This window comes from Sneathiella sedimenti, assembly GCF_017313765.1.
Classification (GTDB): Bacteria; Pseudomonadota; Alphaproteobacteria; order Sneathiellales; family Sneathiellaceae; genus Sneathiella; species Sneathiella sedimenti.
The window spans coordinates 113,051-227,861 of record NZ_JAFLNC010000001.1 but is presented as its reverse complement, the minus strand read 5'-3'; the positions used below and the strand labels follow the sequence as shown (position 1 = coordinate 227,861).

At 53.0% G+C, this 114,811-nt stretch carries 107 protein-coding genes and 1 tRNA gene (2 of these 108 cut by a window edge); 54 read left to right on the top strand and 54 right to left on the bottom strand.

Annotated elements, in window-relative coordinates; genetic code table 11:
• Together J0X12_RS01085 and J0X12_RS01080 are read right to left on the bottom strand one after the other, a co-directional pair.
• Positions 1–326, bottom strand: partial view of a DsbA family protein gene (locus J0X12_RS01085; protein WP_207041105.1) — the 5' portion only. Its footprint begins 349 nt before the window's first position; the window shows 326 of its 675 coding nt (coding positions 1–326); it begins with the start codon at positions 324–326; the stop codon falls past the left edge of the window.
• Positions 327–393: 67 nt separating this feature from the next.
• Positions 394–912 carry a DciA family protein gene (locus tag J0X12_RS01080; RefSeq protein WP_207041103.1) on the bottom strand — a complete coding sequence of 173 codons (519 nt, stop codon included), beginning with the start codon at positions 910–912 and terminating at the stop codon, positions 394–396.
• Positions 913–983: 71 nt separating this feature from the next.
• Here J0X12_RS01080 and mutY point away from each other — a divergent pair, with 71 nt between their 5' ends.
• A complete protein-coding gene (mutY, locus tag J0X12_RS01075) occupies positions 984–2,075 on the top strand; it encodes an A/G-specific adenine glycosylase (RefSeq protein WP_207041101.1) in 1,092 nt (363 codons plus the stop codon).
• Here mutY and J0X12_RS01070 read toward each other — a convergent pair.
• The 4 genes from J0X12_RS01070 to J0X12_RS01055 form a co-directional block, all read right to left on the bottom strand.
• Positions 2,059–2,475, bottom strand: a complete 417-nt coding sequence (locus tag J0X12_RS01070) for an EF-hand domain-containing protein (protein WP_207042921.1) — start codon at positions 2,473–2,475, stop codon at positions 2,059–2,061. The two genes, mutY and J0X12_RS01070, sit on opposite strands and share 17 nt — an antisense overlap.
• 36 nt (positions 2,476–2,511) lie before the next feature.
• Complete coding sequence (locus J0X12_RS01065; RefSeq protein ID WP_207041099.1) at positions 2,512–3,597, bottom strand: site-specific DNA-methyltransferase; 1,086 nt, start codon at positions 3,595–3,597, stop codon at positions 2,512–2,514.
• 107 nt (positions 3,598–3,704) lie between these two features.
• Positions 3,705–4,322, bottom strand: coding sequence for a ribonuclease HII (locus J0X12_RS01060; protein ID WP_207041097.1), 618 nt, complete (start codon positions 4,320–4,322; stop codon positions 3,705–3,707).
• 26 nt (positions 4,323–4,348) lie between these two features.
• A complete protein-coding gene (locus J0X12_RS01055; protein WP_207041095.1) occupies positions 4,349–5,443 on the bottom strand; it encodes a PA0069 family radical SAM protein in 1,095 nt (364 codons plus the stop codon).
• 120 nt (positions 5,444–5,563) lie between these two features.
• On the opposite strand from J0X12_RS01055, the gene J0X12_RS01050 reads away from it, so the two are divergent.
• On the top strand, positions 5,564–6,259 hold the full coding sequence (locus tag J0X12_RS01050) for a hypothetical protein (protein WP_207041093.1): 696 nt from the start codon (positions 5,564–5,566) through the stop codon (positions 6,257–6,259).
• A gap of 69 nt (positions 6,260–6,328) precedes the next feature.
• Here J0X12_RS01050 and J0X12_RS01045 read toward each other — a convergent pair whose 3' ends face one another.
• The 4 genes from J0X12_RS01045 to J0X12_RS01030 form a co-directional block, all read right to left on the bottom strand.
• Positions 6,329–6,688 (bottom strand): hypothetical protein, encoded by a 360-nt coding sequence (locus tag J0X12_RS01045; RefSeq protein WP_207041091.1) that lies wholly within the window; start codon positions 6,686–6,688, stop codon positions 6,329–6,331.
• Positions 6,689–6,797: 109 nt separating this feature from the next.
• Positions 6,798–7,346 (bottom strand): molybdenum cofactor biosynthesis protein B, encoded by a 549-nt coding sequence (gene moaB, locus J0X12_RS01040; protein ID WP_207041089.1) that lies wholly within the window; start codon positions 7,344–7,346, stop codon positions 6,798–6,800.
• A complete protein-coding gene (locus J0X12_RS01035) occupies positions 7,333–9,108 on the bottom strand; it encodes a lytic transglycosylase domain-containing protein (RefSeq protein WP_207041087.1) in 1,776 nt (591 codons plus the stop codon). The genes moaB and J0X12_RS01035 overlap by 14 nt, the downstream gene beginning before the upstream one ends.
• 61 nt (positions 9,109–9,169) lie before the next feature.
• Positions 9,170–9,961, bottom strand: coding sequence for a uracil-DNA glycosylase (locus J0X12_RS01030; RefSeq protein ID WP_207041084.1), 792 nt, complete (start codon positions 9,959–9,961; stop codon positions 9,170–9,172).
• A 341-nt stretch (positions 9,962–10,302) separates the two neighbouring features.
• On the opposite strand from J0X12_RS01030, the gene J0X12_RS01025 reads away from it, so the two are divergent.
• The 4 genes from J0X12_RS01025 to J0X12_RS01010 all read left to right on the top strand — a co-directional run bounded on the left by J0X12_RS01025 (position 10,303) and on the right by J0X12_RS01010 (position 14,864).
• Positions 10,303–11,952: an electron transfer flavoprotein-ubiquinone oxidoreductase gene (locus J0X12_RS01025; protein ID WP_207041082.1), complete on the top strand. Its 1,650-nt coding sequence runs from the start codon at positions 10,303–10,305 to the stop codon at positions 11,950–11,952.
• Positions 11,953–12,076: 124 nt separating this feature from the next.
• Positions 12,077–13,834: a tetratricopeptide repeat protein gene (locus J0X12_RS01020; protein WP_237687959.1), complete on the top strand. Its 1,758-nt coding sequence runs from the start codon at positions 12,077–12,079 to the stop codon at positions 13,832–13,834.
• Between the two features lie 14 nt (positions 13,835–13,848).
• Positions 13,849–14,706, top strand: coding sequence for a 4-(cytidine 5'-diphospho)-2-C-methyl-D-erythritol kinase (locus J0X12_RS01015; protein ID WP_207041078.1), 858 nt, complete (start codon positions 13,849–13,851; stop codon positions 14,704–14,706).
• 83 nt (positions 14,707–14,789) lie between these two features.
• Positions 14,790–14,864: transfer RNA gene (locus J0X12_RS01010), tRNA-Gln, on the top strand.
• 252 nt (positions 14,865–15,116) lie between these two features.
• Here the strand turns inward: J0X12_RS01010 and mgtE are convergent.
• From mgtE to J0X12_RS00990, 4 genes are read right to left on the bottom strand one after another with little or no spacing between them, the layout of a single operon-like run.
• Positions 15,117–16,424 carry a magnesium transporter gene (gene mgtE / locus J0X12_RS01005; protein ID WP_207041076.1) on the bottom strand — a complete coding sequence of 436 codons (1,308 nt, stop codon included), beginning with the start codon at positions 16,422–16,424 and terminating at the stop codon, positions 15,117–15,119.
• Positions 16,414–17,274: a magnesium transporter MgtE N-terminal domain-containing protein gene (locus tag J0X12_RS01000; protein WP_207041074.1), complete on the bottom strand. Its 861-nt coding sequence runs from the start codon at positions 17,272–17,274 to the stop codon at positions 16,414–16,416. The genes mgtE and J0X12_RS01000 overlap by 11 nt, the downstream gene beginning before the upstream one ends.
• Positions 17,267–18,106, bottom strand: coding sequence for a mechanosensitive ion channel family protein (locus J0X12_RS00995; RefSeq protein WP_207041072.1), 840 nt, complete (start codon positions 18,104–18,106; stop codon positions 17,267–17,269). The genes J0X12_RS01000 and J0X12_RS00995 overlap by 8 nt, the downstream gene beginning before the upstream one ends.
• A 5-nt stretch (positions 18,107–18,111) precedes the next feature.
• Positions 18,112–19,521 carry a hemolysin family protein gene (locus tag J0X12_RS00990; protein ID WP_207041070.1) on the bottom strand — a complete coding sequence of 470 codons (1,410 nt, stop codon included), beginning with the start codon at positions 19,519–19,521 and terminating at the stop codon, positions 18,112–18,114.
• Positions 19,522–19,664: 143 nt separating this feature from the next.
• Here J0X12_RS00990 and J0X12_RS00985 point away from each other — a divergent pair, with 143 nt between their 5' ends.
• From J0X12_RS00985 to J0X12_RS00970, 4 genes are read left to right on the top strand one after another with little or no spacing between them, the layout of a single operon-like run.
• The gene (locus tag J0X12_RS00985; RefSeq protein ID WP_207041051.1) at positions 19,665–20,036 is read left to right on the top strand and encodes a hypothetical protein; all 372 of its coding nucleotides are present in this window, start codon (positions 19,665–19,667) and stop codon (positions 20,034–20,036) included.
• A 1-nt stretch (position 20,037) separates the two neighbouring features.
• Positions 20,038–20,532 carry a putative ATP-dependent zinc protease gene (locus tag J0X12_RS00980; RefSeq protein WP_207041049.1) on the top strand — a complete coding sequence of 165 codons (495 nt, stop codon included), beginning with the start codon at positions 20,038–20,040 and terminating at the stop codon, positions 20,530–20,532.
• The gene (gene rimK / locus J0X12_RS00975; RefSeq protein ID WP_207041047.1) at positions 20,529–21,458 is read left to right on the top strand and encodes a 30S ribosomal protein S6--L-glutamate ligase; all 930 of its coding nucleotides are present in this window, start codon (positions 20,529–20,531) and stop codon (positions 21,456–21,458) included. The genes J0X12_RS00980 and rimK overlap by 4 nt, the downstream gene beginning before the upstream one ends.
• Positions 21,451–22,494 (top strand): succinylglutamate desuccinylase/aspartoacylase family protein, encoded by a 1,044-nt coding sequence (locus tag J0X12_RS00970; protein WP_207041045.1) that lies wholly within the window; start codon positions 21,451–21,453, stop codon positions 22,492–22,494. Before rimK ends, J0X12_RS00970 begins: the two co-directional genes overlap by 8 nt.
• A gap of 41 nt (positions 22,495–22,535) precedes the next feature.
• On the opposite strand, the gene J0X12_RS00965 is transcribed toward J0X12_RS00970, so the two are convergent.
• From J0X12_RS00965 to J0X12_RS00955, 3 genes are all read right to left on the bottom strand, one after another.
• Positions 22,536–23,111 carry a PAS domain-containing protein gene (locus tag J0X12_RS00965; protein WP_207041043.1) on the bottom strand — a complete coding sequence of 192 codons (576 nt, stop codon included), beginning with the start codon at positions 23,109–23,111 and terminating at the stop codon, positions 22,536–22,538.
• 24 nt (positions 23,112–23,135) lie between these two features.
• On the bottom strand, positions 23,136–23,771 hold the full coding sequence (locus J0X12_RS00960; protein ID WP_207041042.1) for a FecR family protein: 636 nt from the start codon (positions 23,769–23,771) through the stop codon (positions 23,136–23,138).
• 256 nt (positions 23,772–24,027) lie between these two features.
• Entirely contained in the window at positions 24,028–25,086 is a 1,059-nt protein-coding gene (locus J0X12_RS00955) for a carbohydrate kinase family protein (RefSeq protein ID WP_207041039.1), read from the bottom strand.
• A gap of 119 nt (positions 25,087–25,205) precedes the next feature.
• Between J0X12_RS00955 and J0X12_RS00950 the strand changes: the two genes are divergently transcribed.
• From J0X12_RS00950 to J0X12_RS00935, 4 genes are all read left to right on the top strand, one after another.
• Positions 25,206–26,042 carry a polysaccharide deacetylase family protein gene (locus J0X12_RS00950; protein WP_207041037.1) on the top strand — a complete coding sequence of 279 codons (837 nt, stop codon included), beginning with the start codon at positions 25,206–25,208 and terminating at the stop codon, positions 26,040–26,042.
• Positions 26,043–26,190: 148 nt separating this feature from the next.
• Positions 26,191–28,077 carry an acyl-CoA synthetase gene (locus tag J0X12_RS00945; RefSeq protein WP_207041035.1) on the top strand — a complete coding sequence of 629 codons (1,887 nt, stop codon included), beginning with the start codon at positions 26,191–26,193 and terminating at the stop codon, positions 28,075–28,077.
• Between the two features lie 56 nt (positions 28,078–28,133).
• Complete coding sequence (locus J0X12_RS00940; RefSeq protein ID WP_207041033.1) at positions 28,134–29,804, top strand: acyl-CoA dehydrogenase family protein; 1,671 nt, start codon at positions 28,134–28,136, stop codon at positions 29,802–29,804.
• A 148-nt stretch (positions 29,805–29,952) separates the two neighbouring features.
• Complete coding sequence (locus tag J0X12_RS00935; RefSeq protein ID WP_207041031.1) at positions 29,953–30,930, top strand: NAD(P)H-dependent flavin oxidoreductase; 978 nt, start codon at positions 29,953–29,955, stop codon at positions 30,928–30,930.
• 44 nt (positions 30,931–30,974) lie between these two features.
• On the opposite strand, the gene J0X12_RS00930 is transcribed toward J0X12_RS00935, so the two are convergent.
• Positions 30,975–31,757 carry an enoyl-CoA hydratase/isomerase family protein gene (locus J0X12_RS00930; protein ID WP_207041029.1) on the bottom strand — a complete coding sequence of 261 codons (783 nt, stop codon included), beginning with the start codon at positions 31,755–31,757 and terminating at the stop codon, positions 30,975–30,977.
• Positions 31,758–31,848: 91 nt separating this feature from the next.
• On the opposite strand from J0X12_RS00930, the gene J0X12_RS00925 reads away from it, so the two are divergent.
• The 3 genes from J0X12_RS00925 to J0X12_RS00915 are packed head-to-tail and all read left to right on the top strand — an operon-like array spanning position 31,849 to position 34,102.
• The gene (locus J0X12_RS00925) at positions 31,849–32,358 is read left to right on the top strand and encodes a nuclear transport factor 2 family protein (protein ID WP_207041027.1); all 510 of its coding nucleotides are present in this window, start codon (positions 31,849–31,851) and stop codon (positions 32,356–32,358) included.
• A 3-nt stretch (positions 32,359–32,361) separates the two neighbouring features.
• Positions 32,362–33,594 carry an MFS transporter gene (locus tag J0X12_RS00920; protein WP_207041024.1) on the top strand — a complete coding sequence of 411 codons (1,233 nt, stop codon included), beginning with the start codon at positions 32,362–32,364 and terminating at the stop codon, positions 33,592–33,594.
• Positions 33,595–33,640: 46 nt separating this feature from the next.
• Positions 33,641–34,102, top strand: coding sequence for an FAS1-like dehydratase domain-containing protein (locus J0X12_RS00915; RefSeq protein WP_207041022.1), 462 nt, complete (start codon positions 33,641–33,643; stop codon positions 34,100–34,102).
• A 112-nt stretch (positions 34,103–34,214) separates the two neighbouring features.
• Here the strand turns inward: J0X12_RS00915 and J0X12_RS00910 are convergent, their stop codons facing one another.
• Together J0X12_RS00910 and J0X12_RS00905 are read right to left on the bottom strand one after the other, a co-directional pair.
• The gene (locus tag J0X12_RS00910) at positions 34,215–34,994 is read right to left on the bottom strand and encodes an SDR family NAD(P)-dependent oxidoreductase (protein WP_207041020.1); all 780 of its coding nucleotides are present in this window, start codon (positions 34,992–34,994) and stop codon (positions 34,215–34,217) included.
• 35 nt (positions 34,995–35,029) lie between these two features.
• Positions 35,030–35,764 (bottom strand): SDR family NAD(P)-dependent oxidoreductase, encoded by a 735-nt coding sequence (locus J0X12_RS00905; RefSeq protein WP_207041018.1) that lies wholly within the window; start codon positions 35,762–35,764, stop codon positions 35,030–35,032.
• 105 nt (positions 35,765–35,869) lie between these two features.
• Here J0X12_RS00905 and J0X12_RS00900 point away from each other — a divergent pair, with 105 nt between their 5' ends.
• A complete protein-coding gene (locus J0X12_RS00900; RefSeq protein ID WP_207041016.1) occupies positions 35,870–36,784 on the top strand; it encodes an HAD-IIA family hydrolase in 915 nt (304 codons plus the stop codon).
• A gap of 10 nt (positions 36,785–36,794) precedes the next feature.
• On the opposite strand, the gene J0X12_RS00895 is transcribed toward J0X12_RS00900, so the two are convergent.
• The 6 genes from J0X12_RS00895 to J0X12_RS00870 form a co-directional block, all read right to left on the bottom strand.
• Positions 36,795–37,379 carry an HdeD family acid-resistance protein gene (locus J0X12_RS00895; RefSeq protein WP_207042913.1) on the bottom strand — a complete coding sequence of 195 codons (585 nt, stop codon included), beginning with the start codon at positions 37,377–37,379 and terminating at the stop codon, positions 36,795–36,797.
• A 94-nt stretch (positions 37,380–37,473) separates the two neighbouring features.
• Positions 37,474–39,792 carry a heavy metal translocating P-type ATPase gene (locus J0X12_RS00890; protein ID WP_207041014.1) on the bottom strand — a complete coding sequence of 773 codons (2,319 nt, stop codon included), beginning with the start codon at positions 39,790–39,792 and terminating at the stop codon, positions 37,474–37,476.
• An 11-nt stretch (positions 39,793–39,803) separates the two neighbouring features.
• Positions 39,804–42,926, bottom strand: coding sequence for an efflux RND transporter permease subunit (locus J0X12_RS00885; protein WP_207041012.1), 3,123 nt, complete (start codon positions 42,924–42,926; stop codon positions 39,804–39,806).
• On the bottom strand, positions 42,926–44,056 hold the full coding sequence (locus tag J0X12_RS00880) for an efflux RND transporter periplasmic adaptor subunit (RefSeq protein WP_207041010.1): 1,131 nt from the start codon (positions 44,054–44,056) through the stop codon (positions 42,926–42,928). Before J0X12_RS00880 ends, J0X12_RS00885 begins: the two co-directional genes overlap by 1 nt.
• A gap of 132 nt (positions 44,057–44,188) precedes the next feature.
• On the bottom strand, positions 44,189–45,103 hold the full coding sequence (locus tag J0X12_RS00875; RefSeq protein ID WP_207041008.1) for a CobW family GTP-binding protein: 915 nt from the start codon (positions 45,101–45,103) through the stop codon (positions 44,189–44,191).
• A gap of 23 nt (positions 45,104–45,126) precedes the next feature.
• Positions 45,127–46,716, bottom strand: coding sequence for an amidohydrolase (locus J0X12_RS00870; RefSeq protein WP_420497034.1), 1,590 nt, complete (start codon positions 46,714–46,716; stop codon positions 45,127–45,129).
• A 151-nt stretch (positions 46,717–46,867) separates the two neighbouring features.
• Here J0X12_RS00870 and J0X12_RS00865 point away from each other — a divergent pair, with 151 nt between their 5' ends.
• The 6 genes from J0X12_RS00865 (at position 46,868) to J0X12_RS00840 (ending at position 53,366) form a co-directional block, all read left to right on the top strand.
• Entirely contained in the window at positions 46,868–47,839 is a 972-nt protein-coding gene (locus J0X12_RS00865; protein WP_207041005.1) for a LysR substrate-binding domain-containing protein, read from the top strand.
• Positions 47,840–47,925: 86 nt separating this feature from the next.
• Positions 47,926–49,506, top strand: coding sequence for an ABC transporter substrate-binding protein (locus J0X12_RS00860; RefSeq protein WP_207041004.1), 1,581 nt, complete (start codon positions 47,926–47,928; stop codon positions 49,504–49,506).
• Between the two features lie 42 nt (positions 49,507–49,548).
• Positions 49,549–50,526 carry an ABC transporter permease gene (locus J0X12_RS00855; protein ID WP_207041002.1) on the top strand — a complete coding sequence of 326 codons (978 nt, stop codon included), beginning with the start codon at positions 49,549–49,551 and terminating at the stop codon, positions 50,524–50,526.
• A 1-nt stretch (position 50,527) separates the two neighbouring features.
• The gene (locus J0X12_RS00850; RefSeq protein WP_207041000.1) at positions 50,528–51,409 is read left to right on the top strand and encodes an ABC transporter permease; all 882 of its coding nucleotides are present in this window, start codon (positions 50,528–50,530) and stop codon (positions 51,407–51,409) included.
• Positions 51,409–52,401: an ABC transporter ATP-binding protein gene (locus J0X12_RS00845; protein ID WP_237687925.1), complete on the top strand. Its 993-nt coding sequence runs from the start codon at positions 51,409–51,411 to the stop codon at positions 52,399–52,401. The genes J0X12_RS00850 and J0X12_RS00845 overlap by 1 nt, the downstream gene beginning before the upstream one ends.
• Complete coding sequence (locus J0X12_RS00840; RefSeq protein WP_207040996.1) at positions 52,398–53,366, top strand: ABC transporter ATP-binding protein; 969 nt, start codon at positions 52,398–52,400, stop codon at positions 53,364–53,366. Before J0X12_RS00845 ends, J0X12_RS00840 begins: the two co-directional genes overlap by 4 nt.
• 3 nt (positions 53,367–53,369) lie before the next feature.
• Here J0X12_RS00840 and pgi read toward each other — a convergent pair whose 3' ends face one another.
• The 7 genes from pgi to J0X12_RS00805 form a co-directional block, all read right to left on the bottom strand.
• Complete coding sequence (gene pgi / locus J0X12_RS00835) at positions 53,370–54,995, bottom strand: glucose-6-phosphate isomerase (protein ID WP_207040994.1); 1,626 nt, start codon at positions 54,993–54,995, stop codon at positions 53,370–53,372.
• 130 nt (positions 54,996–55,125) lie between these two features.
• On the bottom strand, positions 55,126–56,115 hold the full coding sequence (dctP, locus tag J0X12_RS00830; RefSeq protein ID WP_207040992.1) for a TRAP transporter substrate-binding protein DctP: 990 nt from the start codon (positions 56,113–56,115) through the stop codon (positions 55,126–55,128).
• Positions 56,116–56,225: 110 nt separating this feature from the next.
• Positions 56,226–59,849: an efflux RND transporter permease subunit gene (locus J0X12_RS00825; protein WP_207040991.1), complete on the bottom strand. Its 3,624-nt coding sequence runs from the start codon at positions 59,847–59,849 to the stop codon at positions 56,226–56,228.
• 34 nt (positions 59,850–59,883) lie between these two features.
• A complete protein-coding gene (locus J0X12_RS00820; RefSeq protein WP_207040989.1) occupies positions 59,884–61,014 on the bottom strand; it encodes an efflux RND transporter periplasmic adaptor subunit in 1,131 nt (376 codons plus the stop codon).
• The gene (locus J0X12_RS00815) at positions 61,015–62,355 is read right to left on the bottom strand and encodes a TolC family protein (protein ID WP_207040987.1); all 1,341 of its coding nucleotides are present in this window, start codon (positions 62,353–62,355) and stop codon (positions 61,015–61,017) included.
• A 146-nt stretch (positions 62,356–62,501) separates the two neighbouring features.
• A complete protein-coding gene (locus J0X12_RS00810; RefSeq protein WP_207040985.1) occupies positions 62,502–62,873 on the bottom strand; it encodes a cupin domain-containing protein in 372 nt (123 codons plus the stop codon).
• Between the two features lie 30 nt (positions 62,874–62,903).
• Entirely contained in the window at positions 62,904–64,151 is a 1,248-nt protein-coding gene (locus J0X12_RS00805; protein ID WP_207040983.1) for an MFS transporter, read from the bottom strand.
• Between the two features lie 170 nt (positions 64,152–64,321).
• Between J0X12_RS00805 and J0X12_RS00800 the strand changes: the two genes are divergently transcribed.
• The 7 genes from J0X12_RS00800 to putA all read left to right on the top strand — a co-directional run bounded on the left by J0X12_RS00800 (position 64,322) and on the right by putA (position 75,143).
• A complete protein-coding gene (locus J0X12_RS00800) occupies positions 64,322–65,635 on the top strand; it encodes a mechanosensitive ion channel family protein (protein ID WP_237687955.1) in 1,314 nt (437 codons plus the stop codon).
• Positions 65,632–66,021 (top strand): nuclear transport factor 2 family protein, encoded by a 390-nt coding sequence (locus tag J0X12_RS00795; RefSeq protein ID WP_207040979.1) that lies wholly within the window; start codon positions 65,632–65,634, stop codon positions 66,019–66,021. The genes J0X12_RS00800 and J0X12_RS00795 overlap by 4 nt, the downstream gene beginning before the upstream one ends.
• A gap of 38 nt (positions 66,022–66,059) precedes the next feature.
• Positions 66,060–67,835: an SLC13 family permease gene (locus J0X12_RS00790; protein ID WP_207040977.1), complete on the top strand. Its 1,776-nt coding sequence runs from the start codon at positions 66,060–66,062 to the stop codon at positions 67,833–67,835.
• A gap of 61 nt (positions 67,836–67,896) precedes the next feature.
• Positions 67,897–68,679 carry a 3-hydroxybutyrate dehydrogenase gene (locus J0X12_RS00785; protein WP_207040976.1) on the top strand — a complete coding sequence of 261 codons (783 nt, stop codon included), beginning with the start codon at positions 67,897–67,899 and terminating at the stop codon, positions 68,677–68,679.
• Positions 68,680–68,693: 14 nt separating this feature from the next.
• A complete protein-coding gene (locus J0X12_RS00780; RefSeq protein ID WP_207040974.1) occupies positions 68,694–69,566 on the top strand; it encodes a pirin family protein in 873 nt (290 codons plus the stop codon).
• Positions 69,567–69,712: 146 nt separating this feature from the next.
• The gene (locus tag J0X12_RS00775; protein ID WP_207040972.1) at positions 69,713–71,260 is read left to right on the top strand and encodes an acyl-CoA carboxylase subunit beta; all 1,548 of its coding nucleotides are present in this window, start codon (positions 69,713–69,715) and stop codon (positions 71,258–71,260) included.
• A 181-nt stretch (positions 71,261–71,441) separates the two neighbouring features.
• Positions 71,442–75,143 (top strand): bifunctional proline dehydrogenase/L-glutamate gamma-semialdehyde dehydrogenase PutA, encoded by a 3,702-nt coding sequence (gene putA / locus J0X12_RS00770; RefSeq protein ID WP_207040970.1) that lies wholly within the window; start codon positions 71,442–71,444, stop codon positions 75,141–75,143.
• On the opposite strand, the gene J0X12_RS00765 is transcribed toward putA, so the two are convergent.
• From J0X12_RS00765 to J0X12_RS00750, 4 genes are all read right to left on the bottom strand, one after another.
• Entirely contained in the window at positions 75,140–76,384 is a 1,245-nt protein-coding gene (locus tag J0X12_RS00765; RefSeq protein WP_207040968.1) for a glycerophosphodiester phosphodiesterase family protein, read from the bottom strand. The two genes, putA and J0X12_RS00765, sit on opposite strands and share 4 nt — an antisense overlap.
• Positions 76,385–76,475: 91 nt before the next feature.
• A complete protein-coding gene (locus J0X12_RS00760) occupies positions 76,476–77,345 on the bottom strand; it encodes a DMT family transporter (RefSeq protein ID WP_273543370.1) in 870 nt (289 codons plus the stop codon).
• A gap of 46 nt (positions 77,346–77,391) precedes the next feature.
• Positions 77,392–78,093: a high frequency lysogenization protein HflD gene (locus J0X12_RS00755; RefSeq protein ID WP_207040963.1), complete on the bottom strand. Its 702-nt coding sequence runs from the start codon at positions 78,091–78,093 to the stop codon at positions 77,392–77,394.
• A 169-nt stretch (positions 78,094–78,262) separates the two neighbouring features.
• Positions 78,263–79,267: a metal-dependent hydrolase gene (locus J0X12_RS00750; protein WP_207040962.1), complete on the bottom strand. Its 1,005-nt coding sequence runs from the start codon at positions 79,265–79,267 to the stop codon at positions 78,263–78,265.
• 210 nt (positions 79,268–79,477) lie between these two features.
• On the opposite strand from J0X12_RS00750, the gene J0X12_RS00745 reads away from it, so the two are divergent.
• On the top strand, positions 79,478–80,362 hold the full coding sequence (locus J0X12_RS00745) for a DMT family transporter (protein WP_207040959.1): 885 nt from the start codon (positions 79,478–79,480) through the stop codon (positions 80,360–80,362).
• Here J0X12_RS00745 and J0X12_RS00740 read toward each other — a convergent pair.
• Entirely contained in the window at positions 80,359–80,841 is a 483-nt protein-coding gene (locus tag J0X12_RS00740; protein ID WP_207040957.1) for a MarR family winged helix-turn-helix transcriptional regulator, read from the bottom strand. The two genes, J0X12_RS00745 and J0X12_RS00740, sit on opposite strands and share 4 nt — an antisense overlap.
• A gap of 281 nt (positions 80,842–81,122) precedes the next feature.
• Here J0X12_RS00740 and J0X12_RS00735 point away from each other — a divergent pair, with 281 nt between their 5' ends.
• Entirely contained in the window at positions 81,123–82,304 is a 1,182-nt protein-coding gene (locus J0X12_RS00735) for an MFS transporter (RefSeq protein WP_273543362.1), read from the top strand.
• On the opposite strand, the gene J0X12_RS00730 is transcribed toward J0X12_RS00735, so the two are convergent.
• Genes J0X12_RS00730 through J0X12_RS00720 form a run of 3 tightly spaced genes read right to left on the bottom strand, consistent with a single transcriptional unit; the run spans position 82,301 to position 86,042 of the window.
• Positions 82,301–83,698: a di-heme oxidoreductase family protein gene (locus tag J0X12_RS00730; RefSeq protein WP_207040953.1), complete on the bottom strand. Its 1,398-nt coding sequence runs from the start codon at positions 83,696–83,698 to the stop codon at positions 82,301–82,303. The two genes, J0X12_RS00735 and J0X12_RS00730, sit on opposite strands and share 4 nt — an antisense overlap.
• A gap of 17 nt (positions 83,699–83,715) precedes the next feature.
• On the bottom strand, positions 83,716–84,945 hold the full coding sequence (locus tag J0X12_RS00725; RefSeq protein WP_207040950.1) for an imelysin family protein: 1,230 nt from the start codon (positions 84,943–84,945) through the stop codon (positions 83,716–83,718).
• Between the two features lie 14 nt (positions 84,946–84,959).
• Positions 84,960–86,042 (bottom strand): hypothetical protein, encoded by a 1,083-nt coding sequence (locus J0X12_RS00720; RefSeq protein ID WP_207040948.1) that lies wholly within the window; start codon positions 86,040–86,042, stop codon positions 84,960–84,962.
• 255 nt (positions 86,043–86,297) lie between these two features.
• Between J0X12_RS00720 and J0X12_RS00715 the strand changes: the two genes are divergently transcribed.
• Positions 86,298–88,100, top strand: coding sequence for an ABC transporter ATP-binding protein (locus J0X12_RS00715; RefSeq protein WP_207040946.1), 1,803 nt, complete (start codon positions 86,298–86,300; stop codon positions 88,098–88,100).
• A gap of 14 nt (positions 88,101–88,114) precedes the next feature.
• Here the strand turns inward: J0X12_RS00715 and J0X12_RS00710 are convergent, their stop codons facing one another.
• Positions 88,115–89,068, bottom strand: a complete 954-nt coding sequence (locus tag J0X12_RS00710) for a glycosyltransferase family 9 protein (protein ID WP_207040944.1) — start codon at positions 89,066–89,068, stop codon at positions 88,115–88,117.
• A gap of 224 nt (positions 89,069–89,292) precedes the next feature.
• On the opposite strand from J0X12_RS00710, the gene J0X12_RS00705 reads away from it, so the two are divergent.
• Both J0X12_RS00705 and J0X12_RS00700 read left to right on the top strand, forming a co-directional pair.
• Positions 89,293–89,748 carry a putative pterin-binding protein gene (locus J0X12_RS00705; RefSeq protein WP_207040942.1) on the top strand — a complete coding sequence of 152 codons (456 nt, stop codon included), beginning with the start codon at positions 89,293–89,295 and terminating at the stop codon, positions 89,746–89,748.
• Positions 89,749–89,779: 31 nt separating this feature from the next.
• On the top strand, positions 89,780–90,415 hold the full coding sequence (locus J0X12_RS00700; protein WP_207040939.1) for a histidine phosphatase family protein: 636 nt from the start codon (positions 89,780–89,782) through the stop codon (positions 90,413–90,415).
• A gap of 2 nt (positions 90,416–90,417) precedes the next feature.
• Here the strand turns inward: J0X12_RS00700 and cobT are convergent, their stop codons facing one another.
• A complete protein-coding gene (gene cobT / locus J0X12_RS00695; RefSeq protein ID WP_207040937.1) occupies positions 90,418–91,434 on the bottom strand; it encodes a nicotinate-nucleotide--dimethylbenzimidazole phosphoribosyltransferase in 1,017 nt (338 codons plus the stop codon).
• Positions 91,435–91,654: 220 nt separating this feature from the next.
• Between cobT and J0X12_RS00690 the strand changes: the two genes are divergently transcribed.
• The 3 genes from J0X12_RS00690 to J0X12_RS00680 all read left to right on the top strand — a co-directional run bounded on the left by J0X12_RS00690 (position 91,655) and on the right by J0X12_RS00680 (position 94,236).
• Positions 91,655–92,188, top strand: a complete 534-nt coding sequence (locus tag J0X12_RS00690) for a peroxiredoxin-like family protein (protein WP_207040935.1) — start codon at positions 91,655–91,657, stop codon at positions 92,186–92,188.
• 217 nt (positions 92,189–92,405) lie between these two features.
• Complete coding sequence (locus J0X12_RS00685) at positions 92,406–92,906, top strand: cold-shock protein (protein WP_207040933.1); 501 nt, start codon at positions 92,406–92,408, stop codon at positions 92,904–92,906.
• Positions 92,907–93,045: 139 nt separating this feature from the next.
• Positions 93,046–94,236, top strand: coding sequence for a CaiB/BaiF CoA transferase family protein (locus J0X12_RS00680; protein ID WP_207040931.1), 1,191 nt, complete (start codon positions 93,046–93,048; stop codon positions 94,234–94,236).
• Here J0X12_RS00680 and J0X12_RS00675 read toward each other — a convergent pair.
• Positions 94,233–94,952: a glutamine amidotransferase gene (locus J0X12_RS00675; RefSeq protein WP_207040929.1), complete on the bottom strand. Its 720-nt coding sequence runs from the start codon at positions 94,950–94,952 to the stop codon at positions 94,233–94,235. The two genes, J0X12_RS00680 and J0X12_RS00675, sit on opposite strands and share 4 nt — an antisense overlap.
• A 130-nt stretch (positions 94,953–95,082) precedes the next feature.
• Between J0X12_RS00675 and J0X12_RS00670 the strand changes: the two genes are divergently transcribed.
• A complete protein-coding gene (locus tag J0X12_RS00670; RefSeq protein ID WP_207040927.1) occupies positions 95,083–96,339 on the top strand; it encodes a PQQ-dependent sugar dehydrogenase in 1,257 nt (418 codons plus the stop codon).
• A gap of 133 nt (positions 96,340–96,472) precedes the next feature.
• A complete protein-coding gene (locus J0X12_RS00665) occupies positions 96,473–96,796 on the top strand; it encodes a GcrA family cell cycle regulator (protein ID WP_207040925.1) in 324 nt (107 codons plus the stop codon).
• A 6-nt stretch (positions 96,797–96,802) separates the two neighbouring features.
• On the opposite strand, the gene J0X12_RS00660 is transcribed toward J0X12_RS00665, so the two are convergent.
• On the bottom strand, positions 96,803–97,153 hold the full coding sequence (locus J0X12_RS00660) for a DOPA 4,5-dioxygenase family protein (protein ID WP_237687923.1): 351 nt from the start codon (positions 97,151–97,153) through the stop codon (positions 96,803–96,805).
• Between the two features lie 128 nt (positions 97,154–97,281).
• On the opposite strand from J0X12_RS00660, the gene J0X12_RS00655 reads away from it, so the two are divergent.
• The 6 genes from J0X12_RS00655 to J0X12_RS00630 all read left to right on the top strand — a co-directional run bounded on the left by J0X12_RS00655 (position 97,282) and on the right by J0X12_RS00630 (position 100,859).
• Positions 97,282–98,142: a crotonase/enoyl-CoA hydratase family protein gene (locus tag J0X12_RS00655; protein ID WP_207040923.1), complete on the top strand. Its 861-nt coding sequence runs from the start codon at positions 97,282–97,284 to the stop codon at positions 98,140–98,142.
• A 123-nt stretch (positions 98,143–98,265) separates the two neighbouring features.
• Positions 98,266–98,916, top strand: a complete 651-nt coding sequence (locus J0X12_RS00650) for an AsmA family protein (RefSeq protein WP_207040921.1) — start codon at positions 98,266–98,268, stop codon at positions 98,914–98,916.
• A gap of 101 nt (positions 98,917–99,017) precedes the next feature.
• The gene (locus tag J0X12_RS00645) at positions 99,018–99,305 is read left to right on the top strand and encodes a YggT family protein (RefSeq protein WP_207040920.1); all 288 of its coding nucleotides are present in this window, start codon (positions 99,018–99,020) and stop codon (positions 99,303–99,305) included.
• Positions 99,302–99,619 carry a DUF167 family protein gene (locus J0X12_RS00640; RefSeq protein ID WP_207040918.1) on the top strand — a complete coding sequence of 106 codons (318 nt, stop codon included), beginning with the start codon at positions 99,302–99,304 and terminating at the stop codon, positions 99,617–99,619. Before J0X12_RS00645 ends, J0X12_RS00640 begins: the two co-directional genes overlap by 4 nt.
• A gap of 31 nt (positions 99,620–99,650) precedes the next feature.
• Positions 99,651–100,535, top strand: coding sequence for a bifunctional methylenetetrahydrofolate dehydrogenase/methenyltetrahydrofolate cyclohydrolase FolD (gene folD / locus J0X12_RS00635; RefSeq protein WP_207040916.1), 885 nt, complete (start codon positions 99,651–99,653; stop codon positions 100,533–100,535).
• Between the two features lie 9 nt (positions 100,536–100,544).
• Positions 100,545–100,859: a hypothetical protein gene (locus J0X12_RS00630; protein ID WP_207040914.1), complete on the top strand. Its 315-nt coding sequence runs from the start codon at positions 100,545–100,547 to the stop codon at positions 100,857–100,859.
• On the opposite strand, the gene J0X12_RS00625 is transcribed toward J0X12_RS00630, so the two are convergent.
• From J0X12_RS00625 to J0X12_RS00615, 3 genes are all read right to left on the bottom strand, one after another.
• Positions 100,860–101,714 (bottom strand): DMT family transporter, encoded by an 855-nt coding sequence (locus J0X12_RS00625; protein ID WP_207040912.1) that lies wholly within the window; start codon positions 101,712–101,714, stop codon positions 100,860–100,862.
• Between the two features lie 53 nt (positions 101,715–101,767).
• The gene (locus J0X12_RS00620; protein ID WP_207040910.1) at positions 101,768–102,976 is read right to left on the bottom strand and encodes an argininosuccinate synthase; all 1,209 of its coding nucleotides are present in this window, start codon (positions 102,974–102,976) and stop codon (positions 101,768–101,770) included.
• Between the two features lie 99 nt (positions 102,977–103,075).
• A complete protein-coding gene (locus tag J0X12_RS00615) occupies positions 103,076–103,642 on the bottom strand; it encodes a helix-turn-helix domain-containing protein (RefSeq protein ID WP_207040907.1) in 567 nt (188 codons plus the stop codon).
• Positions 103,643–103,741: 99 nt separating this feature from the next.
• Between J0X12_RS00615 and J0X12_RS00610 the strand changes: the two genes are divergently transcribed.
• Both J0X12_RS00610 and J0X12_RS00605 read left to right on the top strand, forming a co-directional pair.
• On the top strand, positions 103,742–104,914 hold the full coding sequence (locus J0X12_RS00610) for a benzoate/H(+) symporter BenE family transporter (protein WP_207040905.1): 1,173 nt from the start codon (positions 103,742–103,744) through the stop codon (positions 104,912–104,914).
• Between the two features lie 35 nt (positions 104,915–104,949).
• Positions 104,950–105,420 carry a GNAT family N-acetyltransferase gene (locus tag J0X12_RS00605; RefSeq protein WP_207040903.1) on the top strand — a complete coding sequence of 157 codons (471 nt, stop codon included), beginning with the start codon at positions 104,950–104,952 and terminating at the stop codon, positions 105,418–105,420.
• Here the strand turns inward: J0X12_RS00605 and rlmN are convergent.
• From rlmN to J0X12_RS00590, 3 genes are all read right to left on the bottom strand, one after another.
• Positions 105,415–106,581 (bottom strand): dual-specificity RNA methyltransferase RlmN, encoded by a 1,167-nt coding sequence (rlmN, locus tag J0X12_RS00600; protein ID WP_207040901.1) that lies wholly within the window; start codon positions 106,579–106,581, stop codon positions 105,415–105,417. The genes J0X12_RS00605 and rlmN overlap by 6 nt on opposite strands.
• Before the next feature lie 46 nt (positions 106,582–106,627).
• Positions 106,628–107,137, bottom strand: coding sequence for an invasion associated locus B family protein (locus J0X12_RS00595; protein WP_207040899.1), 510 nt, complete (start codon positions 107,135–107,137; stop codon positions 106,628–106,630).
• A 112-nt stretch (positions 107,138–107,249) separates the two neighbouring features.
• Entirely contained in the window at positions 107,250–107,789 is a 540-nt protein-coding gene (locus J0X12_RS00590) for an RNA methyltransferase (protein ID WP_207040897.1), read from the bottom strand.
• Between the two features lie 69 nt (positions 107,790–107,858).
• Between J0X12_RS00590 and J0X12_RS00585 the strand changes: the two genes are divergently transcribed.
• The 5 genes from J0X12_RS00585 to J0X12_RS00565 all read left to right on the top strand — a co-directional run bounded on the left by J0X12_RS00585 (position 107,859) and on the right by J0X12_RS00565 (position 113,170).
• Complete coding sequence (locus J0X12_RS00585) at positions 107,859–108,887, top strand: asparaginase (protein WP_207040894.1); 1,029 nt, start codon at positions 107,859–107,861, stop codon at positions 108,885–108,887.
• Positions 108,888–108,973: 86 nt separating this feature from the next.
• On the top strand, positions 108,974–109,954 hold the full coding sequence (locus tag J0X12_RS00580; protein ID WP_207040892.1) for an NADPH:quinone oxidoreductase family protein: 981 nt from the start codon (positions 108,974–108,976) through the stop codon (positions 109,952–109,954).
• A gap of 6 nt (positions 109,955–109,960) precedes the next feature.
• Positions 109,961–111,199: a class I SAM-dependent methyltransferase gene (locus J0X12_RS00575; RefSeq protein ID WP_207040889.1), complete on the top strand. Its 1,239-nt coding sequence runs from the start codon at positions 109,961–109,963 to the stop codon at positions 111,197–111,199.
• An 82-nt stretch (positions 111,200–111,281) separates the two neighbouring features.
• Entirely contained in the window at positions 111,282–112,250 is a 969-nt protein-coding gene (locus tag J0X12_RS00570; RefSeq protein WP_337925133.1) for a DMT family transporter, read from the top strand.
• Positions 112,247–113,170 (top strand): DMT family transporter, encoded by a 924-nt coding sequence (locus J0X12_RS00565; protein WP_207040885.1) that lies wholly within the window; start codon positions 112,247–112,249, stop codon positions 113,168–113,170. Before J0X12_RS00570 ends, J0X12_RS00565 begins: the two co-directional genes overlap by 4 nt.
• A gap of 7 nt (positions 113,171–113,177) precedes the next feature.
• Here the strand turns inward: J0X12_RS00565 and J0X12_RS00560 are convergent, their stop codons facing one another.
• From J0X12_RS00560 to J0X12_RS00550, 3 genes are all read right to left on the bottom strand, one after another.
• Positions 113,178–113,819 carry a CoA transferase subunit B gene (locus J0X12_RS00560; protein ID WP_207040883.1) on the bottom strand — a complete coding sequence of 214 codons (642 nt, stop codon included), beginning with the start codon at positions 113,817–113,819 and terminating at the stop codon, positions 113,178–113,180.
• A gap of 24 nt (positions 113,820–113,843) precedes the next feature.
• A complete protein-coding gene (locus J0X12_RS00555; RefSeq protein ID WP_207040881.1) occupies positions 113,844–114,560 on the bottom strand; it encodes a CoA transferase subunit A in 717 nt (238 codons plus the stop codon).
• A 129-nt stretch (positions 114,561–114,689) separates the two neighbouring features.
• On the bottom strand, positions 114,690–114,811 hold the end of the coding sequence (locus J0X12_RS00550) for a YkvA family protein (RefSeq protein WP_207040880.1). It continues 259 nt past the right edge of the window; only the last 122 of its 381 coding nucleotides appear in the window; the start codon falls outside the window, past its right edge; the stop codon is at positions 114,690–114,692.

Here is a 114,811-nt window from a genome sequence, read left to right as displayed (position 1 = left end):
GGAAAATGACGGTAAACAAACTTCACCTTCCCGGTGTCGATGTAATTCTTCTTGAGGCCGCCAAATGTGTGCTTGTGAAAATTGCCGCAATGGCCGCATGTAAGTGACGCATATTCAATAATTGTCACAGGCGCTGTCGGAAAGCCGAGGACATGGTCGCTTTCAAGAATTTGCGGCTTTGCGGCCTGCGCGTCACGCGGGGCGAAAACGCCCGCAACTGTGGTTGCCGCGAAAGGCAGGGTGCTGCCTGCTGCTACAAAATGTCGCCGAGAAATAGTCAATTTATCGTCTTTCCTACTATATGTGGTGCCAGTATAACTTTTCATTCTTCAATCCTCAAACGATTCCTGCGTTCTATCGCAACATAATTAGGATTTAAATATTTTGCAGTAGTTAACCGGCCTCATCTGCCTCATCACGCTTTTGTGTCCGGTTGCGTGCGCTCAGCATCGAGGTGGCCACACTTTCAAGCCGTTTTTTCAATTCCGGCTCGGAGACATCAGAAAGGATCGTTTCAATCCAGTTATTCTGGGATTCCGTAAGTGGGAGCGGGGGAGATGATTTCCTGGTTTCCGGCTTCTTTACCGGTGCCTGTATCAGTTGCAGTCGGGAAACAGCCTTATAACCGAAAAAACTGTTTATGCGCTCTATCACCAAGGGTTCAAAATGCTGAAATTCCGGGGCCCACCCGGGAGCGACCCGGATGCGAAGCGTTGCATCCTTATTGCTTTGTCGTGAATAGTTGAGCTTTTCCGGGCTTGAATAATTGGCGAGATTCGGCCCAACGATGGCGGACCAATGGGTCAGGATATCGGCTTGGGCAAAGCCGCGCTTGACCAGTGCCGCTCTGGAGGACTTTCCTATCAGGCTGGCAATTGCACGTGGGCCAGCTCTTGCTTTTGCTTGTCTCACCTTGCTCCTTCTCTATCCCGAAAACTTCACATTGCCTCAGAATATAAACTTCGCCATAACTGGCAGTTAATATGAGCCAACTAACGTCATCAAAAAAGTCTTTTTCCGCAGCGATCCTCAATTGGTATGATGCGCATGCTCGTGAGCTGCCTTGGCGAAGTCGGCCCGGTGAGCATGCGGACCCGTATCATGTCTGGTTGAGCGAGATCATGCTACAACAGACGACTGTTGTAACCGTCGGTCCTTATTTCAATAAATTCCTGACGTTCTGGCCAACAATCCATGACATGGCCGACGCCCCGCTGGATGATATCCTGACGGCATGGGCCGGCCTTGGATACTACGCGCGGGCACGCAATCTTCATAAATGTGCGATCACCATATCCAGGGAATTTGACGGGAAATTCCCGAAGGACCGCGACGAGTTGCTGTCACTTCCGGGTGTTGGGCCCTATACGGCTGCTGCGATCTCGGCGATTGCCTTTGACAGGGCCGAAGTTGTCGTCGACGGGAATATTGAGAGAATAATCAGCCGACTCTATCGTATCGATACTCCGCTTCCAGCAGCTAAAAAAGAGATAACGGCATTTGCCTCAGAGTTGACTCCGAAAAGTCGCGCTGGAGATTACGCGCAGGCGCTGATGGATATCGGGGCAACGATTTGCACACCGCGAACGCCAAGTTGTGCAGCTTGTCCGGTATCCAGATTCTGCGCTGCACGTAGGGTCGGCGATATGGAACGGTTTCCGGTGAAGGCGCCAAAAAAAGTGAAACCGACGCGCCGTGCCGTGGTGTTCTGGCTGGAAAGACCCGATGGCTTTGTCCTGCTGCGCCGCCGCGAAGAAAAGGGGCTGCTTGGCGGCATGATGGAGTTCCCCTCGACTGAGTGGCGAGAGGAGGAGATTGCGGTTGAGGCTGCTATGAAAAGATTTTTCTCAGATGAGCTTCAAATGCGGGCGGACGGCGTCACAGAGAAATCCCTCGTGCGTCATACCTTCACACATTTCCATCTCGAACTGCGGCCCGTAGTTATTACGATCGGGGCGCTGGATGCAGCGGTCATACCCCGTGGGCAGTGGGTGAAGCCGGAGAATTTTAGCAGCTTCGCTTTACCGACCCTGATGACCAAAGTCGTGCGCGCCGTTGTTAAAGGCCAGGGCTGACGAATTCTTCCTTCGTTATTTTACCGTCGGCATTCTTGTCGAGCTTATTGAACCGTGAAACGCCCGCAGCCTTGATTTCGTCCAATGTGACAATCGTATCCCCATTGGCATCCATTTCCCGATATTCATCAGGAACAGGAACTTCCGAATGGGCCGGCGCTGTGACGGAGCGAAGACCTTCCGCCTGAACATATTCCTCATACTCTACCTTGCCGTCGGAATTGAGGTCGTACTCCTTGAACAGACGCTCACGATAGGCTTCGGTCTCTACGATCGAAATAGAGCCATCCGCATTTCGGTCTATCCCCAGAAAGCGAGACTCTTCATAGGATAATGCCGGGTGAGCGGCCGCGACAGTGAGGGCACTGGCCAAGATCATCGCGAGAGAAAGTCTATTCATTGCATCCCTTTCCAGTAAGGAGGGGCGCAAGACCCCTCAGTTCATTTCTGCGCGTACCTGCTGGCGAAGCACGTCTATCGCGACTGACTTTCCTTCTGCATCAAAATGCCAGAAGGTCCAGCCGTTGCAACTACTGGCGCCCTGCAGTTGAGCTCCGACCTTATGGATCGAGCCGGTTACGTCAGAGGCAACTAGGCTACCATCTGCCCGTACTTTTGCTTTATACCGTTTTCGCGAGTCAAACAAGATTTGTCCTGCAGACAACAATCCTCTCTCGACGACCGAGCCAAAAGGAATGCGGGGTTCCTGCCGCTTGCTGCGCGTGAACTCAAGATCGTCTGCCGGGAGCTGGCGAACCTTGCGGATCCGTTCGAGGGCGACGGAGATATACTTCTCCTCCCGCTCAAGTCCGATAAAGTGGCGTCCAAGTTTACGAGCAACGGCACCAGTGGTGCCGGTTCCGAAGAACGGGTCCAGAATGACGTCGCCGGGGTTCGACGCCGCCGTTAAGATGCGATAGAGCAGGGATTCGGGCTTTTGCGTTGTATGGGCCTTCTCGCCCTCTACTTTCAGCCTCTCCCCACCGCTGCAAATCGGTAAATGCCAATCAGAGCGCATCTGTACATCATCATTCATGACCTTCAGCGCGTCATAATTGAAGGTAAGGTTGCGCGCCTCTGGGCCTTTGGAGCACCAAATCAGCGTTTCATGTGCATTGGTAAAGCGCGTGCCGCGAAAATTCGGCATCGGGTTGGTTTTCCGCCAGATGACGTCATTCAGAATCCAGTAACCGAGGTCCTGCAGGCTGGCGCCAACGCGGAAAATATTGTGATAGGAACCGATAACCCAAAGAGTACCGTTGTCTTTCAACACGCGCTTCGCGGCAGCCAGCCAGGCTCGTGTAAAGGTATCATAGGCTTCGAAGCTGTCGAACTGGTCCCAGTGGTCAGTGACAGCATCTACGAAGCTGTCGTCAGGGCGACGCAACTCACCAGACAATTGCATATTGTAGGGCGGGTCCGCGAAGATCATATCCACGGAGTTCTCAGGCAGACTGTTCATCAATTCGATGCAGTCACCTTTTAAGATCCGGTCAAGCGGAAGCTTCTGTTTTTGGGTCATTCAAATTATTCTGTAATTAATACCTGCGAATATACTGATTCGGACGATTCGCTACGTCAATATATTTTGTTGAATCAGTATGTTAGAGAATAATTCTGAACTTTCGCTTAATCATGCTCCATAAGCGCGCGGATGGGGGCAAAACTTCGCCTATGTTGTGGTGTGACGCCAAACTCACGCAATCCCTTGCGGTGTTCCGCTGTGCCATATCCGGCATTTTTCTCCCATCCGTAGTGCGGATAGACCTCTGCCAGGGCGCACATTTTCCGGTCTCGTGTCACTTTTGCCACAATTGAGGCAGCCGCAATGGAGAGAGAACGACCGTCACCTTTAACGATCAGGCGCGTTGTCAGGCCCAGTTCCGGGTCTCTATTGCCATCGACAAGGGCGACTTCGGGGCGTGTTGACAGAGCGTTCACTGCCCGGCGCATGGCCAGCAGGCTCGCCTGCAAGATGTTGAGGTCGTCAATTTCCTGAACGCTGGCTTCTCCGACGCCGACTGTCGCGGTCGCGAGGATGGCCTTATAAAGCTCCTCACGCTTCGCTTTTGAGAGTTTTTTGCTGTCGTGAATACCGTCCGGGATTGTGCGTCGGTCCAGAATAACCGCTGCGGCAACCACGGGCCCCGCGAACGGGCCGCGTCCGACTTCATCGACGCCCGCCACACATCCTGTTTCAAGCATTTCCAAAGACAAGTCAGGACATTGAGGGAGAAGCTGCGTCATGCCCCATCAATAGCATGCGCCACGGATTAAAATAAATCCATTTGTCGCGTGTCACGACCTGGTTTCAAAAAAAGATCCGTTGCAAGATCGTATCTACTGCCCTCAAAATCAAGTTGCTGGCAGGCAAGACGAAATCTTTTATTGATGAGTGCCGCATAGGGTCCTGTTCCAACCATGCGTTTACCAAATTCCGCGTCATAATCCTTCCCGTCCCGCGTTGAGCGCACGAGCTTCATCACTTTCGCGGCCCTGTCCGGAAAATTTTCCAGGAGCCAGTTCTCAAACAGACCCGCTACATCTCTTGGCAACCGTAACAGAAGATAAACTGCGCTTCTCGCGCCCATTGCCCTGGCTTCCATTAATATGCGTTCAAGTTCATGATCGTTAAGGCCTGGAATCATGGGAGAGGCTAGCACCGAGGTCCGAACGCCCGCCCTGCTTAAAGTCTCGATCGCTTCAAGACGTTTATGAGGGGCGCTTGCCCTTGGCTCCATTATGCGTGCGAGTTTTTTGTCGAGTGTGGTCACCGAAATGCCAACGGACACAAGGTTATCCTTTGCAAGCGGAGCGAGCAGGTCGAGATCACGCAAGACAAGGTCTGATTTGGTGGTTATCGTAAACGGATGCCGAGTCTCGGCCAGTAGCTCGATAATCTCTCTTGTTATTCCAAGTTTCTTCTCAATCGGCTGATAAGGGTCTGTATTCGTACCCAAGGCTATGGGTTTGCACTGATAGGCTGGGCGCGAAATCTCCGACGCCAGCAGCTCCGCCGCGTTCGGCTTGGCAAACAGCTTGCTTTCAAAATCGAGGCCGGCGGAGAGGTTCATATAGCCATGGCTTGGCCTGGCGTAGCAATAGATACACCCATGCTCACAACCACGGTAGGCGTTGACCGACCGGTCAAAAGGAAGGTCCGGTGACATATTCCGGCTAATAATGGATTTCGGTCGTTCCATCGTCACCGTTGTTTTTAGCCGGTCTGTATCATTCTGTTCAGCGGTTCCCCAGCCGTCATCGATGAAGTCACGTTCAGCAATCTCAAACCGGCCGTCCGGATTGGCGGTGGCGCCACGTCCATGGCGCCTGCTTTTATCAAATGGTATGATATGAGTATCCTGCATATAGTGATATTATCTAATTTAAAAGAACAAAACAAGAACATAATAAGCAAAAAAACAGCAACGGAATTCGACGGGTCGGACGTTAAACAAATATGTGGGCAATGATGAAGGAGGAAGCAGATGCAAAAACTCGGTATTCTCTTGCTTGGGACAGTATTGTTGGGGGGCTTTTCAACGGCGCAGGCTGACTCTTGGCACGGCAACAAGCACAGTGCTGCGTCCAAGGGAGATAGAGGACGCGACGCTGCAGTATATGGTAGTGGCCATCATCAAAAACCGAATGTTGGGCGTAACATTACTTACGGTTCACAACACTCGAAGCAAAAGCATGTTCATTCGCAACATATGAAGAAAAAGCATGTTCACAAGGCGCGGCCTTCGTCGAAGCAGCATGCACCAAAAGTTGTTTATGTGACGCCAAAGCATGCGTCCTATTACAAGAAGCCCTATCATAAGGCGTACCGGCCAAAATATGTCTATGTAAAACCGGTTTATGTGCCGCGCTATTATGGCTATCATCCTTACAGGGGATACTACTGGCCGTTCGTCAATATGCGCTTCATAGTCGATTTGACATCGCACCAGATCGAGCATCACCATCATGCTGTTTATTCTGCACTGGATGCTCCGGTGGGGCACGTCGCGAGATGGAGCGATGGAGGAGGGACCGGATTTATTGTCATCCTCCGGGACGGATATGATGCCTATGGCAATCTCTGCAAACAGTACCGGCAGACCCTAACCTACAGAGGCCGTACCAGGAGTAGTGTGGAAATGTCCTGTCTATCGCCGGAAGGTCATTGGATTTCAGTTTGAGTGAAGGAAGAGATTGGGCAGCGCAGAACGTTCCATTTTCGAGTCCTGCGCTGCTCCCTAATCAGTCGGCTAGCCTTTTGCGAGCTGCGTCAGCCTATGCATGCTCGCCTTTTCCAGAAAGTTATAGGCGATGTCATCCAGTCTATTGAAACTGAAGGCAACCTGGTTCTTTCCAATCAGAACTCTGGTCACCACCGCGACAGAGTCGGTGGTCTCTGCCCTTTCCGCATCATAGGCGATTTGTCGGACTGAAATTTTCTCGCCAACTGGCGGGCGGCCTGCGAAATCATCTATGCGAAATCCGCCAAGGCTCCAGTCATAGGTCGCAAATTCGCGGTTTCCTAATGTCAGGTGGAGTTTCGGTATTTCAATGCGACGGTCTTTGCGGCCGAATCCGCGATATCGTGAGGTTAGAAAAAAGCGTTTCATTGTTGTTTTTTGATCGCGTTTCAGGGCAGGTGCTGAAACACGTTATCGGACAAAAAAATTAACAATGAGTTGCCTTAAGGTAGAAAATTCGATTTTCAGATCAATCGCGTCAGCTTTTTGTTCTTTTTTCATGCTCCTGCAGACGGTCGAATAACTCGACAAAATTACAGGGCATAAATCTATAGTCCAGTTGATGGACAAGGATATCGTCCCATGCGTCCTTCACGGCACCGGTTGAACCGGGAAGCGCGAAAAGATAGGTGCCGCGGGCGACTCCGGCGCTAGCCCGGGACTGGATAGTGGACGTGCCTATTTTCTGATAGCTCAACATCCGAAAGATCTCTCCGAAACCCGGGATTTCCTTTTCATAAAGCGCGCCAAATGCTTCCGGGGTCACGTCACGGCCAGTCACACCGGTTCCGCCGGTGGAAATAACAACGTCGACATTTTCGTCGTCGATCCAGTGCGTGACGACCTGCTGAATGTCGGCAATTTCGTCTCGAACGATCTGTCTATCCGAGAGTATATGCCCCGCTGCTTCCAGCCGCTCCACTAGGGTCTGGCCTGACTTGTCTTCTGCCATCCCCCGGCTGTCGGATACTGTTAGCACGGCAATGCGCACCGCTATAAAGGGACGGGATGTATCAATTCCGGGCATTGTCGGCTATCTCGCTTTCCCATTGATCCAGTGGTTGATACTCTGGCCATTCACCGCGGGCAATCTGATCCAGCGCGGGAAGGTCTTGCCCCATACGATGGCGGTATATCCAGAAATTAGTCAAAACCCTTTTGATGAAATTCCGGGTTTCCTTGCTGGGCATCGCTTCAATAAAAAAGAGGGGATCTTCGCTGTTCTTTGTTTCTGATTTCCATTTTTTCAGATTTCCGGGCCCGCCATTGTAGGCGGCTGTTAAATGAAACAGGTTTGTATCCACGTCCTTGTAGTTCATCAGATAGGTGAGATATTTCTGGCCGAGTTCAAGATTATAGGCAGGATCGAAAAGCTTCTTGTTGCTCCTATTGCGGAGAGACCGGTCGCCCGAAAGATAGCTTGCCGTAGAAGGCATGATCTGCATCAAGCCCTTCGCCCCGGCGCCGCTTCGTGCCAGCGGGTAAAAGCCAGATTCCTGGCGCATAAATGCATAGAGCAGGGCGCGATCTACCTTAAATCCGTCTTTCGGGTGCCATTTCGGTAGCGGGTATATTGCCGCATCCCACGGTTCATCTTCATTTTCCCACAGAAAAAGACCAATGCGCATGGCAACGGACGGGGCTCCGATCTGTTCGGATAGGGCGAGCAAAAGTGGAGAGAGCTTGTCATTTGCGCTGGGAAAGGCAGCGCGCAACTCCTGCGCGGCCAGGTCATATTGTCCAATCTCACTGAGAGCGACGGCACGTTTGGCAGAGGGAATCTTCATCAACCAGGAGATTTGCTCCGAAGTTAGCGTCGGCAAGCTCCAGCTAAAGGGCTTTTCGACACCGAGTTGGCGCAGTGCAAGCAGTCCATAGAATGTGCGGGGTTGCCGTGCCGTCCGTTCGAGGAAGGTATATGCCTTTTCCGGTTCGCCGAGTTTTAGATAGGCGCGTGAGGCCCACCAGTTGGCGGCTGTGTAATTCCAGTCCGATATCCGGCTGACTTCTGCCAATGCCGCAAAATGCCTGGCGGCTTTATCAATTCGACCCAATCGCCAGGCAGCAAGTCCTGCGGTCCAATCCGCAAGCGGGACATATTTGCGCGAATTTTTAAGCGCCGCTTCAGCGAACTCAATCGCCTTTTCATCGCGCGCATATAGAAAATAGCTTTTCGCGATTTTTTCCCGAAGCTGATCAAGTTCAACCTGATCGAGCAACTTCAAGATTTTTTTCTGATGAAGATATTGCGCCGCGTTCGTTGGTTGATCTTTGTAAAGATACTGCTTTACGACCCGCTTGGCATGAGCAACGTCTTTGCGTGTTTGGGCAGATCTTTTACGATTACTTTTATAATAGCGGGACAGGAAGACGGGCTGGCCGGGGCCTGTTCCTCCCAGATAACGACCGTAAAGTGGTTCCGGGAGAGGTTTCCAACCCTTGACCCGTCGGCTTTTGGCCAGATTATAGAGGCGATGCGCGTCCGGGTGATCATAATAGGCCTTCATCCAAAGATGAAGTTCCTCATAGCTTGCCCGATATTTTGTCGGGTGCATATAGCGCTGGAATCTGACATGACCGAGTAGAATATTGTCCGAGAGGGCCTTTATCAGCTTGTCGGCTTTCTTCCATTGCCCTGCAGCTTGCAGGGCGAATATCTCGCGGTATCGATCCGCGTCTGCCTGTGAAAGCACGGCCGGGACCTCACGCGCCAAGACAGGCAAACTTGTCACCATGAGGGCGGATATCAGCAGCGCCGTCACGGCGATCAATCTGGAGAAATGCTTCATAGACCAGACAACAAAATATAAAAAGTGACCTACAGGGTAAATTCAACCCGTTAGGAAAAGGTTATCGTTCTTGTTCAAGTTCCGCCTTCAGACTAAGCAGGTCCGCCCAGGCAAGCTTTTTTGACACCGGTTGGTCAATCAGAAAGGCCGGATGAAAAATCGGCAACATTCTTGCGTGAACAGCGCCAATTTGCAAATCATTCCATTTGCCGCGTAGCCTGTTGATCCCTGCTTTCTGGTCCAGCAGATAACCCGCCGCTTCCCCGCAGGCCATAATACATGCGGGATTGGCCAGCTCTATATGGCGAAGGACAAAAGGGAGGCAAAGGGCACGTTCTTCCTCCGTGGGGGCCCGTCCTCCCGGTGGCCGCCAGGGAATCGCACTCGCAAGATAGACGTCGTGGCGTTCAAGGCCGATGGCAGCCAGCATCTTGTTGAGTAATTGCCCCGCTGCTCCGGAGAAGGGAAAGCCGCTCCGATCTTCATCACTCGACGGCTGCCGGTCAATGATCATCAGCTTTGCGCCGGGCGATCCCTCGGCAAAGACGGTATGGCTTGCGAGTTTTTTCAAAGAGCAATGCTCAAATTTTTCAAGGGCGTCGCGAAGGGCGTCAATATTGGCGCAGCCGCTGACAATCTCCTGAGCCTTGCGAACCCCCTCGGCCAGGGATGGGACCGGTATGGCGGGGGCGGCAGGGTTTTGATGGGTTGGTTTTGCCGCCGGCGTTGGGCGTGCCGGTGCATTCGTGGCCTGTGCTGGTTGTTGCGCGGCAAGATGAAAGCGATTGACAGGTTCTTCGCCAATAGTCTCTGTCACACCCGCGTCGAGATAGAAGCGGACCAGTGCCGCCATGTCAGTTTCCGATTGCATGCCGTATCATAGCAGCCCTTTTTCCCGTTCGAGAAGTAAGTCGATAAAAGATTTTTGGCCCCGAAGAAAACTACTCGAAGAAATACATATGCGCAGGATTCTGTAATACGGCCGCTATTGACGATTTATTAATTCGGCTTCTTCATTTAAAATGGCCGGAAACCGCCGTAATCCATTGCAATCGGGATTGACGCGATACAAAAAAAATATAGTGTCGGGATAAATCTGCCGGATTTGGGTAAACGGTGCACCTCAGCATAAGGCACCGGTTCAATGATAGACAACGGCTGTCAATCAGTCGGAAATACAAGAAGAGGCTTTTAATGGAACGCGAATCTATGGAGTTTGATGTTGTTATTGTCGGCGGTGGCCCGGCTGGGCTATCTGCGGCAATAAAGTTGCGCCAGCTCAGTGTCGAGGCCGGCATTGACATTTCGGTATGCGTTCTTGAGAAAGGCTCGGAGATTGGTGCACATATACTCTCGGGTAATGTGTTTGAAACCCGTGCCCTCGATGAGCTGATTCCGGACTGGAAGGAAAAGGGCGCACCGCTCAACACGCCGGTCAAGTCCGAAAAATTCTTCTTCATGACCGAGTCGAGCGAGCTTCGCTTCCCGAATTTCCTGCTGCCAAAGCAATTGCACAATCATGGCAACTATATCATCAGTCTTGGCAATCTTTGCCGCTGGCTTGCCGAGCAGGCCGAAGCGCTTGAAGTCGAGGTATATCCCGGCTTTGCTGCCGCGGAAGTGCTCTATCACGAGGATGGAAGCGTAAAGGGCGTTGCCACAGGTGACATGGGTGTAGGTCGCGATGGCGAGAAAAAAGGCTCCTACGAGCCAGGGATGGAGCTGCACGCCAAATATACCCTCTTCGCGGAAGGTGTACGGGGCTCTCTGACCAAGACACTGTTCGACAAATTCAATCTGCGTGAAAATTGCGATCCGCAGACTTTTGGTATCGGGATCAAGGAACTTTGGGAACTGGACCCGGAGCAGCATAAGGAAGGCCAGATCTTCCACAGCTTTGGCTGGCCGCTCGACCGCAATACCTATGGCGGATCCTTCGTCTATCATCTGGAAAACAATCAGGCCTATGTGGGCTTCGTTGTCGCGCTTGACTATCAAAACCCCTATTTGTCGCCCTATGATGAGTTCCAGAAATTCAAAACCCATCCGATGATGAAGGAAATGCTGAAAGGCGGCAAACGCATTTCTTACGGTGCGCGCGCAATTAATGAGGGTGGCTATCAGTCGGTGCCGGAACTTGTATTCCCGGGCGGTGCGTTGATTGGCTGCACGGCCGGTTTCCTGAATGTACCGAAAATCAAGGGATCCCATACCGCCATGAAGTCCGGCATGATGGCTGCGGAAGCCATCGTCGCGGAAATGAAGCTGAATGCGGATGCACCCGCCAAGGTGCTGGAAACCTATCCTGTACTTTACAAGGATTCATGGGTCCATGATGAACTTTATCGCGTCCGTAACAGCCGTCCGGCCTTCAAGTGGGGATTGCTTGCCGGAACTCTTTATACGGGCCTGGATCTGAAACTTCTTGGCGGCAAGACGCCCTGGACATTCAAGCATCACGATGACCATTCGGCGCTGAAAAAAGCGAAGGATTGCAAGAAGATCGAATATCCCAAATATGATGGCGTATACACATTCGATAAGCCGTCTTCTGTATTTCTTTCCAATACCAACCATGAAGAAGATCAGCCTATTCACCTGACGTTGAAAGATGACAATGTCCCGGTCTCAGTGAATTATGCGGAATATGCCGGGCCGGAGCAACGCTTCTGCCCAGCTGGTGTATATGAATTCCTGACGGATGATGATGGGTCCAACCCGCGTTTGCAGATAAATGCACAGAACTGTGTTCACTGCAAAACCTGCGATATCAAGGATCCAACGCAGAATATCAACTGGGTTGTTCCGGAAGGTAGCGGCGGACCAAACTATCCCAATATGTAAAAAGTTAGACTGGGTTACTGGAAATTTGTTTCATGCGGGCCGGGGACGCCCTACATATTATAAGAATGTGACTTCCCCGGCGGACCAAGTGCCGGATCGAAAACGGATAGGTAAATTGACGGAAATGGCAGGCGCAGGCGTGAGCAAGTTTAAACTGGTTTGGGGCGGCTTTATTCTGGCGGCAGCGCTGGGGGCATGCGCGGCAAACAGTGCTTCCAGCGAACGGCATGCCCTGCCTGATTCATTTCAGGATGCGGGCGGTACGGCGGAAATGTTTCCTTCATCCTATTTGGGCGAGTATCTGGCGGGTCGTGAGGCTCTCCGAGAGCAGGACGCATCCGCCGCCCTTGAATATTTCGAAGACGCGTTGCGTGTACGCAGTGATGACGGCGTCCTCCTGAATATCGCTTTGCAGGCGGCGCTTTCGAAAGGGGATTTGAAACGCGCAATCTCGCTGGCGCCGAAGGTAATCGAACAGGATGAAGATGGGTCAACTGCCTATCTGGTTCTGGCAATAAATGCGCTTCACCAGAAGGATTATGATGGAGCCCGGAGCAACCTTGAGAAAACGGCAGAGAACGGATTTAACGTTCTGTTGAAGCCGTTGCTCATGTCTTGGATAAAGCTTGGGCAGGGCAATGTCGACGGGGCGTTCGCGGAGCTCAATGCGCTCGATAAATACAACGGTTTCGAAGCGCTCAAGCAATATCAGTCGGCCCTCCTGAGTGACGTCTCCGGAGATCGTAAGCTGGCCGATCAAAACTATCAGGCGGCGCTCTCCGGACCATCTGGCCGCGCGGTCCGCCTGGTGCAGGCCTACGGGTCTTATCTCGATCGCACCGGCCGGCGGAACGACGTCAAGAAGCTCTTTGACGATTATATCGAAAGATTCCCGCTGAGCCCGACAATCCGTCTTGAACTTGCTGAACTTGACGCCGGGCGGCCGCTCACACCAATCGCAAAAGACCCAATTGAAGGTGCGGCGGAAGCCCTCTACAGCGCGGCGTCCATCATAGGTCAGGAACGCGCGGTTGGTGTCGCCGCGACCTATATCTATTTTGCACTTCAGTTAAAGCCCGATTTCCCGATGGCACGGATGCTGCTGGCGGAAACCGCGGAAGATCGTGATAAATGGCAGGAGGCATTTGATCTTTACAGTCAGATCAACCCAAATTCCGCCTATGGCAAGAATGCCCAGATCCGCACCGCCTGGGTCGCTTATCGATTAGGCCGTACGGAAGAAGCAAAGGAGCGGCTTGAAGCCGTTGCGAACAGCTACCCGGAAGATATCGAGGCGCTGGTCGTCCTTGCCGATGTCGGACGGGATTCTAAAAACTGGGATGAGGCCGCGCGCAACTATGGCCGCGCAATTGAACGACTGCCCGAATTTCACGAACGTCACTGGTCGCTTTTCTATGCACGCGGAATTGCCTACGAACAATCGAAGAAATGGCCGCTTGCGGAAGCAGATCTGTTAAAATCGCTGGAGCTGCAGCCTGATCATCCGCAAGTCCTCAACTATCTTGCGTATTCCTGGGTGGACCGGAACGAAAATCTGGAGAAGGCGAAGGATATGCTCATCAAGGCAGTGTCGCTGCGGCCGCGCGATGGCTTTATCGTTGATAGCCTGGGCTGGCTCTATTACCGTCTTGGGGAATATGACGATGCGGTGGCGCAACTGGAGAAAGCTGTCTCGCTGGAGGCGGCGGACCCGACAATAACGGATCACCTTGCGGATGCGTACTGGCGTGTTGGCCGTCGGGAAGAAGCTCGCTATCAGTGGCAGCGGGCCCTCTGGCTCGACCCATCGGAAGAGCAGATTCCTGTCATCAGGGAAAAACTGAAATCCGGCCTCAAGGATGACATCAAGGCCCAGAAGTAAGCTGGCGCGCCACTATGATTACTGCCATTGCCCGCTCGAAAGTTAACCTATATCTCCACGTGACAGGAAAGCGGGCGGATGGGTATCACCTGCTTGAAAGCCTCGTCGTATTTCCCGAACTGAGCGACAGGATAACAATACGGAAGGGCAAGGAACTTTCTTTAGAAGTGACAGGCCCCTTTGCAGATTCAATTGGTAGCACGGAAGAAAACCTTGTCCTGAAGGCCGCGCATTTATTGAAATCCGAGAGCCGGATAGACGCGGGAGCCCACATAACCCTGGAGAAGAACTTACCTGTGGCGGCCGGGATTGGTGGCGGATCTGCAGATGCTGCGGCCACTTTGAGAGTTCTTAACCAGCTGTGGGATATAGATTTTTCAGACGACGGGCTCAGCCGGATCGGGCTAACCCTAGGTGCGGATATTCCTGCCTGCCTATACGGGAAGCCCGCGATCATGTCTGGTATAGGAGAGCGGATTTCCGGGCTTCAAAAGTTTCCGAAATTTCACATTTTACTGGTTAATTCGGGACATTCAGTTTCGACACGGGATGTCTTTAATCGACTGAGAATAACTGGGGAGGTCCCGCCTGCTGGCGATTTTAACGCGGCGACAACTCGGGACCTGTTCGCGGGCCTCACTCCGATGCGGAACGATTTGGAAATGCCCGCGCGTGAGGTCGTACCAGTTATTGGAGAGGTTCTTTCTGCAATCAGGGAACAAAAGGGCTGTTATCTCGCCCGTATGAGCGGTAGTGGGGCGACCTGCTTTGGATTATTTGAAGACAGCGAAGCCGCGGAGGCGGCGGTACATGCCCTGCGGGCGCGGCGGCGCCCCGGCTGGTGGGTGCAAGCGGCGGCTGTAGGCCCTTAATTCAGCTAAATTGACCTTTTCCCCACTTTTTCAAATTTTGGCTTGAGCTTAGCGGGCCCTTTAGATAGAAAGAGGCTCCTCATTGGGGTGTAGCCAAGCGGTAAGGCAGCGGGTTTTGATCCCGTCACGCGCAGGTTCGAATCCTGCCACCCCAGCCAGAACCTCATTTCACAAAGTCCAATGTCATCCAATCACCATGTAGTAGGATGACAATTGGAATACAGTGTCCCAACAATATGAAGTCCAAAAAAACTGACCGGCAATGATGCTATCTTAAGGGTGAGTTTCGGCGCATGGTATTCGAACCCCTGCCTTGAGCGCATGGTCGCAGGAAACCGGTTATTGTCACAAGGACTTTGCTTCCTGCATCTAGCGCATTAAAGCGACCAGTGGGGAGGGCAGCTTGTATGTCAAAGCATGAACGACAGCATGGTGGCGATGCCAAGGAATGAGAAAAAGCCGGCAATGTCCGTAACGGTTGTCAAAATGATAGATGAGGCGACGGCGGGATCCTGCCCCAATTTGGTCAACACGATCGGAACAATGGCTCCGGCGAAGCCCGCAGCGACCATGGCCAGAACCATGGACAGCATGATGACCAGGACCAGGCCTAATGAGCCACTCCAGAAAAACACTCCAACGCCGCAGGTGATAGCCACGGCCAGGCCGTTCACGAAGCCGACATTCAATTCCTTGAACATGACCTGAAATCCCTGACTCGTGGAAATTTCGCGTAGCGCCAGGCCACGCATGGTAACCGCCAGGGCCTGGGCGCCGGCGTTTCCGGATTGGCCTGCGACGACGGGCAGCAGGACAGCTAGGGCGGTGAATTGAGCGATTGTTGCCTCAAACAACCCGACGACGGCTGCCGCCATGAAAGCGGTCAACAGATTGATCTGCAACCAAGGCAACCGCTTACGCACGGCAAAAAGCGGTTTCGATAGCGCTCGTTCATCTTTACTTGCACCCACCATAGTCTGTATGTCCGCGGTCGCATCCGACTGAATGGTTTCAACCAGGGCCGCATGTTGAATTACGCCAATCAAAACACCATTGAGGTCAACCACCGGCAAGTCGGCGAGTCGGTCTCGCTCCAGAAGTTCCACAACCTCGTCCTGCGGCGACAAAGGATTGACATAGGCTGTTACCGGCTTGGCAAGGTCCTGTAGCCGGTCGTCCGTATTGGCAACCACAATATCCTGGATAGAGACCTTGGAGGAGAGCCGGTTTTCCTCATCTACGAGAAACAGGCTGCGGGTATTTCTTGATCGGGTTTCCCGTAACTGATCAATCGCTTCTGCCACCGTTGTGGTGGTTCGAAAGGTCGCCTCCACTGGGTTCATTAGCCGACCCGCGCTGCGGTCGGGATAGCTCATCAGCTTTTTAAGGTCGGAGACCTCCCTGGCATCCATCGCGTTCAGGTATCTATCTCGATCAGGTTCGGGTAGGGAGGAAAGCAGCAGAGCCGCTTCATTTGGTAAAAGTACGGACAATAATTCCGTGGCGCGTGCATCCGGGAGCTTGCCGAGCAATCTTGTTGCGATCGGCGTCATCAAACGCCGCCAAACCGGAACCAGAACTTCTATGCGTTGGCGTGACAAGGCAACGGCTGCCTGATCGGAAGGCAGGGATTCAAGTAGGCGGGCCGCATCCCAGGGATGATCCAGCAGGAACCGCCGTTCTAACGGTTCAATGGCGTCGTCGATATTACCCGTCATGTTTGGTCTCCAAATCTGTTTTGGGGCCTTGTGTGTCCGCTGGGTTCAAAACCAGGCCTATTAACCCGACAAAAGTAACGAAGCAGCTATTGATTAGGTGAGTAAGGATCGAGGTTGAGGTCAGGCTGTTGGGGTCCCGAAGGGCGTCAGCTATACCCTGGCGTGCGAGGCTGCGTGACAATGTCCCAAGGAAATTGCCTTTTCTGCCAACGACGGCAAGTCTGGCATGTTCGTCCCAATGAGGTGAATTGACAACGGAAGCCAGCGTAGCCCTATTTGAAAGGGTGGGAGGGGCGCTGTTTACAACATCCTGCAGCGCTGCCTTGCCGTCTTTTTGGACGAGGTGCGATATCCGAATAACGCCGACAAATCGATGCGCATCATCAACCACGAACAGCTCATCGCCTTCGGGGCGGGTTTTGCGCTTCGCGTACTTTAAGGCGTCGGCAACAGTGCGTGACAAGGGCAATGGGGACACGCGCTGATCCATCCACGCGCCAACAGAATTGCGCGGATGATTGAGCGATTTTCTGAAGTCTCTTGCCAGGTCGAATGGTAGCGCCTCCATTACGGCATCGCGATTTTCAACGCTCATTACCCGTAGAATACTCGCGGCATCCAGAAACATCATCGTTCGCAATAGATGGGCAACCTGATCCGTATCAAGCTGTGCCATGCACTGGGCTGCGGCAAAAGGAGTCATCCGGCCGAGAGCCGAAGCGCTCGCATAGCCTGGCAAGACGCTAATCAGCGCAGCCGCGTCGTCAATTGCCAGATTTTCCAGAATCCGCGCTGCGGCGCTGGGGTTGCGTTCGATAAACGCAACGCTGAGAGGAGAAGCACTAGGCATCGACAAGGTCCCCCTCTTTAAGCGTGATCTGGTTATGGAAATAGGCCTCGCCAGGGACAGATAGGCGACCAGCGGATGTTTCCAGAATGACACCGGTTGGCGTGAATTCCAGAATCTGGCCTTCATCGCTACCAATAATCAAGACCTGCCCCGGAGAGTACTGTTGCTGTAAATAATGGGCACCGATCAGGTTACTCGTCAGCGGCCGCGCGCCAAGACCAAATGCGATGGCCATCCCGCCCATAACCGCTCCCATAACGATGGAGATGATCACGATCAGGAATGTTACGTCGATGCCAATTTGCTCGATGCCGATAATCACGGCCGTCAGGAACGTGGCCCACTGCGCAAAAATGCCGATCATCTCTCCTTGTCCGACGGCCATGGAAACCAGGGCTGTGGAGACAAGATCACGTATGGCAGCGCCGAGTAAATATCCAACAATTACGATCAACACACCGCCCAGAACCCGCGGCAAATATCCGAAAATTACCGCCAGCCAGGACGAAAATGTCTCAAAAGAGGCGACATCCGCGGCAAGTGTGATGGCAAACAGGATGGTCAACCAATAGACTACATTTCCGATGAACTGGGCTGACCTTGGGGATATCCGAAAACTGGCGAGCCGACCCGTCGGCATTACAGTTTCAAAGAAGCGGTTTAGTCCGTTGCTCAATCGTGCCGACATGGCCCGCAGAAACCGGGCAATCAACCAGCCGGCAATTAATAGAACTATTGCGCCAAGAAGGCCGGGCAACGCATCAATCAAATTAGAGAGCAACTCCATGCCGGCTGTTTTGCCGCTTTCAAGCCAAAGTGATGGATCTTCCATGTGCTTTAATCTCCTTTAGGGGGCGCTCGATCACGTTCGAGGTCCGGCGCCGGTGCCTGATCTGGGTCCGGCAATTCCGTATCTGAACCCCCGTCAGGGAGGTCCAGATTTGTTGTCATCGTATCGATACGAATTCTTTCTACATGACGATCTTTCATGGCCAATACATTAAACCTGAACCCGTTGACTATCACCTTATCTCCCTTAACGGGCATGCGGGAAAGTTCGCTCATAATCAGGCCGGAAATAGTATTGACGCTGGTCGATTCATCGACTTGAAAGCTGGTTTCTCTTTCAAGATCTGTTAGCGGTGCCAGTCCATGGGCCACCCAATATGTGTCTTTCCAGATAATGGGGTATACGGGCTCTACCTTGTCGGTTTCATCGGAAATTTCACCGACGATTTCCTCAAGTAAGTCCTCCAGCGTGACCAATCCGGAGAAAGCACCATACTCATCGATGACACAGGCCATATGGGATCGTGTGTTCCGCATGACGTCGAACATTTCAGCAACTTTTAGGGACTCCGGGACAACGAGCGGGTCACGACAATAACTTTTCAAATCTGTCCAGGGCGCAGGCGTTCCATCGATGATGGCGTTTATCAAGTCGCGTACCAAGATTATGCCAACCACGTCATCCTGCTCGCCTTGCAAGACGGGGAATCGTGAAAATTGGCTTGTTCTGATCACATTAAGGTTGCGTTCGTTAGATGCGTCCAGCCGCAGGACCTGGGTTTCCATGCGGGGCACCATCACTCGCTCTATGGAGCGTTCATCAAACCGGAACAGATTATGCAACATCGCCGCACGTTCAGCCGCGACTTCACCATGCTGAACCGAGACATGAATTAAACCCCGCAGTTCGTCGCTTGTCAGGACATCTGCATGGCTTGCTTCCCGAACATTAAAAAGACGAAGAATGGCGCGCGAAGACCAGTTCAGCAGCCAGCTCAACGGGAAAATCGTGCGATAGAACCAATGTAACGGATAGGCCAGCAGCATGGAAACTGGCTCGGCTTTTCGGATGGCAAGTGTCTTCGGGACCTGTTCGCCAACGACGATATGCAGGGAGGAGAAAACAACAAAGCCAACGATAAAAGCAATCGTATGTAATGTTGTAAGCGGCAAATCAAGCGGGGCAAGAACCGGCTTTAAAAGAGCTGCGACTGCGGGTTCTCCCAACCAACCCAGTCCGAGCGAAGCCATGGTGATGCCGAGCTGGCAAGCAGACAGGTAGGCGTCGATGTCCCCTTTAATGAAAAGTGTCAGTCGGGCCGCTTTGTTGCCGGCGCGCGCCTTCGGTTCAATGCGGAAATTTCGTGCCGAGACCAAAGCAAATTCAGCTGCAACAAAGAAGGCATTGGCCGCGAGCAATGCAACTATAGCCGTCACCTGGAATGCAATTGAGCTCAAGCTGAAATCCCTTTGAAATATATTTTCTACTTTATAAATAACTAATATTTTGCTATAAAGAAAGAAAAATTTGCTATATCAATATTTTTTGGTAAATTCGGCGTGTGTTGTTGGTTGGCGATAATATGTGAGGAGGGGTTGTAGTGCCGGGTAGTCTTGATTATTCGAATGCGGAGGTGGTGGATCGGCTTGTCGCGCTTTATGATCACTCGTTTGGCGGTAAGCCGCGGGGCCGCTATCGTATTTCTATGAAATTGATGTGTCGATTACTGAACCAGCGGAGGTTATGGCCCGAGCAAATAGAGGCAATTCGGCGCGGATTATATGAAACAGGATATATCCTTGTCGATCTTGGAACCTATTTTGCAGTGGTCAACCAACGGACCTTTGCCAGCTATCGGCGCTTGAACGAAGCGAGTATCGCCGGGTTTGATAAAGACCAGGATTCCGATGCGCTAGAGGACCCGGAGTCTGAGAATTCGAACCGAACCGGCAATTCGGATCAGGACGCCTAGGGTGAGTACCGCGAAGAAACTCCAGAATCAAAAAGTTATCGGATGGCGCGAATGGGTCACCTTCCCTGACTTGCTATCGGAGCCGATCAAGGCGAAGATTGATAGCGGTGCAAGAACGTCGGCGATTCATGCGATCCATATTCAGACATTCATGGAACGCGGCGCACCGCATGTTTCCTTTGTCCTGTATCCGATGCAGAGGCGGCGGGAGCCAGCCGTCAATTGCATTGCGGAAATCCGGGATGAACGGGAAGTGACGAGTTCAACCGGCCATAGCCATCCGCGCTATGTTATCGAGATCAATGTCTGTTTAGGGGGGACGACCTGGCCAATCGAAGTGACCTTGGCCGACCGGGGACTTATGGGGTTTCGTCTGCTGCTAGGACGCCAGGCCCTGAAGGGCCGCTTTTTAATCGACCCGAACCGGTCATTCATTGCCAACCGCAAACGTGCGGAAGGTACCACCAAGTCCACTATCGAAAGGCGAGATTCATGAAAATCGCTCTACTCTGTCGGAATGCGGAACTGTATTCACATAAACGAATGATCGAAGCAGCGGAAGCACGAGGCCATCAGGTTGATGTTATCAATCATCTGCGTTGCTATATCGACATCGCTTCCGGGGATCCGGAAATTCACTACAAGGGTGAAAGTTTAAAGGGCTATGACGCGGTAATTCCTCGCATTGGCGCGTCGGTAACCTTTTTTGGTACTGCCGTTCTGCGCCAATTTGAAATGATGGGCGTGTACCCGGTCAATGAGTCGGTGGGCATCTCGCGGTCGCGCGACAAACTGCGCAGCATGCAATTGTTGTCGCGTGAGAATATAGGTCTGCCTGTAACTGTTTTCGCCCACCGCACGTCGGATGCGACAGAATTGCTTAAACTTGCCGGCGGTGCGCCGGTCATTATCAAGCTCCTCGAAGGAACCCAGGGTATTGGCGTTGTATTGGGTGAAACTCCGAAAGCCGCGGAAAGCATAGTCCAGGCCTTTGGCGGCACGAACACGAATATTCTGGTGCAACAATTCGTCAAGGAAGCCAATGGCGAGGATATACGCTGTATTGTCGTGGGCGATAAGGTTGTCGCCTCCATGATCCGGCGTGGCGCGGAGGGAGACTTCCGCTCAAATCTGCATCGTGGCGGCTCGGCTGAGGCTATTAAAATAACCGCCGCCGAACGGTCAACCGCGCTGAAATCGGCTCGTGCGATGGGGCTAAACGTCTGTGGCGTCGATATGTTGCGATCAAATGCCGGCCCCGTGGTGATGGAAGTGAATTCTTCGCCCGGGCTTGAAGGTGTCGAGAAGGCCACCGGTATTGATGTCGCGTCGAAGATTATCGAATTCATTGAGAAAAACGCCAAGGCCGGCCGAACTCATACAAGAGGCAGAAAATTCAGCCGGAGCCAGAAGCTTGCGTAAACCTTTTGAACTGGCCGGCGAAACTATTCCCGCCGGTCAGCGACGGATCGTCGATATTCCGCTGAGCATGATGTCCGATCACACACCGGCGACATTGTCTGTGTTGGTGATACATGGCAAACGTGAGGGGCCGACTATCTTTGTCAGCGCGGCTATCCATGGTGACGAGATACTTGGTGTCGAAATAATCCGTCGCCTTGCGAGGTTGATGGCGCTCCGTCGTATTTCGGGTACCTTGTTGTTGGTGCCGATTGTCAATATGTTTGGCTTTATCGGTCAAAGCCGTTATTTGCCGGACCGTCGGGATCTTAACCGGTCGTTTCCCGGCAATGCCAAGGGCTCCCTCGCGTCCCGTCTTGCCCATCTTTTCCTCAATGAAGCTGTCCGGCTATGCGATTTCGGCATCGATTTACATACAGCTGCGATACACCGCAATAATCTGCCGCAGGTTCGCGTCGATCTGAATGACAAGAAGGCGCGGAGCCTGGCGGAGGCGTTCGAGCCTCCGGTTATCGTGAATTCGTCACTGCGGGATGGCTCGTTGCGAAACTCCGCAAGTGAGCTCGGGATACCTGTCATGGTTTATGAAGCAGGAGAGGCGTTGCGATTCAACGAGGTTGCCGTGCGTGTGGGCGTTTCCGGAGTTCTGAGAGTCATGCGGCACCTGAACATGGTCTCCAGCAAGAGTGCGGCCCGTTCAGCCAGAAAGAAGGTCAGAAAAACAGCCGTGGCGACCAAAAGCGCATGGTTGCGAGCGCCGGATGGCGGTCTTTTGCGCACTCGGAGCAAAGTTGGCGACTTTGTTCATGCGGGTGACCTTCTCGGAATGGTTTCGGATCCTTTTGGTGGGCGGGAAACGGAAGTGCGTGCCACCACGAATGGGCTTATCATCGGTACCGTGACGATGCCGTTGGTAAACCAGGGAGACGCTCTATTTCATATTGCCTTTTTGTCTGAGTCCGCTGCATCCGGTGCATCAATCGGCGCGATTGAGGAAGAATTCGAGAGCAATCCGTTATTTGACGACCAGTTGTAAGAGACTCATCCGGAAACGTTATTTTATCCGTTAACCGTCACCTAGTTTTCCCCGCACTCGGCTTTCTTGGAATGCTGGTCGCGCAGGGAGGAAGACATGACGGTTTCTTTGACGGCCTGCCAATTCAGAATAAACGTGGAGCCGGGGGAGGGAAGTTTTGCGTCCGTTTTTGTCAGATCAACCGCCCCTAAAATCGTGCTAATTTCATTATCTGTGTCGCTCATGGGAAAGGCGGCGACATCGACATTTAACCAGGATTTATCGGCAAACTGTATCTGTTCGCGAACGGCAACCGGTTGCCTGGTGGAGGCGCATTTTTTATACATCCAGAGTATGTCGTTAGTTCTGTCGCCATAGAGCTCTTCATTCAACCACTTGCCGGTGGCGTTTCGACCGGCCAACTCCGTAATCCTGGTTCCCAATAGACGGTACTGAAATCGAAGTGGGTTTTGGAAAACATCGACAAGAGCGATATTGGGTAAATGGCGAACAATTGCTGCGGGACTGAAGTCCTTCTTGTTCGGCATTAATCTATTCTGCCTTAAATTCACCCAGTAATCCCGTATTTCCGAAAGGCTGTTGGAAGAAATCGGCAGGTTTGTTTTTATTCGGTCCATCGTGTTACCAAAGGTGTAAATCCCTTATCTAAATGTCACAGTAGCAACCGCAGCCTGTGCACGTGACGTGCCCCAAGCAGTGGCCTCTCCAGGGATTTTATCGAAACCGTCGAGATCTACACCGGTTCCAGGAGTGCTAACTATGCGTCCGCCTTCGGCATTGAAAATTACAATTGTCCCCTCGAAAAGGAATACACCATAAGTCCCCTGAGATGGTCCACCCCAAAAATCAGTTCCGCGTACACCAATTGTTGCAACGCTGCTTTTTATTTCAACGCGTTTGTCTTTCATCTGGCTTATTTTTCCGGTGATAAACCGGAACGGACCCTGGAGAGCGCCAATGAGCGCTCTGCCAATGCCGTTACCTGGATCGTAAAGAAATTCGTCAATCTCAACGCGGGCATTCTCGCCGATCAACAGGGTTGTCCCATCCACGAAAGTGATTTCAATGCGCGCCATGTCGTCTGAGTTGATTTCGTCATTTTCCCGGATCACGGATCCGATCTCCATGGGGAATGTTTCGCCGCCCCTGATGATCTTCGCATCGTTTTGCAGGCGGGTGACTTTGCCGACTTCTGGATTCGCTGCAACAGCGCTTCCGGAGGCCACAAACAGAAGTCCCATCACTAGAGACAACATCAAAACCAAATTCTTGAACATAGCGCTCTCCTGCATCTTTTACTTTGGGCTCAGGGTGTTTTCGGATCACAATTACGTCTGCGTTACACCGCCCAGTAGATTAAATACGGCGCGGAGGGGCAAAAGGATCACTTTGCGCTAATTTTTTTGATCACGGCTTGTTGGAAAGCCACGGCAATTAAGTGCTTTCTGAGCATAAGTGGAAGCTTATCCTTTTACCTCTTCCGGTGCTACACGAAAACCTGTCAGGCTGATGCCGGTTTCCGTAAATGTGAAATCAGTCACGAATAGCCGCATCTAACTTTTCTTTCTTGAGTAATCCACTATGCGTATCAGGCGCCGCGATAACGGAAAGGGCGTTCGCTGTCGCAGCTTGGAGACACATATCCAGATCCTCGCCAATGGCTGCATAGGCAGAAAAGGTTGTTGCAAAGGCATCCCCGGCCCCCGCCGTATTGCTTACTTCGGATTTTCCCGCCGGGTGGAAATGAACGCCATTAGCTGTACCTGCGTACGCCCCCTCTGCGCCGTTGGTTACGAGAACAATTTTCGGTCCGATCCTGCAGACTTCTTGAATGAAACTCTCGAAAGATCGTCCACCCAGACCTTTTTCCAGTAGAGCCGGCCCGTCTCCGGAGGGCTTTTTATCTGTCCGGGGCTGCCCTTTCGGTAACAGCGCAAGCGCAAGCTGTTCTGCCTCAACCGCATTGATGGAGAGCAGGTCGACATAGGACAATGCTTCGATAATATCTCCGGCCCAATAGGTAATTTGGCGGATGCCGGGATTTGTCGCAACAAAGGCTCCTGCTTCTTTTGCAAGTCGGGCAATTTTTGTCAGGCACGCCGCGGAGTTGCCGGACAGGCTGGCGATGTAGACAAGGTTCTTTTTGTGAAAGAGAGTCTGCTCAATCTCATCCTCGCGGAGGGCAGTATTCGCGCCACGGTTCGTAAAAATTGTAGGATTGCGAACATGCGACATGACCATGATCGCCTGACCGGTAGGCAGTACGCCATCCTCTATCATCAGGCTTGTATCAATCGCCTCCGATTCCAGTACTTCCCGAATTTTCTCCCCTTCAAGATCCTTGCCAACGCGCACGAGAGTGCCTGTCTGGTATCCAAGGCGGGCCAGGGCAACTGCGGAATTTGTTCCGCCGCCTCCAACAGAAGACTTGATGGAACTCACGTCTATCTTTCGTCCTTCCTCAAGCAGCAGAAAGGACGATGTGGCGTTATGCATGGTCATTCGCTCAATATCCTGATCGTCGACCGACGCAATAACATCGATGGTGGCGGAGCCAATGGTGAGAGCGTTCAATTGAGTGAAATTTTTCATACTACTAACTTAACCCTGCCATTTGTTCGCAATGTTCGGGCTATTGCGAAGATTGATATAGCAATGTAGCCTGTTTTGAAAAAATAAACACCTTTCGGTGCAGCGGGCGAGGATAAAACATGAGCCCTTATATTGTTTGCCTTTCATTTGATTTCGATGCCGTTTCAAGCTGGATCGTGAAGGGCCGGACGACGCCGACCCTGATGTCCCGCGGCGAGTTCGGGGCCGTGGGGGCCCCGCGCATACTCGATTTGTTGCGAGAATATAACATCAAGAGCAGCTGGTTTATCCCCGGCGTGACCCTGTACAGCTATCCGGAAATTTGCGAGAAGATTGCCGCCGGTGGTCATGAAATAGGTCATCATGGCTGGTCCCATATCCCGCCAGCCAGTCTTTCGCGGGAAGAGGAGCGTGAACAGCTTATCCTTGGAAACGAGGCAATCCAGAAGCTGACTGGCCAGAAAGCACGCGGCTATCGTTCCCCATCCTGGGATTTGAGCGCCCATAGCGTTGAGCTGCTGCTTGAAGAGGGATTCCAATATGATAGCAGCATGATGGGGAACGATTATGCGCCATATCCTGTTCGCAGAGGGGACCGCGTTCATCAGGATGCGCGGGTTGATTTCGGTCCGCCGACAGAACTAATTGAAATGCCAATAAGCTGGTCCACGGACGACTTTCCCCATTTCGAATATGTTCGCAACAAGAACTCTGTTTTGCCGGGATTGCGTTCCACAAGTGATGTCCTGGAAAACTGGTTGGGCGATTTCGACTATCTGCAGCAGAAACTCGACTGGGGCATTCTTACCTACACCTGCCATCCGTTTTGCATTGGCCGCGGGCACCGCATGTTAATGCTGGAGAAGTTGATTGTGGAACTTATGGACCGTGGTGCAAGATTCCTGACCATGGAGGAAGCGCTCACGGAATATAAGCAACGGGAAAGCGCGGAGTAGTCCGGATCCCGGAACGCAGACATTAAACGCGCCTCATTTGGTATAAATTTCAATTGTATCCTGTCTTGTATCTGGCATCATGAAAGTCAAAAGAAGGATGGCACAACATCCTCGAAAAAAATAATGGGAGAATTATGGGAGAAGAAGAATGGTGGAAGCCATCAGCAAATTTAATTTGCCGTTTGTCAGCCTCGCGGATGTAGAGGAATTTGAGAAAACGCCGATTGAAAAATGGGTGCCGTTTCAGAATGTTTATGAAGCCTTTTGCACAGCGGTCGATCAATATGCAGAAAAGCCGGCCCTGATCGCTCTGCCGCCCGGAGATCCAATGGGGGACGGCAAGGTAATCACCTATCGCGAATTACTTGCCAAGGTCAATCAGACCGCCAATCTGTTTATTTCTGCAGGTCTCAAGAAAGGGGAGACGGTTACATATCTCATTCCGCTGTGTCCACAAGCCTATTTCACGATGCTGGGCGCCGAGACGGTCGGAACAGTAAATGCCGTTAACCCCTTGCTGGAACCGAAACATATTCTTGGCATTGCCGAAGCGGCAAACGCCACCATCATCATCGCAACGGGACGGGCCCTCAGCCCCGAATTATGGGAGAAGGCGGCCTACGTAATCGAGCGAATGCCCAATCTCAAGGCGGTATATGTTCTGGGTGGCGGGGCGGAATGCGATGGCAGAAAGATATTTCCGTATGACGAAATGATCGCCAAGCAGGATGCTAGCACGATCAATGGCCCGCGAAATGACTCACCGGACGATATCGTCGGTTATTATCATACGGGGGGGACAACCGGGGTTCCAAAGCTTGCCCCGCATACAAACAGAATGCAGCTTTCCCAGGTTGCGATTAGCGGCTTTGGTCTTGGATATTCAGATGCGGATTGCCTGCTGGCCGGGTTGCCTATGTTTCATATCAGCGGATCAATCGTTGTTGGTCTTGTCCCCATGTTAAATGGCGCGACCTTGGTCTTAGCAAGCCCGCAGGGGTTTCGTGATCCGCAGGTTATCGGCAATTACTGGCGACTGGTTGAGAAATACGGCATCACGGTGCTTGGCGGCGTGCCGACAATGATGTCCGCGCTGCTGAACATCCCGGTCGGGGATGCCGATATCAGCACGCTCCGGGCGGGGCTCACTGGCGGGTCCGCGGCACCGATTGAGGTTTTGAAGGCGATTAGTGACCTTTCCAAGGTGCCAATGCTCGAAGGGTACGGCATGACGGAGGTAACGTCCTTTACAACCATGCAGCCGCAAAATGGCGAAGCACGGTTCGGATCGGTCGGGCTGCGGTTGCCGTTTGTTGATATAGAGGCGGCCCATATCGATGAAAGCGGAACTATCGAGCGATTTGCCGAGCCCGATGAAATCGGGGAGATCATCATGAAGGGCGGCTGCGTGATGCCCGGCTATGTACAGTCAGCCTATAATCAGTCCGCCTTTACAAAGGATGGATGGTTTCGCTCAGGCGACCTTGGCCGCATTGATGCCGAGGGCTATATCTGGCTCACCGGTCGCGCGAAGGATATTATCATCAGGAGCGGCCATAATATCGACCCCTCCATTATAGAAGAAGCCCTGCACGAACATCCCGCTGTTGAGCTTGCCGCGGCCATAGGACGCCCGGATACATACGCTGGAGAAATACCGGTGGCATACGTCCAGCTCAATCCGGGTGCGACGTCGACACCGGAAGAGCTCAAGGACTTTGCCCGTGAGCGGATCCCGGAGAGAGCCGCCAATCCCGCCGATCTCACGATTATCGATGCGATGCCGCTCACTGGTGTTGGCAAAATTTTTAAGCCGGCATTACGTCACGATGCAGCGGTGAAGGTTTTTTCCGCAGAACTTGAACCACTCCGTGCCAGTGGCGCGGTGATCGCGGTGAGTGTCGATAACCATCCAGTGCATGGCAGTGTGGCGACGATTTCCGTCACCGGTGGGGATAAAACAACGCTTGGTGAGCAGATTGCCGCTAAACTTGGCCCCTATACGCTCCGCCACGAAGTGGTTTGGCTGGATTGATAATGTGCCCCATATAAAGAGGATCATCGCGCTTTTTCGTGAAAAGGAGACTCGTAATGACTATCCGCAGCCCGATTTCCAGCTTGCCAACACATGAGGTAACTAACGTACCTCCTGTTTTGGGCGATCAGGCTCTTTACGGCAAAGACTTGCCGTTGCAGGAAGGGTTGCTGCGCGAGGGCGCAGGATGGGCCGAGCGGGAAGTCATCAATTTTGCCATGAAAGCAGGGTCCGAGGAAACGCTAGAATGGGCCAATCAGGCCAACCGCTATCCGCCTGAAATGAAAGCCTTTGACCGGAATGGGATGCGGATCAATCAGGTGACCTTTCATCCCGCCTACCATAATCTGATGGAGCTTGCGATCGCCAATGATGTACCAAGTTTTGCCTGGAACAACCCGCGGGCTGGAAATCATGTGGCCCATGGCGCGCTCTCCTATCTCCTCAATCAGGTAGAAGGTGGTGTTCTTTGTCCGATGGCGATGAGCTATGCGGTGGTGCCCGCCCTCAAAACCACGCCGGAAATAGCCGAGGAGTGGATTCCTCGCCTGCTTGCCAAGGAGTATGACCCGCGCGATATCCCGGCAAGTGAGAAGAAGAGCATTACCATGGGGATGTTCATGACGGAGAAGCAGGGCGGCTCCGACGTACGTGCCAATTCCACGAAAGCGCGGCCGGAAGGATCCGCTACGGGCCCCGGCGGCGCCTACATCCTGACCGGGCACAAGTTTTTCTGTTCGGCCCCGATGTCGGATGCCTTTCTGTCTCTTGCCTACACGGAAAATGGTCTCAGCTGTTTCCTTTTGCCCAGATGGCGGCCCGATGGTACGCGCAATGGGCTGTATATCCAGCGTTTGAAGGACAAGCTCGGGAACAAATCCAACGCCTCAAGCGAGATGGAGTTCGTCGATGCCTGGGGCCTGATGGTGGGAGAAGAAGGACGAGGCGTACCCACAATCATCGAGATGGTGCAGGGGACGCGTTATTACTGCGCTGTCGGCTCCGCGGCGTTGATGCGCCAGGCGCTGACCCAAGCAATTCACCATGCAAGTTATCGCTCGGCTTTTCAGAAGAAGCTGATCCAGCAGCCGTTGATGCAAAATGTGCTCGCTGATCTCGCGCTGGAATCGGAGGCCGCGACAACCCTCTTTCTGCGTCTTGGCCGTGCGATCGGTGCGGGAGAGACAGATCCAGCGGAAGCGGCGCTTGCGCGCCTCGGGACGGCGGTTGGTAAATACTGGATCTGTAAACGGACGCCAGGCCATGTCTATGAGGCGATGGAATGCCACGGCGGTCCCGGATATATCGAGGAAAGCATCCTGCCGCGCCTTTATAGGGAGGCACCGGTCAACAGCATCTGGGAAGGGTCGGGTAACGTGATCTGCCTCGATGTGCTGCGCGCATTGTATAAGGATTCTGGCACACTTCCCGCTTTTTTTGCGGAGCTTGAGCAAGCGAAAGGCGGCAACCGCCTTCTCGACAGCCATATTGCCCGCCTGAAAGCCGAGGTTTCGGAAACCGGCGGTTTTGAAACCCGCGCCCGGCGGATCACGGAAATGATGGCCCTGGCTTGGCAGGCGGCCTTACTTGTACAGCATGCGCCCGCAGCGGTGTCCGACGCATTCTGTGCCTCGCGTCTTGGAGATTGTTGGTCAGGAGCATACGGGACATTGTCGGAAAAGACTGATTTCGATGCGATTCTTGTTCGGGCCGGCGCGACATTGTGATTTTTGGTAAAAATGGCAATAGGTTATTGCCAATTGAAAGAACAGACCGTTAAATAGCAGGCCATAAGGATAGCTACTTACGACTCGTTGTTGCAGTGTAAGCGATCGCTTCCTATAAAGAACAAAAAACAATCAACTGGAGGCACCCATGAAAACAAAAATAACCGAACTCTTTGGCATTGAGCACCCGATCATCCAAGGAGGAATGCATTATGTCGGCCTCGCTGAACTTGCCGCCGCCGTCTCAAATGCAGGCGGGCTCGGCATTATTACGGGACTAACTCAGAAAACACCGGCCGATCTTGCGAATGAGATCGCGCGCTGCAAGGATATGACAGACAAGCCTTTTGGCGTGAACTTGACGTTCCTGCCGAGCTTTGCCGCGCCGCCTTATCCGGAATATATCGAGGCGATCGTCAAGGGCGGTGTTAAAATCGTTGAAACTGCGGGCCGCAGCCCGGAAGCCTATATGCCTGCGTTGAAAGATGCCGGTATCAAGGTCATTCATAAATGTACCTCAGTTCGGCATTCGTTAAAGGCCCAGAGGATCGGCTGCGATGCGGTCAGTGTGGACGGCTTCGAATGTGGCGGACATCCGGGGGAAGACGATATTCCGAACATGATCCTGCTGCCGCGCGCGGCGGAAGAACTGGAAGTACCGTTTGTTGCCTCAGGCGGGATGGGCAATGCCCAACAGCTTGTTGCTGCCCTGGCGCTGGGCGCGGACGGCATCAATATGGGCACTCGGTTCATGGTGACGAAAGAAGCTCCTATCCATCAGAATGTGAAAGATGCCATCATCGCTGCGTCGGAACTGGACACTCGACTGATCATGCGTCCACTGCGCAATACCGAACGTGTTCTTGACAACCCCGCGGTCGAAAAGGTTCTCGAGATAGAACGTGAGAAGGGTGCCAACACCAAAATCGAGGACATTGTTGCTCTGGTGGGCGGTGTCTATCCGAAAGTGATGCAGGAAGGTGATATGGACGCGGGTGCCTGGAGCTGCGGCATGGTTGCCGGCCTCATACACGACAATCCGACATGCAAGGAATTGATCGACCGGATTATGGGCGAGGCAGAGGAGATTATCAGAGGTCGCCTCGGCAATCTCATGTCCGCCTAACCGATACTAGGTCCCGGGCTGAAAGTTCCAGTGAATTTTCAGCCCTATTTCCCCGTCCAGACAGGTTTCCGTTTCTCGACAAAGGCCCGGCGGGCTTCTTTGCTGTCCTCGGATGCAAACGCAAGCGCAACTGCATCAAGCGCGGTGCCCGGAACGGTTTTGAAGTCCATATTCTCCATGCGATAGATCAATTCACGTGCGGCTTTCAGCCCGACAGGGGACATTTCCGCTACTTTTTTCGCTAGTTTTCGGCTTTCCGACGTGAGGTCTTCCGGTGCAACAACACGGGTAATCATGCCCAAACGCTCTGCATCAACGGCGGAAATGGTATCACCTGTATAGATCAACTCCGCAGCTTTCATTCGGCCGATCAGACGCTGCAGAAACCAGACATGCATGCCAGGAGGTGCCGCCAGATTGGGGACGCCCGGATAGCCAAATTTCGCATCCGAGGACGCTATCACCATATCGCAGGCAAAGGCGAGGGTACAGGCGCCTTCCATCGCATATCCATGCACTGACGCCATAATTGGTTTTGACAAAGCCCGAACCTTGTCAATCATCTCGACATAGAATCTGGACAGAAAGGCTTTCATGTCAGTTGGGCCATAGGTATCCAGTAGTTTCAGATCAACACCGCCTGACAATCCCTTGCCCTTACCCGATATAATAATAATTCTGACGTCCGGATCCGCATTTGCCCGGTCGAGCGCTGCGAAATATTCTGTTGTCATTTGCGGGGTGATGACATTGGCCGGGGGGTTGTCGAGAATAATATCGGCAATTCCATCTTCCACGATATAGTGGAGCAGGGAGAATTCGTTCATTGGTCAAATCGCTTTTTTTTACTTATTTTCTGGATTGAATGTTTATCATAAAGCATGCTGTGGTGAGAAAAACAATAAAAAGAGGCAATAAATGAATACGCCCGAATTTCGAGAGTTTCTAAAACGTTTTTCGAGTGCTGCGGAAGCCGGCGACGGGGAGGCCTTTGCCGCCTGCTTCACCGAGGATGGCATCTATCACGACTATGTCTATGGCAATCATCAGGGGCGTGCGGAAATCGCCCATATGATGTCAGATCAGTTTCATCGCGATGCCGGCGAAGATTATCGCTGGGAAATGTTCGACCCCATTTGCGATGGAAACCTTGCGTATGCCTGGTCGCTTTCAAGTTTTACCTCGACGGTGCCGGAGTTCGCGGGAAAGCGGGTCGTTATCGACGGAATGAGCCGATTTGAACTAAGGGACGGATTGATTTCCGACTATCGCGAATCCGTTAATGGCGGCGTCGCGATGGCACAGCTGGGTGTCCAGCCTGAACGCCTCGCTAAAGTCTGCGCGAAATGGGGCCGGATGTTGATTGAACAGCCTGAGACCAAAGAGTATTTAGCCCGCTCGAAAGGGTCGTGGAAAGACGGAACTTAGAGCATGGTGTCGTCCAGCCGCGACGGCGGGTCAGCGGAAAAAGAGGGAATGGCACGAGGCATTCCCTACGGGCCCTTGACGCTCACAATTGCCATGCAGACCCTGGCAACGATGGCAGCGTTTTCTGCGCCCACACTTGCGCCGAAAATTGCCGAAGATCTCGGCGTTGATGGCCATCTTATCGGATTTTTTGTCTCCACCGTTTATGGAATCGGCATTTTTTCGGCTCTGTTGTCGCCGGATTTTATACAGAAGTTTGGTGCGGTACGGGTGGCACAGTTTGTCATGCTGGGCGTTGTGGCCATGCTCGTCATCGCGGGCTCGGGCGGCTTTAATGCGCTGGCGCTCTGTGCATTTGTTCTCGGTATTGGATATGGAGCGACAGCCCCTGTCTCAACCCATCTTTTGATTCCACGCACAAACCCCAAGGTACTCAATCTCGTCTTTTCAATCCGGCAGATCGGAGTGCCGTTGGGTGGGGTAATTGGAGCACTACTGTTGCCCGTGTTTGCCGTTAATCTTGGCTGGCGGATTGCTTTCTGGGCCCAGATTATCCCCGCGATCCTGCTTATCCTGTCATTTCAGATATACCGTAAAAGCTGGGACAGGGACAAAAATAGCGCACATCGTTTGTTTCGGGGGGAGCTGTGGCGACCGCTTTATCTCCTGCGTGATAATACCCTTATGCGGCTGCTTGCGCTTGCCAGCTTTTCATATGCCGGCGTTCAGCTCTGCTTTATCGGTTTTATGGCCCTGCATCTTACCAGTAGAACAGGCTTGGACCTGGTTGCAGCCGGTCAGGTGCTGGCACTCTATCAAATCGCTGGCGTTACCAGCCGTCCTCTTTGGGGGTGGTTGGCGGATCGTTATATCTCGTCCATCAGGTTGCTCGGCTTGTTGGGTTTTGTCATGGCCGCCACCGCAGTTGCGGCCGGGCAGATGTCCGAAGTATGGCCGATCTGGGCTATACTTCTCGTCGCAGTTTTTGCAGGAGCGACTGCAAGTGGGTTTACCGGTATCGCCTACGGTGCCTATGCGGCTTTCGGGGGGCAATATCGGACAGAAGCGACGGCACTAGGATCGAGCGCCATGTTCGCCGGTGTGCTTATTTTGCCCACAATATTTGGGCTTATCGTAGGCGACATGAACCATTATTGGCAGGCCTATAGCTTGATGGCGGCAATCGTTTTTCTCAGTGGGCTTTGGCTTATTGTCGCGAAACCGTCTATGGATTAAACAACGTAAAAACAAAATGCCAACTTAATAATAAAAAGGAGAGAAAATGGAGATCGTTGGACTGGGACTACACTATGAGGAACTGCCGCTGGGACGGCAGTTCATGACGATCGGCCGCACGGTGACAGAAGCGGATATTGTTAATTTCATCAACTGCACCGGCATGACCGAGGTTTTATTCACGGATATGGAATATCTGAATGAGCATTCGGACATTCGTGGCCGAGTGGCGCCAGGCGCACTCGCCTACACGATTGCGGAAGGGCTGCTCGTTCAGTCGACCATGCAGCACACGGGGTTGGCATTTCTGAATATGGAACTTGACGTGCGCGCGCCCGTTTTCGCCGGAGACACAATTCATGTGGAATGCGAGGTGATCGAGGCACGCCTGACAAAAAAAGGAACAAGAGGACTTGTGCGCACGCGTAATAAAATCATCAACCAGAAGGGCGAAGTGGTAATCGAGTATACGCCGCTACGCATGATTAAATGCCGCAGTGCACATTAAAGATGAATGATGCATAACGGGGGTCGGAAGACGCGTAAGAGCTTGTTTTCAAAAAGATAGCCTAGAATATTGGCCGCTTAGAAAACAAGCCCCTGTGTTCTAGTGACAGATCTTATGCATTTTTGATCGTTAGTCCCGCATCCACCGGTAACGCAACACCATTGATATAGGAGGACGCTGGTAAAACCAGACTCAGGGTTGCGTGCGCGACTTCCTCCGGTACCCCGTATCGCTTCAGCGGGATACGCCGCCGCGAGAAAATCTCCTTATGTTCATCCTTGATACGGGCCGTAATGCCGGTGTGTATCGCACCTGGGCAGATGCAATTGACTGTAATGCCGTATTTTGGCAGTTCCACGGCGAGGGAGCGGGTGAGGCCGATAACCCCATGCTTGGCAGAGGTGTAGGGCGCAATCTCTGGTGTGGCACCAAGGCCTTCAGTAGAGGCAATATTGACAATCCGTCCGGCACCGGACGTTTTAAGATGTGGCAAGGCTGCCCGGACCAGACGGACATGTGCGGTCAGGAGGACATCCATATGTCGCTGCCAGTTCTCCTCGAACCCGTCGTCCTCAACCGACATATGGTGAGAGAACCCGGCATTATTGATCAGGATGTCAAGCGCGCCAAAGTGGTCCGCGATAGCCGTAACAACGGTTTCAATCTGTTCTTTGTTGGCAACGTCGAGTACCCATCCTTCGGCCGATCCACCGGCGTTGCGGATTTCATCAACGACCTTCTGAACACCTTCTTCCGTGAGGTCGGTCACCGCAACATTTGCCCCTTCATCGGCAAAGAGATGCGCAGTTGCGCGGCCCATTCCGCTTGCCGCGCCCGTCACAAGTGCGGTTTTTCCGGCGATCGATCGGCTGAGTTTTGAAAGTTTGGCCATTCATTTGTTCCTTTTTTATTATAGTTCCGTCAAAGCTAGAGAATAAGCCCGCCGTCAACGACAATCGTTTGGCCCACCACATAGCTTGCAAGCGGGGATACGAGGTACATCACCGCGCCGGCAATATCCTCCGGGGTGCCAAGACGTCCCTGGGGGATTGTCGAGATTGCTGCATCACGGCGTTTCGAGTTCTGCGTCGTTACCTTGGTCAGCTTGGTGTCCACAAGTCCGGGTGCAACCCCGTTTACCCGAATGCCGTCTCCGGCCCACGCCTGCCCCAGAGTTCGGGTCAACCCGATTGCGCCGGTCTTGGAGGCGTTATAGGCAGGATTGCCTTTCGTTGCGTGATATCCGGCCGTGGAACTGATAATAACGAGGGATCCGCTTGTTTCGGCCAGCATATCGTGAAATTTAGATGCACAGGCCATCAGGCTGTTGAGGTTCGTGTCGATAACCTTCAACCAGCCCGGCATTTCAAACTCGCCTCGCCTGTAGACCACAATACCCTGTGACAGGATCAGCATGTCTAGTTTATCAAATCCCGGTTCATAGTCGGCGATAGCCTGATAATCGCTGACGTCCATCTGTTCATAATGAAGACCTGTGAGGTCCGAACCATCCGTACCGTCATAGTCCGCTGCGCTGGCACGGGTGCCCCACACATATACTTCCGCCCCGCGGTCCTTCAGTGCATGGGCAATGCCATTGCCGATCCCGCTGGAACCGCCGACGACTAGTGCTGTTTTTCCTGTGAAATCCAGATCGTTCACATGTTTCTCCCTTTTTCTTATTTTTTATAAACTCTACGGTTTAATATGCGATCTAGTAAAGCATAACTTAATCTGTCCCGCGTCTTCCAAAGGTGATCTTGTAAAATGTCGTTTCCCGCCGTTACCGCCACAGAAATATTTGACCGGTATGAAGCAGTCCGGCCTCGTCTTCCGATGGCGCAGTTTCCAACCGAGAGCATCGACATAGAGAATCTCGAAAGTCTCATCGACGAGATCGATGTTTTTCTCCTGGATGCGTTCGGGGTGTTGAATGTCGGGGAAAGCGCGATACCGGGTGCGGCCCGGAGGCTGGAAACATTCAAGCGTCTTGGGAAACAGGTCGTCGTGCTTACCAATAGTGCAACCTATGATGCCACCAAGGCGATTGAGAAATATCGCGGGCTTGGGTTCGATCTGGATAAGGAGCAGGTTATCTCAAGCCGCGATGCGGCGATTGCCGCGCTGGACCTATATCCAAGGGACTATATTTGGGGTGTCGCCGCGACTGCTCAATCTGGCCTGGCAGAACTTCCCCGTGCCACCCGGCTGCTTGGGGATAATCCGTCCGACTACGAGAACGTGGATGCGTTTCTATTTCTTAGTTCATCGGAATGGACAGAGGAGCGGCAAGGTCGCCTGCAGCACTCAATTCAAAGAAATCCCCGTCCTCTGCTTGTCGGTAATCCGGATCTGGTTGCGCCGCGTGAAGGTGGATTATCACTGGAACCCGGCTTTTTCTCACATGAAATTGCCGACCAGTCAGGCATCGTGCCGCATTTCTATGGGAAGCCCTTTTCGGACGTGTTTGACCGCGCATTAAAGTCGTCAGCACTTGCGGGAATAGATCGACGGCGCATCGCCATGGTGGGCGATACGCTGCATACCGATATTCTGGGCGGTGCGGCGGCCGGCGTGCGTACCGTGCTGGTGACGGGACATGGGCTTCTCAAGGGGCTGGATATTCCCGAATTGATCGCTCGATCCGGAATTGTCCCTGATTTTATCGCGGCAACAACCTAGAATACTATGGTCAATCCGGCGCGCTGTTGCGGGCAGAAAGTGCAGTGAAGATCAGGGCCATGCCCGCGAACAGCATGTTGATTCCGACCAACAGGCCGATTGCCCAGCTAGCCGTGTCTGGCCAGCCACGCCAGATCAAGTAAGCGAGAACGAGGTCAACGGCCCCGCTTATCAATGTCCAGCCCCAGCTTCGGATATGGGCTCTGAACTGAAGCGCGAGAAGAATTGAGAAAAGTCCCTGAATGATAAAGAATGCGACCATTACCATGGTAAGCGTCATGACCCCCTCCGCTGGTTTTAGGACCAGCAGGAGGCCCAGGACAATCGCCAGAACCGACGCGAGAAGGGACCAGACAGTTCCAGGAAGACTGCGTGACCGAAAGAGGGTCAACGCCCGAATAATGCCCCCAAACACAAGAATCCAGCCGACAAACAAATCTACAACCAGTGTTGCGACCTGTGGGACGAGGATCGCGGCGGCTCCCAACAGGCTGAAGAGCAGTCCTTGGAATAGAAACATTTTCCAATGCTTCGCCAGTTCAATAGCGACGAGTTGCCTCATTTCCTCAAGCTTTGGCTGCATATTGTCACTCATCTTGCTCTCCTTCGGGTACCAGACACTACTCTTCTGCACTATACGGACGCCAAAGGCCAAATCAAGTGAGGATGGCCCCGTAGTCTCGGCCCTCCTAGTTCAATTTGATTGTGCGAAGCCGGAGCGCGTTTGAAATAACTGAAACCGAAGACAGGCTCATCGCGGCGGCGGCAATCATCGGTGAAAGCAAGGTCCCCGTGAACGGGTAGAGAATTCCCGCGGCGATTGGGATGCCCAGGCCGTTATAGGCGAAGGCAAAGAACAGGTTCTGCTTGATATTACGAAGCGTCCCAACTGCCAGCTTGCGGGCGCGCACAATGCCGGTGAGATCGCCCTTGACCAGCGTAATACCGGCACTCTCCATCGCGACATCCGCACCCGTACCCATGGCGATGCCAACATCCGCAACGGCGAGGGCAGGGGCATCATTGACGCCATCTCCGGCCATTGCGATGTGATGGCCTTTTTCCCGAAGGTCCTCGATTAAGGCCTTTTTGTTTTCCGGTAGTGCGTCGGCATGAATATCATCAATCCCGAGCCGGGCGGCGACGGCCTTTGCCGTGCGTTCATTATCACCTGTTGCCATGATGATCTTGATCCCGAGGTCGTGCAGAGCGTCGATTGCCGCTTGCGTTGTTTCCTTGACCGGATCGGCAACCGCGACAATTCCGGCAAGGGCACCCTCGCGTGTCACATACATTACCGTCTTGCCTTCATTTTGAAGTTCCGCCGCTCTGGATTCGATTTCTGACAGATCAAGCTTCTGCCGTTCCATCATGGCCCTGTTCCCGAGGGTCACCCTTTTCCCGTTAACGCGGCCTTCGACGCCCTTACCGGTTACGGCATTGAAGTCAGAAGCAGTGGGGATGTCGAGCCCACGTTCCTTTGCTCCCGATATGATTGCTTCGGCAAGTGGATGCTCTGATCCTTTTTCAAGCCCGGCGGCGATGGCGAGAAGGGTGTTCTCATCCTGGTCATCGAAGCTGATGACGTCGGTAACTTTCGGGCGCCCCTCTGTCAATGTGCCGGTTTTATCTACCACCAGCACGTCAACGGCCGCGAAACGTTCCAATGCTTCCGCATCTCGAATGAGGACTCCCGCATTGGCGCCGCGTCCTGTTGCGGTCATGATTGACATAGGTGTCGCAAGGCCGAGCGCACAGGGGCAGGCGATAATCAGAACGGACACGGCGGCAACAATCGCGTGGATCATGGCAGGGGAGGGGCCGAAAGCTGCCCAAACGATAAATGAGATAACGGCGACGATGACGACGCTAGGAACAAACCACGCAGCAACCCTGTCAGCCATCCCCTGAATAGGCGCGCGGGACCGCTGGGCAGAGGCAACCATCTCAACAATCTTCGAGAGCATGGTATCCGCCCCGACGAGCTCGGCTTTCATGACCAATGATCCCGTCGCATTCAGTGTACCGCCCGTGAGATTGTCCCCTTCGTTTTTTTCAACGGGGACAGGTTCTCCGCTGATCATGCTTTCATCAACGGAGGAGCGACCTTCCAGCACGATTCCGTCCACTGGAATGCTCTCGCCCGGACGCACACGCAGCTTGTCCCCTTCAAGAATGTTTTCAAGCGGAACGTCATGTTCGGAACCGTCCGGATTGATCCGCCGGGCTGATTTCGGGGCAAGATCAAGAAGCGCCTTGATCGCGGAGCCGGTCTGCTCACGCGCACGGAGCTCAAGAACCTGTCCCAAAAAGACCAGCGCTATGATAACTGCGGCGGCCTCAAAATAAACCGGGACGACACCGTGATCTGACTGGAAGGAGGCCGGAAAACTCGCCGGGAATAATGTGGCAACAACGCTAAATCCATAGGCGGCGGCAACGCCGAGCATGATCAGGGTCCACATGTTTGGACTGTGGTTGATAATCGATGACCAGCCACGCTTGAAAAAGGGAATGGCCGCCCAGAGGACAACCGGTGTCGCGAGAACCAGCTGGATCCATGTTGAGAGCTTCGCGTCAACCCATCTTTCGAACGACAGGCCCACCATCTCACCCATTGTGAGGATCAGTAGTGGCAGGGCGAGCGCTGTACTCACCCAGAAACGGCGCGTGAAATCGACCAGTTCTTCATTCGGGCCGTCATCCACTCTGGGTACGCCTTTCGGCTCGAGCGCCATCCCGCATTTTGGACAATCGCCAGGATGGTCCTGCACGATCTCAGGATGCATCGGGCAGGTATATTCAGATGCCGTGGTCGCTGTTTTTTTGCGCTTTTTATGATTGCCGCTTAGGTAAAAATACGGATCAGCGACGAACTTATCGTGACATTTTTGCGAACAGAAATGATATGTCTCATTATTGTGGACATGGCTCGGTTTGCCAGAGTCAGGTACCACATTCATGCCACATACCGGGTCAATTGCCGGTGTAGCGTGGACGTTATTCATGGAAGCAGTCCTTATCTTTCGACGATGGGTCTCCAGCCTGTTTTTTCTCGCAGCCACTGGAAAGCGACATATAACATGGGGATCAGCAGCATTCCAACCGTTGTTGCGGCCAGCATTCCAGAAAAAACCGGTACACCGAGGGCGACCATTGCCCCTGCTCCGGCGCCGGAGGCGATAACCAGCGGCACCAGCCCCATAATAAAGGCAAAGCTTGTCATCATGACGGGGCGGAATCGCAAGCGGGCTCCGTCCGCCGCGGATTCTGAGAGAGACTTGCCGGTATTTCGTTGCTCCAGGGCGAAGGTGTTGACCAGAATGGCATTCTTGGCCGCCAAGGCGATCAGGACAACAATGCCGATTTGCGCATACAGGTCGAAGGAAAGCCCGGCGATCCGAATGCCGGCAACCGCTCCGAAAACTGCCACAACGACGGACGACAGGATCGCCAGTGGAATGCTCCAGCTTTCATATAACGCGACCAGGAAAAGATAGGCAAAAACAAAGGCAAGGCTGATGACGAGCGTCGTTTTACCTGCGGCTTCCACTTGCTGCAGGGCCAGACCTGTCCATTCAAAGGCATATCCGCTCGGTAATTCACTCGCCGAAATTTCCTGCATATCGGTCATGGCAACACCCAGCCCGGCACCCGGCATCGGATTCCCATAAATCGAAGCGGCTTCATAATTATTGTACCGGGTGATTTGGCGCGGACCACTATCCAGCCGTGCCTCTGCAAAGCTGGAAACGGGCACCATCTCGCCGGAGGAATTGCGAACCTGGATGTCGTAAATGTCCTCGATCCTGGAGCGGTATTCCTCGCTGCCTTGAACATATACGGTCCATGTTCTGCCAAACAGATTGAAATCGTTGACGTAATAGCCCCCTAGCTGACTTTGCAGGGCACTAAATACGTCCGAAATCTCGACACCCAGTGTCTTCGCCTTATCCCTGTCCAGGTCAAGCGCAACCTGCGGCGTATTCGCTTCGAACGTCGAAAAAGCGCTAGCAATGTTGGGATTCTGATTGGCTTCGACAACAAGATTGCGAAGCACGGCACCCATTTCAGATGGCGCCTGCCCTTGCTGGGCCTGAAGGACATATTGAAACCCGCCGGCACTTCCCATGCCATCAATGGCGGGAGGATTGAGGGGGATAAAGGCAGCTTCTGCAATGCCGGCAAGCTTAGGCAGCGCCCGTTGTAAAACGGCGGTCGCACTCAATTCCGGTGACTTGCGTTCTGAATAGGGCTTGAGGTTCAAGAAGACAACGCCGGCATTGGACGCATTGCTGTTGCTTAGAAGATCAAGGCCGGAAACCTGCCCGACCAATTGAACGGCCGGGTCCCCTTTGATCGCTTCAACAACTTTTTCGGCGACTTTTTCCGTGCGATTGAACGATGCCCCTGCCGGGAGCTGGAAGACAATCATAACATAGCCTTTGTCTTCCTCGGGAACGAAGCCGGCTGGTGTTGACGAGATCCCGTATCCGGAGATAAGTCCAATGCCGATAGCAACGGCGATAGATAGTGCAGATACCCGAACGAGCTTCTTGATAAGCCCGGCGTAACCGTCTCCAATGCGGTTAATCGCGGCGGTGACGGGCCGCATAAAGACGACGGGCTTGCCAGGCCGCAGGAACAGGGCGCAAAGGGCCGGGGAAAGGGTAAGGGCATTAATGGCGGAAATGACCATGGCGGATGAGATCGCGAGAGCAAATTGCCGGAACAGCACGCCTGACGATCCCGGAAGCACGGCCACGGGAATAAACACCGCTAGCAACACAAACGTAATGGCAATAATGGACCCCGCGATTTCAGTCATTGCCTTATGGGCGGCTTTGGCCGGCGATAAATGTGGTTCTTCCTCCATCACCCGCTCTACATTCTCGACAACGATGATAGCGTCATCGACGACAATGCCGATTGCCAGCACCAGGGCGAGTAGGGAGATTATATTCGCCGTATAGCCAAATGCGTAAATAACCGCGATGGCGCCGATAATCGCAACCGGTACTGCAAACAGAGGAATAAGTGTGGCTCGGAACCGACCGAGAAAGACAAACACCACGATGCCAACGAGAATAAATGCCTCGATCAGCGTCTCGATCACCTTATAGATCATATCATCGACAAAAGCAGAGCTGTCGACGAGTTTATGATAGACCATGCTCGCGGGGAACCTCTCGGCAAGCTCCGCGATTTTTTCTTCCACCGCGGTTGCCGTAATCACAGCGTTCGCTCCTGGAGAAAGGTAAATTGCGACGCCTGCCGCTTCAGCATTGCCGAGCTTCAGCTGTGTTTGTGAGCTTTCGGCGCCCAGTTCAACGCGTGCAACATCCTTGATACGAATTATCGATCCATCATCCTGAGCGCGTAGAATTATGTTTCCGAACTCTTCCGCAGTTGATAGGCGTCCCTTTGCGTTAACCGTTAATTGCAAACTCTGTTGGTCGGAAATCGGTGGCGCCCCAATCCGTCCGGCAGGGGCCTGAATATTCTGGTTTTGAATGGCAGATATGATGTCCCGATTGGTCAGTTTCAGATTGGACATCAATGTCGGATTATTTATCCAGATCCTCATCGCGTATGAAGAGGAGCCCAGAATTTGGGCATTGCCGACGCCCGGTAGCCGCTTTAGTTGATCCACCACATTGATGGTCAGATAATTACCGATAAAAAGCTGATCGAGGCTGGCATCGTCAGAAAAGAAGCCAAAAATCTGCAGGATTGAGTTGGACTGTTTCTGGACGGTCACGCCGCTCTGCTGGACTGTATCTGGCAAAGAGGAAAGGGCCTGGCTTACCCGGGTCTGAGTGTTCACCGTAGCGAGGTCGGGGTCGGTACCCACTTCAAAGGAAATTGTCAGCGCATAGGTGCCATCGGAATTAGATCCAGACGACATATAAATCATGTGGTCGACGCCATTGACGGCGCTTTCAATGGGTTGCGCGACCGAGTCAGCAACCACCCTTGAGTTGGCACCCGAATAGGCGGTGGTTACTTGAACGGTTGGTGGGGTGATATCCGGGTATTGGGATACCGGAATAACAAACATCGACAAAATCCCCGCCAGGACAATCACGATGGAAATCACCATCGCGAATTTCGGGCGGCGGATAAAAAAATCAAAGATCATCAGTTCCCCTCGCTCTGGTCAGCGAGTTGGGGGGTAACCGTGACTCCGGCCCGGACCTTTTGCTGACCTGCCGTAATAACACGGTCACCTAGTTCGAGGCCCTTTGTCACAACAAGGGAGAGGCCTTTTTGAGCTCCGGTCGTGATGCGTTTTACTTCGACTTTATTTTCTGGATCGACGACAAAGACATAGGGGCCCTGTTGATCCAGAAGGAGGGCATCCTGCGGGATGACGAGATGCTTCTGTGTCTCTTTGCTCTCTATAATGACACTGACAAGCTGTTGATCAACCAGCAGCATGTCCGGATTTGGAAATTCCGCGCGTACTGTAATGGTATTTGTGGCTTCATTGGCACTGGGATCTGCATAAATAATACGCCCGACCTTATCGTACATGGTCCCATCCGGTAGCCTTAACTTGACGTTGACGTCTGTGGAGTTGAGACCGCTCTTGGTGACTTCAATATACAGCCGGTCCGGCACCGGCCACGCTACGTGAATAGGGTCTTGTGCAACCAATAGAGCCAGAGGTTTACCGGTTGGGCCGACCAGTGACCCCTTGGTTTCATTTGCTTTACCGATCCGCCCATCAATCGGTGCCCGGATATCCGTATATCCCAGGTCGATTTCCGCAAGAGAGAGTTCCGCCTTGCGGGCGGCGACATTGGCCTGTGCTTCTTCATACTGGGCCAAATCCTTGTCGAGCTGTGCCTGGGAGACTGTCTTGCGGACGACAAGTTCTTTGGATCTCTCATAGTCCAGTCTCGCGAGTTTCGAGGCTGCCTCGGCGCTCGCTAGGTTGGCTCGCGCCTGAGCGACATTCGCCTCATAGACGGCTTTTTCGATCTTGAAAAGAAGATCACCTTCCTTGACGGAGCTACCCTCCACGAAAGCAACCTCCGCAAGATAGCCTTCTATCCGCGCATTGATTTGAACGCGTGCCGTGGCCTCGACCCGGCCAAAGAAAACGGATTGATCGGTAATGTTTTTTTCCACTACCTTGGCGACTAGTACAGCAGGAGCAGGAGGCTTTGCTCCCGCAGACGATTGCGCAAAACCCGTTTCCGCCATTATTAGGATGTGGAATGTCGCCAGGACGGCCAACAAAAGAGCATAGGTTACGCGCCGCATAGGCCCCCCTCGCAGTTTTTAAAACAAGCACTTAGAACGCTATTGTCACATTTGCAGGGCAATCCGTAAACATTTCGTTGCATAAGAACGAAACGCTTGTGACCTCTATCGCAATTATCCTGCTTTGCAGCCCTATTTTATGGATTGAAAAGCGGTGTCCAGGATAGTGGTGAAATCCTGGTTGGATAGACCGATCGCAACGAAGCCAGTATTTCCTGAAAACGAGGAGTCTGTAGGCAATCGAGAAATATCTATATGCGCACCGACTTTATGGGCGATCCAGAGGCCGTCCTCACCAGAGGCGCGAAATATGCCTTTCACACGTAAAATAGACGACGGGAGTTGCAGGAGTGTCTCCCGAAGAGCGGCTTTGTCAATTTCCGTATCGGTGGCAACTGACCATCGAGCAAAGTCAGCTTCATGAGTATGCGTATGGGAGCCCTCAGATATTTCCTTTAAGCGGCCGGCTTTGATGTCCTCACCAAAGAAGATATCCGCGGACAAGACACCATGCTCGACGCGGATGAGCGGCGCGGTGCCGTTAAATCCACGCAAAACGGATTCACATTTTTCCAAATCCTGCGTTGGGACGAGATCACATTTGTTAAGCAAGAGCATATGGGCGCCGGTGATTTGCGCTTCGACAATGTCGGATAGTCTGTTATCGGTGCGCGTCTTCTCAAAATTCACCGCATCAACCATGGTTATGACCCCGTTCAAGGTGAGGTCCGGTTCCGCCCGCGCAAAATTGGCAATCCGTTTGGGTTCTGCGACGCCGCTTGCCTCGATCAGCAGGTGGTCCGGCGCTGGGGCATAGTCGAGGGCGGCCGCGAACGCTTTATAGAGGTCGGCTCCCATAGAGCAGCAGGCGCAGCCATTGGCCAGGGTCAGGATATTACCGTCCTTGGCCGCAATAAGGTCTTGATCGATCGGAAGCTCGCCAAAATCGTTCACGAGGACCATAATGCGTTTCCCATCCGCATGGCGCAGCAGATGGTTGACCAAGGTCGTCTTCCCTGATCCCAAAAATCCCCCCAATACTGTCATGGGGAGTGGTTGTTTCCGTTGTATCATGGAATTTTATGCTTCTCCCCCGCAAGGACGGTTCCCCAGATGCCGACGTCTTTCAATTTCCCAGCCCCGATTGTTTCAGGGTCATCATCAAGAATAGCGAAGTCGGCCCATTTTCCCGTTTCTATTGACCCGACTTCATGGTCCATATGAAGCGTGGTCGCTGCGCCAAGGGTAATCGCCTGCAAGGCTTCTGAAACACCAATTCGCTCATACTCACCGAGACACTTTCCGCTTTCAGTTAACCGGTTAACGGCGCACCATGCGGTAAATAATGGAGCCATAGGAGTCACGGGTGCATCGGAGTGGATGGCGAAGGGAACGCCATAATCGATGGCCGACTGGCAGGCATCCATGCGGAGCGCCCTATCCGGCCCGATAGTCAGTTCATAATGCTTGTCGCCAAAATAGTATATGTGGTTTGAGAACAGGTTGGCCGCTACGCCGAGACGCTTCATCTTGCGAAATTGTGCTCGATCCGCCATCTGGCAATGCTGGAGGACATGGAGAAGGTCGGGGCGGTTTTTCTTGATTTTCGCCTGTTCCAACGCTTCCAGCGCGACTTCGATTGCTTCGTCGCCATTGGTATGAATATGCATCTGAACGCCCGCCTCATGCAGGACACTGACAAGAACATTTAACTGTTCCGGCGCGATGTTCCAGATGCCGTTGGGGGCGCCGTTATAATGATGGGGCCAGCGAAGCCGGGCCGTGAATCCCTGGATTGATCCATCCGTAATGATCTTTACTGCGCCAAGACGCAGTTTTTCAGTACTTTTCGCCTTAAGTTCGAGCGCCCGTTCGCGTGTTTCTTCCGCGGGCTGGGAGATGCCGTTTAACAACGACATCAGGCGGATCGGATAATCCGAACCATCCGTGATGACCCGCATTTGCGCGACATCCTCATCCGGGAGGTCGTTGATCAGGTCCGCTGCTGTCGTGACGCCGACGCGATTGCAGACCTTGCCAAAATCGACAAGGCTTCTTGTCGTTCGCCCCAACTCCCGCAGATCGATTCCGAGGCGCCGCATAATGGGAAACATTGCAGCCATTTCCTGCAACTCCCCGTTCGGCGTGCCGTCAGGGCCAATAGCAACCCCATCAATGTCCATATCTGCAACATAGTTTGCGAGGCTGAGCGATGCTGAATTCACCGTCATCAAGTGAAAGTTTGAATGTATTATCGCTATTGGGCGGTTTTGGCTGACACTATCGAGGTCGTTCTTGTCAAGCCGGCGATCCATTAGAAAAATCGGGTCAAATCCCCAGGCCACGAGCGGATCATCCGGTCCCAGGTCGGCCTCTGCTTCCTGAAGGCGCGCCAGTACTTCCTCTAATGACTTGACGCCCGGCCATTGCCGTCCATCAGGGTCAACACGATCTTGATATCCGACATAGGTATAGCGCCAGATGCCGCCCGCCATTAGATGGCAGTGACCTTCCACAAAGCCCGGCATGATCACCTTGTCAGCAAAGCTGTCATCAAGCTGATAGTCTCCCCAACCACTAATTTCCTCAATCGTCCCGGTTGCGAGCACGCGTCCGTCACGGATCGCTACATGTGTCGCATGAGGGCGTACAGGGTTCATGGTGATAATTTTCTTGGCACTGAATACGGTGATGGCCGACAAGATCAGGGTCCTCCCTATTTCGCTTTTTTATGGACAGAGTTTAAGGCGCTCATTAACCTCTGAAAAATAGTTTATTCCGGGGTTATTATTGTAAAAAATAGAGGAATGAATGCGCTATACGCTTAAACAGCTAAATTATATAGATGTTGCGGCCCAACACCGGTCGATAACCGGGGCGGCAAAGGCGTTGAATATATCCGCCTCTTCTATATCCTCTGCCATCGATGCGATCGAGATCCAGACGAACAAAAAGCTGTTTACCAGACTCCCGTCAAAAGGCATCAGTACAACCCAGTTCGGCCATGTGTTCTTGTCTAATGCGCGCCAGCTACTCAAGGCACACCGATCGTTCGAAGAGGCGGTCGACGAACAGGCGAATGCGATTAACGGGGCCGTCCGTATGGGATGCTTTACCCCGGCAGCTCCTATTATTCTGCCATTGATTACTAAATCGGTAGCCGATCATCATCCGGGTATCTCCATCCACTTTACGGAGGGAGATGTCTCCAGGAATATGCAGCATGTTGTTGACAGCAAAATTGATCTGGCAATCGGGGTGGGCGCCAATCTTCCTTCCAGTATAAATTTTGTACCGATGTTCGTCGCGCCGCCGCATATCGTGCTCCCTCACAGTCATCCTCTCGCACGGCGCCGGCAACTCTCTCTTGAAGATGTTTGTCGCGAGCCGATGGTGCTTCTCGATCTGGATGAAACGCGGGACTATATGTTTGGCCTCTTTGGGCAGAATAACCTCACACCACATGTCGCCTATTCGTCGCAATCGGCGGAAATGGTGAGAAGTATGGTGGCGGCCGGTCTCGGCTATTCGATTTTCAACCTCCGTCCGTTACAAAAGCAGCAATACACGGTTGGTGATCTTGTCCGCATTCCGCTCGTGCCGGGGTATCGCAGCGTGGAATATGGTATTATTCACCGCATTGACGCACATTTAAGCAAGGTCGATCAGGTTGTCATTGATACCTGCATCAGGTTGCGCGACAGTGGTGCCTTTAACAGGGCAGTTCTGCCTGAGGGGCGGGCCGGAAACGATCATCGAAAAAATGTACTAATACCAGCATAAAAATATATTTTACGAAAGAATGTCGCTGAACTAGCCTGATTACAGTGAGAAAAACTGAGTACCACTCATGAATCACAGGAGGCAGGATGAGGAAAACAGGATTTATTGCGGCTGCAATGGCGATGCTTTTGACCGCCAGCGCCGCATCATTTACCCAGGCGGATGAACAAAAAAACGGTGGGACGTTGGTCCTTGGCACGACGCAGAAAGCGCGGCATCTTAACCCTGCGGTTCAATCCGGCATTGCGACGGCGGTACCAGGAACGCAAATTTTCGCAACCCCTCTGCGCTTTAATGACAAATGGGAGCCGCAACCTTATCTTGCTGAAAGCTGGAGCGTATCCGATGACGGGAAAAGCATTACCCTGAAGCTCCGGGCGAATGCGAAATTCCATGACGGAAAACCCATTACATCGGAAGATGTCGCTTTCTCATTGCAGACTGTTAAGGATAACCATCCTTTCAAGTCGATGTTTTCTCCGGTTACGGGCGTCGATACCCCCGACCCGCTGACAGCTGTCATCAATTTTGAAAAACCGCATCCGGCGGCGCTGCTCGCAATGTCGAGTGCGTTGCTTCCGATTATTCCAAAACATGTCTATGGAGACGGGCAGGACCCAAAAAGCCACCCGGCGAATAATGCGCCAGTAGGGTCCGGGCCCTTCAAGTTCGTTGAGTTCAAACCCGGCGAATACATCATACTTGAGAAAAATCCGGATTATTTTATCGAGGGGCGCCCGTATCTCGATAAAATTATTATCAAGAATTACAAGGATTTAACAAGTCTTGCGCTTGCCATCGACACCGGTGAAATCAATATGTATCCCTTCCTCGCACCGACCAAGGACATTGCGCGGTTGAAAAAGAACGATGGTCTGGTTGTTACCGACAGGGGATATGAAGCCGTCGGACCGATTAACTGGCTCGCCTTCAATACCAACAATCATTATCTGAAAGACAAGCGTGTTCGTCAGGCCATTGCCTACGCCATGGATCGTGATTTTATCATCAATGCCCTTTTGGGCGGTCAGTCGAAGGCGGCTACGGGTCCGGTGGTTCCGGGCAGTCCTTTCTATGCGGACGCTGCAGAGAAATATGACGTTGATTTGGACAAAGCCAATGCCATGCTGGATGAGGCCGGTTTTCCGCGCGGTGATGGCGATATGCGTTTTCAATTGACCGTTGACTATATTCCCGGATCTGCGGAACTGCAGAAGAATGTGGCGGAGTATCTGAAGTCCCAGCTCAAGAAAGTCGGCATCGACGTGGAGCTTCGGGCCTCTCCCGACTTTCCGACCTGGGCGAAGCGTGTTGGCGGCCATGATTTCGATATGAGCATGGATATCGTCTTTAACTGGGGCGATCCGGTTATTGGCGTACACCGCACCTATCTTTGCGACAACATAAAGAAGGGCGTGATCTGGTCGAATACCCAGAGCTATTGCAATGAGGAAGTCGACAATCTCCTGAATGAAGCCGGGTCAGAGCTTGATCAAGCAAAACGCATTGCACTCTACAAGAAGGCGCAGGAGATAATTGTTGATGATGCGCCTATCGCCTTTATTAACGTGCTCCCTTATCATACGGCATATAGCAAGGATATAGGTAATCCGCCCCTGACGATTTGGGGGGCGATGTCACCACTCGATGAGGTTTATATCAAGTAATATGTCGCGTCCGATTATCGACATACGGCGGGAGGTCAGGTCATGACAATGACGCTAATGGTTGCCCGCCGTTTGTTGCACGCCTTTTTGCTCATTCTGGCAGTGCTGGTCCTCAATTTTCTCCTAATCCATATTGCGCCGGGTGATCCGGCGGATGTGATCGCCGGGGAAATGGGGGGCGCAACGGAAGAAATGCTGGCGGATATCCGAAAGACCTACGGGCTCGACAAGCCGGTCTATGTCCAGCTGGGCGTTTACCTGACGCGGGCTCTGCAAGGGGATCTCGGGCAATCCTTCTTTTACAACGCACCGGTGCTGGACCTTGTTGCGGGTCGTGCCGGGCCGACAATTCTCCTAGTTGCAACCGCCTTGTTGTTTGCAGTATTTGTGGGAACCATGCTCGGGGTTCTTGCGTCCCATAAACCCAAGGGCATTGTCAGCGGCCTGGTCACGGTAGTCTCCGTCATTGGTTATTCCGCACCGATATTCTGGACCGGCATGATGCTGGTCATCTTGTTTGCTTGGGTTTACCCGATATTTCCCATCGCCAATATGTATGATATCACCAGGGGCGGGGGATTTTTCGATCGGGTTGTCGACATCCTCTATCATCTTGTATTGCCGGCCCTCACCCTCGGGATCGTTTATCTGGCCCAATATGCACGGCTGACCAGAGCCAGCATGCTGGAGATTCTGGGGTCTGACTATATTCGCACAGCGCGGGCCAAAGGCGTTGCGGAAGTGAAAGTCTACGGTCATCACGCGCTTCGTAACGCCATTTTACCGGTGGTAACAATTGCCGGTCTTCAGTTTGGCAGCATTATTTCGGGCGCCGTTCTGGTGGAAACGGTTTTCAGTTGGCCCGGGCTGGGTACGCTCGCGTTTGAGTCCATTCTCGCCCGTGATTATCCGACCATTCTCGGAATTTTGTTTTTCTCTTCTCTCTTGGTGATCGCGGCAAATCTCATCACCGATTTAGTCTATCGATTAGTCGATCCGCGTATACGGACAGGCGGGTAGCATGGCAGTGATTGAAAGCAGTCAGGATATTGTTCAAAGCCAGAGCCCCTGGAGGGAAGCGGCACGTGCCTTTCGGCAAAGCTGGGCAGGCATGCTCGGAATTTTTATCCTGATCCTCGTCATTTTATTCACCTTCGTCGGCCCGTTTTTCTATCCGGTTGATCCGTTTGAAATTATCTGGGCTCCCCTTACGCCGCCGGGCGCCACGGAGCGGGCACCCCTCGGAACCGACTATCTTGGACGGGATATTCTGGCAGGTCTTATCCACGGAGGCCCCGCAACCCTCTATGTCGGGCTGGTTGCAGGGATCATCACGATCACGATCGGTATCCTTGTCGGGGCCTTTGCCGGATTTTACCGCGGTATGGTGGATGAGTTCCTGATGCGAATTACCGAATTCTTTCAGGTTTTGCCGGCCTTGCTTTTTGCAATGGTGCTGGTCACCCTTTTTACCCCGACAATTTATGTTGTATCGCTCGCCATTGGAATTGTCAGTTGGCCAACGACGGCTCGCCTGACCAGGGCGGAGTTCTTGCGCATTCGCAACCTCGAGTATGTCAATGCAGCCCGGTCCATCGGTGCGAAAAACCGACGGATCATCTGGCGGGTTATATTGCCAAATGCCTTGGCGCCGCTAATCGTGGCAGCAACCTTGACGGTCGGTATTGCAATCCTGTTTGAGGCCGGCCTCAGCTTCCTGGGGCTGGGCGATCCGAACATGTTCAGTTGGGGACTGATGATCGGGGCAGGGCGTGAATATATTCTCGATGGATGGTGGGTTGTGACCTTGCCGGGCTTCATGATCTTTCTGACGGTGCTTGGGTTCAGTCTTGTTGGCGATGGTCTCAATGATGCGTTTAATCCGAAACTGAGGGAGCGTTGATGGCTGCTATTCTCTCTATTAAGGACCTGGTCGTTGACTTTAAAACCCGCGCTGGCAATGCGCGGGTCCTCAACGAGATTTCCCTTGAGCTGGAAAGCGGTGAGATACTTGGTATCGTCGGGGAATCCGGTTGCGGGAAAAGCATGACGGCGCTTTCCATCATGGGGCTTGTGCCGAGTCCGCCCGGGAAGATTACAAACGGTTCTATATCGCTGGACGGGGAAGACCTGGTGCAGGCGTCAACCGCCCGGATGCGACAGGTTCGCGGTGGCATCATCTCTATGATTTTCCAGGAACCGATGACCTCCCTTAATCCGGTGTTCCGGGTTGGTGATCAGATTGCGGAATGCGTGTTGCTGCATGAGGATATTTCGAAGGCGGACGCCTGGGCGCGGGCCGTTGAAATGTTGACGAAAGTGGGCATTCCAGAACCAGAAATCCGGGCCCGTGCCTATCCGCACGAACTGTCCGGCGGCATGCGGCAACGGGTGATGATTGCCATGGCACTGTCTTGTCGCCCGCGAATTCTTATTGCAGACGAACCGACGACGGCGCTGGACGTGACAGTTCAGGCGCAGATATTTGATCTGCTGAATGATCTGCAGCGTGAAACGGGGACTGCTATTATTATGATTACCCATGATATGGGCGCGATTGCCGAACTTGCCGATCGTGTGGCGGTTATGTATGCGGGGCATATCATCGAAAGCGGCAAGACAGAAGATATTCTCACAAATCCACAGCATCCCTATACCCGGGGGTTGATTGCTTGCGTGCCCCATTTGGAGGAGAACCCGACTGAAGACAGGCCGTACCTAAGCGAGATTAAAGGCGTGGTTCCGTCTTTGACGGAACTGGGAAAAGGCTGCGCCTTTGCGCCGCGCTGTCCCTATAAGACCCCAATTTGTGAAGAAGAACGCCCGCATATCGAAGCGGTCGACAAAACGCATTCCGTCGCCTGTTACAATGTGAAGTATGTGGTGGCGGTATGAGTGAAAATACGCTTTTGGAAGTTCAGGACCTGAAGGTTCATTTTGGTGGCAAGAAGCTCTTTCGCAAGGCTCAAATTGTTCATGCCGTCGATGGTGTGAGTTTCTCCGTTCCGAAGGGACAGACGCTCGGGATCGTGGGGGAGAGCGGATCAGGGAAAACCACCACTGCGCTCGCCGTGCTAAGGCTCGTTCCCATCACGGCCGGCACGATCAGAATTGGCGATGTCGAGATCAGCTCGTTGGAGAAAGAGGACCTTCGCGAAGCCCGGCGCAAGGTTCAGATGGTGTTCCAGGACCCATATTCCTCGCTTGATCCGCGTCGACGGGTTGGCGATATTGTCCGCGAGCCACTTGATCTCATGAATATCGGCGAGGAAGAAGATCGTGACCAAATGGTTCATGATCTCTTTGTACAGGTTGGCCTGCGCCCGGAACTGGCCAGCCTTTTCCCGCATCAGTTTTCCGGCGGACAGCGCCAGCGGATCGGGCTTGCCCGGGCGCTTGCAACAAAACCGGAATTGATAGTCTGTGATGAGCCGGTCTCCGCCCTCGATGTTGCGGTGCAGGCACAAATCCTGAACCTGATGCGGAAACTGCAGGAGGATCTGGGGCTAACGTACCTGTTTATCAGCCACGATCTCGGAGTTGTTCAGCATCTCTGTGATCATGTCGCTGTCATGTACCTCGGCCAGATAGTTGAACAGGCGGATCGCATTTCTCTTTTTTCCAATCCGCAGCATCCCTACACAAAGGCCTTGCTTGCCGCCGTGCCGAAGGCTCGTCCACGGGATGGTACGGAAAAACGGGTACCCCTGACGGGAGATCCGCCAAGCCCGATAAACCTGCCAACCGGGTGTCGCTTTGCGGGCCGTTGTCCGGTTGCGATCGAGAAATGCCATAGCATCGCCCCGGCGTTGAAAGACCGCGGCAATGGTCATTTGGCTTCCTGCCATTTATTGGATTAGCCGCTAATCGCGGCGAAGGCGGGCGATGGTTTTGAGCAGGCCTTGTGTGGAGCTATCCTTGTCCTCAAATCCGGTTTCTTTGCCGATCAGCGGTAGTAACGTAGCAGCCAATTCCTTGCCGAGTTCAACGCCCCATTGATCGAAGCTGTTAATTCCCCAGATGGCGCCTTCCACGAAGACGCGGTGCTCATATAGCGCGATTATACGGCCCAATGTCCGTGGTGTGAGCTTTCGGTAGATTAGGGTGGTGGAGGGGCGGTTTCCTGGAAATACTTTATGGGCAGTCAGGTCGAGCTCTTCATTTGAGGGGCCTTTGACGATGAGCTTTTCCGGAATATCGTCAGGACAGCGTCCACGCATGAGTGCTTCTGACTGTGCCAGGCAGCTGGCGAGCAAAAGGTGGTGATGTTGCTGTAACTTCTCTTCATGAGATTGAGCCGCAACCAGAAATTCGCAGGGCACGATCCGGCTACCCTGGTGGAGGAACTGGTAAAAGGCATGCTGTCCGTTCGTGCCGGGTTCTCCCCAGACGATCGGCCCGGTGTGTTGGTTGACATGCTCACCGTCAACTTTACCGGATTTGCCATTGCTCTCCATATCGAGCTGCTGCAGATAAGCCGGCAAACGGGCTAATCTCTGATCGTATGGCAGGATGGCGCGACTTTCATATCCGCAAATATTGTTATGCCAGATTCCTATCAAGCCCAGCATGACAGGCATATTGTCCCTTAGTGGCGCTGTCCGGAAATGCTGATCCATCTCATTGCCGCCCTCCAGAAACTCGCTAAATCTCTGTGAACCGATCGCAATCATCAGGGAAAGACCAATAGGGCCCCAGACGGAATAACGCCCGCCAACCCAGTCTTCAAATCCGATGACCCTATCAGGGGAAATTCCGAAATCGGCAGTTTTCTCAAAGGCGGTGGAAACTGCCGCAAAATGCTCTGTCGCACTTTCTCCAATTGCGGCCGTCATCCATCTTTTGGCGGTTGCCGCATTGGTCATCGTCTCGATTGTCGTAAAGGTTTTTGATGCAATGATAAAAAATGTCCGTCTTGGATCGAGATTGTCCAGCAGTTCCGAAATCTCTGCCCCGTCGACGTTGGAGACAAAATGCACCCGCGGTCCGTCATGGTAGGGTGACAGCGCAAGGGTTGCCATGGCCGGACCAAGATCCGATCCTCCAATGCCGATATTAACCACGTCGGTAAAGGCCGTGCCATTATAGGCAGAGATTTTTCCGCTACGAATATCTTCCGCAAACTCGGCCATGCGTTTAAGCGTCGCGTTGACAGTCGGCATGACATCCACAGTTCCGGCAAAAACCGGGTCATCGCCCCGGTTCCGAAGAGCGGTGTGCAGTGCCGCACGGCCTTCTGTAAGATTCACCTGTGCGCCCTTAAACATGGCATCGCGCTTGCTTTCTATTCCCGTTGTTCGGGCGAGTTCCAGCAACAATTCGCGGGATGTTTCATCCAGGCTTGTCTTGGAATAGTCGAGCAGCATGTCATCGAGGGTAATCGAGAAATCTTCAAAGCGCGCAGGCTCCCGGTCGAAGCGTTCAACGAGGGAAGTTGCCTTTGTCCTCTTATAATATTCGGCTAGACGCAGCCAAATATCTCCGCCCATCGCGTTTCTCCCGGTCTACTTACTCTACGGTTTCGACATATAATCTCGCGGTAAACTACTCGTAGTTTCGTTAAGGATTTCTCAAAATGCAGTATAATTTATTTAAAATAGAACATTTTTTTAAAGATGTTTACATCTCGTCGACCAACGTTATTAACTCAGATCCTAACTGGCCTGTTGTCGAGAGAAACTTCTTGTTAAACGCAGGCCGCATGATGTTTTTCAATGCCTCAATTTCCGGCTGTGTTGCTACATAGACTTGCATGTCCTCGTCTTTTAGGAGGTTTGGTGCGGCGGCGGCCGAAATCTCGCTCGCCTCAATCGCCCAGATTGCGGCTCTTGCGCTTGCCTCTCTTATTGCCTGCTTACTTTTCTCCGGCAAAGCGTTGTACCATGTGGTGTTGACATATCCGTTATAGAATAGGGTGAAGAGTGGCAGGATCGTTACATGGTCCTGCACTTCAAAATATCGGGCAGACAGGGCTGAGGACACATTTGTAAGACCCGCATCCAAATCACCATTTTCAAGGGCGACATAGGCCTTCTTGTCGGACATGTCGACGGGGATTGCCCCAAGCGCCTCAAACGCCGCGTTCGAGATTGGCCCCAACCCCTGAATCTTTACACCTTTAAAATCGGATGGCTTGATTATATGTCGCCCGTTTGACGTAATCGCGGTACGCCATGTCGTGAATAACCAGGCGACATTGGTCAGCCCTGTTTCCAGTATCTTCTGCTCCAGCAGGTTTGCCGCGGGCGATCCTCGCCATTTTTTAAGAATCTCAACATTACGCAGGGCAAATGGTTCGAGCGTGATATCCATCAGCGGAAGACTTTCCGTCCAGTGCCGATTGTTGGAAAAGGCACATTCCAGTTCCCCGGCGCGGACAGCTGCTATATTTCGTGGGGCCATTACCAGACTGTTTGCGCCGTTTATCTGCACATCAATGTCATTTTCTGACAAAGTCTCTATTTCTGCGGCCCACTGATCAATGACTTTGGCAATATGGCTGTTCGGCGAAAGCTGATGGCTACAGCGCATAATTTCTGCGGCCTGCAGGGTGTTGGTGAGGGGCATCATCAAAACCAGGCTGACAACCGCGCCGAAAATTCTTTTCAACTTAACTCGTTCCTTAAGTAGGTGCATTTCTTATGGAGGGCAGACATTATTCGCCGCTCTTTTTGTCGCAGACTATAATCCGAGTCGGATCAATTTGTCATGTATTTGCTTTATGCTGCCGCCGGCGCCGAGCGTTCTTCCCATTTGACGGCCTTCAGGTCGAGCACGAAAATGGAATAGATTACCGGGACCAGCAGCAAGGTCGTAAAGGTCGCGATGGTCAGGCCACCGATCTGTGCATAACAAAGCGGCTGCCAAAGCGGTCCGCCATGGAGGGCGAGGGGACCGAGACCGAACACTGTAGCGCCAACAGTGATCAGAACCGGCCGGAGACGAACAATCCCCGCGTCGAGCAACGCTTCCCTTAATGGCTCACCTTTTTCATGCATTTCCTCGATAAAATCGAAAAGTACGATTATATGGCTGACGATCACGCCGATGAGAGCGACGATACCAAGAAAGGCCATGAAGCCGAACGGGCTGTTGGTTACCGCTAGCGCGATGAGCGCCCCGATGATGCCATAGGGCACTGCCGCCAGCACAATCAGTGGCTTGACGGCACTCTTGAACTGAAAAACAAGCGCGACGAAAATCAGCCCGAGGGATATACCCATAACTTGGGAAAGTTGTTTGAAGCCTTGTTGAGCGTTCGCCTGCTCGCCCGTAATCTCCATCTTAAAACCAGGGGGAAGCCGTTCCTCAAACATCGCGAGGTCGTCCTGGATGACCGCCATGACTTCTGACGGCAGAACCCCGGCCAAAGGAAAGGCCCGGACATTGATCGTGCGGAAATGCTCTTCGCGCAGGATCCGCTCGGTATGGAGCTGGTATTCGACAGTCGCTATCTGGCCAAGCGGCACCTTGTTGTTATTCGTGGTGGCAAAAACATACAGGTTTTCAAGATCGGATAGCTGCGCCCGTTCCGACGGCTGGAGGATTGAGACAACGGGAATGTTCTTGTCGCCGCGCTGCAAAGTCGTGACCTGGTTGCCATTCAGCCCGGCGGACGAAGACGCCGCAATATTCTGGTTGGTCACGCCGGCAAGAAAGGCGCGATCCGGGTCAATGTTAATGCGAAGTCGCAAGGACTCCCCGCCCCAGTCTTCGCGGGCCCGCGCCGCGTTCGGTGCTTTGGCGAGAATTTTAATCACATCACCGGCAAGCTTGCGAAGGGTGGCGATTTCAGCCTCTGATTCCGGACCCTCTGACTGAACAGCAGATTTTGCAATAAGACGGATTTCCACGGGGTAGGGCACCGGATTAGTTTGCAATTGACGCACGTCAATGATGGCTTCCGGAATTTTCGCGCTCAGGGCTCCCTGCAAATGTGGAATAAGTTCGGCTGTCAGGTCCTTGTTGTTTACGCGCATCACGAGCTGAGCGTAATTTCGCTGATGCAGTTGCGGTGTGACTGAGAACCAGAAGCGGGGCGCGCCGCCGCCAATAAAGCTCGCGATGGATTGCAAAGGATCGCCACCGGCTTTGGGACCGAGGCTCGCGCCGAATTCTGTTGCGACACCTTTGATGATACTGACCGCATCCTCGACAACCTTCTGCGTTTCATGGATATTCGCGTTATTGCGAAGCGCGACGTCGGCGTAGAACAGATACTGGACATCATCCGGAAAAAAGGAGGTTTTCAGCGTTTTGCTCAACGGTATGATCAGGGCGATAAAAGCAAAGGACGCGACCAATGCTTTCTTCCGGTGATTGATCAGGAAGCTGCCAACACGGAAATACAGGCCACTGAAACCTCGCTCGCGCCGTTCTTCAATAGTCGGTTCCGGCTTATCACGTGCCCTGAGCAGATAATAGCCAAGAAAGGGCAGAAAGCTCATTGAGACAAGCCGGGAGCAAATAAGCGCGGTCGTCATCACGACCGGAAGGCTGTAAAGGAATTCCCCGGTATTCCCGGTAAGCAACAGGAAGGGAAGATAGGCGACAACATTGGTGATGGTCGCGAACATAATAGCATGGGCGAGTTTGGTCGGGCCTAGCCAGGCGGCGAGGGTTCTCTTCTGGCCCTCCGCGAGGCCGCGTTTGATGGCATCGCCCGCGACCACCGGATCATCGACTAGGAGGCCGAGGGCGATAATCAACGTTGCGATTGAAACCTGCTGCAATTGAATGCCCAATGCATCGATAACCCCGAATGTCATGGCCAGCGTTATCGGGATGGACATCATCATCAAAAGAGCTGAGCGCCATTCCCAAAACCCAAGGAACGATATCGCCACGACAAGGATAATGGCTTCAATAAGTGCCGTCATGAACAAATCGATATTTTCAGCCACCTGGGATGGCTGGTTCGAGATACGCTCAATCACCAGGTCGTCGGGAAGATGAGGGCGCACTTCTTTTAACAGGGCGTCGACGGCCTCTCCAAACTTGCCGATCTGGCCCCCATCGCGCATCTGGATGGCGAGAGAAATTGCCTTGCCACGGTGCCAGTTCCCTTGCTCATCTCGCCAGTTGTAGTAATTGAGGAATTCCGGCGGGGATTGATATCCGGGGACGACTTCGCCGATATCTCGCAGATACACAGGGGCCCCGGATGGGGATTTCGTAAAAGCGGTCCCGCCAATCTGGTCGGGGCTGGTATATTTGCCAACCGGTTCGACCAGCACACTGGAACCGCTCGCATAAAACTCTCCGCCTGAGATATCGCTGTTGCGTGCGCTGATCGCACCAGACACATCGTTCGGCGTCAAGCCGTAGGAAGCGAGAAGATCCTGTGAATATTGCAGAAATATCTTCTCATCCACGACGCCGGAAGAATTGACGACGGTTACCAGCGGGATGGTCTGTAAATTACGAATGATCAGGTTGGAATAGTCATCTAGCTCCCGATAGCTGTATTTACCCCCGGGAGACGCCTGCAGGATTTCGTTAGTTTTTGACGGGTCATCTATGATGAGTGCTGGCCAGGCATCTTCATGAAAACTGACTTGTCCTAGCTTCACCTGCAGGAATTCATTTAGTGCCATGCGCAAATCGGCATCAGAAAGACTAGTTTCAAGGTCGAGGCCGATAAACCCTGCGCCCTTCAGGGATGCGATATCCGAGGCTTTCTCGCTTTTGATCAGGTCATCCTTGAACAGGTCCATTTGCCGGCTTGGTGCGGTCAGGGCGATATCGCGCGGCATCACGACGATCAGGGAACGACGGTGTTCGGTCCCACGGCCCGTTTTTGTGCGTGCGGCTTTGATCGCCGCCTCTATATCCCTGGCACGGAGGGAGATTTCCACTGGATTTTCGGTCGGGCTGGCGATGGTCATAAGGATCGCGGCAGTATCCCCGAACCCGTCGTTGAACTGTATGGGCCCCGCGCCTTCGGGCAGGTTAAGTGCTTTCAGGTTGAGGTCGATCTCGTTAAATGCTGCCTTCGTATCATCCAATGTTTCCTCCAGCTGGATCTGGACAATGGAAAGATTTGGCAAGGTCATTGATTTCACGGCAAATTTCGTCGTGCTGACCGGATGTAGTGTCGAACTGAGAGCGATCTGCTGTTCTATCGGGCGGGTGACAAGCTGTTCAATCTTCGTCGCATCGGCGCCGGGCCAGCTCGTTATTACCGAGGCAACCCGAACTTCTATGGCGGGATCTTTCGCCTTGGGCATGGAGAGATAGCCATATATGCCCCACATGAATACAGCGAGGAGCAACACCCAGGAGATATGCCGGTTTTCCGTAAAATAGCGGGCGGTATTGCGGGTTTCCGAAAAATCTTTCACCGGCCAGGCACCCCCTTTCCTTCAAGTGATACGGTCACGGAATAACGGCCACTTGCTGTCCGTCCCTGAGGAATGAGGCCCCGTTTATGACGACCCGTGCTTTGTCGTCGAGTCCGCCCAGAACGATAATCTTGTTACCGTGAACATCGCCAAGTTCCACATCGGTGAGCTTCGCAATCGTTTTATCGGCATCCGATTGTAAAACGAAAACGGCATATCCGTTCTTGTCTGCCTGAGAGCGGACCACTGCGGAAAGAGGAAGGAGCGGTCCTTGCACGTCACTTCCGGCGCCCTTCGGCAGGCGGAGGGAGGCAATCATCCCGACCTTCAGGAGGTTTTCCTTGTTGTCGATGTCGATCTTTACGTCGAAAACTCGGCTATTTGTATCGGCGGAAGGGGCGATTTCAGATATCTTTCCAGTAAAAACCTTATCCGGGTAGGCCTGGGTCACGACGCTCTGAGTATCCCCGATTTTGAGCGACTGGACGGTGTTGTCCGGAACGCCGAAAACCGCCTTTACCATCGTGGTATCCGCAATAACGAAGGCAACGGTTTGTGGATTCGCGAGCGACCCGACATCCAGATTACGTTGCAGCACAACCCCATCCAGTGGGGCGGCGAGATCGAAATCATTTACGTTGTTGCGGGCAATTTTCTGCGCGGCCTTGGCGTTTTCCATTTGCGCGACAGCATTTTCATATTCCTGCTTTGCACTGTCATAATCGGGGGCGGTCATGCTGCCAGATTTAAATAACGTTGTCGCCCGATCATAATCCTGTTTGCCCTTGTTCAGGTTGGCTTGTGCGGCGGCTACCTGACTGTCGGCCTGAGAGAGGCTGTCGCGAATATCCTTTGAATCCACCGTTGCAAGGATATCGCCTTTTTTCACAATATCGCCAGCCTGGACAACGCGTTCCTTGCCGTCACCATCCTTGACCTGCATCAGCGCCGTCACATAACCCGTGACCTTGAAGGCGACATTGACTTGCGTGTTCGCCTCGATATTGGCGCTGTAGCGAACATTTGCACCGCTGGTATCCTGAGACAGTATCTCAGCGCGGACAGGCTGCAAGGGAGCCGGTTTTGGCGCCTCCTCTGAATCGCAGGCCGTCAGGACGGATAGGCCCAACACCATGCCGAAAAGGGCAAAAAATCTTGGTGACATCTATTCTTCCCCCAACGCCTGCTTCAATTCCGCGCTGGCATTCCATACGCCGAGCAGCGCCTGATGAAAATCATCATTTGCCTGTTCCAGTTGAGATTGGGCATCCAGTAAATCACTAAGCAATATTGTTTTCGCTTTATATTGATTGAAGCTCACCCGCAGCTTCTCCTCCGCGGCCCTTTTGGCGACTTCAGTCACCGGAACAAGGGCTCTTGCCACGTCCAGGTTCCGGATGCTTGCGTTTACTTGTGCCCGAATTTGATCTTCATTATCACGGAGCGAATTCAACGCCTGTTGAAGAGCGAAACGCGACCCTGCCACATTGCTCTGATTTGCCCCCCAAGTGAAGAAATCCCATTTTGCGAGCAAACCGACATACAGGCTTTCATCGGGTAAAAGTGTGGTGTTTTCGGTGCGGCCATAGCTGGCAACTAGATTGACCTCAGGGAGATAACCGCTTTTCTGGATTTCTACCTCTGTTTCTGCGGCTTCAACCTGAAGACGGGCCTCTCGGGTTTCAGGCCTCTGGGCGATCGCTTGATCTTCCGCCTGATCTACGTTGTAGGAGAGAGATGGGTTAGCATCGACCGGCGTTACACGGAAAGGCGTGGAAATATCTCGGCCCAGCATTGTGTTGAGTTGTTGCTTGCTCGTCAGCAAGTCATTTTGCTGCGAAACAAGTTGATGACGGGCAGAGGCAAGCTGTGCCTCTCCATTCAGGAGCTGATATTCTAGCTCCGTCTTTTGCGCCACATTATCTTTCAGGATCTTGACGAGTTCCTCGTTGAACTGGACAGAGGAACGGGTCGCTTCAATCGCGCTTTCTCCACTTAAAATCTGGTAATAAAGCTGTTTGACCTGAAGGGTAATGGATTGTTCTGTCTGGCGGGATTGCTGACGCGCGATTTCCTGCTGCGTCTTAAGCTTGTCGACGTTGAGGCCAATTCCATAAAGACCGACAAGCGGTTGGGTTGCCGTCAATGAATAGTGGGTGGTAAAGCCGTTTGTTGTATCAATGGAGACATTGCTGGATGGAACCGGGCTGCCCCCGACGGTCCCGAGTGATCCCTGCTCGAAGGTATATTCATTGTCGACAAAATTCTGGAGGCCGTTAACCTGGGCGCTTAACTGCGGAAACTGTTTGGCCTGAACAGCCTTCTTTTGCTCTTCGACAACGTTGATTTGCAGTCCGGCATTTTTAAGTTGATAGTTCTGTGTTTTGGCAATCAGGAGGGCATCTTCAAGAGTAAGAAGCGGGTCTTCCGCCGCCCATGCCGTCATCGTTGTTACAACGCAACCGCCGAGCAAGATTGCTGACAGTGCGGGGAGTAGGTTCACCATGATAACAATTTCCAACGAAGCATTATTGCCAACGAGCCTTTATTGGAACTGAAAAAACATAACGGTTCAATTCAACCATGTCAAAGCGATTGACATGGGACGGTAGGGCATGAAGCCGCCGAACATACTGGGCAAAAGAGCCGTACTCATTCGCCAGTTTCGAGGGTTTCAAAATCCGCAGGAAGGGTAATTTCAATCAATTCGAGATCATCGGAATGGGCGAGTTCCTGATGCCTGATTTCGGGAGGTTGATGGACACAGGAACCTGCTTTGAGTGTCACCTCACCTGTTCCTTCATACCAGAATTTGACCCATCCTTTGAGAACATAGACCATCTGGAATTCCAACTTGTGAATATGATTGTCGCCAACGGCATGTTTGCCCGGCACAGCACGGATGACGTGGGCGCCGACCCGGCCATTGGTGGCCTCCTTGATGCCGAGATCGCGATATTCGAAAAAGCCGCGAAGCCCACCGGAGAATTCTGCGTCGTCGGCATGGTTCACAGAAAGTTTCATTTTTCTCTCCCTTAACTCTAGGTGATAGTTTCAGGCCCGGGCTGCCTGGTGCTCGCGTGTTCTCCAAAGCAGGAGTGCCATAATGCCCATATTCAGCATATTCCAGGCAATGCCATTGATAAACGCCGCCTGGTAAGAGCCGGTAAGATCGTAGATCAGCCCCGAAATCCAACCGCCGAGCGCCATGCCCACGACTGTCATCATGATAACCAGCCCAACCCGTTCGCCGGCTTCCCGCGCGGGAAGATACTCGCGTACAATAATGGCATAGCTTGGAACAATGCCGCCTTGTGACAGGCCGAATATCAGCGAAACGACGTAGAGGGAGGCGAGGCCGTTAAAAGGGATATAGAGGAAGAGCGCAAGGCATTGCAGGAATGAGCCGAGCAAAACCGTCCGGACGCCCCCGATATGATCGGCCAGAAAGCCCGAAAGCAGCCTGCTGACAATCCCGCCCGCAAGCATGATCGCGAGCATTTCCGCGCCGGCCGACACGCCAAACCCTAGGTCTGCGCAATAGGCGACAATATGAACCTGCGGCATGGACATCGCGACACAGCAGCTTATTCCGGCAATACAAAGCAGGATTTGAAGCGCCTTTGGGGAAATATCAATACGACGCTTGGTGACGGATATTGCGTCGGTGGAGGGGGATAACTCGATGGCATGCGGCGGCAGGCGCCGGCGAAGCAGAAGTGTCATCGGCATCATTACAGCGATTGACGCAACGGCGACCAGCATATAGGCATCGCGCCAGCTTTCCGTTGCAATTATGTCTTTCAGAACTAGTGGCCAGAATGTCCCAGCAAGGTAATTTCCGCTTGCCGCGGCGGCGACAGCGATGCCTCGGTTGCGTTCGAACCAGTGGGAAATATCGGCAATCAACGGACCAAAGGTGATCGCCGATCCAATTCCGATAAAGACGCCCTGTATAATTGCAAAAGTCCATATATTCGTGGAAAGCGCACCGAGAGCGAAACCCGCACCAAGCATCAGGGAGGCCGCGATCATCGGCAACACAATTCCAAATCGGTCAATCAATCGGCCAAACAGAAAATTGCCGACCGCAAAGCCAATCATTGTGGTTGTATAGGGGATCGACGCTTCGGATCGGTCGATGGCGAATTCTTCCTGAACCGCGGGCAACACGACGACAACCGCCCACATGCCCGCACTGCCAATCAGCGAGATCAGAACTGAAATGCAAAGCCGAACCCAGGAATAACCGCTGTCGAGATACGGCGTGTCAGAATTATATTGTGAGTTAAAAAAGGACAAGCGACACGCCCTTTCCCGCTAATGAATGGTTATTGGTTTTCTTCTTCAGAGCTACACTAGCATAGGCAATGTATTTCCTGCACCTCTTTTGATCGAATGATGCAGAACGACAAATCCCGTTACCGGATAGTTGTTTTCATTCTAACCGCCAGAGAGTAAGCTCAATCTTGATGGACACAGAAAGAATACGAGAATTTCTCGAGCGGGGATTGGAGCAAATACTGGCTCTAGGCTCTGACGTGAATATCCTGTCACAGCTTCTTGCGGCTGTTGGTGGTCTGGTTATTGCTTATTTTACGCACCGAAGGTTGCAGGCAGCCTTTCTAAACCTTCACGACCGCTTTCCCGGCAGATCCCCGTTCGCCAAAGCATTCGAGATTTTGGCGGCGTTATCCTTGCCGCTGATATGGCTGACGATTGAATTTGCGATCCTTGCCATTTTTCAGGGTGTTGGTCCTCCGTCCCATATCATCAGTGCAATCTGCTCTCTTCTTGTTGCCTGGATCGTCATCAATGTCGTCACCAGTCTCGCGGAGAATAAAATCTGGGCCCGCCTGGTTGCCTTCTGCGCCTGGACGATCGCGGCACTCAATATACTTGGATTGCTGACGCCGACTCTGGTGTTCCTGGAGGATCTTTCCTTCAGTCTTGGAGACACTCGCATTTCAATGCTGGGGATCGCCAAGGCACTGGTTGCGGGCATCATTATTTTTTGGGTTACCTTCGGCCTCTCCCGTTTTCTCGAGGCGCGAATTCACAAGTCAAAAGCGCTCACGCCTTCCGTACAGGTGCTGACGGCGAAACTGGTGCGGGTTGGCCTTATTTCCGCGGCCGTTCTGATCATTCTGTCTAACTCCGGCATTAATATTACGGCTTTTGCGGTTTTCAGTGGTGCGCTTGGTGTGGGCATCGGCTTTGGGCTCCAGAAAATTGTCTCCAACCTGATCAGCGGGATCATCCTGCTTCTCGATCGCAGTATCAAGCCGGGCGACGTGATCGAGGTGGGGCAGACTTATGGACGTGTCAACGCGATGGGCGCGCGCTATGCCTCCGTTATCACTCGTGATGCGATGGAATTTCTTATTCCCAATGAGGACCTGATCACCCAGCAGGTCATCAACTGGTCGTACAGTTCAAAGAATGTCCGGCTGCGCGCGCCGATCGGGGTCTCCTACGATACAGATATCCCGACGGCGCTCAAACTGATCGAGGGGGCGGCAAAAGACGTGCCGCGAGTGTTGAGTAACCCGGCTCCAAAATGCCTGATGCGCGGTTTTGGGGACAGTGCCATTGATTTGGAGCTCAGGTTCTGGATTGCAGACCCAGAGGAAGGGTGCCGGAATGTGACGAGCGAGGTTCTGGTCAGCGTATGGAAACTTTTCAAGAAAGAGGGGATCAATGTGCCCTTCCCACAGCGCGATATTCGTGTTGAAATGATCAATCCAAATTCACCGGTTCTGTCGGAAAGCAAGGATGGAAAATGATTAAAGATACCGTTGCGGCTTGGCACGACTGCATTGGGACAAATGATCCGGAACTGCTCGATGCGCTCCTGCATGAGGAGGCAACCTTTCACAGTCCCGTTGTCTTCACACCACAACAGGGCAAGAAAATTTCCGGTAAATATCTGATGGCCGCCTTCCGTGTGTTAAATGGTGACGATTTCAAGTATGTGCGCGAGATTGTCGGATCGACCGACGCGGTTCTGGAATTCACGACAACCATTGACGGCATTGTCATAAATGGGGTCGACCTTATTCAATGGGGCGAAGACGGAAGAATAACCGATTTCAAGGTCATGATCCGCCCCTTGAAGGCGATCAATCTTGTTCACCAGAAGATGGCGGAATTGCTTGCTCAATCAGCATGAAAATGAGAATTTAACTTCCTAACTTTCCGGAAAATACAATGACGACGGACCAAATTCTGCTTTTCTCGCTGTTCGCGGTTGTCTTTGCCCTGCTCATATGGGGGCGCTGGCGCTACGACCTGGTTGCTTTCGTTGCGCTGGTCATCGCATTGGTGTTGGGCCTGGTCCCGACGGAGCTCGCCTTTTCAGGATTCGGCCATCCGGCGACGATTATCATCGCACTGGTGCTTGTCGTCTCGCGGGGGCTGGTGAATTCGGGCGCAATTGACCTGATCACGCGGCGCCTTACGTCACTTGACCTGAAACTTTCGAGTCATATAGCCGCGATGGGTACTTTGGGGGCAGTTTTCTCGGCTTTCATGAATAATGTTGCGGCGCTTGCGATGTTGATGCCGGTAGACCTGCAGGCCGCTGCCAAGGCAAAGCGCGCGCCCCGTATTACTTTGATGCCGCTCGCCTTTGCAACAATATTGGGAGGGTTGATCACACTGATCGGCACGCCGCCGAATATCATTATCGCCTCCTATCGGGAAGATGCGCTCGGCGCGCCCTTCTCGATGTTCGACTTCGCCCCCGTCGGTCTGGCCTGCGCAACAGTTGGCATTGTTTTTATTATGTTAATTGGCTGGCGGTTTATCCCGGGTTCCCGCGACAGCAAGGCTCCGATGGTTGATCTGCTTGATCAGGAAGGATATCTCGCGGAACTGCTGGTACCGAAAGAATCCGCTGCGGTCGGGATGTTGGTCAGGGAACTTGACGGTGTTGCCGACGACAGCGATGTGGCCGTCGTCGGTCTTGTCCGTAATAACAAGCGGCTTGCGGGCCAGGCGCGGAACGTGGAAATCCGCGCCGGCGATATTTTGGTTGTCGATGCGGGCGCCAAGGGAATCGATCAGTTCCGCGGCGCAATGAAACTGGAGTTTGATGGTGAGAAGCGCCACGAAAAGGCGGAAGCCGGTGGCATGGTTCTAATGGAATATGTGGTGCCGCGTTACGCCCGCATCGAGGGACGTTCCGCCATGTCTCTTCGGCTTCTTGTCCGTCATGGTGTGACACTGCTTGGCGTCTCGCGACAGGGCCGAAAGTTCCGGGAACGGGTGCGTAAACTCGATATCGAGGCCGGTGATATTTTACTCCTCCTTGGGCCGGTTGACCGGGTTCCCGACGCGGCGCAATGGATGGGTGTGCTGCCGCTGGCGGAACGAGGACTATCCGTAACGCAATATCGTCGTGCCGGATTGGCCGCCGGCATTTTTGCGGCTGCGATTATCGCAGCGAGCTTCGGCTGGCTGTATTTGGCGGTTGCGCTGGCAATTGTCGTCGCGGCTTATGTGGCGCTTGATATTGTTCCAATCCAGGAAGTTTATCAGCATATTGAATGGCCGGTTATCGTTCTTCTCGGATCGATGATTCCGCTGGGGGCGGCGCTGGAGGAATCCGGCGGGACAGCCCTGATTGCGGGCGGGATCGTGGACCTGACGGCTGGCCTTCACGTCGTCGTCGTTCTGACAGTCCTGATGGTGGTGATTATGACCCTGTCAGATGTGCTGAATAATACGGCGACGGCGGTTATCGGGGCACCTATTGCCGTTGATATCGCAAACCGGTTGAATGCCAATCCTGATCCATTTCTGATGGTCGTTGCGGTCGCCGCGTCCTGCGCCTTTCTTACCCCCATTGGCCACAAGAATAACACGTTGATTATGGGTCCCGGCGGTTATAAATTTGGCGATTATTGGCGCATGGGATTGCCTCTTGAGATACTTGTCATAGCGGTGGCGATTCCCGCAATCCTGTTTTTCTGGCCGCTCTGATGCTGCGGCGGATACCCGTAACAAAAATTCCTATTCACAGCACATTTCAAAGGATGTGAGCATGTTAAAAAACAAAGTTGCGGTTATCACGGGGTCAACCTCCGGAATTGGCGCGGGATGCGCCAAAGCGCTCGCGAAAGAGGGATGCCATGTTGTTCTCAACGGGTTTGGTGATGCGGCGGAAATAGACGCCCTGCGCAGTTCAATCGAGACCGACTATGGCGTGAAATGCTTATACCATTCCGCTGATATGACGAAGCCAGATGAAATAGCGTCACTGTTCGAAATGGCGGCCAAAGAATTCGGCGGTGTCGATATCCTTATCAACAATGCCGGCATTCAATATGTCTCTCCAATTGCCGAATTCCCGACGGAAAAATGGGACGCCATTATCGCCATCAATCTGTCCTCTGCCTTTCATACGATGCATCATGCCATCCCGCTCATGACGAAGCGGGGATGGGGGCGGATCATCAATATGGCGTCAGCCCATGCGCTGGTTGCTTCCCCCAACAAAGGAGCTTATGTCGCCGCCAAGCATGGGATCGCCGGGCTCACCAAGACCGCGGCACTGGAAGTCGCACGAGACAATATCACCGTCAACGCGATCTGTCCGGGCTATGTCTGGACGCCGCTGGTTGAAAAGCAAATCCCGGATACAGCGCGTACACGGGGAATGACCGAAGAGGAAGTGATCAATGATGTGATGCTTGCAGCGGCGGCAACAAAGAAATTTACCACCATAGAGCAGGTGGCGGGATTGGCCGTATTCCTGTGCAGCGATGTTGCAGAAAACATCACGGGAAGCCTGCAATCCATTGACGGGGGCTGGACAGCACAATAGGGGAGCAGAGATAGATGACTGCGGACAGCATAGCTCTTAGCATTAATGGCAAGCCAAAGGATATCGGGGGCCTTGAGGTGCGGCGCCTTTTGCCGGTTGCGAAATGTCGATCGGTCGGTGCTTTTGTGTTTTTTGATCATATGGGCCCCGTGACCTTCAGGACAGGTGACGGAATGGATGTGTTGCCCCACCCGCATATTGGCCTGGCCACGGTTACCTATCTTTTTGAGGGATCAATTATGCATCGCGACAGTCTCGGCTCGGTGCAGGAGATTTTCCCCGGTGATGTGAATCTGATGACAGCGGGACGCGGGATCGTTCACTCAGAACGCAGCAGTGAAGAAAGCCGGTCCAGTGACCAAAGCATCCACGGTCTGCAACTTTGGGTGGCCCTCCCAAAAGAGCATGAAGAAATGGCGCCCGCCTTTTCCCATACACCAAAATCGGCCCTGCCTGAACTAAGCGGGGAGGGCTGGCATGGACGCCTTATCGCGGGCAGTCTGTTTGGGGAGACGTCTCCCGTTGCGACGATGAACAGGTATTTCTTTGCCGATTTGCGATTCGATGCCGGTGTCTCCATTACATTTACGCCAGATTATGACGAAGCGGCAATCTATGTTGTTGAGGGGGAACTCGATATTGATGGCGCGTCAGTGGAGGCGGGGGCGCTTGCCGTGCTGAAAAAGTACCCAAGTGTCACTTTGACGTCGATGAAAGAGACAATCTTTGTCGTTCTTGGAGGCGAAGCGTTGCCAGAGCCTCGATATATGCACTGGAATTTTGTCTCAACCAGCCAAGAAAGAATAGAACGCGCAAAAGACGACTGGCGGGCGCAGCGCTTCGATGGCGTGCCGGGCGATGATTCATTCGTACCGCTTCCGGAATGACTTAGGCTGTTCATCAATCCGCCGAAGCAGTTGACAGCGATCCCTTTGAGGGGTTTGATGTTTTCTTATCAAGATCGGGGTGACGCGAGAGTCAATTTCAACGCGGCCAGCGTCCGAAAAAAACAACAATAAAAAGGGACAACCAGATGAGTTGGGAAAAAGAGATTGAAGAGTTAAAGATCCGTCAGAAGCTTGCAAAGAAAATGGGGGGAGAAGAGAAGGTCGCGCGTCACCTGAACGCAGGCAAACTCACTGTTCGCGATCGCATCGACAAAATTCTCGATGAAGGGTCTTTCGAAGAAGTCGGCTCGGTTACGGGGAAGGCGGAGTATGACGCCGACGGCAATCTCGTTGATATGCAGCCGGCAAACCTGATTACGGGGCGTGGCCGTGTGAATGGCCGTCGTGTGGTCGTCGCCGGAGATGACTTCACTGTGCGTGGTGGTGCGAATGATGCGGGTATTCGCGAAAAACTGATCCATGTGGAAAATATGGCAGGGTCCCTGCATCTGCCGCTGATCCGGCTTGTCGACGGAACAGGCGGCGGCGGTTCGGTCAAGACAATTGAAACCGAGGGCCGCACCTATGTCCCCGAGGTCCGTGGCTGGCATACGGTGATCGAGAACCTCTCAAAAGTGCCCGTGGTTGCTCTTGCTCTCGGCTCGACTGCCGGGCTCGGTGCGGCGCGTGTGGCTGCAAGCCATTACTCAGTGATGGTCAAGGAAACGTCTCAAATGTTCGTTGCAGGTCCGCCGGTTGTGGCCAGAACGGGCGAGATACTCACCAAGAATGAGCTGGGCGGCTCTGAAATTCATACCCGTAATGGCGCGGTGGATGATGAAGCCGGATCCGAGGAGGAGGCATTTGAGCGTGCGCGGCGGTTTTTGTCCTATCTCCCGCCGTCCGTTTTTGAATTGCCCGAGCGCGTTGAGACAGGAGATGACCCGAACCGTCGGGAGGATTGGCTGATCAACGCCATTCCGCGAGATTCGCGCAAAGTATATAAAATGCGGAAAATCATTGAAGCCGTTGTCGACACCGGGAGTTTCTTTGAAATCGGCAAGAAGTGGGGCCGATCCGTCATTACCGGTTTCGCACGGCTGGATGGCTGGCCGGTTGCGGTCTTGGCAAGTGATCCTTACCACTATGCCGGCGCGTGGACAGCGGACGCAGCGGACAAAGTCCTTCGCTTTGTTGATCTGGCCCAGACATTCCACCTGCCTGTAATGCATCTTGTCGATATTCCGGGCTTCCTTGTCGGACGGCAGGCGGAAGAGCAAGCAACGATCCGCCACGGTGTGCGGGCGATGGCCGCGATTGCCCAGGCAACCGTGCCTTGGTGCGCAATTATCGTTCGCAAGACCTATGGTGTTGCAGGTGCTGCGCATATGAATTCGGGGCGTTTCAATCTAAGATATGCGTGGCCTTCTGGTGACTGGGGGTCCTTGCCAATCGCCGGAGGACTTGAAGCGGCCTATAAGTCCGAGATTGAGGCGTCTGACGACCCCAAGGCAAAGCTTGATGAAATTGAGGAGCGGCTAAATCGCCTGAGATCTCCATTCCGGACAGCAGAGCGGTTCATGATCGAAGAAATTGTCGATCCGCGCGATACCCGGAAATTGCTCTGTGATTTTGCTGAAATGGCGGCACCCCTGCGCGAGGTCGGTGTATCCAGCTTCAAGGTAAGGCCTTAGCTGCCTCGTCTAGCCTTTTTGACTATTTGCAGGCAATTATGAAGGAAGTTCGGCTATCAAGGTGAGGATAATCCTGATTTTATAAAGTAATTTTGGCGTACTTTGGTCACATGACCTTCGAGTTTGAGAGTATTATCGGCGGTAATTTAACGCCCATTGTCAACTCATCACGAGGCCAGCCATGGCACAAAAGAATTTGCTGCAACTTCGCTCCGATATTCGTGCCCACTACCTTACGAATGAGGCGGAGGCCGTTCAAAAGCTGATCGACGATCTCGATCTTTCGAAAGAGACGCGGGACCGGATTGTCGATCAGGCGGTGGTGCTGGTAGAGGAGCTCCGCCGTGCGGACAATCCGGGCGTTATGGAAACCTTTCTTGGTGAATATGGTCTCACGACAGAAGAGGGGGTTGCCCTGATGTGTCTGGCAGAGGCGCTCTTGCGTGTGCCGGACGAACTGACCATGGACGTCTTGATAAGTGACAAGATTGCGCCAGCAGACTGGAGCAGACATTTAGGGCATTCGTCTTCTCCGTTGGTAAATGCCTCTACCTGGGGGCTGATGTTGACGGGAAAGGTGGTGCATCCTCTGGACGAGAGTTCACTGGATGTCGTCGGGCAACTCAGAAAGCTTGTGAAACGGGTTGGTGAACCGGTCATCCGTACTGCCGTCAGTCAGTCAATGAAGATACTGGGACATCAGTTCGTCCTCGGCCGCGATATTCAGGAAGCGATGAACCGTGCGCGCGGCATGGAAAAAAAGGGATATACCTATTCCTTTGACATGCTGGGTGAGGCAGCGCGAACTGCGGAGGATGCACAGCGCTATTTCATGGCCTACTCGAAGGCAATCTCCAGCATTTCGGAGCATAGCACCAATGCGGAGAGCCGCAACAACCCGGGGATATCCGTAAAGCTTTCGGCGCTTCATCCGCGCTATGAGTATACACAAAGAAAGCGGGTGCTTGACGAGGTGGTTCCCCGCCTGTCGTCCCTCGTTTTTCAGGCTAAAAACGCCAATATGGGCTTTAACATTGATGCGGAAGAGGCGGACCGTCTCGATCTCTCCCTCGATATTATCGAAGCTGTCTTGTCCAACCCTGATTTGAAGGGATGGGATGGCTTTGGCGTCGTGGTGCAGGCCTATGGACCGCGCGCTACCTATGTTCTCGACTGGCTGTGTGCGTTATCCAGAAAACTGGACCGGAAGATCATGGTCCGGTTGGTCAAGGGCGCCTATTGGGACACGGAGATCAAGCTTGCCCAGGTGATGGGGTATGACGGTTATCCTGTATTCACCCGCAAGGCGGCCACGGATGTCAGCTACCTTGCCTGCGCGAAAAAACTGCTCTCCATGACGGACTATATCTATCCGCAGTTCGCAACCCATAATGCGCATTCAATTGCCGCCGTTCTGGAAATGGCGGAGGGCGTGGAAAACTTCGAGTTCCAGCGGCTTCACGGCATGGGGGAGGGGCTGCATGATCTCGTGATGACGCGTAACAAAAACCGTTGCCGAATTTACGCGCCCGTCGGTGTTCATGAAGATCTGCTGGCGTATCTCGTTCGTCGTTTGTTGGAAAATGGCGCAAACAGTTCATTTGTGAACCAGGTTCTGGATGAAAAGGTCCCGCCACGGCAGGTTGTGCGCGATCCGCTTGCCGCCATAAAGGCCTATCCAACAATAGAAAATGATAAAATCCCCCTCCCGGATGTGCTTTACGGCACAAGACGGCGTAATTCCGCCGGCATCAATTTCCCAAACCCGTCGGTTCTGGCGGAGTTCGACGATGCGCGCAATGCTTTCAAAAGCGCGACATGGCGGGCCGCGCCTGTGATCGGCGGAAAGGTAAGGACAGGGCAGGGGCGGGATGTCTGCAATCCATCCATGCGATCGGATATTGTTGGCCGCGTAATAGACGCGACCCCGGAGGATGTCCGTAACGCGGTTTCAATCGCCACTGAGGGGGTAAATAGCTGGCGCGAAACACCGGTGGATGATCGCGCGAAGATGCTGGAGCGTATCGCCGACCTCTATGAGAAAAACCGCGTTGAGCTTATGTCTCTGCTTGCCCGGGAGGCTGGAAAATCCCTCATGGACGGTATCTCCGAGGTGCGGGAGGCCGCCGACTTCTGCCGATACTATGCTCTGCGTGCGCGGGAGGACGCGAAAACGAAAGAGGCAAAAGGACGTGGACCTTTCGTTTGTATCTCTCCCTGGAATTTTCCGCTCGCCATTTTTACCGGGCAGATCGCCGCCGCCCTGGTTGCGGGCAATACAGTGATCGCTAAGCCGGCCGAACAGACCCCGCTGATTGCTGCACGGGCTGTTGAACTAATGCGGGAGGCCGGAATTCCGGGCAATGTCTTGCAGTTCCTTCCGGGCGATGGCGCGGTTGCCGGGGCAGCCCTTGCTTCACATCCTGATATACAGGGTGTGTGCTTTACCGGTTCAACGGAAACGGCGCAGCGTATTGCGCGATCCATGGCGGAGAATGCAGACCCAGAGGCGCCCTTAATTGCGGAAACTGGCGGTCTCAATGCCATGATCGTCGATTCAAGCGCATTACCGGAACAGGCGGTACGGGATATCGTCGCGTCGGCGTTTCAGTCGGCAGGACAAAGATGCTCTGCACTTCGTGTCCTCTATGTCCAGGAAGACGTGGCCAACAAGGTCATTCACATGCTGGAAGGAGCGATGGGGGAACTCAAAATTGGCAATCCCTGGAATATTTCCGTGGATGTCGGGCCCGTCATCGACGGAGAGGCCAAATCCATGATTGAGGCGCATTGCAAAAAGCTGGAAGCAGCGGGCCGGTTGATCAAGAAACTACCGCTTCCGTCTGAAGATAGGGCCGGCTGCTTCGTCAGTCCGGCCGCTTACCGCATTGGCGGAATAGAGGAACTGGAAAAAGAAATATTTGGTCCTGTCCTGCACATCGCGACCTTCAAGGCTGAGGATGTGACCAAGGTGGTCGAGAAGATTAACGCCACGGGCTATGGCTTGACGCTCGGCCTGCATACACGCGTTGACACCCGTGTCCAGGATGTGTGCGACCGGGCCCATGTCGGCAATCTCTATGTCAATCGCAACCAGATTGGTGCAGTTGTCGGTGTCCAGCCGTTTGGTGGTGAGGGGTTGTCAGGAACGGGACCAAAAGCGGGAGGTCCATTCTATCTTCACCGTTTTACAAGGGCAGCCGGGCAGTCGGCTTTGTCTTCTGCGCATTCCGCAGATGAATGGACGGAGGTCCAGATTTCTGACGAACATCAGGCAGTTATTCGGGAATTGCAAAATGCACAAACCGTGTGGGACCGGCAGGAAGATCGCCGGGTCGTGTTGCAGAAATTATCAAGCAAGCTCGATGGAAATCTTCAGACGATCATCGACGCAACGCTTCAACGGGCAGGATCCTATGATCCAACCCCAGTCGATCTAGTGGGTCCGACAGGGGAAAGCAACCGCCTAAGCCTGCATGGGCGTGGTGTAATTCTCTGTGCTGGAACGGAAGCAATAGAAATGGCAGCCATGGCTCTCCTGACCGGGAATAGTGTCCTGCTCGCGGATGCCCCTGATGAGGCAGAAGGCCTGATTAAGGCTTTTGACATGGAAAAGAAACGAAAAGGTCTTGTTGACCGGCTAACTGGGAAGCTGACGCCGGGCCTCGTGGCGGGACTGCCATCTCTGGCTGGGGTATCGCTGACGGCCGGCGAGTATGATCTTCGCAGTTACCGCCAGGCAATTGCGGCGCGGGATGGTGCCATCATACCGCTCATCGTTGGCGGGGAGGATTGGGAGGTTTATACTGCAGAGCGGGCACTTTGCATTGATACGACGGCATCGGGAGGCAATACCAAACTGCTTGCCGCAAACGAGGCTTAATCAATCCCCATGCAGTTCGCATAGTATGTGGTAGTTGCGGGCCAGTCGGAAAAGACGCCAACGACACCCACCTCTTTCGCAAGAACATCAAGGACGGTCATTACATCACCCTCGCTATCAATGGCCTCCTTGACTGTCTGATAGTACCAGCCGCCACCATTTGTGAGGGAGCCGGAACGCTCCAACGTCCAGGTAATAATCTTCAAGCCAGCCTTTTTGGCTTCTTGCGCGTAAGCTGACGGGACGATCCCGCCCTCATCATTCACGGCAAGCAGCATCCAGGTCGGCGGCGCAATATATCGGACATTTTTTTCCGAGAGCTCTTTCATGCTCGGTGAAAAAGTATCCGGATTATCGGGGTTAAGCGCGTTACCGCGATAGCGGCCATCAAGAAAAACTGCCTGCGCGCCGAAGTCCGGCTCATTTTCGATCCAATAGAGCACGTCGTCCAGATTGAAGGATTGCGGAAAGACGCGCTTTGGGTCAATCCCCGCCGCCTTGTAGTCCGCAATCAGTGCTTTAGCGTAGTCCTGTTGACTGTAACTTCCGTTGTAAGGCATCGAGACTTCGGCGGATTTGAGTTCTGGTGTGAACTTTAGGCCAAGACCGTCAATCAGCGTAATACTCTCTTGATGTGTCATCAGGGTGCCATTTGACGCGTAGAGGTCAGTGCGCCAGCCTGGAGTGCCCTTTAGGTAATCCACTATGGTTTCAGCTTGCTTATTCGCTCCGTCCATCTTGCCATTCAGTGACTTGAACTCGGCAAGGGTCAGATCAGACGCACAGCATTTCACCGAAGCTTTGCCGCCATTCTCGCTGGCCGGGGAAAAGGGAACAGAACATTTTGCCGCCAATTCCGGCCGGCTGAGAATGTCGGTCGTCAGGTGCAGATCGCACTGGGAATGGCGGCAGACAAGTGCCTTGTCTTTGGTGAAGGTCACATCGCATTCGAGGATGCCGGCGCCCATGCGCGCCGCAGCGAGATAGCTCTCTTTTGTATGTTCTGGAAACTGCAGGGAAGCTCCGCGATGCCCTATGGAAAAGTCGGTTGTCCTGGCGGATTGTGTCCGGCATTGAAGGAGCTTATCCTTCAATTCCCCCTGATCCATATCATCCACCAGAAAAAGAGGCCGCGGCCCAAATGACACAGCATCCGCTGCCTGAGCGGTGTTTGCCTCCCAACTTTCGTTCGGGGAAAACATAGCCAATAACAAGATCAGGAAAAGGCGGGCTATCTTCATGTTACGTCCTTCTCGGATTCTGCCAGTAGGTGACCTTAGCCCTTATTACAAAGGCTGTGTATTCAATTTTGTGATAGAAAACTAATCCGCGCTATTTACGCCGCCAATTAACAATGATCGGCCCTGCAACGGCACAGGCGAGTCCCACCAGGAATAGATGGGACAAATGCTCATCCAATATAAGTGCACCAAAAGCGGCGGCCATGATTGGAGCAATTGGAACATAAATGGCGGCCTGCGATGGAGAGAGCTGCTGCAGACCCCAGTTAAAGAGGAAAAGGCTGAATGCCGCGGCAGGACCTGCAAGATAAAGGATCCAGAGCCAATCGCGTGTGTCATATCCCGCCATGACTTCACCGATACCTTCACTATACGCAACGGGAAAAATCACCATGGTTCCGGCGCTCATCCCGATAATGGTGAGCAGCAGGACGGAGCGATTTTGCATCAGGCGGCTGGAAAAGGCATTATAGGTTGCCCCGCAGCAGACGGCCATGAAGAAGAGGGTTTCTCCAAGCCAGCTGCTTGAAGCGGTGTCGGCTGTAAACGCTTTTTCCCCGATGGCGAGCGCAACGCCGATAATTGACAGAATTGCCGCGAACAATTTGATGCTATTGAGGGAATCGCGTCCCGAGATTGCCGCGATTAGCACGGTCATGATGGGAATGAGGGCAAAGATAACAGCGCCACGGGAGGCGGGAATGTCTTTCAATGCGGTATTGACGAATAGATGGAACAGACCGAACTGAAGAATGCCGAGAAGAATCACCGTCAGCACTATTTTCAAGGGCGGCATGACAATCCGGCGGCGCCAAAGCAGCGGCAGGAGGATCAGTGTCGCCAGGCCGTATCGGAGAAACCCGAGCGACGCGGCGGCTTGTTGATCGGCCATGATTGCTCGTATAGCAACAAAGGAAAGGCCGAGTAGGACGACCGAGAGTAACAGAGCACCATGAGGCAACAGGGTTGCGAGTGCCTGTCCTTCCTCTTTATTCTGCAGCTGGTACTTAGGCAAGACCGAGGCTGTACATGGTATAAAGGCCGAGTGACAGGGTGCCGATACCGACAACAGCCTGCACCCCGTTATAGGCCCATGTCATGGACGCTGCGGAATAGCGCAACGGCACGGCAATCACGGCGGACAGGGCCGCCATACCGACAATGGACCCAAAGCCGAAGAGCGCCATATAAAGAATTGCTGTCATGGTCGTCGTGATTGTTCCGGCAACAAGCACTACCAACGCGGCGGAACCTGCCATTCCGTGCATGAGTCCGACTGCGAGAACACGCGCTGTCAGGCTCTTGTTGTGGGTATGCTCATGGGCAGATTTGGCGTGCTTACCTTCACCGCGATGGGAGTGGGCGTGCAAATGGGCGCGGCCTTGAGAGCTGTGTCTATGGAAATGAAAATGCACCCGGTCCCGGACCACCCGGCGGATCACATCTGCACCAAGTACAACCAGCATAACGCCAACGGTAAATTCCAGCCAGTGAGCGAGTCCCTCCGGCACCGAACTATTCATCACGATGACGAGAGAGCCAATAGCCATAAGTGCCAAGGTATGGCCAAGTCCCCATACGGCACCATGAAAAATCGTCTCACGGATACTTTTACTACCTGATGCAAGACTGGCGACGGCCGCGACATGGTCTGCCTCCAGTGCATGACGCATACCTATTAAAAACCCGAGAGTAAGTATCGAAAGCATTCTGACATCCGTGAGGCGGTAATTGTTACAGGAATTGCGTGTGACTGATCCGCGCGGATCAACATGGTACAGGGAGAGTACCTTCGGACATGGAGGATCGCCAGCATTAATTTGTCGCGTGGGTAAATAGTGTGCCCGAATTTTGGCGGGGGGAGCGTCTATAGTACAGCTAGCTTGCGTCGCATCCCTTCAACGTTTCAGTTATCATCGAAAACAGCTCGTCCGCCCGCTCCGTATAGGTGAGGCGAATGCGTTCTGGGGGAACAACCACCACCTCATCGGTCGACTTGTCCGCAAATTTGAAGGAAAAGACATAATTCGGATAAAATCCCATCCGCAGATCAGTAATCGTCTGAGAGCCATCCTTTTCACCGTAGGAGTAAAATCCATCTGTAAACCATTCCAGTCTCTTCACTGACGGCGGGATATCCTTTACTCCGGGTGGAATTTGATGGCGTGGGACCGTGACCAGATTGTGCATTCCGCAATTATTGACGAGGCTGGTCAATCCGGTTGCCAGTTTATCCTCTGAAACAGCTGTGACCTGCCAAACCAGAAGGTTAAAGGCCGTCGGTTGAACATGAATGCGCATGTCCCGAAAGACGGGGTCAGCGCTGGCTCGGCTGGAAATGATCGTGTTACCGGTCAATCCGACCGCGAGATAGGCACAACTAAGCCCCAGCATAATGCGGTTCATTCGATATCCGCCGCCCGGTTTGCGTCGCGCCAGGAATATTGCCGCGATTCCGGTCAGCAAAAGCAGCGTATAAATCGGATCGATAATAAAAACAGACGGCAGGGCAACAGGGGGGCCGATTTCCAGTGGCCAGAGGATTTGCGTGCCGTAGGTGGTTAGTGAATCCAGGAGGCTATGGGTGATTAGCGCCAGCCAGACAGTAAGAAACAGTATTTTCTTATGTTGCCAGCTTGACGGGGCAATTTTGCCAATTGCAAAGGTGATAAACGGGGCCAGTGCCGTTTGGACGATCACCGAATGGCTGAACCCGCGATGATAGGTCATGTTATCAATGGCATCATCAAGCGGAACGAAACTATCCAGATCCGGTAAGGTTGCGACAATTCCACCGATTAGCAATGCCTTTGGGCCGATGCGTGGGCCCAACAATGCGCCGGAAATGCTTGCGCCCAATACAAACTGCGTCACTGAATCCATTTTATTCCTGTATCTTTGCGTGATTATTTACCGGTTCAGTCGCTGTTTTCAACTTCCGAATTGTTTTCCGGCGCCTAACCTGTGATAAAGTAATACTCACAGCTACGGGGTAGCGCAAAGGATAGATCAATAGTTATCTGCCGAATATAGAATTTTTACTGCCATTATTATCCCGAAATGGCCTAGATATTAGCCCGGAAAGATCATCCTATGTCCTTACCACATATTGCAATGGCCCTTGTTATCAGTGCGATATGGGGGTTCTCATTCGTTGCGTCCAAGGTCGGACTTGATCATTTTCCACCGCTCTTTTTTACGGCGCTGCGATTTTTGCTGGTGGCGATTTTGTTGTCGCCTTTCCTGAGAATCATCAAGGGCCGGATGAAGCCGATTTTCTGGATTGCCATTACTGTTGGCGTTTTTCACTTTACCTTTCTGTATCTTGGTATTTTTGCTGCTGGCGGTGTCACGGCGGTTGCTATTACAAGTCAGCTCATTGCGCCATTTTCTGTGATCCTGGCAGTCATCCTGCTCAAGGAAACAATCGGCTGGCGACGTATATTGGGTATTATTATGGCGTTTGGCGGGGTCATGGTTCTCGGCTTTGATCCCGTGATTTTCAATCAGCTTGAAGGAGTTATCCTGGTTGCGATTGCGGCGCTATTCATGTCGGTCGGCCTCATTTTGATGCGACAAATCCAGAATGTCCGAACAATGTCAATGCAGGCCTGGATCGGTGCGATTTCAGCCTTGCCGCTTATGCTCCTTTCCTTCTCGGTGGAGTCCGGTCAGGTGGAGTCTGTCATGTCGATGGGGTGGGAAGCGTTAGGGGCGCTCGCCTTCGTCGTTATCGTTACAACAATTATTGCGCATGGCGGCTGGTATTACCTTATTCAGCGTTATCCAATTGCGGTGCTGACGCCCTTTGGTTTGCTGGCGCCGATTTTTGGCGTTGCCTTTGGCGTCATGCTGTTCTCAGAGCCGATTACCCTGCGGTTTGTGTTGGGCGGAGTTCTGACCCTTGCGGGAGTGGCGATAATCAACCTGAGAACAGCAAAGAAATCGCCCGGTCTTGCGAATGAACCAGAGGTTTAGCGGCTCTCGTCCAAGGAGGTTTTCAGCCGATCGAGAAACCCGAAGAAGTCCTTTTTCTCCCACTCGCGCCAGCCTTCAAAGGTGTCTGCAAAAGCAATTTCCAGGCGTTCTTTCGCCTTGGCATGTGCTTGAGTGCCGGACTTGGTAATATAAAGGATCTTCGAGCGACCATCCGCCGGGTTATCTTCTGCGCGAAGAAACCCCTTTTTAAGCATCTTCGCGACGGTTTTTGTTATGCCCGGTTGCGGTTGTTGCAAGGCCCAGGCGATCCCTGAGACGGTCCTGCCCTCATCGGGCTGATGAGTGAAATGGTTGAGAAGAATGAATTGTGGGGGAGGGACGTCAGTTCCATCGAGTAGTTGCCGCATTTTCGTATCTGTCAACTGGCTGATGATTCCGATCCAGTTAACGATGCGAAAATCCGAAGAGGGAAGCTCCATCTTCCGGTCATACTTCTCATTTTCTTTGGTTGCGCTCATGTGATTACTATATCAGTCATTTCGCGGCGTGGGGAGGGGAAACGTTATTTTGCAATTCTTATTTACTTAGAGTTTGAATGTTACCCGATGGCCTGCAAAGAAAGCATACAGGATTTCGATGTTAATTTTTTGGACCAACGACATGCGGGGCCAAAAAAGCAAAAGTCTTCAACTTCCGGAATTGAATTTCTCAAAAAATAGAATGGGTATATAACTTTCCTGATCATTTTGGTTGGATGAAACATCGCTGCCACCCCGCATTTTAAGCGAGCATATAGTTTATGGTAGTTGCTGACTATTCAAAGCGATCCGCGTATTCTCGTATGTCGCTCTATTATATCGCTTTTTTCTCGGTTTACGGAATTGCGATCCCGCTCTGGCCGAGGTGGCTGGAACACCATATTTCGATTGAATATGTTGGCGTCGTCATGGGGGCTGCCTATTGGGCCAAGCTGGTGTTTGTGCCCATGACCTCTTGGATCGCCGATGTGACGGGTAACCGAAAAAGCATCCTGATTGCCCTGGCTTTGTTTGTTGTCGCGGCCTTGATTGTACTCCCTCACATGGAAGGGTGGGTGCTCTATGCGCTGATCTGGGGGGCGGCGGGGGCGGCCCTTTCCTCCGCAGTGCCGCTTTCCGATGGCCTGACATTGCGTGCGCAGCAAACCATTGGCATAGATTTCGGAAAAGCCCGGCTTTGGGGATCCTTGAGCTTTATTGTTTTTTCTCTGCTCGTGGGCGCAACGGCCGACTGGTATGGGATCGATGCCATATATGTGGCGATGCTGCTGACAGCGGCGTTTCTGCTTTTGGTCTCTCTCTTCCTGCCGGGAATACGGACGGAGCCAGATAAAGGAAAGGCGCCATTTTTCAAGCCGCTCGCGCTGCCGAATTTCCCGCTCTTCGTGGTAACGGTTTCCCTGCTTTTATCCACCCATGCCGGTCTGTATGGTTTCAGTGCAATCCATTGGGCCAATATTGGCTATACAAATGCGGAGATCACCCTTTTCTGGGTGATCGGTGTTGTGGCGGAAATCGGGATGTTCGCGATATCAGGTTGGCTCATTGGCCGCTTCGGTGCGACGCCGATGATAGCGGTTGCGGCGCTCGGTGGCATGGTTCGCTGGCTGTTACTTGCGTTCGCATCTTCCCCCCTCATCATAGGCCTTGCCCAGACACTGCATGCCCTGACATTCGCGCTTCTGTATATGGCGTTCATCGGATATATCGGAAAGCGCGTGCCCCCGGCGATATCGGCATCTGCACAAGGTCTTTATGACAGTCTGGCGATGGGTGTTTTCTTCGGCATCTTCACCATTGCAGCCGGGTGGCTGCATCAACTGGACGGATCCTACAATTTCTTGTTTATGTCTTCCTTGTCCGCAATCGGGTTGGTACTGGCCCTGATCTTGTGGCGGCGAGTATGGCGCTTTGACCGTTTGCAGACGACTCAAGAAGGCTAAAGCGAGTTCAGAAAAGCCAGCAGTTGGCCCCGTTCTGAAGCCATCAGATTTCTGTAGGATTCCTTCGCCTTTTCCGCTTCCCCGCCGTGCCAGAGGATCGCCTCCTCGATTGAGCGGGCACGGCCATCATGGAGAAACCTTGTATGCTTGTTGACGGCTTCGACCAGGCCAATTCCCCATAGCGGTGCAGTCCGCCATTCTCTTCCGGTTGCTTCATAATCTGGCCGGCCATCCGCCAACTCGTCGCCCATGTCATGGAGCAGGAGATCTGTGAAGGGGTGGATCGTCTGATTTGCGAGGATAGAAAGCGTCGGGTGGTTGCCGGTAACAAAAGTCGGGATATGACAGGCGGCACAGCCAATATCGCGAAACAAGGCCTCACCAGCCAAGACATCCGGATCTTCCGCATGCCGGCGGGCTGGGACCGCAAGCGTCTGGGTATAGAGCGTCATCTTGTCCAGAAATTCGTCGCTAAGTTCAGGAGAGTCGCCAAGGGAGGCCTGACGGCAGGCGTTCTGCTTTTCCGGGCAGTTCTGGTCCGGAAACAGGTTCGTTGTAATGCCAATATCTCCGGCTGCTGCTGCGGCGTTCTGGTGGAGGAGAGATGCCGCGTTTGACTTCCAGCCAAACCGTCCGGTGCGCAGCGCTTTTTCCCCTTGATCCCATACATGATTGATCCGGCCGGAAATGCCGTCGCCGTCCGCATCCTCCGGATCCGCGAGCGCCTCCAAATCCTCTTCAGAAATTGCCTCAAGTAGACCGAGACCAAAAACTGCAGGCGCTACACGGGGGGAATACATGATTTCGGGCTCCAAAGAGCCAAAAGCGAGGTCCGCGAAATGATAATCAGGCTGGAATAGAGAATAGGGGGTGCCGTCGGCGAACTGGCCGCGGATTTCGGTATGTTCAATGATAACCCGGCCTTCTGCGGGAATAGTGGTGATTGCCCGATCATTCAGTTGGTCGCCGTAGGCGGGATGTGGATTCGGGCCGCCATGTTCATTTTCTCCCGGAATGCTCAACCGGACAAGCATGGACAGAAACTCGCCGCCTTTTTCCGTTGGCGGCTGGCCACGCCCATCCCGTAAATGGCATCCTGAGCAGGAAACCCTGTTGAAGGTGGGACCAAGCCCATCCAGTGACTTGACCGAGGCGGGGGCAATGACCCAATTCGTGTTAAAAAGCTTGTTGCCGAAGAAAAAAATCCGCAATTGGTCGCGGTTGATGTTCGCCGCAGGCAGCGAAAATGAATTTTTACCCCGGGTCGGCTGCGTCGTGTCGCCGCCCGGGGATGCTGAGATTGGAGCTTTGGTGTCGTAGCCGGCATTGCCGCCAGTTGCCAACAGGACAAACGGAAATATCAGCGCTGCGGCGATCCAAAGCTTCTGTTTCATGGAGATATCCGTTCCTTTTAGCCACCGGTCGGCACAATGACTTTAACGCCAAGGAGCTTGCCGATGTCCTTAATCACATCCGACTGTGCCTGCAACGCGGTAATCACGGCCTCTGCTTCCGCGCGAGCCTGGCTTCCTGGTGTCGACACGAGAATAGAATCGAACGGATAGTTGAGGGAGGAGATAGCGGCATCCGCCTGGTTTAGAGCGGCAATCATGCGATCATTCAGATCCGGCGCGAGGTCACCAATGAGATCATTCAGGCCAGCACCATTGACGTTACCATAGCTGCCGAAATAAACATTCCGGATGCCGCGCTGATCAAAGATAATGTCATTGAGTGTGTTGTCGGAGAAGCAGGATTGTTCATCCTCCTGATCGCCGCTATCCAGGCTGGTGGCAATGCGTTCCAGCGCAAGCTCAAACTCGCTCAGTGTTGCAAGTGAGGTCAGTATCCGGCCAAGTGCTTCGCGATCAGAATAACTTTTGAATTTAGCCGCATAGCTGTCTGGATCGCTCGCGTTCCAGGCGGTTGCCAGCCAATCCAGATCGGCGACAAGCATCTCGGTAATCGTCTGCAGATACAGCCTCCGTCGATCATTATTGTCCTTCCCGGGAACAAAGTCGGTATAGGGACGGTCGCCCGGGGAAGTAGGGTTCATGTCCTGTCCCCAGAGGAGAAATTCGATCGCATGAAAGCCCGTTGTGACGTCGGCCTCATCTTCCACCTGGTCATTTTCACGAATGGAGGTTGCAGTGATCTCGATCGAGGTGTCATTAATGATCCCGGCTTTCGGGTTTCCCTCAACATAGTCGATAAAGCCCTCGTTTAACGGCCAGGCATTGAGCCTTCCCTCCGGCCCTTCCTCTCCGGTCTTTTCATCTACAAAATCTATGGGACCCTCATAAAATCTGAACGCTTCAGTTTGCAGATAACTTGTCCGGGCGTTCAGCCACGCATTCCGGGCTGCGTTGAGTGTGTTTTCAGATGGCTTGTCCAACAGATTCCCGATGGCAGCCTGCAGGTCTTTTGCATCCAGTAGTGACTGCTTGTAGTTTTCTGCGACCAGCGCCGCATAGTTTGCAATCACCGGATAAGCATCATAGTCGGGAATGTAACCCGCAGCGTCTTTATCAAGGGCGTAGCTTGAAATATTCCGGATTGGATCGGATTGTGATGCATAGGATGCAGAGGCAAGCGCCAGTGCGATGCAGGAAATACCGGCATAAAGGTAAGCTTTTTTCATCGGATTCCTCATGTTTAAAATTCAATTGCGTATGAAAGGAGAAGGCCGAGACCTTCAGAATCGACATTGCTTTCCTCGGCGCCGCGCCAGGCGGCGGCCACACCTAGCCCCATGTCAAACTCATACCCCAAGGTGAGATCGACGACGTAGTCATCGGTTGTGACACCGGAAACTTTGGTGTCGCGAAGCTGATAGGTGCTGGAGGCAACCCAATTCTCATAGTTAAACGCCAGACCGGCGGTGAAGTAGTTCGCGGTGTCATCGTTGATACCGCCGTAATTGTCGAAATAGACATATTCAGCCATGGGGGAGAGGGTCACGTTCTCTCCGACATTAAAGGCGTATTCGCCACCGACGGCATAGCCTAACTGCCGGTCGTTGCCGTCTTCGCCTGCGCCAAGCGAGGAGAAGCCGAGATGATAGCGAAACCCTGCAAGTTGCTGAAAATTACCATCAAGGGCGACGGCGAAGGACGAGAAATCTTCCGTGTTCGCTACGCCGCCATCTGAAAGGCGAAGCGGCCCTCGTTTTGTGCCAACGGAATTGCTCAGGAAGCTTGTGTCCTGGAAAAAGGTGCTGGCTGATATCGTATGCTCACCTAAAGCATCAAAAGAAAATCCGCCACCAAAGCCGATCATCTCCGCCAGTTCATAGTCCTCGTTGAGGTTGGTGCCAAAAATTCCGGGTGCGATATCCCACGCGATACCGAAGTTAGGCGTAAACTTACCGGCATAGGCGGAGAGGGTCTCACCGTCATAATTAGCGGTAATAATATTGAGGTAACCACCCAGATCCTCGAAGGCCCGATCACTCGTGGCGTCTTTGACCGGCTCGAGCGTGGCTTCAAAATTGAGGGAGAACACTTCGGAAAGAGCGACATTCGTCCCGAGGACAACCGTGGGATAGAGGTCATTAATCTCCGTACTCGGGTCCTCCGATTGGTATGTCCAATCATTCTCGATCTCAACGGAAAGCTCCCCGGTTATTTGAGGATAGCTTGCTTCCTCGGCGGACGCAGAGATGGCAACAAGAGATAATGGAAGGGCGGCCGTAAACGCTAGAAGATATCCCGCCGATCCCGAACGGAAACTTATCATGGAAACTTTCTTTCTGATACTAAGTTTGATTTTCATTCTTAATAATGAACTAATAGTAAAAATGAAAATCATTCGCAATAGCAAACTTGGAAAAGTTCGAATTTCGGTTTGGATTGGGAACAAGCAGGCTAATACTGTTGTATCTCGGTCTACAATGGCGTGAGTGAGGACACAAAAGCGGTGTTTAAGCTATTCAGGAAACGGGGCCTGTGTTACCTGTTTGCCAGTTTAAACAAGGTGATGTCGGACAATAGATTGAGCAAAGCAACCCCCGAAATGCCAGATAAGTCCGCAACTGTGGCTCTGTATGGCCGATTATTGCGTGATTATGTCTCTCATTATAAAGGCCGCCTGTTTCTTGCAATTTTCTTTATGATTGTGAGCGCACTGACATCTACGGCAACGGCTTTTGTCATGAAACCCATCGTTGATGAGGTGTTTTTCGAGAAAAATCCCGAGTTCGTTATCTATACCACTCTTGCAGTGGTCGGTATTTTCGCGGCCCGCGGGTTCGCGACATATGGCCAGACTATCGTCATGGATTGGGTCGGGACCCGAATTGTTTCCGATATCCAAAAGGGGCTGTTTAAAAAGCTCGTATTTGCGGATCTGGCATGGTTTCACGAGAATGCCTCGGGAAATCTGATTTCCCGCTTTGTCTTCGATACAAATTACCTGAAAACGGTCGCCACCCAAACCCTGGTCGTCTTGACCAAAGACAGCCTGACGGCAGTATTCCTGATCGCCTCGCTGTTTTACTATGACTGGAAAATGGCCCTGGTCACGCTCATCGCGCTGCCCCCCGGGGCATTGGCAATCCGTCAACTCGGGAAACGTTCCCGCAAGGCGTCCAACAAAGTGCTCGAGCAGACTGCGGATTTCAGCTCCTTCCTGGAAGAAAATTTTCAGGGAATTCGTGTGGTTAAGGCCTATGACCGTGAAAAGCAGGCCGTCCAGCAAGGTGATGAGGTCATTGAAGATCGCTTCAAGATCCAGTTCAAGGCACTGAGAATTGAAGCATCGAGTGGGCCAATTGTCGAGACACTAGCGGGCTTGTTGATTGCGGGCGTCATTTTTTACGGTGCCAGCAATGTCATCGAAGGCCATACCACGCCCGGTACGTTTTTCGCCTTTATCACGGCGATCATGCTGACCTATCAACCTATCAAGAGTGTCGCGAAGCTTTTCCCGCGAATGCAGACTGGCCTTGCGGCGGCGCATCGAATCTTCTTACTTCTGGATATCGATCACAAGGTCGTGGATAAACCGTCCGCTGTGCCACTGGAATTTCATCGCGGTGATATAGAGTTCCGCAACGTTAAATTCTCCTACCACGAGGACGAAATCGTCCTGAGGGACATTTCACTGAAACTGGAGTCCGGGAAACGGGTGGCGCTGGTTGGCCCCTCTGGCGGCGGCAAGTCGACAATACTAAATCTAATTCCGCGATTTTACGATGTGAACGAGGGCGATATTCTGGTCGATGGTCAAAATGTCCGTGATGTTACCTTGGCATCGCTACGGCAGAAAATAGCGCTGGTCAGTCAGGACGTGTTTCTGTTCGACGATACGATCAAGGCGAATATTGCATATGGCCGGGACGACGCGACAGATGCTGAGATAATTGAGGCTGCGAAGGCCGCTGCTGTTCATGATTTCGTATCAGCGTTGCCGAAGGGGTACGATACGCTCGTGGGGAGCCATGGCGTTCGTCTTTCCGGCGGCCAGAAGCAGCGCATTTCCATTGCGCGGGCTATGTTGAAAGATGCGCCGATCCTGCTGCTGGATGAGGCAACCTCGGCTCTTGATACCGAGTCAGAGCGGAAAATCCAGAGAGCCCTTACACATCTGATGAAAGGGCGAACCTCGCTTGTGATTGCACACCGCCTGTCGACCATTCTTGATGCCGACACGATAAATGTCGTGGTGGATGGAGAGATTGTGGAAAGTGGCCCCCATGACCAGCTCTTGAAGGAAGAGGGGGTTTATGCCGATCTTTATAACCACCAGTTCTCGTTCGATAGTGGGGTTACGTCCATCCGCGAGATTAAGTCCTAGAGGACTGTCGGCGGCTACTTGCTGATCCTGCGATAGAATGCGTCAATTTCTTCAAGCACATATTCAAAGGGAAGGGGTTCTTCCTGGATGGCGTCCGACGTTTCCGCCGGTCGGGTGATCGGCGTACCGGGCGGCGTACTTTTCAGGCATAAGGATTTCTCGCCCCACGGTCCATAAACGGCAGGTTTTCCGATACCAAAGAGGGCAACGGTCGGAATCCCGACCGCGATCGCCGTATGCATCAGTCCGGAGTCGTTCCCGACAAAGAGCGTACATTGTGACAGGACCGCTGCGGCTTCCATCGGTGTGGTCTTGCCGACAAGATCGATTACCTGATCAACAGGCAGGGCTTCCACAACCGGCATCGCTTGAGCCTCTTCCCCCGGCGCACCAAAAACTGCAACGCGTGCACCTTCAAGTATACCGCCTTTTGCCGTCAGTTCTTTTGCAAGCCGGAGATAGTTCTCAAAATGCCACTGTTTCTGATAGAAATTGGCCGTTGGGGCGAGCGCCAGAATCTGCTCCTGTGCCTCCGACGGGCCGAGCCATTTCCGTGTCGCATCGCGCTCTTCCTGGGTGGGGGAAATCCGGGACGGCAACGGCCTGTCATGCCCGATCAACTGGGCATTGGCGATAACTTTGTGGAGATCATCCTGGCCGCCGCGCCAAATATGCCGGTGCCGGGCAGGCAGAAATCCCAGCAGTGATCCCCGAAAATCGACTATGCGATGCCAGAATACAGGCCCCAATGCAATTGCGACCTCCGGCCAATGCAAGCTAAAGCGGCGCTTCTTTACGCTAATGACGCGGTCAACGCCGGGAATGGCTTCGAAAATGCTTTTCGGGATCTCACCACATATTACTGTAATGGGGATATCCGGTTCTGTCTCAAGGAGATAGTGAAGGACACCCGTTGTTAAGACAGCGTCTCCCAGCCGATTTGAGGCGACGAATAAAGTGCGCTTCATAAAAAAACCTTTGAACGTATTCTTTAGTATCGGCTACATATACGATAATTACCGCCACCTCCATCATTATCGGGCCTGAACAGGGTGGAGATAGGTATTAAAACAGATTTATAGATGTCTGGGGCGAGCGCAGGCAAAAAATTATTGGGAGTGAAGCATTGGCAAATTCTTTTGCAAAGAGCGATAGGTCATTAAACTACGGAAAATACCTTGTACTGGCTGTAATGACAGTGTTGCTTGTCTTCAGTGCTTCCTTGGTTCGCGCGGACGAACATCAACTGATGATTAACGGCAAGATCACTTCACAAAACGGTGCGATTTATTTCAGCCCGGGTGATATGGCTGCCTCATCACCGATCGAAGTCGTAACAAACAGTCCCTGGACAACAGGAAAGACACGATTTCGAGGGGTTCTCCTGCGTGATATTCTGGACAAGGTAGAGGCGGACGGCTCCGTTCTTAAAGCCACGGCGGCTGATGGCTTTACAGTGGATATCCCTATTTCCGATGCCGAAGAGTACAAAGTTATCATTGCGTACAAAATGGATGGGGAATGGCTCGAAGAAGGGGTTTATGCGCCTTTCTGGATCATCTATCCCTACGACACGGATAAAAACCTTGCCCAGGAAAAATATTATGGCAGGTCGATCTGGCAGCTAACCAAAATAACCGTGGAGTAGGGAGATTCAGTCTTCTGGGTCGCCTGATGAAATGGCGGATGAATATGTGATCCGGGAATGGTGGTTGGTCCGCCATGCGCCGGTGGACGCCGGAATAATTTATGGCCATCTCGATCTGGAGGCCAATTTTTCTGACACGGGCCGACTGGATGAATTGGCGCATCTGCTTCCTAAGGAAAGCACGGTCATTTCAAGCGATCTGAGACGCTGCCGGGAAACCGCGCGGCATATTCTCCAACGTCAGAAGAGGCCGGGGTTTCCTCTTTATGAAAGTGCGGCCCTTCGGGAGCAGTGCTTTGGGCAGTGGGAGGGGAAAACCTACCAGGAAGTGGAGGCGACCGACCCGAGGTGTTATAGCGCTTTCTTTAAGAACCCGGCGATGTGCAAACCAGAAGGGGGTGAAAGTTTCCTGGATATCATTCCGCGGGTGCAGGGCGAAATTGATCGTCTCCAACAGTCCGAGAACGGCCGACATCTCCTGCTCATCACCCATGCGGGGGTTATTCGGGCAATCGTAGGGCTGTCCCTCGGATTGTCGCCCGAAAAAATGCTTTCCCTCGCGATAGATCCCCTTTCGGTTACCCATCTGACGTCCTTCCGGCGCGGGGCGGAAACGAGCTGGCGTGTGAATTTCGTAAATGACCTGAGCCGGGGAAGTATAACGTAAAGTCAGTCGGGCTTTTCTGCGCTAACTCCAGCGTCGGCGAAGCTTGCCATGCCAGTATGGGTCGCGACGGCGCCTTTGACGATAGCGAGCGCAAGCGCCGCGCCGGACCCTTCCCCCAAGCGCATGCCAAGCGATAGAAGCGGCTCCTTATTCATCGCCTGGAGCAGCTTTTTATGACCCGGTTCTGCTGAAACATGACCGGCATAGCAATGATCGAGCGCCTGTTCATTGGCTTTAAATAGGACGGCCGCCGCTGCCGTCGCAACAAACCCATCGAGGAGGACAGGGATATGTTTCTGTCTCGCCGACAGGATGGCGCCGGCCATGGCGGCGATTTCACGCCCGCCAAGGCATTGAAGTATTCTTAGCGGATCATCAAGGACAGACTCGTGGCGTGAAAGTCCGGCATCAATAACCGCGGCCTTCCTGTTGATGCCTTCAGCAGAGACGCCGGTACCGGGACCGGCCCAGTCCGCGCCAGTCCCTCCCATTAGGGCAGCCGAAAGCGCTGCGGCGACGGTCGTATTCCCGATCCCCATTTCCCCGACAACAAGGATGTCCGTACCCTTGTCAATTGAGTTCCATCCCGCCGACAAAGCCTCTGCGCATTCCGCTTCACTCATGGCGGGCGCTTGCGTGAAATCCGCGGTCGGATTTTCGAGCTCGAGCGCCTGAACCGAGAAGCTTGCACCGAAGGCGAGCGCGAGTTGATTGATCGCCGCACCGCCATGCTCGAAATTAGCAACCATTTGAACCGTTACTTCCTGCGGAAAGGCAGAAATTCCCTGGTCGCAGACCCCGTGATTTCCTGCAAATACGACGATCTGGGGACGATCGCAACTCGGTGGATGCTTGCCTTGCCAGCCAGAAAGCCATGTGGCGAGCGTTTCCAGTTCACCAAGCGAACCAGCAGGTTTTGTTAGAACTGCATCGCGGGCGATCGCGGCCTTGGCGGTGGTTTGGTTCATTGTCGTAAGGCTGGAGAGTTCCTTATGGAATTCGCTAAGAGATGGCGCCATTATTAATCTAAACCTGTATTTGAGACGGAGGAATTTGAGTTCGGGTCATTCTAGGGAAGATCTAACTGAAAGCAATCCACGCAGCGACATAAAATTAGATTAAAGCAGGCTGATTTTTCACTAGCCCCTTGTCTTCCGTGATTGTAGCTCTTAAGTATTTGGAACGACTATTCCAAAATAACTAAACCGTAAGAATCTAATCGCGAAAGGATCGATTATAATGACAAGCCATAAACTCACAGCAGGACAGAAATTTCCCAAAATCGAGGTGCCTCTCGTATCCGGTGGAACGACGGTAATTGGGGAGGAAAATTCTGAGGCGGAGAATTGGCGGCTTGTTGTCATATACCGGGGAAAACATTGTCCGATTTGCATGCGCTATTTAACCCAACTCGAAAGCCTTAAAGGGGAGTTTGAGGCGGCAGGGCTGGATGTAATTGCAATATCAGGGGACGGATATGAAAAAGCGGCCGCCGTTGCAAAAGACAATGCGCTCAGCTTTCCTGTCGGTTATGACTTGTCGATCGCACAAATGGAGGAGCTTGGGCTTTATGTTTCCGATCCGCGCTCGCCCAAAGAAACAGACCAGCCGTTCCCGGAACCAGGCCTCTTTGTCATTCGGCCAGACAATGTTATCCAGATTATTGATATCTCAAATGCCCCGTTTGCTCGACCTGAACTCGCTGGCATCTTGCGAGGCGTGAAGTTCATCCGGGAGAATGATTACCCGGTTCGTGGAACCCATGCCGCATAGGGCATAGGACCGCCTGCTGTCTCGACGCAATTCGTATTTCCCGGCCTGAGATGCTGCGCGCCTTCGTGACCGCATTGACGCAAATCAATGCGGTCATCCCGCGCAGAGGGTATTCATGTAAAAATTGGCGAATTCCTTGTCGTAATCGCATCGAGAATAAGTTCTGAGCATACAGGGAATGAATTGTTGCCCCTCGACAAGGGTAGAGGTGACCCGAATGCATGATGTAAAAACCTCGGATAATATAAAGACACAGTCGTACAAAGCCGTTGAGTGCAAGGTCAAATGGTTTAATATGACAAAAGGGTTTGGTTTTGTTTCGCCGCTAAACGGAACTGACGACGCATTTGTACATATTTCCGTGCTGACGCCGCACAGCTTGCAAGGATTGCCCGAGGGCGCGTCTATTGTCTGTGATCTGGAGGCGGGAGAACGCGGACTGCAGGTTACGACTATAATAGAGTTAGGCCCGGCGCCGATTCTGGAAACCCCGCATAGCCCCTCTGATTTCGTTGTGGGATCTGTCAAGTTTTTCAATAGCCATAAAGGATTTGGGTTCGTTACTCCGGAGGATGAGGGTCCTGACATATTCGTGCATATGAAAGCCCTCGAAAAGTCAGGTCTTGGGGCTCTTCAGCAGGGCCAGCGCGTTCGATTGAAGGTTTTGGACAATGAAAAAGGCCCCACAGCGGAAGGGGTGCAGATTCTAACGACTTGATCGCCGGGCACTGTCTAAGTTTCAATTTTATCTCTTTTAAAACAATTGCCAAATGTGGCAATTAAGTGCACTCTTGCCTGTAAATTGGTAGGGTTATACACCTGTACAAAAATAACAAGAACGATCAGGAAGGAGTGACATGTCAAATATTTTATCAGGAATTCGGGTGCTGGATTTTGGCCGCTATATCGCGGGTCCATATTGCGCGACGGTATTATCGGACTTTGGTGCGGAGGTTATCCGGATTGAAAAGCTGGCCGGCAGTGAAGACCGTTATGTAACACCACTTACAGAAGATCAGACGGGCGATGGCGGCCTTTTCATGCAAATGGGGCAGAATAAAAAAGGCATTACGCTAAATCCGATGAAGCCTGAAGGGCGTGAGGTGGTTAAGCGGCTGGTCAAGACCGCCGATGTGGTTGTTGCCAACCTGCCCATCGAAACACTTGAGGCTATGGGGCTTGACTATGAAAGCCTTAAAGCCGTTAAGGAAGATATTATCCTGACGCATGGTTCCGCGTTTGGTGATGTGGGCCCGTATAAAAACCGCGTAGGTTTCGATGGTCTCGGTCAGGCGATGTCGGGCGCGATGTATATGTCCGGCAGTGAGGGTGAACCAAGGAAGCTGTATGGCCCCTATGTCGATTTTACGACGGCTCTGATGGGCGCGATCGGAACCATGGCGGCGCTTCGTCATCGCGATATGACAGGGGAAGGGCAGGTCGTCAATACGTCACTCTTCGGTTCTTCCGTGCTCATAACCAGTGTTACCCTGATGGAGCAAGCGATGCTTCAACTGAACCGGGTTGGAACCGGGAACCGTGCCCAGGGCGCGGGGCCAAACGACACCTTCAAGACAAAAGACGGATGGGTTCTGGTGCAATCCCTCGGTTGGCCGTTGTTTGAGCGATGGACAAAGCTCATCGGCGAAGATCATTGGCTTAGCGATCCTCGCTTCAAGACGGACCAGAGCCGTGGCGATCACAATGAAATTATTTCGGAACGCATGGCAAAATGGTGCGCGGAGAGAACCACGAAAGAGGCCCTGGCAGAGATGGATGCAGTGCGCCTTCCGTGTGGCCCCGTCATGTCCCCTCAGGACGTGCTGGACGATCCCCATCTCAAGGCTATGGGCCAGTTGACGGAAATCGAGTATCCAGGATTTGATAAAAAGATCCCGGTTTCTGAACTTCCGATCAAGATGTCGAAAACCGACACCAAGCTAAAACGCCGGGCACCGACATTGGGTGAACATACGGACGAAATCATGGAAAGCCTTGGCTATTCGAGCGATGAAATTGCTGATTTACGGTCTAATCGGATAATCTAGCTTCCAAATGCGGCCTGCCGCTGCGCAAGCGGCGGCAGCCAATGATCGAGGAAATTGTCGAGCCAGTTGCGCATCTCGGCATCATAAATTCGGCGGCCTTCAAGCTGGGTCTCCCGTGACTGCGCGCCGGGATCGCTCAGCATGTGCGACGCCTTCGTCACCCATCGGCGGTTCATAGCTTCAGTCACTTCCGGGTGAAACTGAATGCCATAGGCATTCTTGCCAACCTGGAAAGCCTGATTTGGGAAGAATTCTCCGCAAGCAAGCAAAGTGGCGCCAGCCGGAACATCAAACCCCTCCCGGTGCCATTGATAGGCCATCATCGGCTTTTCGAAAAGAGTACTGCCGTCTTCGGTTGGTGTAAGCCGGTAATAGCCGACCTCACGCAAGCCCTTCTCATGTTCCGCGACGCGCGCACCCAATGCCCGGGCCATTATCTGGGCGCCAAGACAAATTCCAAGATAGGGGGTTTCACTCTTGAGCAGGACGTCGATCAACTTGGTTTCCTCGCGGATAAACTCTTCATGATCGTCATTGGCGCTCATCGGGCCGCCAAAAATTACGGCGGCGGCGTGATCGTCCATTGTCTTTGGCAAGGGCTGGCCGATCGCCGGAATTCGCATGTCGAGTTCAAATCCGCGGGTGCGAATGGCTTCCCCGACTCGGCCGGGATCAGAGGTTGCCTGGTGAAGAACAAGAAGGACTTTTTGCGACATTATTGGAACAAAACCCTGACTAAAATGAAAACCGGCCTCGTTTATAGTTTAGCTTTCCTTTAGGTCGACACAAGACCATATCCCCTTATTATCAGAAAAAGATTGGCAATTGGTTACTAACGAGGGGGCCATGGTTCATAGCAAAGTAGCGCCAAGATATCTGGCGGTTTTAACATTCCTGTTGGCCGTAACTGCAGTTGTGCCAGGGGTGCAGGCACAGGATACCGATGAAGTGGGGGCAATGATCACCATCCGGGCCGAGGATTTACCTAAACCCTATGAGACACCGGTTGAGGCGCTCAGTCCGCGACGGGTAAGTACAAACAAGAAAGGTGAACTCAACCTGCCGCCCGGGTTCAAGGTCAATCCGTTTCGGAGAGGACTGTCACATGCGAGATGGCTTTATGCGTTGGACAATGGCGATGTGCTGCTGGCCGAACCGCGTGACGGCAAGATCACGATCTTGCGGGACGCAGACGCCGATGGCCGCGCAGAGATCGGGAAAACGCTCGTTGATGACCTGGAAACACCACATGGCATGGCGGTTATCGGGGACTGGCTTTACATCGGTGAGGAGACACAGGTTCGTCGTATCCCCTTTAAAGTTGGTGATCTCGACGTTACCGGGTCGCTGGAAGACGTTACGGAGCGCGGTTCCCTCGGCGATGGCCGCGGTCACTGGACACGCATTCTGCTGTATGACGAGAAGGATAATGCCCTCTATATTTCCGTTGGAAGTGCATCCAACATCGGCATTGAGCCAATACCGCGCGCAAGCATTCAGAAACTCTATCTTGACGACAAGCGGATAGAAACAGTGGCGACGGGCCTGAGAAATCCCGTTGGCATGGATTTTAACCCAATTACCGGCGCGCTCTATACGGTGGTGAATGAGCGTGACGGCTATGGAGACGGGCTTGTGCCCGATTATCTTACGGAAGTGAAGCAGGGCGGGTTTTACGGCTGGCCCTACGCCTATTCCGGTAACATACCCGATCCAGACTATGCTGACAGGGCCCCGGAGATGGTCGAGAAATCTATCCTGCCCGATGTCTTGTTCCAATCCCACTCCGCGCCACTTGGACTCACTTTTTATAGAGCGGAGCAGTTCCCGGCAGAATATAAAAATGACGCGTTTGTAGCCTTTCAGGGGTCTTGGAACGCGTCAGTACCAACCGGTTATAAAATTGTCAGGGTGCCATTTGAAAACGGCAGGCCTACGGGATCCTATCAGAATTTTGCCACCGGTTTTCGCATCGAAGTGGAGGATCCTGGTGCCGCCAAGGTCTGGGGGCGGCCGGTTGGTCTCGCGGTAGCAGCGGATGGTGCGCTCCTGATTGCCGACGCCGTTAGCCAGACAGTATGGCGTATCTCTTACGCACCATAATATAGCAGGGCGGAATTATTATAGACTCTGTGCGCTGTCGAGGATATATCAGTGAAGCTTTGGCGGCGGCGTAATATTTACAAAATATTTGATCCACCGATGATTTAGGGCAACCGCAACAAGAGATTATGGAATGAGTTGGACCGAAGAACGTATTGAAAAGCTGAAAAAGCTCTGGGGCTCGGGCAAAACGGCTGCTGAAATTGCTGATGAGCTTGGGGACGTGACCCGTAATGCCGTTATCGGCAAGGCAAATCGTCTTGGCCTGTCGTCCAAATCAACGCCCGCGGCGGCTAAACCGAAGAAAAAGGTCATCCCGGCGCATCGCGCCTGTCAATGGCCAATCGGTCACCCGGGAGAGGATAATTTCCATTTTTGCGGTGATGAAGCGGTGCCAAGCAAGCCCTATTGCCTGAAGCATTGCAATATGGCGTATCAGAATAAAGACAATAACTAGGCGTCCTTAAACCGCTTCGAACATTTCCAGATTGAGTTTCAACTTCTGCCCGAGCCAGAGGGCGTGATCACGATGGTCTTCAAGATCGTGGCCCGTTTCAGGATGGACCAGAATATCGAGACCCTGGCGGTTAAGCATGAGCCAAGGTACGACTTTCTCGAACTCTTCCGTCGCGAACGCTACCTGGTACATGGAAATTGGATGGGGGCCAACCGGCTTGTCATGCCAACGACCCAAGGTAACGTCAAACATCGCGCCCAACTGCTCACGAACAGCTTCGGCGGCAGGTTTTGTTTCCGGACGATAATAGATATGGGCGTGAAACCCGGTAATTTCCTGATCCATGTCCTGATGCATAACAATTTTCCTTCGAAAATTCACTGGCTTTAACCAGCCGATCCTTGTTAACATAATTACTTCACGTCCCTTTGTCATGAAAGGACAAGGCGGATGATATAAAAAACATATAAGCCGGAGGAAAACCCGTGTCCTATGAGCATATCCTTTATGATGTCGAAGATCAGATTCTGACCATTACCCTCAACCGTCCCGACAACCTGAATGCCTTCACCAGGATTATGCGCGATGAATTGATTGACGCCTTTGACAAGGCAGATAATGACGATGATGTCCGGGCAATTATCATCACGGGCGCGGGGCGGGCATTCTGCGCGGGGGCCGATCTTGGAAAAGGGACAGAAACCTTCGATTACAAAGCGCGTGGCGAGGTAAACGACGGCGAGGTGCACCGTGATGGCGGTGGGCGGGTAACACTGCGGATGTATCAATCGAAGAAGCCGATTATTGGGGCCATCAATGGTCCGGCGGTTGGCATCGGGGCAACAATGACCTTGCCCATGGACATCCGCCTGGCGTCAGAGAAAGCCCGTATCGGTTTTGTCTTTTCCCGCCGCGGCATTGTTATGGAAGCCTGCAGCAGCTGGTTCCTGCCGCGCTTGGTCGGTATTTCACAGGCCGCCGAATGGGTTTACTCGGGACGCATTTTTCCGGCTGATGAGGCGAAGGAAGGCGGCCTTGTTAAGGCGGTTTATCCGCATGATGACTTATTGCCTGCCGCACGCAGTCTCGCAAAAGAGCTTATCGCCGATTCCGCGCCCGTTTCCGTTGCGCTCTGCCGGCAGATGATGTGGCGCATGATGGGCGCAGATCATCCGATGGAGGCACATAAAGTGGACAGCCGGGGCATTCAGATGATGGGCCAGAGCCCGGATGTCGCAGAGGGTATCAACTCCTTCCTTGAAAAACGGCCGGCGAAGTTCACCATGCGTCCTTCAACCGATATGCCCGACTTCTATCCCTGGTGGGACGAACCAGAATTCAAGTAAGCATACCGCTTTATGTAATTTTTATGTAATTGCACTTTTATAGTGTATTATAAATTGAATTAAAACAATCATTGATTATATCCGGTTCTTGAACTTCCATCTTCAGGAGCCGGAGTTAATCTTATGAAAATTACATCCATACTTGTTCAAGGTGGTCTTGTCGTCGTCATAGTCGCCGCCGCCATTTTTGGCGTACGTGAGGCACAAAAGCACGTCAATTCCACAGGGCAGACCGCGCTTACGGCTGTCGGCAGCGCAGCAACGGGCGAGAAAGTGGCTTTGGACGAATTTACCGTAAACATCTTTACGGGCCAGGGAGCGATTACAGGGCTCACCGTTCCAAATTCCGATATCGGGTCGTCCCCTACAAGCTTCGTCGTGGATAACGCAAAGGTTGAGATTGTTCCCTGGAGTATTCTTTGGGGACCATTGCACATCAAATCGATCGCCATCACCAATCCGTCAATCGATCTTGAGACAACTGCGACAAGCTCTAACCTTGCCGTAATTCTTGCGGCGGCCGGCGCCTATGCACTAACAGCCGATAAGTCCGACGGGGATGACAAGAAACTCCGGGTGGATAACCTGACAATTACCGGCGCCAAATTATCCGGAAAAATCTATCCACTTTCGACGAAAATGTCTCTGACGATGCCTGATATCAAGATGGATAATATGGGAGCGGACGGCGAGGGTATGACCCAGGCGGATTTCGTACAGGCTGTCCTGACCCAGGTTGTCAATCAGGCGATGACGTCCGCTATTTCTCCTTGAATTAAGAAACCTACTTTAGTTGCAAAGATGAGCGCTGCATGGTTGCGTTTTTCGGGCGCAGCGCCTAAATGTAGGTTGGAATAATTCGAGCAGGTATATACATGACATCCTTACTCTATCTGATTAGCACGATTATCAGCATTTTCATCTGGCTGTTGATTGCAAATGCAATTTTGAGCTGGCTTGTTGCGTTTAATGTCGTCAATACGAACAACCAGTTCGTATCCACGGTTGGAAACTTCCTCTACCGGATCACCGAGCCACCGTTACGCCCGATCAGAAGAATAATTCCGACGATGGGCGGGCTGGATATTTCGCCGGTTGTGTTGATCCTGCTGTTGATTTTCCTTCGCAATCTTTTGTTTGAATATGCGCCTATGATGATGTGACGCTGCCACTTCGACAAAATGTCGACGGCGTGCTGCTCGATATCCGCCTCACCCCCAATGCTGCGCAAAACCGGATTGACGGCATTCTTGTTGATGGAGAAGGTCGGCCGAGGCTTAAAGTTAAGGTGACGGCAATAGCGGAAAAAGGAAAAGCAAACAGTGCAGTAATCAAATTACTGTCGAAATCAATAAAATGTGGTCGCGGGAATTTTGAAATTGTCTCCGGCAAGCTCGATCGAAATAAGACATTGTTGATCAGGGGCGAGCCGTCCGAGATGGAAAATCAGTTAAATGCCTGGCTTGAACAATTTTGACCCGGCATGACAACGACGAAGGAATGATGCAATGACGGCAACAATTATCGATGGCAAGGCCTTTGCGGCCCGGGTAAGGGAAAAGGCGGGGAAGCAGGTTGCGATCCTGAAGGAAAAGCATGACCTCACGCCAGGTCTTGCAGTCGTATTGGTCGGAGAAGACCCGGCGAGCGAGGTATATGTTCGCAACAAGGGCAAGGCGACGATAGAAGCCGGCATGAAATCCGAAGAAATTCATCTCGAGGCAACGGCGACGCAAGAGGAGGTGTTGGCGGTTGTCCAGCGGCTCAATGCGGATCCCACCATTCATGGAATTCTTGTGCAGTTGCCGTTACCGAAACAGGTTGATGAAATGGCGGTTCTGGACGCTATCGACCCGATGAAAGACGTGGATGGCTTTCACGTCATCAATACCGGCCGCCAGGCAGTAGGGCTGCCGTCCATGGTCCCTTGCACACCACTTGGCTGCCTTATGATGCTGAAGGATACACTCGGTGACCTCTCCGGAATGAACGCCGTTGTTGTCGGCAGATCAAACATTGTCGGTAAACCGATGGCAAGCCTCCTTCTGTCGGAGAATTGTACGGTGACCATTGCGCATTCCCGCACGCGCGACCTACCTGCCGTCTGCCGAAGTGCGGATATTCTGGTCGCGGCGGTTGGACGTCCGGAAATGATCCGCGGCGATTGGGTAAAGCCCGGCGCAACGGTGATCGATGTGGGCATTAATCGTATCCCCAAGGAAGATGGCAAGACACGCCTGGTTGGCGATGTCAGCTTCACCGAGGCGGTGGAGGTGGCCGGTGCAATCACGCCAGTGCCCGGCGGTGTCGGTCCGATGACCATTGCGTGCCTGCTGGCCAACACAGTGACGGCCGCCTGTCGTCAGGCAGGTATTTCCGAACCGGAGGTGTAAACTCCTTCCGTGCGATATTCCCGCCCGCTACTCGAACGGTTTTTTAAGTTCATCGCCATTGGCACTTTGGTGGGAATTGTCTTCAGCGTGATCTTTATTGCCCTGCCAATGGCCGGTGTGTTGTTTATCTTGAGCGCGTTCGAGATTGGTTGGACCCTGCCATGGGTCCCTTCAATGCCACTGATCATGGCGGTCGGGGCAATCGCCGGCGGGGCTTTCGCGGCGGGACTCTTTATCAAGGACCGCTATGTTCCCTATGTCGAAGAAGTACCTGATTTCGAGGAAGACGGCGAGGATATCTCGAATGACAGGCGTGACAGGTAGCTAAGCCTGTTTGCGTTGTTCTGCCAGAAGGTTTGTCAGGTTCCCTGAAAATATAATAACCGCGCCAACCAGCACCCACGGGTCAAAAGCTTCCGCATACAGCAGGAAGCCAACGACAGCAATAAGTGGCACCCGTAGGAAATCCATAGGAACCACCACCGTTGCATCTGCATTTTGGAACGCTTTCACAATGCAGAAATGGGCTGAGAGCGCTGTGATGCCGACCGCAATAAACCAAGGCATTGCCTGCCATGTCGGGGGTTGCCAGTCGATCACGGACGGGATCATTGCCATGGGGAGCTGAATAACGGCCATATAGAACAGAATGGCAAGTGCCGTTGTATCTCCCGACAGCTTCTTCGTCAGGGTTGCGGTCACCGCAAAGCCAACGGCTCCGGCGAGAACAATCAAGGCGGGCGTGGTCATGGAAACTAGACCAGGTCGCAGAATGATCAGGATGCCGATGAAGCCCATGGCGATGGCGAAAATACGTGTCCAGGTAAGTTTTTCCCCGAGCAGTAAAGATGCCAATAGCGCTGTCCAGATCGGGGTCGTAAACTCAATGGCAAACACTTCTGCCAGCGAAATCACGGCAATGCCGTAAAACCACGCCGCCTGTCCCGCAAAATGGAAACTGTTGCGAAGGATCTGGATGCCCAAATGTTTCGGATAGATTTGTGCAAAGCCACTGCGCCAAAGAAAGAACAGAACAATAACCAGGCCGATCACACCACGATAAAACAGGATCTGGAATGTGCCATAGTCCGACGACAACTCCCTGCCGGCGACGGCGAGGGTGATAAACGACATTAACGCACCACCCATCCAGAACGCTGCCTTAATGATCGGTGGCATTATTTCACCGTTATCGTTTTTCTGGCGCCAGACGGCATCTCGGCCCCTTTTGGTTATTTTTTCTGTCTGTGTAGAAGCCTCAGGCGCAGAGCGTTCAGCTTGATAAAGCCTTCGGCATCGCGTTGGTCGTAAACCGTGTCTTCTTCGAAGGTGACATGTTCCATGGAATAGAGCGAGTAGGGGCTTTTCCTGCCAACAACGCTTACGCGGCCTTTATAGAGCTTGAGGCGGACAGTTCCGGTCACTTTTTCCTGGCTCTTGTCGATAAGAGCCTGCAGCATTTCCCGTTCCGGCGAGAACCAGAGGCCGTTATAGATCAGCTCAGCATAGCGCGGCATAATGTCATCTTTTAAATGCATCGCACCACGATCAAGCGTGATCTGCTCTATACCGCGATGGGCTTCCAGCATAATGGTACCGCCCGGCGTCTCGTAAATGCCGCGTGACTTCATGCCGACAAAGCGGCCTTCCACCAGATCAAGTCGGCCAATACCGTTATCGCCTGCGAGCTTGTTGAGCGCCGTCAGGAGGTCCGCAGGGCTCATCCGCTTGCCATCGATGGCGACCGGATCGCCTTTTTCATAATCGATCTCGATATAGGTTGGTGTATCCGGGGCGTCTTCAGGTGCTACGGTGCGGGAATATACATATTCCCCGGCCTCTTCCCACGGATCTTCCAGCGCCTTGCCTTCTGCCGAGATATGGAGGAGGTTTGCATCCACAGAGAACGGGGCTTCCCCGCGCTTGTCTTTCGGGATAGGGATCTGGTTCTTCTCGGCGAATTCAATCAGCTTGGTACGGGAGTTGAGGTCCCATTCCCGCCAGGGGGCAATCACCTTGATATCCGGGTTAAGCGCATAGTAGCCAAGCTCAAAGCGGACCTGGTCATTGCCTTTGCCGGTTGCGCCATGGGCAACCGCATCAGCACCAACCTCTTTCGCAATCTCGATCTGCCGCTTAGAAATCAGCGGGCGGGCAATCGAGGTGCCGAGCAGATACTGACCTTCATAGACGGTATTGGCGCGGAACATCGGGAAGACAAAGTCACGGACGAATTCCTCGCGCAGGTCATCGATATAGATTTCCTTGATACCCAGCATCTCCGCCTTCGCACGGGCTGGTTCCAGTTCCTCGCCCTGACCGAGGTCAGCTGTGAAGGTAACGACTTCGCAGTTATAAGTCGTCTGCAGCCATTTCAGAATGACGGAAGTATCTAGACCGCCGGAATAGGCGAGAACGACTTTTTTGATTTCTTGGGACATCACTGGGACCTCAATAGGGAATCTTATATTCAGGCAACTTTGCAGGGCGCAAACTAGGGGAAAAGTGGGGGCTTCGCAAGGGGCAGATTTCCGCAAACATCAGGTGCGATGCGGATAATGGATCACCGATAGGGTAACGGCCTTTTCATCACCTTGGTTTCGATAGCCATGGGGCCGGTCACCACGAAATCGGATTGTTTGTCCTTTTTCAAGCGAATGCCAGATATCATCTGTCAGAATCTCCATATCCCCGGAAATGAGGGTGATATGCTCAATTACTCCCGGCTCATGCGGTTCAGATAAACGTTCATAGCCGGGAAGGAAGGTAAGTTCCATCAAATCAAATCCAAAACGCGGTTCAAACGGAAATAGAGGCGCAACGGCCATCCCTTTGTCACCGGGAACATAGCGGATTTCATTGGCATCTCGAATAACCGTGTCCGCCGCGATCTCGGGTAAAGGTTCCATCAGGGAGGAAACCGAAACCTGAAATCCTGTCGCCAGTTTCCAGAGAACAGCCGTTGTCGGGCTTGATTCGCCTCGTTCAATCTGTCCCAGCATGGCTTTGCTGACGCCAGTTGCCGCCGCCGTTGCATCCAGGCTCCAGCCGCGTTCCTTACGAAGTTTCTTCAAGGTGGCGCAAAGGTGATCTTTCAGATCTTGCATCATTCGTCCATTTTTCGATTGAGCGTTATAGCGCACATCTGTTAGATTGGCGCCGCTTGTGCGTTATAACGTATATTCTGGTGGAAGGTACAGATCAAAATGCTTCGTTTCTTCTCTCCGAGTTATATTTCTGCGGGGTTCGTCGCTGTCCTGGTAGGGTACACCGGGGCGGGCGCCATTGTCTTTCAGGCGGCGAATGCGGCGGGGGCGAGCCCTGAGCAGATCAGTTCCTGGCTCTGGGCGGTTGGGCTCGGAATGGGGATTAGTAGTCTCGGTCTGACCCTTTACTATCGCCAACCGGTTCTTATTGCCTGGTCAACGCCTGGTGCCGCCCTGCTTGCGACCAGCCTGCCGGGAATACCGATGGGGGATGCGATCGGTGCCTTTATCTTTAGTTCAGTCCTTCTCACCCTTTGCGGTGTAACCGGCCTTTTCCAGAAAATCATGACTTTCGTACCGCAATCGCTTGCTTCCGCCTTGTTGGCGGCGGTGCTGCTGCGCTTTGGCCTAGATGCCTTTGTCGCGCTGGAGGCAGATGTGCTGATGGTCGGCGCCATGGTAATTGTCTTCTTGGCAGCCAAGCAGTTCCTGCCACGCTATGTCATACCGCTCACTGTTTTGACCGGTATCGTTATTGCGCTGGCTGGAGGACAGATCTCCGCAGTTGAAGCGGAATTTACGCTCACCCGGCCAGTTTTCGTCATGCCTGCCTTTGAGATCACCACCCTGATCGGTGTCGGCATTCCGCTTTTTATCGTTACCATGGCGTCCCAGAATGTACCGGGTATCGCGGCCCTTCGGGCACATGGCTATGATGTGCCGGCGTCGCCCTTGATCGGTTGGTCTGGTTTTACGGGAATCGTGCTCGCTCCCTTCGGGGGCTTTGCCTTTAACCTCGCCGCAATCACCGCCGCCCTGTGCATGAGTCCCGAGGTTCACCCGGATCCTGCGAGGCGCTATCCTGCGGTTATCTGGGCCTCTGTCTTCTATTGTCTTGCCGGGCTCTTTGGCGCAGCTATCACCGCTCTATTCATTGCCTTCCCGGCAGCGCTGGTCATGGCGATAGCGGGCCTCGCACTCCTGTCAACGATTGCCAACAGCCTAGACGCCGCGCTCAAAGTAGAGGCGGAGCGCGACGCGGCAATTCTGACCTTCGCCGTTACCGCATCGGGCATGACACTTCTCTCCATCGGGGCGCCTTTTTGGGGCCTTGTTATTGGGATGAGTGCCTATCTTTTTCGGAAGCACTTTACGCAGGCGATAAAAGAATAAAATATCACCGCTGAATTAACACTCAGAGATTCTAGATGGTAACGGTTACAGTAAAAGAGGAGGGGTTCAGCGACTGGCAGGCATTGCTTGCGCTCCTGTTCGAGGCATTTACCTATATGGAATGCCGGATTGACCCACCGTCCTCCCTTCATCTCCTGAACGAGGAGACAATTGCCCAAAAGGCGACAGAGGAGACATTGTTGCTGGCGCGTGACGGAGGCAGGCTGGTCGGCTGCTGCTTTCTCAAGAATTTGGGGGAGAAGATGTATCTCGGCAAACTCGCGGTCGATCCCAAGGCGCAGCACTCCGGCATTGGTATTGCGGTCGTGAACTCCGCTATAGATTTATGCCGAACACGCGAGAAAAAGCTAATAGAGCTTCAATCGCGCATCGAACTGGTCGAAGTGCATGACTTTTTCCGCCGCTGCGGCTTTCGTCAGAGCGGCACTACCGCCCATGAAGGCTATGATCGCCCCACCAGTATCACCATGCAGCTTGAATTATAGGCTTGCTTCAGCCCCGGCTTCCTTGCGGCGAGCAGAAGCGGGCGCTTTCTTGCTTGCGGATTTGAGCTGGCCGCAGGCCGCCATGATGTCGCGACCGCGCGGTACCCGGATGGGCGAGGAGTACCCGGCGTCATTGACGATTTTCGCAAATCGATGCATCGCGTTGTTGCTGGAACATTGATACTGCGTGCCGGGCCAGGGATTGAAGGGGATCAGGTTGACCTTCGCCGGAATATCCTTCAACAACCGGACAAGCTCCCGCGCGTCCGACGGGCTGTCATTGATGCCGTCCAACATGACATATTCAAAAGTGATCCGGCGGGCATTGTTGCTGCCTGGGTATTCCTTGCAAGCCTGCAGGAGTTCCTTGATCGGATAGCGCTTGTTGATCGGGACAAGGATATCCCGGATTTCGTTCGTTACAGCGTGGAGTGAAATGGCGAGGTTGACGCCAAGTTCTTCACCGCATTGGCGGATTTTAGGCACGACGCCGGATGTCGAAAGGGTGATGCGCCTCTTGGAAAGGGATATGCCCTCGCCGTCCATAATGATTTTCAGTGCCTTGGCGACATTGTCATAATTCAGCAGCGGTTCGCCCATACCCATCATGACGATATTGGAGATCATCCGATCGCCCTTCGGGCTCGGCCACTCGTTAATCGTGTCGCGCGCCACCAGCATCTGCGAGATAATTTCCCCAGCAGTCAGGTTCCGGACGAGCTTCATAGTCCCGGTATGGCAGAAACTGCACGTCAAGGTGCATCCAACCTGGCTTGAAACGCAAAGAGCGCCACGATCTTCCTCAGGGATATGGACTGATTCAACTTCCTGCCCGTCCTGGAATTTCACTAGCCACTTGCGGGTGCCATCAGTCGATTCCTGGAGGGAGGTAATCTCAGGCCGTTCTGCTGTGAATTTCTCGGGCAGCCAGCCACGCATCTCTTTCGAGATAGACGTCATATCCTCGAACTTGCTGGCGCCACGATAGTAAAGCCAGTGAAAAAGCTGGCGCGCCCTCATCCGGGCAGCTTTCTCATCGATTCCGGCCTCAATCAGCGCAGCCGCCATTTCGCTCCGGTCGAGCCCGATCAGGCTTTTGCGGATGGCGAGCAGTTCGGGTTGCCGGTCAACGGCATCAACATCGGGAATCAAATGATCCATAGCTTCCAGCTTTCTTAAAAAACGGCTTATACTCTTGTCTGGCCGATCAAGTACAGCTTTTTCTAATCTGCTTGTAAGCGGCAGTGAAGCCTTGCAGGGAATAGGTGTCGACGGTCAGGGTCCCACGACTGGAGGTCCCCTTGACAATCATCTTCGATCCGCTGCGCATGGCGCTGATCAGCTTTTCATCGCTGCCGCCTTCGGGAACCCAGGCAACTTCATTGTTTGTCGCAAGCAGGAACTTGTTGCTGCCGATCAAAGCCTCGACGGTTGATTTGTCCTGATAAGGATATCCAGCAACATGGCTGACTTCTTCCTTGGATTTTGATTTGGGCCGATAGGCAACCATGACATAGATATCGCCGCGCTTGACCCCTTGCGGCGTGGATTTAAGCGGTCGCGAAAGCATGTAGCAGACTTTATTGTCATTCTCGACCCAGCTATAGGCGAGCCAGTCGTTAAAAGTGCCAAGTGCCCGGGGCTCCGCCTGTTGTGCGGCGGCTTGTCCCGAAAGGGATAGAAGCAGGGAAAGGGTCAGAAACAAACTGGCGGTCAATCTATACATTCTTAGAGGATACCGGGCCAACGCCATTTTTTCTACCCCCGACACCTTCAATTTTTCTTCAAACTGGAACATCCACTCAACCTGTTGTTTTTTCCGCATCTCATCAATCCGTTTCGCGCCGTTTTATGGGCGCCCCCTGGACATGCGCCTTTAGGGGTTCCGGCGTGCCGAGCTCACCGGTTGGTCGCCGGGCAAATCGCCCGTGGGTGACTATTCTGTCATACATAACAATTGCCCCTGCGGTTGCAACATTCAGACAGAACTTTGTCGGAATTTTGATGAAGTAGTCGCATTTTTCTTGCATTGCCGGGGAGAGGGAGCCGCGTTCGCGACCCAGGACATAGGCTGCACTTATGGGATGAAAAAAACTTGGCAGTTCCGTCGCCTCATCGAGAAGCTCGACCCCGACAATCTTGCACCCTTTTGGCAATTGCATTTCCTCTAGATTATCGTAATCGTACCAAGGGATATTTTTTGGCGCAACGGAGGTGTCCGAGCAGGCCTTGCGAACGGAATAATCTGCGCCGATTGTAAAAACAAAACTCGCACCGAACGCATGGGCCGTACGGAAAAGGTTGCCTGCATTCATCGGCTTGCTGATTCCCTCAACCCCGATACCAAAATAACCCCGGGAAATTGCCATAATTCTCTACTCTCCTGACCGGAATCCTGATAGAAATCCACGATTTACAAATCCAATTTGGTCCAGAACATGATTAACCATTCCTCCAATAATTCTGCAAGCCCTCCTTTCACCGTTGAGGTCACACGCGGGCCCATGGTGGAAAGCCGCCATGTGGTTTCTGCTGCTGTTTCCGATTCGTCCGGCAAGATTGTGCGCAGTTGGGGGAATGTTGAAGATCCGGTATATCTCCGATCTGCAATCAAACCGTTGCAGGCGTTGCAACTCATCGAAAGTGGGGCGGCCGATGCGTTTAATGTGAGTGAAAAGGAATTGTCTCTCGCCTGTGCGTCCCATACAGGAGAGCCGGTTCACGTCGAGGCGGTAACGGCCTGGTTAGACAGGCTGGGTCTCACGATCGACGCCCTTGAATGTGGCACGCATTGGCCGACTTATGATCCCGCAGCGCGCGCCCTCGCCTCCTCAGGACAGGAGCCAACAGCCGCGCATAACAATTGTTCGGGTAAGCATTCCGGCTTTTTGTGTACGGCCGTTCATCTGAAAGAATCGATCAAAGGATATATCGACCGCGACCATCCGGTGCAGCGGCGCATTGTGACCGTTCTGGAGGATTTTACCGATCTCGACCTGTCAAACGCTCCGGTCGGGATCGATGGGTGCTCCATTCCGACGATCGGTATACCGCTGCAACAGGCGGCACTGGCATTTGCCCGGTTTGCGGACCCCTCCAAACTCAGCGCTGACAGGGCGGCGGCCTGCGCACGACTGCAAAAAGCCATCTCGAAATATCCAGAGATGATTGCCGGTTCCGACCGCCTTTGCACCGCAATCAACGGCGCGGCGAACGGCCGAATTGTCGCGAAAGTCGGCGCAGAAGGGGTCTATCTGGCAGCGCTTCCCAAAGCAGGTATTGGTATTGCAATCAAGGCAGTCGATGGTACAACGCGGGCTGTAGACGTCGCGCTCGGGGCAATTCTGGATGAGATTGGAATTCTCGACGATGACATCCATCGCGCGATTGATCCGTTCGTTCGTCCAATCCTGCGTAACAGGAATAACATTACCGTTGGGGAAATCACGGCCACTTTTAACGACTAAAGTATCTCGGTGATTGACCTCGGCTTTTGTTGAAGGGTAAGTTTCTGCATCGCAATAACAACAAAAAAGACATTTAGGAAAAAATCATGAAAGCTCTTGTTTGCAAGGAATTTGGGGATCCGGATATTCTGGTGATGGAAGATGTTCCAGAGCCTGAAGTCAAAAAGGGAATGGTCAAGATCGAGGTTCATTCCGTTGGTCTTAACTTTCCGGACACCCTGATGATTGCCGGCAAATATCAGTTCAAGCCGCCCTTTCCGTTCTCTCCGGGTATGGAATCTTCTGGTATCGTGACCGAAGTTGGCGAAGGCGTCACCAAGGTAGCAGTTGGTGATCGGGTAATGGCCAACCATGGTGTGGGCGGCTTTGCGGAATACGTGCTGGCGCCCGAGAACGGCACCTACAAAATTCCTGACAACATGCCTTATGACCAGGCGGCAGGTTTTCCGGTAACTTATGGCACAACCTATCATGCCCTCGTCGATCGCGGTGATTTGAAACCAGGCGAAGTACTGCTGGTACATGGCGCGGCAGGTGGCGTCGGCCTTAATGCGGTTGAGCTTGGCAAGGCGCTTGGTGCGACGGTCATCGGAACGGTCGGTTCTGATGACAAGATGGATATCGTCAAGCAATATGGCGCGGAGCATGTTATCAACTACTCAACGGAAAGCATCCGTGACCGTGTCAAGGAGCTGACGGATGGCAAGGGTGCGGACGTGATTTATGATCCGGTTGGTGGCGATGCGTTTGATCAGTCCATGCGCTGCATCAACTGGAATGGTCGCCTGCTGGTGATCGGGTTCGCGTCGGGCCGAATTGCGGAACTTAAAACCAACCTGGCGCTGCTCAAGGGCTGCTCCGTTGTTGGTGTGTTCTGGGGCGAATTTGCCCGCCGCTACCCGGAACAGAATCGCGCGAATTTCCAGGCGATGTTGGACATGGTCGAAAGCGGCAAGATCAAGCCGCATGTCTCCATGCATTTCCCGCTGGAAAAAGGTGCGGATGCAATGAAGGCGTTGCTGTCTCGCAAAACCACAGGCAAGGTCATCATTACCGTTAAGGATTGATCTTTCATGGCGAAGGGGAAGGGCAAGCGCGATGCGGCCGTTAAGCGCCAGTATGAGACTCTTCCCTATCCCCCTCGCGACCCGAAAGACGAGGCGGCGCGGCTGATTGAAGGAAGCCCGAGCCATCTCGATGAGCTTAATCATTACCTTTTCGCCGGGAAACGCGATTTTTCACAGCCTTTTCGCGCGCTTGTCGCGGGTGGAGGAACCGGCGATGCCGCTATTATGCTGGCGCAGCATCTGGCGGACCGGGGAAAGGCTGGGCATGTCACCTATCTCGATCTGTCGTCAGCGAGCCGTCAAGTGGCAGAGGCCCGGGCAGAGGCCCGCGGTCTTGACAATATAGATTTCCTGACCGGCTCCCTTCTTGATTTACCGTCCCTGAACCTCGCACCTTTCGATTATATTGATTGTTGTGGAGTGCTCCACCACCTGGAAGAGCCAGTGGCCGGTCTCGCGGCGCTTGTTTCCTGTCTGGCCGACGACGGCGGTATGGGTCTTATGGTTTATGCGACACTTGGTCGAACAGGTGTGTACCCGGTCCAGAATGCCCTGCGATCGCTTACGGAAGGAGACAGTGTGGGCAATCAGGTCAAGCTCGCGAAAAATCTCCTCAAAGATCTTCCACCGGCCAATTGGCTCAACAAGAACAAGGTACTCGGCGATCACAAGCTGGGCGAGGATGCGGCGCTCTATGATTTGTTACTGCACCCACGGGACAGGAGCTATCTTGTGCCTGAAGTTCTGGACCTTCTGACCGAGACAGGCATGCAGCTTGTCAGATTTATTGAGCCGGTACGGTATGAGCCGGAGATGTACTTAAAAGACCCGGAGCTTCGCAAACGGGCCCGGAAACTGGACACAGGGGCACGTGCGGCCCTCGCCGAGAATCTGTCCGGATCAATTAAAACGCATACATTTTACGCCAGGAAATTGCATGGTACGGCCGCAGGCGAGGCGAGGTTCGATCCCGAAATGATCCCCGTTCTAAAAGATAATAATGCGGAAATTCTCTCTCGCACACTCGCCGCGCGTTCGTCTTTGACGGTGCATTTTGATACGGATCCGGTAACGCTCGACATTCCGGACGGGGCGGCGGATTTTGTTCGCTATATTAATAATCAAAGAAATTTGCGGGAAATTCAGTCCGAAATGTCCATGACCTGGCCAAATTTCCGAACGGCTTTTGCTCCCGTATATAAAATGCTGCAGGGCCTTAACCTTCTTTGGCTTAAGTCGAGTTAAAAACATAGCGCGCATAAAATGCACAGCAGTATTGCAGTTTTAGTGCTTTGCCTTTAACAGCCGCCGACTTATTCTGTTCGGGATGGTATTTTTACGTGTTCTGATTAAACCCTTTCTAAATTTCTCTCCGGTGTTACAGGCGGCGGGTCTGATGATAATCGCGTGCCTTTTTTTCTCCCTGATGGCAGGGGTTATCCGTTACGTGTCAGATAGCGGCATGCATATTTTCCAGGTAGTGTTTTTACGGAATGTAGCGGGCATACTTTTTTTTCTGCCCTGGTTCTTCCAGGCAGGATTGGGCGTTTTAAAAACGAAACGCATTGGTGCTTTTGGGCTGCGAAGTCTATTCGGCTTTGCGTCAATGCTGAGCTGGTTCTACGCCGTGAGCGTGTTGCCGCTTGCCGATGCGGTGGCGCTCAATTTTACGGCCCCGATTTTCGGCACCATATTAGCGATCGTCGTCCTGCACGAAGTGGTCGGTATCCGCCGCGGTGCCGCGATGATCGTTGGCTTTATCGGTGCCATGATAATTCTGCGGCCTGGCCTGACAGAAATGAGCGTAGGATCCTATTCCGCTATTTTTTCCGCCGTCACCATGGCATGTTCGATGACGATGGTGAAGCTCTTGTCACGGTCTGAAAATACAGCCGCGATGGTCGCCCTGAACCAGATTTTGATTATACCAATGTCTCTCATCCCGGCGATTTTCGTCTGGGAAACCCCGACGATGGCGCAGCTTGTAGCCATTTTGATTATCGGGTTGCTGGCGACGATTGGACATCTGTGTTTTACGAAAGCCTATACGCTCGCAGATGCGTCTATTGTTATGCCCTTCGATTTTTTCCGGCTCATATTCTCGGCGCTTATCGGCTTTATCTTTTTTATGCAGGAGCCCGATCTTTTCACCTATATCGGGGCCGCAATTATTTTTGCCTCTTCAATCTACATTGCAATCCGGGAAGCCCGGGTGAGCAATGCGCGTAACAACGCGAAAGAGAAGGAGATACTGGCGCAAATAAAGGCAGAGACCCGTTCAGGGCCAACAAAATGAGATCGCCTGACCACGGCATCTTTCCGCAGGGTTTCTTTTCTAGGATACCGGCCAACGGTCAGGGTGCACTATGGATGTTGCTCGGGGGATTTTTCTTTTCCTGTATGGGAGTCGGCATCAAGTTTCTGGGTGCCGAAATGAATAGTTTCCAGATAGCCTTCTTGCGTGCCCTGTTCGGTTTTATCGTCATCTTGCCCTTCGCGCTTCGTCGCGGTCTCTCGGGACTTAAAACCCGTGTACTCAAGCTCCATTTAGCCCGTGGGGTTGTCGGCATTCTTGGCATGCTGTCCATTTTCTATGCGATTACGCATTTGCCCCTTGCTGACGCGGTGGCTCTCACTTTTACCCGACCCCTCTTTCTGATCCTTCTAGCGGTTCTGTTTCTTGGGGAAATGATACGATGGCGGCGCTGGACGGCGACGGCTGTCGGATTCGTCGGGGTATTGGTGATGGTTCAGTCGCAAGGCGAGTTCGAGTTTGCGTCCCTTGTTGCGCTCTTCGGGGCGCTGATGGTCGCGCTGGTGTCCGTCTTTCTGAAAAAGCTGAGCGTGACTGAAGCCCCAACAACGATGATGTTTTATTTCGGCCTGATCGCTTCAGTCATATCTGCATTTCCGGCGATGATCGTCTGGACCCCGCCGAGTTTTGAGGATCTGGCAATACTTGTTCTCTTGGCCTGTTTTGGCTCAGGTGCGAATTTCTGCGCAATCCGCGCTTTTTCAGTCGGAGAAGCAACTGCAGTCGCGCCATTCGACTACACGCGCCTGATATTCTCCGGAATTTTGGGATTTTTTGTATTTGCGGAAATTCCGACGCTTGCCATGTTGATCGGCGCCGGAATTATTGTCGCATCCAGTCTCTATATCGTTCGACGCGAAGCCGGACTGGGCAAGAAGAAACCCGCAGTTCTGGAAAGTTGACGCCGCCCTAAAGGGCGACGTCGAATTCGGCCTCGGTTGCAGCCTTCACCTCGTCCAGTGTCACGCCGTCGGCTAGCTGGATAAGTTTCATCGTGGTTTCGCCTTCCTTTACGAACTCGAAAACCGCCATATCCGTAATCACCATGTCAACGACGCCTTTGCCGGTTAATGGGAGGTTACAGGTTTTCAGGAGCTTAGGGTCGCCTTTCGCCGTATGCTCCATGACCACAATCACTTTTTTCACGCCGGCGACCAGGTCCATGGCGCCGCCCATGCCCTTGACCATTTTCCCCGGGATCATCCAGTTGGCCAGATCCCCATTCTGGGCAACCTGCATTGCCCCAAGGATTGACAGGTTGATATGACCGCCACGGATCATCGCGAAGCTGTCCGCGTTGGAAAAATAACTTGTCGTTGGCAGTTCCGTTACCGTCTGCTTGCCGGCATTTATCAGATCGGCGTCTTCCTCTCCTTCATAGGGAAAAGGACCCATGCCGAGCATGCCATTTTCGCTCTGAAGCTGGATTTCCATGCTGTCGGGAATATAGTTGGAAACGAGGGTCGGGATACCGATACCGAGATTGACGTAGAAGCCGTCTTCAAGTTCCTGTGCGGCGCGCTGCGCCATTTGTTCTCTTGTCCAAGCCATGTGTAAGTCCTCTATCTCTCTCGGTCAGGAAACCTGATTACGGGGGCGGGTGGTCCGCTGTTCAATATGTTTCACGGGGTTGGGCACATGGACGATCCGCTGTACATAAACCCCCGGAACGACGATATGATCCGGATCGATCTCACCCGGTTCAACCAGATGCTCAACCTCGGCGACCGTTATTCGCCCGGCTGTTGCCATCATCGGATTGAAGTTACGGGCCGTCTTGCGGAAAACGAGATTGCCCTCCTTGTCAGCCATATAGGCATGGACCAGCGCGATATCGGCGGTAAGGCCGCGTTCCATCACATAGTCCTCGCCGTCAAAGTTACGGACTTCCTTGCCTTCCGCAACCAGCGTGCCGACGCCCGTCTTGGTGAAGAACGCAGGGATACCGGCGCCACCGGCACGGATTTGCTCGGAAAGCGTGCCTTGCGGTGTGAAAACGACTTCCAGATCACCGTTCAGATACTGTTCGGCAAACATCTTGTTCTCACCAACATAGGAAGAAACCATCGTCGAAATCTGTTTGCTTTCCAGGAGCACGCCCAAGCCGATGCCATCAACACCGGCATTGTTGGAAATGACAGTCAGGCCCTTTATGCCAGATGCTTTCACGGCCTCGATTAAAGTTTCCGGTATACCGCAAAGACCAAATCCACCGGACATCAGCGTTATGCCGTCTTTCAGTATGCCGTCCAACGCCGCCGTCGCGTCGGCGTAAATCTTCCTGTCACTCATTCCAAGTTCCTTATCAAACGGATGTCAATTTCGTTGAATAAGAAAGCTATATAACAAAAAACTTGCTGCTACGCACAATTATTTAAAATTGCGGCCATTTCTAATTCCGATAGGGGGGTGATTTCGGAACTATTCCGCGGAGGCGGGTTCCTTTTCGAGAAAAACGCGAGCCTTTTTCCGGTGTTCCTCATTGACATATTTCTTGACGGTTGCCATCGCGGCCATGAGAACACTGGCGTCATCCGTAAAGC

Coding starts and splice junctions, on each gene's coding strand:
- J0X12_RS00570 (WP_337925133.1), top strand. CDS start 111,282: ATGGTATTTTTACGTGTTCTGATTAAACCCTTTCTAAATTTCTCTCCG.
- J0X12_RS00810 (WP_207040985.1), bottom strand. CDS start 62,873: ATGAAACTTTCTGTGAACCATGCCGACGACGCAGAATTCTCCGGTGGG.
- J0X12_RS00755 (WP_207040963.1), bottom strand. CDS start 78,093: ATGCTTTCGATACTTACTCTCGGGTTTTTAATAGGTATGCGTCATGCA.
- J0X12_RS00960 (WP_207041042.1), bottom strand. CDS start 23,771: ATGTTCAAGAATTTGGTTTTGATGTTGTCTCTAGTGATGGGACTTCTG.
- J0X12_RS00575 (WP_207040889.1), top strand. CDS start 109,961: ATGGCGAAGGGGAAGGGCAAGCGCGATGCGGCCGTTAAGCGCCAGTAT.
- J0X12_RS01000 (WP_207041074.1), bottom strand. CDS start 17,274: ATGCCTAGTGCTTCTCCTCTCAGCGTTGCGTTTATCGAACGCAACCCC.
- J0X12_RS00665 (WP_207040925.1), top strand. CDS start 96,473: ATGAGTTGGACCGAAGAACGTATTGAAAAGCTGAAAAAGCTCTGGGGC.
- J0X12_RS00735 (WP_273543362.1), top strand. CDS start 81,123: ATGGTAGTTGCTGACTATTCAAAGCGATCCGCGTATTCTCGTATGTCG.
- J0X12_RS00790 (WP_207040977.1), top strand. CDS start 66,060: ATGACGACGGACCAAATTCTGCTTTTCTCGCTGTTCGCGGTTGTCTTT.
- J0X12_RS00680 (WP_207040931.1), top strand. CDS start 93,046: ATGTCAAATATTTTATCAGGAATTCGGGTGCTGGATTTTGGCCGCTAT.
- J0X12_RS00850 (WP_207041000.1), top strand. CDS start 50,528: ATGGCAGTGATTGAAAGCAGTCAGGATATTGTTCAAAGCCAGAGCCCC.
- J0X12_RS00705 (WP_207040942.1), top strand. CDS start 89,293: ATGACAGTGTTGCTTGTCTTCAGTGCTTCCTTGGTTCGCGCGGACGAA.
- J0X12_RS00865 (WP_207041005.1), top strand. CDS start 46,868: ATGCGCTATACGCTTAAACAGCTAAATTATATAGATGTTGCGGCCCAA.
- J0X12_RS00725 (WP_207040950.1), bottom strand. CDS start 84,945: ATGAAAAAAGCTTACCTTTATGCCGGTATTTCCTGCATCGCACTGGCG.
- folD (WP_207040916.1), top strand. CDS start 99,651: ATGACGGCAACAATTATCGATGGCAAGGCCTTTGCGGCCCGGGTAAGG.
- J0X12_RS00930 (WP_207041029.1), bottom strand. CDS start 31,757: ATGAACGAATTCTCCCTGCTCCACTATATCGTGGAAGATGGAATTGCC.
- J0X12_RS00785 (WP_207040976.1), top strand. CDS start 67,897: ATGTTAAAAAACAAAGTTGCGGTTATCACGGGGTCAACCTCCGGAATT.
- J0X12_RS01025 (WP_207041082.1), top strand. CDS start 10,303: ATGGAACGCGAATCTATGGAGTTTGATGTTGTTATTGTCGGCGGTGGC.
- J0X12_RS00900 (WP_207041016.1), top strand. CDS start 35,870: ATGTCGTTTCCCGCCGTTACCGCCACAGAAATATTTGACCGGTATGAA.
- pgi (WP_207040994.1), bottom strand. CDS start 54,995: ATGGGCGGAGATATTTGGCTGCGTCTAGCCGAATATTATAAGAGGACA.
- J0X12_RS00605 (WP_207040903.1), top strand. CDS start 104,950: ATGGTAACGGTTACAGTAAAAGAGGAGGGGTTCAGCGACTGGCAGGCA.
- cobT (WP_207040937.1), bottom strand. CDS start 91,434: ATGGCGCCATCTCTTAGCGAATTCCATAAGGAACTCTCCAGCCTTACG.
- J0X12_RS01015 (WP_207041078.1), top strand. CDS start 13,849: ATGATTACTGCCATTGCCCGCTCGAAAGTTAACCTATATCTCCACGTG.
- J0X12_RS00610 (WP_207040905.1), top strand. CDS start 103,742: ATGCTTCGTTTCTTCTCTCCGAGTTATATTTCTGCGGGGTTCGTCGCT.
- J0X12_RS01065 (WP_207041099.1), bottom strand. CDS start 3,597: ATGACCCAAAAACAGAAGCTTCCGCTTGACCGGATCTTAAAAGGTGAC.
- J0X12_RS00675 (WP_207040929.1), bottom strand. CDS start 94,952: ATGTCGCAAAAAGTCCTTCTTGTTCTTCACCAGGCAACCTCTGATCCC.
- mgtE (WP_207041076.1), bottom strand. CDS start 16,424: ATGACGGGTAATATCGACGACGCCATTGAACCGTTAGAACGGCGGTTC.
- J0X12_RS00625 (WP_207040912.1), bottom strand. CDS start 101,714: ATGCCACCGATCATTAAGGCAGCGTTCTGGATGGGTGGTGCGTTAATG.
- J0X12_RS00860 (WP_207041004.1), top strand. CDS start 47,926: ATGAGGAAAACAGGATTTATTGCGGCTGCAATGGCGATGCTTTTGACC.
- J0X12_RS00560 (WP_207040883.1), bottom strand. CDS start 113,819: ATGGCTTGGACAAGAGAACAAATGGCGCAGCGCGCCGCACAGGAACTT.
- J0X12_RS00620 (WP_207040910.1), bottom strand. CDS start 102,976: ATGTCCCAAGAAATCAAAAAAGTCGTTCTCGCCTATTCCGGCGGTCTA.
- J0X12_RS00935 (WP_207041031.1), top strand. CDS start 29,953: ATGAAAACAAAAATAACCGAACTCTTTGGCATTGAGCACCCGATCATC.
- J0X12_RS00915 (WP_207041022.1), top strand. CDS start 33,641: ATGGAGATCGTTGGACTGGGACTACACTATGAGGAACTGCCGCTGGGA.
- J0X12_RS00615 (WP_207040907.1), bottom strand. CDS start 103,642: ATGCAAGATCTGAAAGATCACCTTTGCGCCACCTTGAAGAAACTTCGT.
- J0X12_RS00775 (WP_207040972.1), top strand. CDS start 69,713: ATGAGTTGGGAAAAAGAGATTGAAGAGTTAAAGATCCGTCAGAAGCTT.
- J0X12_RS00660 (WP_237687923.1), bottom strand. CDS start 97,153: ATGCATCAGGACATGGATCAGGAAATTACCGGGTTTCACGCCCATATC.
- J0X12_RS00580 (WP_207040892.1), top strand. CDS start 108,974: ATGAAAGCTCTTGTTTGCAAGGAATTTGGGGATCCGGATATTCTGGTG.
- moaB (WP_207041089.1), bottom strand. CDS start 7,346: ATGCCCGGAATTGATACATCCCGTCCCTTTATAGCGGTGCGCATTGCC.
- J0X12_RS00585 (WP_207040894.1), top strand. CDS start 107,859: ATGATTAACCATTCCTCCAATAATTCTGCAAGCCCTCCTTTCACCGTT.
- J0X12_RS00885 (WP_207041012.1), bottom strand. CDS start 42,926: ATGATCTTTGATTTTTTTATCCGCCGCCCGAAATTCGCGATGGTGATT.
- J0X12_RS00925 (WP_207041027.1), top strand. CDS start 31,849: ATGAATACGCCCGAATTTCGAGAGTTTCTAAAACGTTTTTCGAGTGCT.
- J0X12_RS00875 (WP_207041008.1), bottom strand. CDS start 45,103: ATGACAGTATTGGGGGGATTTTTGGGATCAGGGAAGACGACCTTGGTC.
- J0X12_RS00700 (WP_207040939.1), top strand. CDS start 89,780: ATGGCGGATGAATATGTGATCCGGGAATGGTGGTTGGTCCGCCATGCG.
- J0X12_RS00920 (WP_207041024.1), top strand. CDS start 32,362: ATGGTGTCGTCCAGCCGCGACGGCGGGTCAGCGGAAAAAGAGGGAATG.
- J0X12_RS00965 (WP_207041043.1), bottom strand. CDS start 23,111: ATGGACCGAATAAAAACAAACCTGCCGATTTCTTCCAACAGCCTTTCG.
- J0X12_RS00955 (WP_207041039.1), bottom strand. CDS start 25,086: ATGAAAAATTTCACTCAATTGAACGCTCTCACCATTGGCTCCGCCACC.
- J0X12_RS00890 (WP_207041014.1), bottom strand. CDS start 39,792: ATGAATAACGTCCACGCTACACCGGCAATTGACCCGGTATGTGGCATG.
- J0X12_RS00690 (WP_207040935.1), top strand. CDS start 91,655: ATGACAAGCCATAAACTCACAGCAGGACAGAAATTTCCCAAAATCGAG.
- J0X12_RS00590 (WP_207040897.1), bottom strand. CDS start 107,789: ATGGCAATTTCCCGGGGTTATTTTGGTATCGGGGTTGAGGGAATCAGC.
- J0X12_RS00855 (WP_207041002.1), top strand. CDS start 49,549: ATGACAATGACGCTAATGGTTGCCCGCCGTTTGTTGCACGCCTTTTTG.
- J0X12_RS00945 (WP_207041035.1), top strand. CDS start 26,191: ATGGTGGAAGCCATCAGCAAATTTAATTTGCCGTTTGTCAGCCTCGCG.
- J0X12_RS00820 (WP_207040989.1), bottom strand. CDS start 61,014: ATGTCACCAAGATTTTTTGCCCTTTTCGGCATGGTGTTGGGCCTATCC.
- J0X12_RS00670 (WP_207040927.1), top strand. CDS start 95,083: ATGGTTCATAGCAAAGTAGCGCCAAGATATCTGGCGGTTTTAACATTC.
- J0X12_RS00565 (WP_207040885.1), top strand. CDS start 112,247: ATGAGATCGCCTGACCACGGCATCTTTCCGCAGGGTTTCTTTTCTAGG.
- J0X12_RS00740 (WP_207040957.1), bottom strand. CDS start 80,841: ATGAGCGCAACCAAAGAAAATGAGAAGTATGACCGGAAGATGGAGCTT.
- J0X12_RS00750 (WP_207040962.1), bottom strand. CDS start 79,267: ATGGATTCAGTGACGCAGTTTGTATTGGGCGCAAGCATTTCCGGCGCA.
- J0X12_RS00845 (WP_237687925.1), top strand. CDS start 51,409: ATGGCTGCTATTCTCTCTATTAAGGACCTGGTCGTTGACTTTAAAACC.
- J0X12_RS00950 (WP_207041037.1), top strand. CDS start 25,206: ATGAGCCCTTATATTGTTTGCCTTTCATTTGATTTCGATGCCGTTTCA.
- J0X12_RS01035 (WP_207041087.1), bottom strand. CDS start 9,108: ATGAAGCATTTCTCCAGATTGATCGCCGTGACGGCGCTGCTGATATCC.
- J0X12_RS01055 (WP_207041095.1), bottom strand. CDS start 5,443: ATGCAGGATACTCATATCATACCATTTGATAAAAGCAGGCGCCATGGA.
- J0X12_RS01060 (WP_207041097.1), bottom strand. CDS start 4,322: ATGACGCAGCTTCTCCCTCAATGTCCTGACTTGTCTTTGGAAATGCTT.
- J0X12_RS00555 (WP_207040881.1), bottom strand. CDS start 114,560: ATGAGTGACAGGAAGATTTACGCCGACGCGACGGCGGCGTTGGACGGC.
- J0X12_RS01045 (WP_207041091.1), bottom strand. CDS start 6,688: ATGAAACGCTTTTTTCTAACCTCACGATATCGCGGATTCGGCCGCAAA.
- rimK (WP_207041047.1), top strand. CDS start 20,529: ATGAAAATCGCTCTACTCTGTCGGAATGCGGAACTGTATTCACATAAA.
- J0X12_RS00940 (WP_207041033.1), top strand. CDS start 28,134: ATGACTATCCGCAGCCCGATTTCCAGCTTGCCAACACATGAGGTAACT.
- J0X12_RS00710 (WP_207040944.1), bottom strand. CDS start 89,068: ATGAAGCGCACTTTATTCGTCGCCTCAAATCGGCTGGGAGACGCTGTC.
- J0X12_RS00730 (WP_207040953.1), bottom strand. CDS start 83,698: ATGAAACAGAAGCTTTGGATCGCCGCAGCGCTGATATTTCCGTTTGTC.
- J0X12_RS00645 (WP_207040920.1), top strand. CDS start 99,018: ATGACATCCTTACTCTATCTGATTAGCACGATTATCAGCATTTTCATC.
- J0X12_RS01030 (WP_207041084.1), bottom strand. CDS start 9,961: ATGGCGGCACTGGTCCGCTTCTATCTCGACGCGGGTGTGACAGAGACT.
- J0X12_RS00685 (WP_207040933.1), top strand. CDS start 92,406: ATGCATGATGTAAAAACCTCGGATAATATAAAGACACAGTCGTACAAA.
- J0X12_RS01050 (WP_207041093.1), top strand. CDS start 5,564: ATGCAAAAACTCGGTATTCTCTTGCTTGGGACAGTATTGTTGGGGGGC.
- J0X12_RS00650 (WP_207040921.1), top strand. CDS start 98,266: ATGAAAATTACATCCATACTTGTTCAAGGTGGTCTTGTCGTCGTCATA.
- J0X12_RS01020 (WP_237687959.1), top strand. CDS start 12,077: ATGGCAGGCGCAGGCGTGAGCAAGTTTAAACTGGTTTGGGGCGGCTTT.
- J0X12_RS00800 (WP_237687955.1), top strand. CDS start 64,322: ATGGACACAGAAAGAATACGAGAATTTCTCGAGCGGGGATTGGAGCAA.
- mutY (WP_207041101.1), top strand. CDS start 984: ATGAGCCAACTAACGTCATCAAAAAAGTCTTTTTCCGCAGCGATCCTC.
- J0X12_RS00895 (WP_207042913.1), bottom strand. CDS start 37,379: ATGAGTGACAATATGCAGCCAAAGCTTGAGGAAATGAGGCAACTCGTC.
- J0X12_RS00815 (WP_207040987.1), bottom strand. CDS start 62,355: ATGGTGAACCTACTCCCCGCACTGTCAGCAATCTTGCTCGGCGGTTGC.
- rlmN (WP_207040901.1), bottom strand. CDS start 106,581: ATGGATCATTTGATTCCCGATGTTGATGCCGTTGACCGGCAACCCGAA.
- J0X12_RS00880 (WP_207041010.1), bottom strand. CDS start 44,056: ATGCGGCGCGTAACCTATGCTCTTTTGTTGGCCGTCCTGGCGACATTC.
- J0X12_RS01070 (WP_207042921.1), bottom strand. CDS start 2,475: ATGAATAGACTTTCTCTCGCGATGATCTTGGCCAGTGCCCTCACTGTC.
- J0X12_RS00870 (WP_420497034.1), bottom strand. CDS start 46,716: ATGAACCCTGTACGCCCTCATGCGACACATGTAGCGATCCGTGACGGA.
- J0X12_RS00795 (WP_207040979.1), top strand. CDS start 65,632: ATGATTAAAGATACCGTTGCGGCTTGGCACGACTGCATTGGGACAAAT.
- J0X12_RS00840 (WP_207040996.1), top strand. CDS start 52,398: ATGAGTGAAAATACGCTTTTGGAAGTTCAGGACCTGAAGGTTCATTTT.
- J0X12_RS00780 (WP_207040974.1), top strand. CDS start 68,694: ATGACTGCGGACAGCATAGCTCTTAGCATTAATGGCAAGCCAAAGGAT.
- J0X12_RS00720 (WP_207040948.1), bottom strand. CDS start 86,042: ATGATAAGTTTCCGTTCGGGATCGGCGGGATATCTTCTAGCGTTTACG.
- J0X12_RS00745 (WP_207040959.1), top strand. CDS start 79,478: ATGTCCTTACCACATATTGCAATGGCCCTTGTTATCAGTGCGATATGG.
- J0X12_RS00995 (WP_207041072.1), bottom strand. CDS start 18,106: ATGGAAGATCCATCACTTTGGCTTGAAAGCGGCAAAACAGCCGGCATG.
- J0X12_RS00910 (WP_207041020.1), bottom strand. CDS start 34,994: ATGGCCAAACTTTCAAAACTCAGCCGATCGATCGCCGGAAAAACCGCA.
- putA (WP_207040970.1), top strand. CDS start 71,442: ATGGCACAAAAGAATTTGCTGCAACTTCGCTCCGATATTCGTGCCCAC.
- J0X12_RS00765 (WP_207040968.1), bottom strand. CDS start 76,384: ATGAAGATAGCCCGCCTTTTCCTGATCTTGTTATTGGCTATGTTTTCC.